101 protein-coding genes and 6 pseudogenes (2 of these 107 only partly in view) are annotated in these 113,687 nt (G+C 70.0%); 55 read left to right on the top strand and 52 right to left on the bottom strand.

The features are described from left to right. From pcaB to ABD357_RS38330, 3 genes are all read left to right on the top strand, one after another. Window positions 1–1,110, top strand: the 3' portion of a protein-coding gene (pcaB, locus tag ABD357_RS38340) for a 3-carboxy-cis,cis-muconate cycloisomerase (RefSeq protein WP_344395963.1). 228 nt of this gene lie to the left of the window's left edge; only the last 1,110 of its 1,338 coding nucleotides appear in the window; its start codon lies beyond the left edge, outside the window; the stop codon is at window positions 1,108–1,110. Next, window positions 1,107–2,252, top strand: coding sequence for a bifunctional 3-oxoadipate enol-lactonase/4-carboxymuconolactone decarboxylase PcaDC (gene pcaDC / locus ABD357_RS38335; RefSeq protein ID WP_344395962.1), 1,146 nt, complete (start codon window positions 1,107–1,109; stop codon window positions 2,250–2,252). The genes pcaB and pcaDC overlap by 4 nt, the downstream gene beginning before the upstream one ends. A 64-nt stretch (window positions 2,253–2,316) precedes the next feature. Further along, window positions 2,317–3,117, top strand: coding sequence for an SDR family NAD(P)-dependent oxidoreductase (locus ABD357_RS38330; RefSeq protein WP_344395961.1), 801 nt, complete (start codon window positions 2,317–2,319; stop codon window positions 3,115–3,117). A 15-nt stretch (window positions 3,118–3,132) separates the two neighbouring features. Here ABD357_RS38330 and ABD357_RS38325 read toward each other — a convergent pair whose 3' ends face one another. Continuing rightward, complete coding sequence (locus ABD357_RS38325) at window positions 3,133–5,778, bottom strand: ATP-binding protein (RefSeq protein ID WP_344395960.1); 2,646 nt, start codon at window positions 5,776–5,778, stop codon at window positions 3,133–3,135. A 283-nt stretch (window positions 5,779–6,061) separates the two neighbouring features. Between ABD357_RS38325 and ABD357_RS38320 the strand changes: the two genes are divergently transcribed. Beyond that, window positions 6,062–7,024: a DUF2510 domain-containing protein gene (locus tag ABD357_RS38320; RefSeq protein WP_344395959.1), complete on the top strand. Its 963-nt coding sequence runs from the start codon at window positions 6,062–6,064 to the stop codon at window positions 7,022–7,024. A gap of 135 nt (window positions 7,025–7,159) precedes the next feature. On the opposite strand, the gene ABD357_RS38315 is transcribed toward ABD357_RS38320, so the two are convergent. After that, on the bottom strand, window positions 7,160–7,783 hold the full coding sequence (locus ABD357_RS38315) for a TetR/AcrR family transcriptional regulator (RefSeq protein ID WP_344395958.1): 624 nt from the start codon (window positions 7,781–7,783) through the stop codon (window positions 7,160–7,162). Between the two features lie 186 nt (window positions 7,784–7,969). On the opposite strand from ABD357_RS38315, the gene ABD357_RS38310 reads away from it, so the two are divergent. Together ABD357_RS38310 and ABD357_RS38305 are read left to right on the top strand one after the other, a co-directional pair. After that, window positions 7,970–8,770 (top strand): phosphatase PAP2 family protein, encoded by an 801-nt coding sequence (locus ABD357_RS38310; RefSeq protein ID WP_344395956.1) that lies wholly within the window; start codon window positions 7,970–7,972, stop codon window positions 8,768–8,770. Further along, the gene (locus tag ABD357_RS38305; protein WP_344395955.1) at window positions 8,767–9,729 is read left to right on the top strand and encodes a DMT family transporter; all 963 of its coding nucleotides are present in this window, start codon (window positions 8,767–8,769) and stop codon (window positions 9,727–9,729) included. Before ABD357_RS38310 ends, ABD357_RS38305 begins: the two co-directional genes overlap by 4 nt. 279 nt (window positions 9,730–10,008) lie before the next feature. Here the strand turns inward: ABD357_RS38305 and ABD357_RS38300 are convergent, their stop codons facing one another. After that, window positions 10,009–11,073 (bottom strand): LacI family DNA-binding transcriptional regulator, encoded by a 1,065-nt coding sequence (locus ABD357_RS38300; RefSeq protein ID WP_344395954.1) that lies wholly within the window; start codon window positions 11,071–11,073, stop codon window positions 10,009–10,011. A 379-nt stretch (window positions 11,074–11,452) separates the two neighbouring features. Between ABD357_RS38300 and ABD357_RS38295 the strand changes: the two genes are divergently transcribed. The 5 genes and pseudogenes from ABD357_RS38295 to ABD357_RS38275 all read left to right on the top strand — a co-directional run bounded on the left by ABD357_RS38295 (window position 11,453) and on the right by ABD357_RS38275 (window position 15,521). Further along, complete coding sequence (locus tag ABD357_RS38295; protein ID WP_344395953.1) at window positions 11,453–12,766, top strand: ABC transporter substrate-binding protein; 1,314 nt, start codon at window positions 11,453–11,455, stop codon at window positions 12,764–12,766. Further along, a complete protein-coding gene (locus ABD357_RS38290; protein WP_344395952.1) occupies window positions 12,763–13,743 on the top strand; it encodes a carbohydrate ABC transporter permease in 981 nt (326 codons plus the stop codon). The genes ABD357_RS38295 and ABD357_RS38290 overlap by 4 nt, the downstream gene beginning before the upstream one ends. After that, entirely contained in the window at window positions 13,740–14,633 is an 894-nt protein-coding gene (locus ABD357_RS38285) for a carbohydrate ABC transporter permease (protein WP_344395951.1), read from the top strand. The genes ABD357_RS38290 and ABD357_RS38285 overlap by 4 nt, the downstream gene beginning before the upstream one ends. Window positions 14,634–14,669: 36 nt before the next feature. Next, window positions 14,670–15,251, top strand: a pseudogene (locus ABD357_RS38280) (beta-galactosidase); the annotation flags it as partial. Continuing rightward, window positions 15,252–15,521, top strand: a complete 270-nt coding sequence (locus ABD357_RS38275) for a Beta-galactosidase C-terminal domain (protein WP_425585190.1) — start codon at window positions 15,252–15,254, stop codon at window positions 15,519–15,521. 61 nt (window positions 15,522–15,582) lie between these two features. Here ABD357_RS38275 and ABD357_RS38270 read toward each other — a convergent pair. From ABD357_RS38270 to ABD357_RS38255, 4 genes and pseudogenes are all read right to left on the bottom strand, one after another. Beyond that, window positions 15,583–15,808: pseudogene (locus tag ABD357_RS38270) on the bottom strand (IS5/IS1182 family transposase); the annotation flags it as partial. A 58-nt stretch (window positions 15,809–15,866) separates the two neighbouring features. Then, window positions 15,867–16,559: a 3-oxoacid CoA-transferase subunit B gene (locus tag ABD357_RS38265; RefSeq protein WP_425585185.1), complete on the bottom strand. Its 693-nt coding sequence runs from the start codon at window positions 16,557–16,559 to the stop codon at window positions 15,867–15,869. Then, window positions 16,556–17,251, bottom strand: coding sequence for a 3-oxoacid CoA-transferase subunit A (locus ABD357_RS38260; RefSeq protein ID WP_344395949.1), 696 nt, complete (start codon window positions 17,249–17,251; stop codon window positions 16,556–16,558). The genes ABD357_RS38265 and ABD357_RS38260 overlap by 4 nt, the downstream gene beginning before the upstream one ends. Beyond that, window positions 17,248–18,453 carry a thiolase family protein gene (locus ABD357_RS38255; protein ID WP_344395948.1) on the bottom strand — a complete coding sequence of 402 codons (1,206 nt, stop codon included), beginning with the start codon at window positions 18,451–18,453 and terminating at the stop codon, window positions 17,248–17,250. Before ABD357_RS38255 ends, ABD357_RS38260 begins: the two co-directional genes overlap by 4 nt. Before the next feature lie 71 nt (window positions 18,454–18,524). Between ABD357_RS38255 and ABD357_RS38250 the strand changes: the two genes are divergently transcribed. Then, window positions 18,525–19,406, top strand: coding sequence for a LysR substrate-binding domain-containing protein (locus tag ABD357_RS38250; protein WP_344395947.1), 882 nt, complete (start codon window positions 18,525–18,527; stop codon window positions 19,404–19,406). A gap of 133 nt (window positions 19,407–19,539) precedes the next feature. On the opposite strand, the gene ABD357_RS38245 is transcribed toward ABD357_RS38250, so the two are convergent. Next, window positions 19,540–19,902 (bottom strand): GlcG/HbpS family heme-binding protein, encoded by a 363-nt coding sequence (locus ABD357_RS38245; RefSeq protein ID WP_344395946.1) that lies wholly within the window; start codon window positions 19,900–19,902, stop codon window positions 19,540–19,542. Here ABD357_RS38245 and ABD357_RS38240 point away from each other — a divergent pair. The 9 genes from ABD357_RS38240 to ABD357_RS38195 all read left to right on the top strand — a co-directional run bounded on the left by ABD357_RS38240 (window position 19,804) and on the right by ABD357_RS38195 (window position 26,093). Then, the gene (locus ABD357_RS38240; RefSeq protein WP_344396082.1) at window positions 19,804–20,037 is read left to right on the top strand and encodes a nuclear transport factor 2 family protein; all 234 of its coding nucleotides are present in this window, start codon (window positions 19,804–19,806) and stop codon (window positions 20,035–20,037) included. The two genes, ABD357_RS38245 and ABD357_RS38240, sit on opposite strands and share 99 nt — an antisense overlap. Window positions 20,038–20,244: 207 nt before the next feature. Further along, on the top strand, window positions 20,245–20,517 hold the full coding sequence (locus ABD357_RS38235) for a hypothetical protein (RefSeq protein WP_344395945.1): 273 nt from the start codon (window positions 20,245–20,247) through the stop codon (window positions 20,515–20,517). A 25-nt stretch (window positions 20,518–20,542) separates the two neighbouring features. Next, complete coding sequence (locus tag ABD357_RS38230; protein WP_344395944.1) at window positions 20,543–20,704, top strand: hypothetical protein; 162 nt, start codon at window positions 20,543–20,545, stop codon at window positions 20,702–20,704. A gap of 58 nt (window positions 20,705–20,762) precedes the next feature. Further along, on the top strand, window positions 20,763–21,830 hold the full coding sequence (locus tag ABD357_RS38225) for a maleylacetate reductase (RefSeq protein WP_344395943.1): 1,068 nt from the start codon (window positions 20,763–20,765) through the stop codon (window positions 21,828–21,830). A gap of 11 nt (window positions 21,831–21,841) precedes the next feature. Further along, a complete protein-coding gene (locus tag ABD357_RS38220) occupies window positions 21,842–22,780 on the top strand; it encodes a dioxygenase family protein (protein ID WP_344395942.1) in 939 nt (312 codons plus the stop codon). A gap of 441 nt (window positions 22,781–23,221) precedes the next feature. Further along, window positions 23,222–23,665, top strand: coding sequence for a hypothetical protein (locus tag ABD357_RS38210; RefSeq protein WP_344396080.1), 444 nt, complete (start codon window positions 23,222–23,224; stop codon window positions 23,663–23,665). Between the two features lie 219 nt (window positions 23,666–23,884). Further along, entirely contained in the window at window positions 23,885–24,955 is a 1,071-nt protein-coding gene (locus tag ABD357_RS38205; RefSeq protein ID WP_344395941.1) for a Rieske 2Fe-2S domain-containing protein, read from the top strand. Beyond that, window positions 24,952–25,152 (top strand): hypothetical protein, encoded by a 201-nt coding sequence (locus ABD357_RS38200; protein ID WP_344395940.1) that lies wholly within the window; start codon window positions 24,952–24,954, stop codon window positions 25,150–25,152. Before ABD357_RS38205 ends, ABD357_RS38200 begins: the two co-directional genes overlap by 4 nt. Continuing rightward, a complete protein-coding gene (locus tag ABD357_RS38195; RefSeq protein WP_344395939.1) occupies window positions 25,149–26,093 on the top strand; it encodes a PDR/VanB family oxidoreductase in 945 nt (314 codons plus the stop codon). The genes ABD357_RS38200 and ABD357_RS38195 overlap by 4 nt, the downstream gene beginning before the upstream one ends. On the opposite strand, the gene ABD357_RS38190 is transcribed toward ABD357_RS38195, so the two are convergent. Continuing rightward, complete coding sequence (locus ABD357_RS38190) at window positions 26,044–26,868, bottom strand: IclR family transcriptional regulator domain-containing protein (protein WP_344395938.1); 825 nt, start codon at window positions 26,866–26,868, stop codon at window positions 26,044–26,046. The genes ABD357_RS38195 and ABD357_RS38190 overlap by 50 nt on opposite strands. A gap of 208 nt (window positions 26,869–27,076) precedes the next feature. On the opposite strand from ABD357_RS38190, the gene ABD357_RS38185 reads away from it, so the two are divergent. Genes ABD357_RS38185 through ABD357_RS38170 form a run of 4 tightly spaced genes read left to right on the top strand, consistent with a single transcriptional unit; the run spans window position 27,077 to window position 30,436 of the window. After that, entirely contained in the window at window positions 27,077–28,045 is a 969-nt protein-coding gene (locus ABD357_RS38185; protein WP_344395937.1) for an ABC transporter substrate-binding protein, read from the top strand. Continuing rightward, on the top strand, window positions 28,042–28,815 hold the full coding sequence (locus ABD357_RS38180; RefSeq protein ID WP_344395936.1) for an ABC transporter permease: 774 nt from the start codon (window positions 28,042–28,044) through the stop codon (window positions 28,813–28,815). Before ABD357_RS38185 ends, ABD357_RS38180 begins: the two co-directional genes overlap by 4 nt. Then, on the top strand, window positions 28,812–29,591 hold the full coding sequence (locus tag ABD357_RS38175; protein WP_344395935.1) for an ABC transporter permease: 780 nt from the start codon (window positions 28,812–28,814) through the stop codon (window positions 29,589–29,591). The genes ABD357_RS38180 and ABD357_RS38175 overlap by 4 nt, the downstream gene beginning before the upstream one ends. 20 nt (window positions 29,592–29,611) lie before the next feature. Continuing rightward, window positions 29,612–30,436, top strand: coding sequence for an ABC transporter ATP-binding protein (locus tag ABD357_RS38170; RefSeq protein WP_344395934.1), 825 nt, complete (start codon window positions 29,612–29,614; stop codon window positions 30,434–30,436). Window positions 30,437–30,555: 119 nt separating this feature from the next. Here ABD357_RS38170 and ABD357_RS38165 read toward each other — a convergent pair whose 3' ends face one another. Then, entirely contained in the window at window positions 30,556–31,227 is a 672-nt protein-coding gene (locus tag ABD357_RS38165) for an MmyB family transcriptional regulator (protein WP_344395932.1), read from the bottom strand. Between the two features lie 239 nt (window positions 31,228–31,466). Here ABD357_RS38165 and ABD357_RS38160 point away from each other — a divergent pair, with 239 nt between their 5' ends. The 3 genes from ABD357_RS38160 to ABD357_RS38150 are packed head-to-tail and all read left to right on the top strand — an operon-like array spanning window position 31,467 to window position 33,915. Continuing rightward, a complete protein-coding gene (locus ABD357_RS38160; RefSeq protein ID WP_344395931.1) occupies window positions 31,467–32,129 on the top strand; it encodes a helix-turn-helix domain-containing protein in 663 nt (220 codons plus the stop codon). 32 nt (window positions 32,130–32,161) lie between these two features. Then, window positions 32,162–32,692, top strand: coding sequence for a toxin-antitoxin system, toxin component (locus ABD357_RS38155; RefSeq protein WP_344396068.1), 531 nt, complete (start codon window positions 32,162–32,164; stop codon window positions 32,690–32,692). Window positions 32,693–32,703: 11 nt separating this feature from the next. After that, window positions 32,704–33,915: an MAB_1171c family putative transporter gene (locus ABD357_RS38150; protein ID WP_344395929.1), complete on the top strand. Its 1,212-nt coding sequence runs from the start codon at window positions 32,704–32,706 to the stop codon at window positions 33,913–33,915. Here ABD357_RS38150 and ABD357_RS38145 read toward each other — a convergent pair. The 5 genes from ABD357_RS38145 to ABD357_RS38125 all read right to left on the bottom strand — a co-directional run bounded on the left by ABD357_RS38145 (window position 33,834) and on the right by ABD357_RS38125 (window position 39,053). Further along, window positions 33,834–35,231, bottom strand: a complete 1,398-nt coding sequence (locus ABD357_RS38145) for an FAD-dependent oxidoreductase (protein ID WP_344395928.1) — start codon at window positions 35,229–35,231, stop codon at window positions 33,834–33,836. The two genes, ABD357_RS38150 and ABD357_RS38145, sit on opposite strands and share 82 nt — an antisense overlap. 55 nt (window positions 35,232–35,286) lie before the next feature. Continuing rightward, window positions 35,287–36,465 (bottom strand): DUF6545 domain-containing protein, encoded by a 1,179-nt coding sequence (locus ABD357_RS38140; protein WP_344395927.1) that lies wholly within the window; start codon window positions 36,463–36,465, stop codon window positions 35,287–35,289. Continuing rightward, complete coding sequence (locus tag ABD357_RS38135) at window positions 36,462–37,712, bottom strand: MAB_1171c family putative transporter (RefSeq protein ID WP_344395926.1); 1,251 nt, start codon at window positions 37,710–37,712, stop codon at window positions 36,462–36,464. Before ABD357_RS38135 ends, ABD357_RS38140 begins: the two co-directional genes overlap by 4 nt. A gap of 2 nt (window positions 37,713–37,714) precedes the next feature. Further along, a complete protein-coding gene (locus ABD357_RS38130; protein ID WP_344395925.1) occupies window positions 37,715–38,314 on the bottom strand; it encodes a toxin-antitoxin system, toxin component in 600 nt (199 codons plus the stop codon). A gap of 70 nt (window positions 38,315–38,384) precedes the next feature. Continuing rightward, window positions 38,385–39,053, bottom strand: a complete 669-nt coding sequence (locus ABD357_RS38125; RefSeq protein ID WP_344395924.1) for a hypothetical protein — start codon at window positions 39,051–39,053, stop codon at window positions 38,385–38,387. A gap of 396 nt (window positions 39,054–39,449) precedes the next feature. On the opposite strand from ABD357_RS38125, the gene ABD357_RS38120 reads away from it, so the two are divergent. Then, the gene (locus ABD357_RS38120) at window positions 39,450–39,680 is read left to right on the top strand and encodes a hypothetical protein (protein ID WP_344395923.1); all 231 of its coding nucleotides are present in this window, start codon (window positions 39,450–39,452) and stop codon (window positions 39,678–39,680) included. A 33-nt stretch (window positions 39,681–39,713) separates the two neighbouring features. Here the strand turns inward: ABD357_RS38120 and ABD357_RS38115 are convergent, their stop codons facing one another. Further along, window positions 39,714–40,400, bottom strand: a complete 687-nt coding sequence (locus tag ABD357_RS38115; RefSeq protein ID WP_344395921.1) for a 4'-phosphopantetheinyl transferase family protein — start codon at window positions 40,398–40,400, stop codon at window positions 39,714–39,716. A 273-nt stretch (window positions 40,401–40,673) separates the two neighbouring features. Here ABD357_RS38115 and ABD357_RS38110 point away from each other — a divergent pair, with 273 nt between their 5' ends. Then, entirely contained in the window at window positions 40,674–41,864 is a 1,191-nt protein-coding gene (locus ABD357_RS38110; RefSeq protein ID WP_344395920.1) for an ATP-grasp domain-containing protein, read from the top strand. A 31-nt stretch (window positions 41,865–41,895) separates the two neighbouring features. On the opposite strand, the gene ABD357_RS38105 is transcribed toward ABD357_RS38110, so the two are convergent. The 4 genes from ABD357_RS38105 to ABD357_RS38090 all read right to left on the bottom strand — a co-directional run bounded on the left by ABD357_RS38105 (window position 41,896) and on the right by ABD357_RS38090 (window position 48,164). After that, window positions 41,896–42,771 carry a sulfotransferase family protein gene (locus ABD357_RS38105; protein WP_344395919.1) on the bottom strand — a complete coding sequence of 292 codons (876 nt, stop codon included), beginning with the start codon at window positions 42,769–42,771 and terminating at the stop codon, window positions 41,896–41,898. Between the two features lie 164 nt (window positions 42,772–42,935). Beyond that, on the bottom strand, window positions 42,936–45,983 hold the full coding sequence (locus tag ABD357_RS38100; RefSeq protein ID WP_344395918.1) for an alpha-mannosidase: 3,048 nt from the start codon (window positions 45,981–45,983) through the stop codon (window positions 42,936–42,938). A 51-nt stretch (window positions 45,984–46,034) separates the two neighbouring features. Beyond that, window positions 46,035–47,375, bottom strand: a complete 1,341-nt coding sequence (locus ABD357_RS38095) for a 6-phospho-beta-glucosidase (protein ID WP_344395917.1) — start codon at window positions 47,373–47,375, stop codon at window positions 46,035–46,037. 39 nt (window positions 47,376–47,414) lie between these two features. After that, complete coding sequence (locus ABD357_RS38090; RefSeq protein ID WP_344395916.1) at window positions 47,415–48,164, bottom strand: DeoR/GlpR family DNA-binding transcription regulator; 750 nt, start codon at window positions 48,162–48,164, stop codon at window positions 47,415–47,417. 124 nt (window positions 48,165–48,288) lie between these two features. Here ABD357_RS38090 and ABD357_RS38085 point away from each other — a divergent pair, with 124 nt between their 5' ends. From ABD357_RS38085 to ABD357_RS38055, 7 genes are all read left to right on the top strand, one after another. Beyond that, the gene (locus ABD357_RS38085; RefSeq protein WP_344395915.1) at window positions 48,289–49,314 is read left to right on the top strand and encodes a carbohydrate kinase family protein; all 1,026 of its coding nucleotides are present in this window, start codon (window positions 48,289–48,291) and stop codon (window positions 49,312–49,314) included. 44 nt (window positions 49,315–49,358) lie between these two features. Next, complete coding sequence (locus ABD357_RS38080; protein ID WP_344395914.1) at window positions 49,359–50,645, top strand: ABC transporter substrate-binding protein; 1,287 nt, start codon at window positions 49,359–49,361, stop codon at window positions 50,643–50,645. Next, window positions 50,645–51,607: a carbohydrate ABC transporter permease gene (locus tag ABD357_RS38075; protein ID WP_344395913.1), complete on the top strand. Its 963-nt coding sequence runs from the start codon at window positions 50,645–50,647 to the stop codon at window positions 51,605–51,607. Before ABD357_RS38080 ends, ABD357_RS38075 begins: the two co-directional genes overlap by 1 nt. A gap of 14 nt (window positions 51,608–51,621) precedes the next feature. Then, entirely contained in the window at window positions 51,622–52,512 is an 891-nt protein-coding gene (locus ABD357_RS38070) for a carbohydrate ABC transporter permease (protein ID WP_344395912.1), read from the top strand. After that, window positions 52,512–55,433 carry a glycoside hydrolase family 2 TIM barrel-domain containing protein gene (locus tag ABD357_RS38065; RefSeq protein ID WP_344395911.1) on the top strand — a complete coding sequence of 974 codons (2,922 nt, stop codon included), beginning with the start codon at window positions 52,512–52,514 and terminating at the stop codon, window positions 55,431–55,433. Before ABD357_RS38070 ends, ABD357_RS38065 begins: the two co-directional genes overlap by 1 nt. Before the next feature lie 79 nt (window positions 55,434–55,512). After that, on the top strand, window positions 55,513–57,363 hold the full coding sequence (locus ABD357_RS38060) for a LamG-like jellyroll fold domain-containing protein (protein ID WP_344395910.1): 1,851 nt from the start codon (window positions 55,513–55,515) through the stop codon (window positions 57,361–57,363). 69 nt (window positions 57,364–57,432) lie between these two features. Further along, window positions 57,433–59,100 (top strand): PHP domain-containing protein, encoded by a 1,668-nt coding sequence (locus ABD357_RS38055; RefSeq protein ID WP_344395909.1) that lies wholly within the window; start codon window positions 57,433–57,435, stop codon window positions 59,098–59,100. Window positions 59,101–59,211: 111 nt separating this feature from the next. Here the strand turns inward: ABD357_RS38055 and ABD357_RS38050 are convergent, their stop codons facing one another. From ABD357_RS38050 to ABD357_RS38035, 4 genes are read right to left on the bottom strand one after another with little or no spacing between them, the layout of a single operon-like run. Further along, on the bottom strand, window positions 59,212–59,667 hold the full coding sequence (locus tag ABD357_RS38050; protein WP_344395907.1) for a MaoC family dehydratase: 456 nt from the start codon (window positions 59,665–59,667) through the stop codon (window positions 59,212–59,214). Window positions 59,668–59,708: 41 nt separating this feature from the next. Continuing rightward, entirely contained in the window at window positions 59,709–61,211 is a 1,503-nt protein-coding gene (locus ABD357_RS38045; protein WP_344395905.1) for an acyl-CoA synthetase, read from the bottom strand. 11 nt (window positions 61,212–61,222) lie between these two features. Beyond that, window positions 61,223–62,107, bottom strand: coding sequence for an amidohydrolase family protein (locus ABD357_RS38040; RefSeq protein WP_344395904.1), 885 nt, complete (start codon window positions 62,105–62,107; stop codon window positions 61,223–61,225). A gap of 3 nt (window positions 62,108–62,110) precedes the next feature. After that, window positions 62,111–63,028, bottom strand: a complete 918-nt coding sequence (locus tag ABD357_RS38035) for an SDR family NAD(P)-dependent oxidoreductase (RefSeq protein WP_344395902.1) — start codon at window positions 63,026–63,028, stop codon at window positions 62,111–62,113. Window positions 63,029–63,265: 237 nt separating this feature from the next. On the opposite strand from ABD357_RS38035, the gene ABD357_RS38030 reads away from it, so the two are divergent. Together ABD357_RS38030 and ABD357_RS38025 are read left to right on the top strand one after the other, a co-directional pair. After that, on the top strand, window positions 63,266–63,691 hold the full coding sequence (locus ABD357_RS38030; RefSeq protein WP_344395901.1) for a MarR family winged helix-turn-helix transcriptional regulator: 426 nt from the start codon (window positions 63,266–63,268) through the stop codon (window positions 63,689–63,691). Between the two features lie 41 nt (window positions 63,692–63,732). Continuing rightward, a complete protein-coding gene (locus ABD357_RS38025) occupies window positions 63,733–64,491 on the top strand; it encodes an IclR family transcriptional regulator (protein ID WP_344395900.1) in 759 nt (252 codons plus the stop codon). A gap of 351 nt (window positions 64,492–64,842) precedes the next feature. Here the strand turns inward: ABD357_RS38025 and ABD357_RS38020 are convergent, their stop codons facing one another. The 3 genes from ABD357_RS38020 to ABD357_RS38010 form a co-directional block, all read right to left on the bottom strand. Then, window positions 64,843–66,618, bottom strand: a complete 1,776-nt coding sequence (locus tag ABD357_RS38020; protein ID WP_344395899.1) for a sulfatase-like hydrolase/transferase — start codon at window positions 66,616–66,618, stop codon at window positions 64,843–64,845. Between the two features lie 284 nt (window positions 66,619–66,902). Then, window positions 66,903–68,354, bottom strand: coding sequence for an IS607 family element RNA-guided endonuclease TnpB (tnpB, locus tag ABD357_RS38015; protein ID WP_344395898.1), 1,452 nt, complete (start codon window positions 68,352–68,354; stop codon window positions 66,903–66,905). Further along, window positions 68,351–68,926, bottom strand: coding sequence for an IS607 family transposase (locus ABD357_RS38010; RefSeq protein WP_344395897.1), 576 nt, complete (start codon window positions 68,924–68,926; stop codon window positions 68,351–68,353). The genes tnpB and ABD357_RS38010 overlap by 4 nt, the downstream gene beginning before the upstream one ends. Window positions 68,927–69,039: 113 nt before the next feature. Between ABD357_RS38010 and ABD357_RS38005 the strand changes: the two genes are divergently transcribed. After that, on the top strand, window positions 69,040–69,171 hold the full coding sequence (locus ABD357_RS38005; RefSeq protein ID WP_344395896.1) for a hypothetical protein: 132 nt from the start codon (window positions 69,040–69,042) through the stop codon (window positions 69,169–69,171). A gap of 81 nt (window positions 69,172–69,252) precedes the next feature. Continuing rightward, window positions 69,253–70,337, top strand: a protein-coding gene (locus tag ABD357_RS44965; protein WP_425585184.1) for an IS630 family transposase whose coding sequence is annotated in 2 segments (ribosomal slippage) — window positions 69,253–69,778 and window positions 69,778–70,337 — 1,086 coding nt in all. Because the reading frame shifts where the segments join, the coding sequence is not laid out codon by codon here. Here the strand turns inward: ABD357_RS44965 and ABD357_RS37990 are convergent. Further along, window positions 70,331–71,336, bottom strand: a pseudogene (locus ABD357_RS37990) (IS481 family transposase). The gene ABD357_RS44965 and the pseudogene ABD357_RS37990 sit on opposite strands and share 7 nt — an antisense overlap. Further along, window positions 71,333–72,583: an MFS transporter gene (locus ABD357_RS37985; RefSeq protein WP_344395892.1), complete on the bottom strand. Its 1,251-nt coding sequence runs from the start codon at window positions 72,581–72,583 to the stop codon at window positions 71,333–71,335. Before ABD357_RS37985 ends, ABD357_RS37990 begins: the two are co-directional and overlap by 4 nt. A 70-nt stretch (window positions 72,584–72,653) precedes the next feature. On the opposite strand from ABD357_RS37985, the gene ABD357_RS37980 reads away from it, so the two are divergent. The 6 genes and pseudogenes from ABD357_RS37980 (at window position 72,654) to ABD357_RS37955 (ending at window position 78,481) form a co-directional block, all read left to right on the top strand. Then, window positions 72,654–73,079 carry a MerR family transcriptional regulator gene (locus ABD357_RS37980; RefSeq protein WP_344395891.1) on the top strand — a complete coding sequence of 142 codons (426 nt, stop codon included), beginning with the start codon at window positions 72,654–72,656 and terminating at the stop codon, window positions 73,077–73,079. 286 nt (window positions 73,080–73,365) lie between these two features. Then, window positions 73,366–74,310, top strand: a pseudogene (locus ABD357_RS37975) (glycoside hydrolase family 16 protein); the annotation flags it as partial. 189 nt (window positions 74,311–74,499) lie between these two features. Next, window positions 74,500–75,432 carry a glucose-6-phosphate dehydrogenase assembly protein OpcA gene (gene opcA, locus ABD357_RS37970; protein WP_344395890.1) on the top strand — a complete coding sequence of 311 codons (933 nt, stop codon included), beginning with the start codon at window positions 74,500–74,502 and terminating at the stop codon, window positions 75,430–75,432. A 60-nt stretch (window positions 75,433–75,492) separates the two neighbouring features. Beyond that, entirely contained in the window at window positions 75,493–76,371 is an 879-nt protein-coding gene (gene gnd, locus ABD357_RS37965) for a phosphogluconate dehydrogenase (NAD(+)-dependent, decarboxylating) (RefSeq protein ID WP_344396067.1), read from the top strand. A 13-nt stretch (window positions 76,372–76,384) separates the two neighbouring features. After that, on the top strand, window positions 76,385–76,972 hold the full coding sequence (locus ABD357_RS37960) for a histidine phosphatase family protein (protein WP_344395889.1): 588 nt from the start codon (window positions 76,385–76,387) through the stop codon (window positions 76,970–76,972). Window positions 76,973–77,017: 45 nt separating this feature from the next. After that, window positions 77,018–78,481, top strand: coding sequence for a translocation/assembly module TamB domain-containing protein (locus ABD357_RS37955; RefSeq protein WP_344395887.1), 1,464 nt, complete (start codon window positions 77,018–77,020; stop codon window positions 78,479–78,481). Here the strand turns inward: ABD357_RS37955 and ABD357_RS37950 are convergent. Continuing rightward, entirely contained in the window at window positions 78,468–80,264 is a 1,797-nt protein-coding gene (locus tag ABD357_RS37950) for a bifunctional sugar phosphate isomerase/epimerase/4-hydroxyphenylpyruvate dioxygenase family protein (protein ID WP_344395886.1), read from the bottom strand. The two genes, ABD357_RS37955 and ABD357_RS37950, sit on opposite strands and share 14 nt — an antisense overlap. Before the next feature lie 212 nt (window positions 80,265–80,476). Continuing rightward, window positions 80,477–81,352 (bottom strand): shikimate dehydrogenase, encoded by an 876-nt coding sequence (locus ABD357_RS37945; RefSeq protein ID WP_344396065.1) that lies wholly within the window; start codon window positions 81,350–81,352, stop codon window positions 80,477–80,479. A 182-nt stretch (window positions 81,353–81,534) separates the two neighbouring features. On the opposite strand from ABD357_RS37945, the gene ABD357_RS37940 reads away from it, so the two are divergent. Together ABD357_RS37940 and ABD357_RS37935 are read left to right on the top strand one after the other, a co-directional pair. Continuing rightward, on the top strand, window positions 81,535–82,200 hold the full coding sequence (locus ABD357_RS37940; protein ID WP_165344975.1) for a TetR/AcrR family transcriptional regulator: 666 nt from the start codon (window positions 81,535–81,537) through the stop codon (window positions 82,198–82,200). A gap of 167 nt (window positions 82,201–82,367) precedes the next feature. Further along, window positions 82,368–83,720, top strand: a complete 1,353-nt coding sequence (locus ABD357_RS37935; protein ID WP_344395885.1) for an MFS transporter — start codon at window positions 82,368–82,370, stop codon at window positions 83,718–83,720. A gap of 55 nt (window positions 83,721–83,775) precedes the next feature. Here ABD357_RS37935 and ABD357_RS37930 read toward each other — a convergent pair whose 3' ends face one another. From ABD357_RS37930 to ABD357_RS37910, 5 genes are all read right to left on the bottom strand, one after another. Further along, window positions 83,776–85,620 (bottom strand): hypothetical protein, encoded by a 1,845-nt coding sequence (locus ABD357_RS37930; RefSeq protein WP_344395884.1) that lies wholly within the window; start codon window positions 85,618–85,620, stop codon window positions 83,776–83,778. 103 nt (window positions 85,621–85,723) lie between these two features. Beyond that, window positions 85,724–86,623, bottom strand: coding sequence for a carbohydrate ABC transporter permease (locus tag ABD357_RS37925; protein WP_344395883.1), 900 nt, complete (start codon window positions 86,621–86,623; stop codon window positions 85,724–85,726). Beyond that, a complete protein-coding gene (locus tag ABD357_RS37920) occupies window positions 86,620–87,531 on the bottom strand; it encodes a carbohydrate ABC transporter permease (protein WP_344395882.1) in 912 nt (303 codons plus the stop codon). Before ABD357_RS37920 ends, ABD357_RS37925 begins: the two co-directional genes overlap by 4 nt. A gap of 125 nt (window positions 87,532–87,656) precedes the next feature. Further along, window positions 87,657–88,982, bottom strand: a complete 1,326-nt coding sequence (locus tag ABD357_RS37915) for an ABC transporter substrate-binding protein (protein WP_344395881.1) — start codon at window positions 88,980–88,982, stop codon at window positions 87,657–87,659. 275 nt (window positions 88,983–89,257) lie between these two features. Further along, window positions 89,258–90,430 (bottom strand): ROK family protein, encoded by a 1,173-nt coding sequence (locus tag ABD357_RS37910; RefSeq protein ID WP_344395880.1) that lies wholly within the window; start codon window positions 90,428–90,430, stop codon window positions 89,258–89,260. A gap of 462 nt (window positions 90,431–90,892) precedes the next feature. On the opposite strand from ABD357_RS37910, the gene ABD357_RS37905 reads away from it, so the two are divergent. Continuing rightward, window positions 90,893–92,812, top strand: a complete 1,920-nt coding sequence (locus tag ABD357_RS37905; RefSeq protein WP_344395878.1) for a phosphatase PAP2 family protein — start codon at window positions 90,893–90,895, stop codon at window positions 92,810–92,812. Here the strand turns inward: ABD357_RS37905 and tgmB are convergent. Both tgmB and tgmA read right to left on the bottom strand, forming a co-directional pair. After that, the gene (gene tgmB / locus ABD357_RS37900) at window positions 92,799–93,800 is read right to left on the bottom strand and encodes an ATP-grasp ribosomal peptide maturase (RefSeq protein ID WP_344395877.1); all 1,002 of its coding nucleotides are present in this window, start codon (window positions 93,798–93,800) and stop codon (window positions 92,799–92,801) included. The two genes, ABD357_RS37905 and tgmB, sit on opposite strands and share 14 nt — an antisense overlap. Window positions 93,801–93,816: 16 nt before the next feature. Then, window positions 93,817–94,008 carry a putative ATP-grasp-modified RiPP gene (gene tgmA / locus ABD357_RS37895; RefSeq protein WP_033325990.1) on the bottom strand — a complete coding sequence of 64 codons (192 nt, stop codon included), beginning with the start codon at window positions 94,006–94,008 and terminating at the stop codon, window positions 93,817–93,819. Window positions 94,009–94,402: 394 nt separating this feature from the next. Here tgmA and ABD357_RS37890 point away from each other — a divergent pair, with 394 nt between their 5' ends. Beyond that, a complete protein-coding gene (locus ABD357_RS37890; RefSeq protein ID WP_344395874.1) occupies window positions 94,403–95,638 on the top strand; it encodes a serine hydrolase domain-containing protein in 1,236 nt (411 codons plus the stop codon). A gap of 32 nt (window positions 95,639–95,670) precedes the next feature. On the opposite strand, the gene ABD357_RS37885 is transcribed toward ABD357_RS37890, so the two are convergent. The 4 genes from ABD357_RS37885 to ribA form a co-directional block, all read right to left on the bottom strand. After that, a complete protein-coding gene (locus ABD357_RS37885) occupies window positions 95,671–96,849 on the bottom strand; it encodes a saccharopine dehydrogenase family protein (RefSeq protein WP_344395873.1) in 1,179 nt (392 codons plus the stop codon). Next, a complete protein-coding gene (locus tag ABD357_RS37880) occupies window positions 96,842–97,903 on the bottom strand; it encodes a saccharopine dehydrogenase (protein ID WP_344395872.1) in 1,062 nt (353 codons plus the stop codon). Before ABD357_RS37880 ends, ABD357_RS37885 begins: the two co-directional genes overlap by 8 nt. A 75-nt stretch (window positions 97,904–97,978) precedes the next feature. After that, complete coding sequence (locus ABD357_RS37875; protein ID WP_344395871.1) at window positions 97,979–98,983, bottom strand: ornithine cyclodeaminase family protein; 1,005 nt, start codon at window positions 98,981–98,983, stop codon at window positions 97,979–97,981. Between the two features lie 70 nt (window positions 98,984–99,053). Continuing rightward, a complete protein-coding gene (gene ribA, locus ABD357_RS37870) occupies window positions 99,054–99,728 on the bottom strand; it encodes a GTP cyclohydrolase II (RefSeq protein ID WP_344395870.1) in 675 nt (224 codons plus the stop codon). A gap of 77 nt (window positions 99,729–99,805) precedes the next feature. Between ribA and ABD357_RS37865 the strand changes: the two genes are divergently transcribed. Beyond that, the gene (locus ABD357_RS37865) at window positions 99,806–100,624 is read left to right on the top strand and encodes a creatininase family protein (protein WP_344395869.1); all 819 of its coding nucleotides are present in this window, start codon (window positions 99,806–99,808) and stop codon (window positions 100,622–100,624) included. Between the two features lie 200 nt (window positions 100,625–100,824). Here ABD357_RS37865 and ABD357_RS37860 read toward each other — a convergent pair. The 5 genes and pseudogenes from ABD357_RS37860 to ABD357_RS37840 form a co-directional block, all read right to left on the bottom strand. Next, window positions 100,825–101,577 (bottom strand): annotated as a pseudogene (locus tag ABD357_RS37860) (lysylphosphatidylglycerol synthase transmembrane domain-containing protein); the annotation flags it as partial. Window positions 101,578–101,825: 248 nt separating this feature from the next. Further along, window positions 101,826–102,764, bottom strand: coding sequence for a class I SAM-dependent methyltransferase (locus tag ABD357_RS37855; RefSeq protein WP_425585189.1), 939 nt, complete (start codon window positions 102,762–102,764; stop codon window positions 101,826–101,828). 8 nt (window positions 102,765–102,772) lie between these two features. Then, on the bottom strand, window positions 102,773–103,873 hold the full coding sequence (locus tag ABD357_RS37850) for a glycosyltransferase family 4 protein (RefSeq protein ID WP_344395867.1): 1,101 nt from the start codon (window positions 103,871–103,873) through the stop codon (window positions 102,773–102,775). A gap of 23 nt (window positions 103,874–103,896) precedes the next feature. Beyond that, on the bottom strand, window positions 103,897–104,295 hold the full coding sequence (locus ABD357_RS37845; protein WP_344395866.1) for a 6-pyruvoyl trahydropterin synthase family protein: 399 nt from the start codon (window positions 104,293–104,295) through the stop codon (window positions 103,897–103,899). Window positions 104,296–104,506: 211 nt separating this feature from the next. Then, the gene (locus ABD357_RS37840; protein ID WP_344396064.1) at window positions 104,507–105,493 is read right to left on the bottom strand and encodes a zinc-dependent alcohol dehydrogenase; all 987 of its coding nucleotides are present in this window, start codon (window positions 105,491–105,493) and stop codon (window positions 104,507–104,509) included. A gap of 166 nt (window positions 105,494–105,659) precedes the next feature. On the opposite strand from ABD357_RS37840, the gene ABD357_RS37835 reads away from it, so the two are divergent. After that, a complete protein-coding gene (locus ABD357_RS37835; protein WP_344395865.1) occupies window positions 105,660–106,487 on the top strand; it encodes a CDP-alcohol phosphatidyltransferase family protein in 828 nt (275 codons plus the stop codon). Between the two features lie 17 nt (window positions 106,488–106,504). On the opposite strand, the gene ABD357_RS37830 is transcribed toward ABD357_RS37835, so the two are convergent. Continuing rightward, window positions 106,505–107,545 carry a YihY/virulence factor BrkB family protein gene (locus ABD357_RS37830; RefSeq protein WP_344395863.1) on the bottom strand — a complete coding sequence of 347 codons (1,041 nt, stop codon included), beginning with the start codon at window positions 107,543–107,545 and terminating at the stop codon, window positions 106,505–106,507. A 46-nt stretch (window positions 107,546–107,591) separates the two neighbouring features. Then, window positions 107,592–108,596, bottom strand: a complete 1,005-nt coding sequence (locus tag ABD357_RS37825) for a hypothetical protein (protein WP_344395862.1) — start codon at window positions 108,594–108,596, stop codon at window positions 107,592–107,594. A 192-nt stretch (window positions 108,597–108,788) separates the two neighbouring features. Between ABD357_RS37825 and ABD357_RS37820 the strand changes: the two genes are divergently transcribed. Together ABD357_RS37820 and ABD357_RS37815 are read left to right on the top strand one after the other, a co-directional pair. Continuing rightward, on the top strand, window positions 108,789–111,056 hold the full coding sequence (locus ABD357_RS37820; RefSeq protein ID WP_344395861.1) for a heavy metal translocating P-type ATPase: 2,268 nt from the start codon (window positions 108,789–108,791) through the stop codon (window positions 111,054–111,056). 297 nt (window positions 111,057–111,353) lie between these two features. Next, window positions 111,354–111,572: a heavy-metal-associated domain-containing protein gene (locus ABD357_RS37815; protein ID WP_344395860.1), complete on the top strand. Its 219-nt coding sequence runs from the start codon at window positions 111,354–111,356 to the stop codon at window positions 111,570–111,572. 259 nt (window positions 111,573–111,831) lie between these two features. Here the strand turns inward: ABD357_RS37815 and ABD357_RS37810 are convergent, their stop codons facing one another. The 3 genes and pseudogenes from ABD357_RS37810 to ABD357_RS37800 form a co-directional block, all read right to left on the bottom strand. Further along, on the bottom strand, window positions 111,832–112,737 hold the full coding sequence (locus ABD357_RS37810) for a universal stress protein (protein WP_344395859.1): 906 nt from the start codon (window positions 112,735–112,737) through the stop codon (window positions 111,832–111,834). 139 nt (window positions 112,738–112,876) lie between these two features. Further along, window positions 112,877–113,308 carry a cation transporting ATPase C-terminal domain-containing protein gene (locus ABD357_RS37805; protein WP_425585182.1) on the bottom strand — a complete coding sequence of 144 codons (432 nt, stop codon included), beginning with the start codon at window positions 113,306–113,308 and terminating at the stop codon, window positions 112,877–112,879. A gap of 28 nt (window positions 113,309–113,336) precedes the next feature. Next, window positions 113,337–113,687 (bottom strand): annotated as a pseudogene (locus ABD357_RS37800) (universal stress protein); its annotated part runs 229 nt beyond the window's last position; the annotation flags it as partial.

Here is a 113,687-nt window from a genome sequence, read left to right as displayed (position 1 = left end):
GGCGGCGGCAATCCGGTGATCCCGCTGGTCGCGGATCTGACCGCGGCGGTCGGCGCGGTGGATGAGGAGTACGCCCCGTACGTCCACCGGGGCGCGACCAGCCAGGACATCATGGACACGGCGATGATGCTGGTGGCCGCGCGGACCCTCGACCTCGTCCTGGCGGACCTGGCCCGTACGGAGCGTGCGCTGGCCCGGCACGCTCGGGAGCACCGGGACACGCCCATGCCGGGGCGGACGCTGACGCAGCACGCGGTACCGACGACCTTCGGCCTCAAGGCGGCGGGGTGGCGGTGCCTGGTGCTGGACGCACGGGACCGCCTCCAGGTCGTACGCGACTTGCTCCCGGCCCAACTCGGGGGCGCGGCGGGCACATTGGCGGCCTTCACCGCGTACGGGGCCGCTGACACCGGCGCGCTGGTCGAGGCGTATGCCCGCGAAGTCCGCCTCGCCGCACCGGTGTTGCCCTGGCACGCCCTGCGTACTCCGGTCGCCGATCTCGCGGGGGCCCTCGCGTTCACAGCGGGCGCCCTCGGCAAGACGGCGGCAGACGTACTCACGCTCGCACGCACGGAGATCCGCGAGCTGAGCGAGGGCTCAGGTGGCGGTTCCTCCGCGATGCCGCACAAGGCGAACCCCGTGCGCGCCACGCTGATCGCCGCCGCGGCCCGCCGTGCGCCGCAGCTTGCCGCGACGCTGTACGGCTCGCTGGCCGCCGAGGACGAACGCCCCGCCGGTGCCTGGCATGCCGAGTGGGAGCCCCTGCGCGAGCTGCTCCGCCTGGTCGGCGGCGCGGCGCGCGACGCGGCCGAGCTGGCCGAAGGCCTCCGAGTGCACGCGGACGTGATGCGCGCCCACCTGGACCTCACGCACGGCCTGATCGTCTCCGAGCGGCTGTCCGCCGAACTCGCGCCGGTGCTCGGGCGGGCCCGCGCGAAGGAGCTGCTCACCCGGGCGGCCGAGCGGGCCACCGCGGAGCACCGGCCGCTCGTCGAACTCCTTGCCGGTGAGCCGGAGTTGAAGGAACTCGACCTCGCGGCCCGCACCGACCCGACCCAGTACACCGGCTCCGCCGGAGCCCTCACCGACCGTGCCCTGGAGCGACGTTGAGCACCCAGCCGACCCCGACCGGTAAGCAGCTGCACCACCGCGCCGAGGGACCCGCCACCGCTCCCCCGTTGCTCCTCGGCCCGTCCCTCGGCACGTCGACGGCCCTGTGGGACCAGGTCGCGCCCGAACTCTCCATCACCCACCGGGTCGTATGCTGGGACCTGCCGGGCCACGGCCGCTCCCCCGGCGACCTGATCGGGCCCGGCGCGACCGTCGCCGACCTGGCCTCGCTTGTCCTCTCCCTCGCGGACTCACTCGGCATCGACCGCTTCTCGTACGCGGGGGTCTCGCTCGGCGGCGCGGTGGGGCTGCAACTCGCGGCGTACCACCCGGAGCGGATCGAGCGACTTGCCGTGATCTGCTCCTCGGCCCACTTCAACGGGTCCAAGCCGTGGGAGGAGCGGGCCGCGCTCGTCCGCGCGGAGGGTCTTGGCGAGCTCGCGGCGAACGCGAACTCCCGTTGGTTCACGCCCGGTTTCACCATTCCGGCGCTCGTCGAGGACCACCGTACGGCGGATCCTGATGCGTACGCCGCCTGCTGTGACGCGCTCGCGGCCTTCGACATCCGTGACCGGCTGCCGCGGATCAGCGCGCCGACTCTGCTCATCGCCGGCCGCGAGGACCCGGCGACGCCGCCCGCACATCTGCGGGACATCGCCGACGCCGTGCCCAGTGCCGCGCTCACCGAGATCCCTGGCGCCTCGCACCTGGCCCCCGCCGAGCAGCCGGAGGCCGTACTCGCCGCTCTGCGCGGGCACTTCGACGGTGGGGCGAAGCGGGGGATGGAGGTACGGCGACAGGTGCTCGGTGACGCGCACGTGGATCGCGCTCAGGCTCGGCAGTCTCCGTTCACGGCCCGGTTCCAGGACTTCATCTCGCGTTACGCGTGGGGGGAGATCTGGACGGACGACACGCTGTCGCGCCGCGAGCGCAGCCTGATCACGCTGACCGCACTGGTCGCCCACGGCCACTACGACGAACTGGCCATGCACGTCCGCGCGGCCCGCCGCAACGGGCTCACGCCCGAGGAGATCGGCGCGGTACTCCTGCAGACGGCTGTGTACTGCGGGGTTCCGGCGGCCAACTCGGCGTTCGCGGTGGCGCAGCGGGTGCTGTCCGAGGAGGACGGAGCGGCAGGGTGACCTTGCCTGTCGTAGGTTCAGCCGCACCTCCTACCTGCCTCCGCCGTATGCCTAGGGTGGAGACATGCCCACTGTTCTGATCACCGGGGCCACCTCCGGCCTCGGGCGCTATGTCGCCTTCGAACTCGTCCGCTCCGGACACACCGTCCTCGCGCACGGCCGCGACCCCGACCGTACGGAACGGCTGGTCGAGGAGTTGCGGGCCGAAGGAGAGGCGTACGGCTTCGTTGCCGATCTGGCCTCGCTCGCGCAGGTGCGCGACCTGGGCGCACAGGTCGCGGACGCTCACCCCCACCTCGATGTGCTGATCAACAACGCCGGAGTCGGCTTCGGCGAACCCGGCGGCGGGCGCGAGGAGAGTACCGACGGCCACGAGCTGCGGCTGGCAGTGAACTACCTCGCCCCCGTCGCGCTCACCCGCACCCTCCTGCCGGTGCTACGCGCGAGCGCCCCCGCGCGCATCGTCAACGTCGGCTCCGCGGGCCAACAGCCCCTGGACTTCGACGACATCGAGCAGACCCGGGACTACGACGGCGTGACGGCGTATCGTCGCAGCAAGCTCGCCCTCGCCGCGCACACCTTCGCCCTCGCCGAGGAACTGGCCGGCACCGGAGTCGCCGTGAACGTACTGCACCCCGCCACCTACATGGACACCGCGATGGTCCGCGGGGGCGGAATCGAGCCCTGGTCCACCGTGGCCGACGGAGCCGCTGCCGTACTGGCCCTGGCCACTGGAGAGTTGGGCCAGGACTCCACCGGACGCTACTTCGACGGCACCCGCCCCGCGCGAGCGCATACGCAGGCGTACGACCGTGACGTATGGAAGCGCCTGGGGGCGGTCACGGACCGGCTGCTGGCGAAGTAGGCGTACCGGCAGCGGTCAGCGCAGCGTGTCCAGTGCCTCCTGCGCCCTGGCCACCAAGCCGTCCGCGCCGCAGGAACGGGCCAGGGTGAGGCCACGGTCGAGTTCGCCGGCGGAACGGGACGCGATGCCGTAGTCGACGCGGGCCAGGGCGTGTTCGTAGGAGGAGGGGGACGCTTCCAGGTAGGTGGCGGCGCGGGCGTGGAGGGCGACCGCGCGGGGGCCGGTCTCCAGGGCGGCGGCGCAGCGGAGGGCCTCCCCTATGGCCGTGTCGGTGCCGAAGCGCTCGGCCTGGGCGCGGAGGTCGGCGGCGATCTCCGCGGCGCGCCTGGAGTCCGAGGCGGCGAGTGCCCGGGCGAGTTCGCCGGCCCAGGGCGCCATCACGGTATTGTGACCGCCGCGGGAGGCGGCCATCTTCTCGGCGACCTCCAGCTCGTTCACGCCCTCCTCGAGGCGCCCGGTGGCGATCAGGAGGCGGCCGCGGATGGAGTGGGTGTCGGGAGTGACGTTCGTGGAGGGGTGGGGCGGCTCGAAGGCGTACCGCGCGGCGGTCTCCTCGGCCTCGCCGACGTGACCGCGGGCGAGCAGCGTGTCGATGAGCATGCAGACCACCGACCAGTGCATGGGCAGGCGCCGGCCCACGCGGTCGACGAGCCGCAGCGACTCGCGCAGGAAGTCCTCCGCGTCCCTCAGGCGGCCCCGTCTGCGGTGCACATAGCCGCCGTAGGCGAGTGCGAGAGCCAGATGGCCGCCGCTCCACCCGGCGATCTCGTACGACCGCTGGGCCTCGGTGAAGAGGCTTTCGGCGCGGTCGAGGCGGTCCGCGAACGTGTAGGAGACGCCGAGCATCATCAGGAGCTCGAAGGTCCACTCGGTGTCGGTCCAGCCGAGTCCGGGCGCGAGGCGGCCGTTGACGAGGGCGCGGTCGCACAGTTCGACGACCTCCTCGGCGTTCTCCCCACGGGTCGTCGCGTCGAAAGCGCGCAGGATGAGCAGGGCGCGCTCGGAGTTGTCACGGCCGGTGAGCGGCTTGACGAGCTCGGTGAGACGGCGGGAGCGGCCGGGCGCGTCCTGCTCGCCGGCGTGGAGGCCCTCCCACATGTAGTGCACGGCCTGCAGGCGCATCCGCTCGGGCCCCGGCTTCAGCCGGGTGACCTCCTCGTCGATCGTACGGACGGCCTCTTCCAACTGGTCGTTGTGGACGAGCGCCTGGGCGAGACGGCAGACGGCGTCGACGCGCAGTTCGCGATCGAGGCCGTGCAGGGTGAGTGCCTCCCGCAGATGCTGGATCGTGGTGGCCGGTGAGGTGAGGAGGGTGGCGCAGCCCAACTCGTAGAGCACGCGCGCGTGGACCTCGGGCAGCGGTGGTTCGAGCAGGGCGCGCTCCAGACAGCGGCGGGCCGCCGCCGGGGCGCCTACGGCGAGGTGCTCGCGGGCGGCCTCGCGCATCTGCTCGACGAGTTCGGGGTCGTCGTCCGGGTGCACTTCCAGGAGATGACGGGACGCCGCCGCGGCACCGAGGCCCGAGGCGGTGACCACCGAGGCGGCCACGCCGTGCATCGCGGTGCGCAGGCCGTCCGGGATCGAGCGGTAGACGGCGCCGGCGATCAGCGGGTGGACGAACTCCAGCTCGCCGTCGGCCACTTCGCCGTTCGCCCGGTCGGCGCCGGTGAGGATACGGGCCGCGCCCAGCAGCTCCGCGCAGCGCTCTGCCTCGTCCAGCGGCATCCCGGCGAGTTCGGCCGCGAGGTCGAGGGTGATCCGGGTGCCGAGGATCGCGGCGGCCCAGGCGAAGCGGGTGGCGTCGACGCCGAGGCCTTCGAGGCGGTCGACCAGGCCTCGGCCGCGCGCCGACTGGTTGAGTCCGCGCAGTTCGGTGGCCGAGCTCTCGACCGGTTCGAGATCGCTGTCCTGGACCTTGGCGAGGAGTTCCACGGTCTCGTACGGGTTGCCGCCGGTTACCGCCCACACCTCGCGGCAGAACGGGGTGTCGGCGTGTTCGCCGAGCGTGGCGCGGGTGAGTCCGGCCGTGGCATCCGGTGTCAGCGCGCGCAGGGCGGCGATCGGAAGGGCCTTGGCTCCGATCGCGTCCAGATGGCGCGCGCTCTCGCCGCTGACTCCTGCGGGGCGGCGGGCGACCACGACGAGGACGGGCAGGTCGTCGAGGCGGTCGGTGAACGCGGCCAGCCAGTGCAGGGTTTCCTCGTCGGCCCAGTGTGCGTCGTCCACGAGCAGCACCAGCGGCCACTCGCGCCGGGCGAGCCTGCGCACCGCCGCGACGAGTCCGTCGCACACGTACTGCGGATCGGGCTGGCGGTCGCCCGCTTCCGCTATGCCGAGGGCGGGTCCGGCGATGTCGTACCAGTCGCCGAAGTACTCGCGCGCCTCGTCCGGCATCAGCGATACGAGCGCGGGCTGCAGCAACTGCCGTACGACATTGAAGGGAACGGACGTCAGGGTCTCGCCGCCGCGCGCCGACCACACCGTGCAGCGGCGGTCCAGCGCCATCCGGCGGGCCTCGGCGAGCAGCGCGGTCTTCCCGATGCCCGCCTCGCCGCTCAACACCAGCACTCTGCCCGCTCCCGAACCGCCGCACAGCGCGTCGACGGCCTCCGCGATCACGGAGAGTTCCGCGTCGCGCTCCCAGAGGGGAGCCTCCGTCATCCCGCTACCTCCTGAGGTCGCCCAAATGACGTACAGACCACGAGCCTAGTCCTCCCCGAGCCGTCATGGCGCCTGGTCGGGCCACCTGTTGCCGTCGCGGGTGACAGCCGTGGACGAGAGGCGACGGACGGGGCCGCCCACCTGGCCCGGCGAACGTCGTCGGCCGTCAACTGCCGGGATGTTCACGGGAGTCGGCGGAACGGCCGGGGCGCCGGCCGGAATACCGGGCATTCGGGCCGGAGCCTCTCATCCTGCTTTCACACGAGCCACATACCGTGTCCCCATGACCCACGTGACTCCTCCCGGCTGGTACCCCGACCCCGGGCAGACAAGTAACGGCCCCGCCACACAGCGCTGGTGGGACGGAGAGGCGTGGACGGACCAGACCCGTCCCGCCGATGCGGCGGCCGGATGGGGGCCGCCGGCGTACGCCGCGTTCCCCGGGGCGTATCCGGGCGTACCGCCCGCCGCTCCGCGTCGCGGACTGCGGATGGGTATCGCGATCGCCGCGGCGGTGGCTGTTCTAGCGGGCATAGGCGGCGGGGTGTACGGGCTGACCGCGGGCGACGATTCGGGCGGCGGCGATTCGAGCAACGCCCGCCCGGCACCCACCCAGCCCGGACCTCAGGGGCAGGACGGCGGCGGTCAGGGCGGACCGGACGGCGGTGAGAGCGAGGCTCCGGGGCAGCCCGAACCGCCGCAGACCGAGGAGGGTTACGCCACCGACGCGCTGAGCGGCATCAGCCTTCCCGTGCCCGACGGCTGGACCGGCGAGTCCGGGAAGGTCGGTGGCGCCTCGGTGTCGACCGGGACGTACCCCTGTCCCGGCGACACCTCCAAGGAGTGCGTGCGCGGCGGGGCCAACTCGGCGCCCGCCGCCGCCCTGGGGATCAAGGCGACCACCGCCGAGGCGGCGGCCAAGGAGGACATCTCCAAGAACGCCGAGGAATCGTACGGCGGCCCGACCTACGGCAAGATCACCTCGAACGACGAACTCGCCTCCAAGGCGGTGACCGTGGCGGGCGAGAAGGGCTACACGGTCCGCTGGAAGGTCGTCACCGGCAAGGGCGACGACGGCTATGTCGAGTCGCTCGCCTTCCCCTCCCCCGCCAACCCGGAAATGCTCGTGATCGTCCGCTTCGGCTTCGACGAGAACGAGAAGGCCCCGAAGCTGTCCGTCATCGACGAAATCACCAAGGGCATCAAGGAAGCCGCGGGCGGTGGCGGCAGCGGGGAGCGGGTCTGACATGGATCCGGCCGGGTGGCGCCTCTCCGCTCAAGAGGCATCCCACCCGGCCGGGGGTACGCGCCGCCCCCGTCCCCACGGTGCGGCGCGAACAGGCCGCCGTCCGGTCGCCCCACGGAACCGACGGCCTGAGTCTCAGGTGACCTCCGGCAGTCCGAGGGCGGGGATCAGGGCGGCGTCCACGTAACGGACGAGATAGTCGGCGTCCGCGTACCGCCCCTCCAGGACCGGGCGGACGCGGATCATGCCGAGCAGTTGCGCGGGCACGAACTCCAGAGCCGGATGGTCGGCGGCGATCTCGCCGCGGTCGACCGCCCGCTGGAGCATCTCCCTGAGTGCCGCGCGTTCGGGTTCGATGAGCGCGTCGCGCAGCGCGCACTGCAGTTCCGGGTCCTGCATGACGGCATGCCCCAACGCCTGCACCAGCTTGGTGTCGTCGTCGGACCGCTCTCCCGCGGCCCGCGCAGCGGCGCGCAGATCACCGGCCAGCGAGCCGGTGTCGATGTCCGCGAGCCGCGGACGGTGATTGGCACGCAGCGCCGCCGCCACGAACTGGGGCTTCGTCTTCCACTGCCTGTAGAGCGTGGATTTGCTGCACTTGGTGCTGGCGGCGATGCCCTCCATGCTCAGCGCGTCATAACCGCACTCGCGGATCTGGTCGAGCGCGGCATCGAAGAACTCCCGCTCACGCTCGGGTGTGAGCTTGGAGCGGCGCCCGGCGACGACCGTCTCGGATTCGTCGGCTGCCTGCGGCGTCATGGGCGCGTCTCCTCGCTCGGGTCGGGGGCCCGGTGCCTGCTTCCGTGGCCTGCTTCCAGTGTGACGTAGGTCGATCGATACGCCACTGTACCGAAACAGATTCGTTTCGGTACAGTGGCGTATCGATACGGCGGCGTATCGGTACCGTGGCGTATCGATGAGCCATGAAAGCAAAGGGGCCGGGGGATGGCAGCGCGAACCAAGCCTGCAAGAGACGGGGCCACCGCGATACAGCGGCCGCCCCTCGTCCGTGAGCTCCTGCTCGTCGCGGGACTCTTCCTCGTCTACAAGCTCGGCCGACTGCTGGTGACGGGCCACACAGGCGAGGCCTTCCGTAACGCGCAGCACGTCTGGGACCTGGAGCGGGCCCTGCACCTGCCCGGCGAGGGCGCCGTACAGTCCGCGCTGCTGCACGGTGACAGCCTCGTACACCTCGCGAACACCTATTACGCGACCGTGCACTTCCCCGCCACGGCGACCTTCCTGGTCTGGCTGTATCTGCGCCGCCCCACGCACTACGTCTGGGCCCGCCGCGCCCTCGCCGCGATCACCGCCGCCGCCCTGGTGGTGCACCTCACGTTCCCGCTCGCCCCGCCGCGGATGCTCGGCATGGCGGACCTGGTGGACACGGGGCAGGTGTACGGGCCGACGGTGTATGAGGCCTCTCCGGAGGCGGACTCGCTGTCGAACCAGTTCGCGGCCATGCCCTCGCTGCACTTCGGATGGGCGCTGATGGTGGCGATCGGCCTGATCGTCGCCACCCGTTCACGATGGCGCTGGCTGTGGCTGCTGCATCCGCTGCTCACCCTGCTGGTGATCGTCGGTACGGCCAATCACTACTGGCTCGACGCGGCCGTGGCGGCGGCGCTGCTGGGCGGCGTACTCGCGGTGGTTCGTCTGCCTCACCGGACGACGACGACCGCGAAGGAACCCTCGAAGCCCGTGGCACCGGCGAAGGCACCGGAACTCGTGGGAGCCGTCCGATGAACGCCACAGTCGTCGCCGTGATCCTGTCCCTCTTCTCAGCCGTCGCATACGCCGCGGCAGCCGTGGCCCAGGAGCGGCTGGCCTCCCGGAACTCCGACTCCGGTGTGCTGCACCTCCTCGGCAGCGGCGCCTGGTGGGGGTCGGTCGCGCTCAACGGATCCGCCGCGCTGCTGCATGTGGCCGCCCTCAAGTACGGTCCGCTCACCCTGGTCCAGCCGCTCGGCGCGCTCACGCTGGTCGCCGCGGTGCCGCTGGGCGCCAGGGTGGCGGGGCGGCGGGTCCGTGCCGTCGAGTGGCGCGGTACGGCGCTCACCCTGGCCGGGCTCGCCGCGCTGCTCGTCACGGCGTCCGGGCCGGCGCCCGACGACGTGCTGAGTCTGCCGGAGGCCCTCGCCGTCGCGGGCATCACCGCGGGCGTGATCGGCGTACTGGCCCGGCGGGGCGCCCGCCCAGGGCTGCGGCACGCGACCGCGTCCGGCTTCGCCTCGGGTGTCACCTCCGCGCTCACGCAGACCGTGACGGTGGCCGCGACCGACCGTTCGAGTCCGCTGCTCAGCGCGCAGGTGATCGTGGTGGCCCTGTTGGTCGCGGCCTTCGCGGCGGGCGGGCTCCTGCTCGCGCAGACCGCCTACCGGGACGGCCTCGGCGCACCCCTCGCGGTGGTGACACTGGCCAACCCGGTGGCCGCCGCGATCATCGGCCTCGCACTGCTCGGCGAGGGCCTGCGGGGCGGTGCGGCGGGTCTGCTGCTCGCGCTCGCGGGGGCGGCGGTCGCGGCCCGGGGCGTGGTGACGCTGTCCCGCCCGGTTCCGGAGTCCGCTCGGCTGCCCACGGAGGAGCCCGAAGAGCCGGAGGAGCACCCGGTCGCCGCGGTGCTGGCGCTGAACCCCCAATCGGCTTCGTACGAACCGGTGTTGATGCCCCGTCAGCCCGCGCCGGGGCACCTCACGCCGCTTTGAGCGACATCGTGACGACGTTCTTCACCTCCCGCGGGACCGATCCGTCACTCCCGTCCTTCGTTAGCGTGCTGCCGGCGTCCGACGACGAGTGGAGTGTCAGCCGCTCAGTTGATGCGGACGATCTTCCAGAGGGACGACGGCTCCGACGAGCCTCACGGTCGGATGGCCGTCGGACGACAGAGGTGGGGGTGGCCGGGCGTGCGTCCCTACGCCCTGACCGCGACGGTGGGGGTATCTCCGGCCGGACATTCGCGAGCCCGGTCGACCCGGGACGGGCGCTCAGGTGGTGCGCAGTGCGGTCTGGCCCTGGTGGGACGGCGGGGGTGCGGTGGAGCCGCGGACGACGAGTTCGACCGGTGGCTCACCCGCCGCGGGCAGCTCGGTCTCCGGCTCTTCGATGGCGTGCACGAGCAGCCTGATTCCTTCCCGTGCCGCGGCGTCGAAGGGTTGACGCACTGTGGTCAGGGGCGGGCTGACGTAGGCGAAGACGGGACTTCCGTCGAAACCGACGACGCTGATGTCCTCCGGCACACGGCGGCCGGCTTCCCGAAAAGCGTGGATCAGGCCGATGGCCATCTCGTCCCCCGCCGCGAACACGGCGGTCACGGAGGGGTCCGAGGCCAGCTCGCGGCCCGCTGCGTACCCGGAGGCGGGTGACCAGTCACCCTCGACGACAGGTGGTTCGTGCACGCCCCGTGCGGCCAGCGCCGCCCGCCAGCCCTCGACACGGTCCTTGGAGGCGTACCACCCTTGGGGACCGGCGAGGTGGTGAACGGTCGCGTGTCCCAGCTCCAGCAGGTGCTCGGTGGCCGCCCGCGCCAATGCGTAGGCACCGACGCTCACGGTGAGGGTCTGGCCGGCGGTGAAGGCCGGCGGTGCGCCTACGAAGAGGACCGGCACGTCGACCCGTACGGAGACCTCTCCTTCCACGATGGGCTCGGAGACGACCACACCGTCAACTCCCTGTTCCATGAGTGACGTCACGGCGCCGGCGATCCCCTTCGGGTCACCGTCCACCGTGTTGACCACACGCAACGCGTAGCCGGCGTCCCGTACGGCCCTCTCGACGCCCACGAGGAGTGAGGCCGTTCCGTACCCGGCCGTTCCCAGGGCCACGACACCGATGGAGCGATTCCGCCCCGAGGCGAGCGCCCGGGCCGCGTGGTTCAGCCGGTAGCCGAGTTCCCCGGCGGCTTCGAGGACGCGTCGGCGGACGTCGTCGGAGACGTATGGCTCGTTGTTGAGGACCCGCGACACCGTCTTGCGCGACACCCCGGCCACACGGGCCACGTCCGCGCTGCGCGGCGCGGGCGCACCGGGGCCCCGCCCCACCACTCGTGGCATGAGAGCTCCTGATGACCATGGGCCCGTATCGAAGGAGGTCAACTGTATGACCGCGCGGTCACTGACCGCGCGGTCATGTTTTTACGCAGCCGGAGAGTCCCGCGTCAAGAGCGCGTACGGCACAACTTCCGCTCCGCACGGCAGCTTCCGTCCCGCACGGCATTTCCGAGGCTGTCGAGCGCCGTGCGCGGGACCGACCGACAACATCTGCGGGTTGACAGAGTCTTGACAGCAGGTCGCTTGAACGTTCACTGTTCGACGCGTCCACCGATCGTGTCTGTTGGACCGCGTTTGTTTCTGGTCGTTTCAGCGATCGCTCCCTCATGCCCGTCGAGCCGATGCGCCATGCCCGGATACGGCAGCCCCTCAGGAGCCCGAAATGCACCATAGATCCCCTGATCAGTCCTTGCCCGGTACCAGCCGTCGCAGTCTGTTGCGCGGCGCAGGCGGCGCCGCCCTGCTAGCCGGCGCCGGCATACCCCTGCTGAGCGCCTGCGGCGGGAGCAGCACGGCCGCCGACCCGAAGACCGTCACCCTCGGCTCCAATTCGTCGGACGCGGTACCGAAGAAGGCGTTCGCCGAGATCTACACGGCCTTCACGAAGGCGAGCGGGATCACGGTCGACGTGAACACCAAGGACCACAACACCTTCCAGGAGCAGATCAACTCCTATCTGCAGGGCACGCCGGACGACGTGTTCACCTGGTTCGCCGGCTACCGGATGCAGTTCTTCGCGGCCAAGGGTCTTGCCACCCCGATCGACGACGTGTGGCAGAAGATCAGCGGCAACTTCCCCGAGGCGATGCAGAAGCTCAGCAAGGGCGAGGACGGCAAGTACTACTTCGTGCCGCTGTACACCTACCCCTGGGCGGTCTTCTACCGGAAGAGCGTCTTTGAGCAGTACGGCTACGAAGTCCCCACCACCTGGGACGACTTCACCACCCTGTGCAAGCGGATGCAGAAGGACAAGCTGGTCCCGATCGCCTTCGGCGACAAGGACGCCTGGCCCGCGATGGGCACCTTCGACCAGATCAACTTCCGTACCAACGGCTACGACTTCCACGTCGAGCTGATGGCGGGCAAAGCCTCCTGGACCGACCCGAAGGTGCGCAAGGTCTTCGACCACTGGACGGAGATCCTGCCGTACCACCAGGAGGGCGCGGTGGGCCGCACCTGGCAGGACGCCGCCCAGACACTGGTGTCGAAGAAGGCCGGCATGTATCTGCTGGGCACCTTCGTCGGCCAGCAGTTCACCGACAAGGCCGACCTGGACGACCTGGACTTCTTCGCCTTCCCGGAGATCGACCCGGAGTACGGGCAGGACACCGTCGAGGCCCCGACCGACGGCTTCATGCTCTCCAAGGACTCGAAGAACCACGCCGGTGCCGTCAAGCTCCTGGAGTTCCTCGGCACGCCCCAGGCCGAGGAGATCTACCTCAAGTCCGACCCGAACGTGGTGGCCGCCTCCACCAAGGCCGACACCTCCGCCTACACGCCGCTGCAGAAGAAGTCGTACGACATGATCTCCGGCGCCAAGAGCCTGACCCAGTTCATGGACCGCGACTCCCGCCCGGACTTCACCTCCACGGTGATGCAGCCCGCGCTGCAGAACTTCGTCCGCAACCCCAAGAACGTCGACGGCATCCTGTCGTCGATCGAGCGCCAGAAGAAGACGATCTTCGCGTCCTCATGAGCACCGACCTCACCCCGAAGACACCGGAGACGGCCGCCGCGCCGTCTCCGGGCACCGCGTCCGTCACCCAACGGGCGGCGCAGGGCCACGGGCGCCTGCTGACCCGCCGTGACCGCCTCGCGCTCGCCCTCATGGCGGGCGTCCCCACGTTCCTGCACGTCGCCTTGGTGTGGGTCACCGCGCTCGCCTCGATCGCGCTGGCCTTCACCACCTGGAACGGCATCGGCTTCGACTCGATCAAGTGGGTCGGGCTGGAGAACTTCAAGGAGCTGTTCACCAACAACCCGCAGTTCTGGCCCGCCGTCGAGCACAACGTCGTCTGGTTCGTCGCCCTGATCCTGGTCCCGACCCCGCTCGGCCTCTTCCTGGCCGTGCAGCTGGACAAGAAGATCCGCTTCAGCCGGGTCTACCAGACGGCGTTCTTCCTGCCGGTCGTCGTCTCGTTCGCGGTCATCGGCTTCGTCTGGCAGCTGGTCTACAACCCCGACACGGGCCTGATCAACAGCCTCATCGGCGCCAACGAGCCCGGCCACTACATCGACTGGATCGGCGACCCGGACCTCAACCTGTGGGCCGTCCTCGTCGCCGCCTCCTGGCGGCACACCGGCTACATGATGATCCTCTACCTGGCCGGCCTGAAAGGTGTGGACCCGTCCCTCAAGGAGGCGTCCGCGCTGGACGGCGCCAACGAGTGGCAGACGTTCAAGAACGTCACCTTCCCCACCCTGCGCCCGACGAACACCATCGTCCTGGTCGTCACCATCATCGAGGCGCTGCGTGCCTTCGACCTCGTCTTCGTGTTCAACAAGGGCGCCCAGGGCACCGAGTTGCTGTCGATCCTGGTGACCAACAACATCATCGGCGAGTCCAGCCGGATCGGTTACGGATCGGCGATCGCGGTGGTCCTGCTGGTGATCTCCCTCGCCGTGATCATCCCCTATCTGATCGCGACCTTCCGGAAGGAGCGGCGCGCATGAGTTCTCCCACCGTCGCGGCGCCGCTGAAGCAGCGCACCCCCGTCCGCCCCGCCCGGATCCTGCTGCACGTCTTCCTCGTCGGCACGGCGCTGGCATGGCTCGCCCCGCTGCTCTGGGCGGTCTACGCGGCCCTGCGCCCGTACGGCGAGACCAGCACCAAGGGCTATGTGTCCTGGCCGGACAAGCTCAGCCTCGACAACTTCACGAACGCGTTCACGCAGTCCGACATGGCGCACTACTTCGGCAACACGCTGATCATCGCCGTACCGGCCGTGCTCCTGACCCTGTTCCTGTCATCGATGGTCGCCTTCTACGTCAGCCGGTTCGACTTCCGCCTCAACCTGGCGCTGTTGCTGGTGTTCACCGCGGGCAACCTGCTGCCCCAGCAGGTCATCATCACCCCGCTGTACCGCCTGTACCTGCTCATCGACCTGCCCGGCATCACCGTCAGCGGCAAGCTCTACGACTCCGCGCTCGGCCTGGTCCTCATCCACGTGGCGTTCCAGTCCGGCTTCTGCGCCTTCGTGCTGGCCAACTACATGCGGATGCTGCCGCACGAGCTGACCGAGGCCGCGCTGGTCGACGGCGCCTCGGTGTGGCGGATGTACTGGCAGATCGTGCTGCCGCTGTGCAAGCCCGCGATGGCGGCCCTGGCCACTCTCCTGTCCATCTGGATCTACAACGACTTCTTCTGGGCCATCGTCCTGATCTCGACCGGCGAGAACATGCCGGTCACCTCGGCCCTCAACAACCTCTCCGGCCAGTACTTCACCGACCCGAACCTGGTCGCAGCCGGTGCCCTGCTCACCGCGATCCCGACGCTGATCGTGTACTTCGTGCTCCAGCGCCAGTTCGTCAGCGGCCTGACCCTGGGCGCCAACAAGGGCTGACACCCGCACGCCTCCTCCCCTACACCTCCCGGAGCAGTGAGTACCGCACGCCGCCTTCGCCTTCCCGGCATCGCCTACGGAGGCGACTACAACCCCGAGCAGTGGCCCGAGGAGGTCTGGGCCGAGGACATGCGCCTGATGCGCAAGGCCGGGGTCACCATGGTCAGCGTCGGCATCTTCTCGTGGGCGCTGCTGGAACCTTCGGAAGGCATCTACGACTTCTCCCGCATGGACCGGATCCTCGACCTGCTCCACGAGAACGGCATCGCCGCCGACCTGGCCACGCCCACCGCGGCCCCGCCGGCATGGTTCTTCAAGGCCTACTCGGAGGGGCTGCCGGTGGACCGGGACGGCCGTCGGCTCTGGCCCGGCAACCGCCAGACCTTCTGCCCGTCCAGTCCTGCCTACCGCCGGGCGGCGCTGCGTATCGCGGAGGCCCTCGCCGAGCGGTACGCCGCCCACCCGGCCGTCGCCCTGTGGCACGTGCACAACGAGTACGGCTGTCACAACGCCGCCTGCTACTGCGACACCAGCGCCGCCGCCTTCCGCACCTGGCTGCGCGCCCGCCACGACGACGACCTGGACGCCCACCGCCACGGCAGCGGAACCGCCTGGTACCTGGCCACCCACCCCGACCCGGACACGCTCGCCGGCCTGCTCCACCGCATCAGCCAGGAAGCCGACGTCACACCCGAGCACGAGTCGCCCACCGGCATCGAGGCGGTCCGGCGCCGCGGCACGGAAGCCGACTACCTGTTCCTCATCGACCACTCCGGAAAGGGGGCGAAGGTGCCCGCCGAGGGCGTCGGACTCCTCACCGGCACACCCGTCACCGACACCGTCACCGTCCCGCCCGGAGGAGTCGCCGTCATCCGCGGACCTCGCTGAGCGGAGCGCACTGCGGAGGTCTCCGTGGCCGGCGGCATGAACGCGATCGCGCACGCCCTCCGTGGGCGGTGTCGCGGACGATGCGGGTGACGTCGGTCAGGCCGGCGTCGTCCCGTCGGTGCAGGACGGTTCGTGCAGGACGGTTCGTGCAGGCGGACCCCACTCCGGCTCTCGACCGGATCAGAACCCGGCGGTGGCGGTCGACTTGCCGTTCCACCGCCTTGTGGCCGTGACCGTGCCTCAGGGAGCAGCGGCCTCAGGACATCCCACAAGCCGTCCGGCACGATTCAGCTCCACGTTGCCGGCCCCGTACCAGGTCAGCGTCCACGTCAGCAAGGAGAGGGTCTACGACAGCGTGATGCCGAGTCGCTCCGCCAGCTCATGGTTGCTGACGCCGTACGTCTCCCGGATCCGTACCCCGTCGGGGCCGACGTCGAATACGCCGCAGTCGGTGTAGACGCGGCTGACGCAACCGACGCCGGTGAGCGGGTAGGTGCACTGCGGCACGAGCTTCGGCTCGCCGGAGCGGGTGAAGAGCGTCATCATCACGTAGACGTCCTTGGCGCCGATCGCGAGGTCCATGGCGCCGCCGACGGCGGGGATATCGTCGGGCTTGCCGGTGGTCCAGTTGGCGAGATCGCCGTTGAAGGCGACCTGGTAGGCCCCGAGGACACAGACATCGAGGTGCCCGCCGCGCATCATCGCGAAGGAGTCGGCGTGGTGGAAGTACGCCGCCCCCGGCAGCTCGGTCACCGGGACCTTGCCGGCGTTGGTCAGGTCGGGGTCGACCGCGTCGCCCTCGGCCTTCGGACCCATGTTGAGCATGCCGTTCTCGGTGTGCAGCACCACGCCGGAGTCGGCCGCCAGATGGTCGGCGATCTTGGTGGGCTGCCCGATACCGAGGTTGACGAAGGCGCCGGCCGGGATGTCGCGTGCGATGACGGCGGCCAGTTCGTCCATCGAGAGCCGGTGGTCGGCGCTGTTCGGCGCCCCGGTGTACGCCTGGCCGCTCGGCGTGGTGGTTGACGTGGTGGTCATCGGGCCCCCTGCACGGTGTAGTGACGGGCCGCCACCTGGACGACCCGGTCGACGTAGATGGACGGGGTGACGACGGCCTCGGGGTCGAGCGTTCCGGGCTCGACGACCTCGTCGACCTGGACGATGGTCGTCGTCGCGGCCGTGGCCATGACCGGTCCGAAGTTGCGGGCGGTCTTGCGATAGACGAGGTTGCCCATCGCATCCGCGACGTGCGCGCCGATCAGCGCGTAGTCGCCCTTGATGGGGTACTCCAGCAGGTACTTGCGACCGTCGATCTCACGCTCCTCCTTGCCCTCGGCCAGCGGCGTGCCGACCGCGGTCGGGCAGTAGCACGCGCCGATGCCGGCACCGGCCGCGCGCATCCGCTCGGCGAGGTTGCCCTGCGGCACCACCTCGAGCTCGATCTTCCCCTCGCGGTAGAGGCCGTCGAAGACCCAGGAGTCGACCTGGCGCGGAAAGGAGCAGAGCACCTTGCGCACCCGGCCGGCGGCCAGCAGCGCGGCCAGCCCGACCTCACCGTTACCGGCGTTGTTGGACACGATCGTGAGGTCCTTCGCACCCTGCCGGATGAGCGCGTCGATCAGATCGAACGGCATGCCCGCCAGGCCGAAGCCACCGACGAGGATCGTGGACCCGTCCTCGATCCCGGCGACCGCGGCGTCGGCGCTCTCGACGATCTCCGCCCGGCTCACTGGGCCGTCTCCGTGGCGTCGCAGTTCTCGAGTACGACGGCCAGCCCCTGACCGACCCCGATGCAGATCGCGGCGACGCCGTAGCGCTGCTTGGTCTCGCGCAGCACCTTGGCCAGCGTGGCGAGGATGCGACCACCCGAGGCGCCCAGCGGGTGCCCGATCGCGATGGCGCCGCCCTTCTGGTTGACGATGGCGGGGTCGACCTTCCACGCGTCGAGGCAGGCGAGCGACTGCACGGCGAAGGCCTCGTTGAGCTCGACCGCGCCCACCTGGTCCCAGCCGATGCCGGCCCGGGCCAGCGCACGGTTCGCTGCCTCGACGGGGGCGTAGCCGAAGGCCTGCGGCTCCAGCGCCATCACGCCGCGGCCGGCGATACGAGCGATCGGGTCGGCCCCGATCACGGCCGCGGCCTTCTCGCTGCCCAGCAGTACTGCGGAGGCACCGTCGTTGAGCGGGCTGGCGTTGCCCGCGGTGATGGTGCCGCCCTGCTCCCGTGTACGGAAGACCGGCTTGAGACCGGCCAGCGCCTCCGGCGTGGATCCGGCTCGGATGCCCTCGTCGCGGGTCAGGTCGACGCCTTCGACCGGCACCACCAGGTCGCCGTAGAAGCCCGACTCCCATGCCTCGTGGGCGAGTTGGTGTGAGCGGGCGGCGAACTCGTCCTGCCGCTCGCGGGAGATCCCGAAGCGCTCGTGGAGCTGCTCGTTGGCCTCGCCGAGGCTGACCGTCCACTCCTTCGGCATCCGCGGGTTGACCAGCCGCCAGCCGAGCGTGGTCGAGACCGCGGTGACGTCGCCGGCCGGGAACGGTTTCGCCGACTTGGGCAGCACCCACGGCGCACGCGTCATCGACTCCACGCCGCCGGTCAGCACCACCTCGGCATCGCCGGACTCGATCGTCCGGCTGGCCGTCATCGCCGCATCCAGGCTCGAGCCGCACAGCCGGTTGACGGTGGTGCCGGGCACGCTCACCGGAAGCCCGGCGAGCAGCGCCGCCATGCGGCCGACGTTGCGGTTCTCCTCGCCGGCGCCGTTGGCGTTGCCCCACACCACGTCGTCGACCGCGGAGTGGTCGAGGCCCGGCACCTTGGCGAGCGTCGAGGTGATCGCGGCGGCGGCGAGGTCGTCGGGGCGGACGCCGGCCAGCGCGCCGTTGAAGCGGCCGAACGGAGTCCGCGTCGCGGCGTACATGAAAGCACTCATGGCAGCGACGCTAATCCTGGGCCGCGATATTCTGAAGTACACATATCCCACGCGATTGATATGGATGACATATGGATCTGCGTCATCTTCGGTACTTCGTGGTGGTGGCCGAGGAGCGCCACTTCGGTCGCGCCGCCGAGCGGCTTCACATGGCCCAGCCGCCGCTCTCCACGCAGATCCGCCAGCTCGAGGCCGAGTTGGGCGTCGAGTTGCTCCACCGCACCACACGCCGCGTGGATGTCACCGAGGCCGGCCGGGCCTACCTCGAGCGGGCGCGCGCGATCCTCGCCGACGTCGACGAGGCCGCCCACCACGCACGGCTCGTCGCCGCCGGCTCGGTCGGCCACGTCGCGATCGGGTGCGTGGGCTCGGCGACGTACAGCCTCCTGCCCGCGCTCTCGCGGCGGCTCTCGGAGGAGCTTCCCGGCGTCGACTTCTCCTTCCGCGGCGAGATGCTCGCGCCCGACCAGGTCGAGGCACTGCGCACCGGCGCGATCGACGTCGCGCTGCTGCGCCCTCCGGCGGCCGACCTCTCCCTCACCGTGCACACCCTGCGCCGGGACCGGCTCGTCGTCGCCGTACCGGTCGACCACCCCCTCGCCCGCCGGAAACGGTTGCGCGCAGCGGACCTGGCCGGTGCCGACCTGATCGTGCACTCCGCCGACCGCCGGTCGGTGATGTACGACGTCGTGCTGGGCCTTCTGCGCGACGCCGGCGTCGAGCCGCACATCCGCCACGAGGTCGGCGAGACGTCCACGCTGGTGACGCTCGTGGCCGGCGGCCTCGGCGTCGCGGTCGTGCCCGAGCCCGTGACCGCGTTGGCGCTCGACGGCGTCACCTACCGACCGCTGGCCGGGGCCGAGGCACGCGTGGAGCTGGCCGTCGCCCATCGCGCCGACCGCTCCGAGCCGCACCTGGAGCGCACCGTGGGAGTCATCCGGGCGGCATTCTGAGACATCTGCCGACGCCAGAAGCCAGCCCCCTTCGTCCGGCCTCGGCGTGACTCCGGCGTACAACCGCTCACCCAGGGGTCGCGGCGACTGCAGCGAGGCTCGGCATCGCCACCTCGCTGACCAGGAGGAAGGCCTACGCAACGATCTTCGTGACGGAATCGCGAGCATGATGCGCGATGCGGTCGTCAGTGACGTCGTCCGCCCCGCCGACGCCGATGGCTCCGATGACCTCTCCATCGGCCGTCACGATCGGCACGCCGCCGGCGACCGGCAGAACGCTCACGGCCGACGCGTAAGCCTTGCGTCGCGCGGTCTCCACGCCGAGAAGGCCGACGCCGACGTCACTGAGAAGAACCTTGGTGACGCCACTTCGGTTGACCACGACAGCGCACACCTTGTGCCCCTCGACCCTTCCCGCTTCCAGAGCGGCAAGTGCGGCGCCGTGCGCGATCTCGTAGCTGAGGGGCTCAACACCGCGATCACCACATGCTTCCACGAGATGTACACCGTCCTCGACGAGAACCTCGCGCCGTTCCCGATGCAAGACGTGGTGACGAAGGTCTGGGAGGAGACCGCGGAGGGCTGGCGCCTGGCGCACATGGTCATGGGCAGGCGGTTTCCGCCGGTCTGACTTCCCGGAGGGCCGACTTCCCGGAAGGCCGACGGCATGATACTCACGCCGCTGTTCGATGAATGGACAAGAGGGTTCAGGACGGGCCGCCGGTCATGGAGAGTCCGAGGTACATGGTTCATGCGGCGATCGCCGCTGTTGTGGAAATGAGGCAACACATGTCAGCCACTGAGATCGAGGCACCCACATCCGGCGCGGTCCGTACCAGTGACGGGTGAGCACGTCGCGGCCAAGGACGGCCGCTACTTCGAGACAACCGAGGCCCTGACCGGCGAACCGATCGCACGGGTCGCCGCGGCCTCCGCAGATGATGTCAACCACGCGGTGGACGCGGCGGCGGCGGTCCTTGCTCCCATGGCTGTGGTGCCTGCCGCGGCTTTCAGCCCGGCGGTGGGCGCGGCATGGCTGGCGGACGCCCGAGAGACAGAGGCCTCCCAGCGGCTCGACCGAGAACTGGAGGAGTTCCTCGGGTCTGTCTGACGAGGTCCCTGTACCAGGGATCTCCATGGATCCCGAACTCCTGAACCGGTTCCCGACCGGCTGTCGGCGCTTGGCCTACCTGCAGACCAAGGCGGCTTTCACGGTGAAGGACGGGCTTCCCGGCCTCACCGGCGCAGCAGTCGAGCAGCTCTATTCCGAAGGCACACAATGGCTGGCGGAGGCCTGATGCAGGCCGTCACCGGCATGAAGTCGACCCAGCCGAAGATCTACCCGAGGAACAAGCGATGAGGTTCACGCACGAGACCCTTCCCCAGCGAGTGGTGTTCGCGGCTGGGGAGTCACCCGTCGCCGTGGCGGCGGAGGTCGAGGCGCTGGGTTGTTCCAGGGTCATGCTGATCGCGTCGGACCGCGAGAAGGAGCTGGCCGCCCCGATCGCCAAGGAGATCCCGGTCGTGCTGCGTCACGAGGAGGTCGTGATGCACGGGCCGGTCGAAGTCGCGGGGCGAGCCCTCCGGGCGGCGGTCGACGCGGACGCGGACATCCTGGTCAGCGTCGGCGGGGGCTCAACCACGGGTCTGGCCAAGGCCGTTGCGATGAGCACCGGGCTGCCGATCGTCGCGGTACCCACCACGTACGCCGGCTCAGAGGCGACCAATGTGTGGGGCCTGACCGAAGGCGAGACCAAGACCACCGGTGTGGACAACAAGGTGCTGCCCGCGTCGGTGGTGTACGACGCCGGTCTGCTGACCACGCTGCCCGGCGAGATGACCGTGGCCAGCGGCCTCAACGCGATGGCGCACTGCGTGGACTCGATGTGGGGGCCGCGTGCCGACCCGATCGACCGGGCGCTGGCGCAGGAGGGCATCCGCGCACTGGCGACCGGCCTGCCGGCGGTGGCCGACGACTCGACCAGCGTCGAGGGCATCGAGCAGACGCTGTACGGCGCCTACCTCGCCGCTGTCGCGTTCGCCTCGGCCGGCTCCGGGATGCATCACAAGATCTGCCACGTCCTCGGCGGCATGTTCAACCTCCCGCACGCACAGACCCACGCGGTCGTGCTGCCCTACGTGCTGGCCTTCAACGCCCCGCAGGCTCCCGAGGCGGAGGCGCGTATCGCTCAGGCCTTCGGCACGGTCTTCCACACCGAGGCGGCGAACGCCGGCCTGGCCGCCCTGCGCCAGGCGCTGGACGCGCCGAGGGCGCTGCGCGACTACGGCATGCCCGAGGACGGCATCGCCAAGGCGCTGGGGCCGATCACGAAGGCGATCCCGGCCAACAACCCCACCCCCTTCACCGACGAGAACCTGACCGCCCTGCTGAAGGCGGCGTGGGCCGGCGACCCGATCAACTGAAGGAGGCCGTCATGGCTACCTACGTCAACCCCGGCTCGGCCCAGGCCGGTGCCCACCGCACGATCTACCGCGAGGTGTCGCCGGAGCAGCAGACAGTCGAGCAGCAGCTCGTCGACAGCGTCGTGGCCTCCTTCGGTGCCTGCGAGGACCCGCGGCTGCAGGAACTCATGACCTCCCTGGTCAAGCACCTGCACTCCTTCATCCGCGAGGTCCGGCTGACCGAGGAGGAGTGGGGGACGGCGATCGACTTCCTCACCAAGGCAGGCCACATCACCGACGAGGTCCGGCAGGAGTTCATCCTGCTGTCCGACACCCTCGGCGCGAGCATGCAGACGATCAACGTCAACAACCAGGCCTACAAGGGCGCCACCGAGGCGACCGTCTTCGGGCCGTTCTTCGTCGAGGACTCCCCGGGGATCGAGCTCGGCGGTGACCTGGCCTTCGGTGCCCCCGGCGAGCCCTGCTGGGTCGAGGGCACCGTCACCGACACCGACGGCAACCCGCTCGCCGGCGCACGGCTCGAGGTCTGGGAGGCCGACGAGGACGGTTTCTACGACGTGCAGTACGACGCCGGCCGGCGCGCGGGCCGGGCGCACCTCTTCTCCGCGGCCGACGGCAGCTACCGCTTCTGGGGCCTCACCCCGACGCCGTACCCGATCCCCGACGACGGACCCGTCGGCAAGATGCTCGACGCGGTCGGCCGCTCACCGCTGCGCGCCGCCCACCTGCACTTCATGGTGTCCCACGAGGGGGCGCGCACCCTGGTGACCCACATCTTCCCCGAGGGCGACCCGATCGGCCGCAAGGACACCGTCTTCGGCGTGAAGGACTCGCTGATCAAGCGGCTCGAGCGACAGCCCGCCGGCACGCCGACACCCGACGGCCGCGTCATCGACGGCACGTGGAGCCGTTTGCGCTTCGACATCGTCCTTGCGCCCGCGGGCGTATGAAGCGGGCGTCGCAAACGGTGACCCGGTAACCGAGCAAGCTGCCTGCCTGGCTGGCTGAGGGCCGAGGCGAGATGGCGCGGGCGGGCGGGCCGCCGTGTGCGAGGACCTGTTGGCACAGTTCGCAGAGCCGCGCAGACGCAGCCGCCGGAGACGCTGCCGACCGCGTTGCCCTCGGTGTCCAGCGCCTGTGCGGTGCCGGGTGGCAGGAGTGCGCCGCCTCTGACGTCGGAGGTGAGTGAGGGGAGGGGCCGCCGCCGCTCGTGACAGGGGTAGGCAGCGGCGGCGGCCCTGGAGTGGTGGCTCATGCTCCCCATCGAGCTGAGGTAGCCGTGCCCGAGGTAGTGGGCCAGTGGAGCGAGCGCGATCGTCTCGGAGAGCCACAGCTCGGTCAGTGCGCCGTCGACGAGCACGGTGGCCCCGTCAGGGACGCTCTCGGCGATCGTGCGGACCGCGAGGTACGGGTGGATCGCGCCCTCGTGCTTCTCGGTCTCGGCGGCGAGCGCGGACCGCCGGGCGGCCGAGACGTCCCGCAGGATCCCCAGCCAGTCGCCCCGCCCCGAGGGCACGGGGCTGTCGCCCAGGCGCTCGTTCAGCAGGCCGAGCGTGCCGATCGGGGCGGCCCTGGATGCCGAGTTCGACATCCTGCAGACGGCCGAGCTCACGGCCGTCGGGGTCGATCTGGAAGATCCGCGCGCTCTTCGGGAGCAGTTGGCCCGTGCCGAATCCGGTCGTCATTCCGAAGCGCAGCCCGAGCAGAAGGACCAGGTCCGGCCGCTCGTCCTCAGGGACGGTGGCCAGGGTCTGGACGAGACCGACGTGCTGCTCGGAGCCGACGATCGCCCCCAGGCCCTCCCAGTCGGACAGGAGGGGCACCCCCCGTGGTGACGGCCTTGCCGGGGCCGGCCGGGCTCGGGTGGCGCCGACCTCGCCCCGCGCCGGCCGGCGCAACCGCCTGGCATGCAGACACGTTGGTGGCCGGCAGGGACGCGAACGACTTCCGTCTGACGGAAGCTGCCTTGCCGAGCTGCCGCAAGCGTCACGATCCTGAGTCGAACCACGGCAGCGCGGGGCGACGGAGCCCCGCTTCAAGGGACGGGACCGCCCATGCCTCATATGACCGCTTTTGCCAGGAATCAGTGGTACGTCGCCGCCTACTCCCAGGAGGTCGGGCGCGAACTGCTCGGCCGTACGATCCTCGGTGAACCGCTCGTCTTCTACCGCACCGAGGAGGACGGGACGCCCGTCGTCCTGCACGACCGGTGTGTGCACCGCCGCTACCCGTTGTCCGAGGCCCCGACCCGGCTCGACGGCGACAAGATCGTGTGCGGATACCACGGCTTCACGTACGACACCACCGGCACCTGTGTGTACGTGCCCGGGCAGAAGCGGGTGCCGCGCACCGCGCGCGTCGCCTCGTACCCCGTCATCGAGCAGGACTCGCTGATCTGGGTGTGGATCGGCGATCCGGCCCTCGCCGACCCGCAGACCATCCCGCGGGCGAAGCACCTCGACTCCCCCGGCTGGACCACCGTCCGCGGCATGGAGCCGATCGACGCCGACTACGGGCTCCTCGTCGACAACCTCCTCGACCTCTCCCACGAGACCTATCTGCACGGCGGGTACATCGGCACCCCTGAGGTCGCCGAGACGCCGATCACCACCGAGGTCGACGAGGGTGCGGGCATCGTGCGGGTGAGCCGGCATATGGACGACGCCGAATGCCCGCCGTTCTACGCCAAGTCGACCGGCATCACCGGCCGGATCAACCGCTGGCAGGACATCGAGTACCACGCGCCGTGCCTGTACCTGCTGCACAGCCGTGTCGCTCCGGTCGGCGTGCTGCCCGAGGCGGACGGCAGTGACCCGGGCGGGTTCCACACCGAGGTCACGTACTGCATCACGCCGTCCGGCGACGGCAAGGTGTACGACTTCTGGGCGGTCTCCCGTGACTGGGCGACGGACGACGACGAGGTCACCGAGTTCCTGGCAGGCAACAACCGCACGGTCGTCATGCAGGACGTGACCGCGCTCAACCTGCTGCAGAAGACCCTCGGTACCGAGCGCCACGGCTACCAGGAGCTGAGCATCAACATCGACACCGGCGGTCTGGCCGCCCGCCGTATCCTCGCGCGTCTGGTCGAGGAGGGCGACAAGCCCATGGAGAAGGTTCAGTGAGCAGTCCCACCGGCGAGATCTACCGCATCGACTGGCTCCCGGGCACCGACATCCTGCACGGCACCTGCCACTGCGGCGCCGAGCAGACCGCCCAGGACCCGATCGCGATGTGGGAGTGGATGCTCGGTCACCCCGAAGGCCACGCCCCTCAGGGCAAGGCCTCCCAAGGCAACGCCTCGCAAGGAAACGGCTCATGAACGCGTACGAAGCCGAACTCGTCGTCGACCGCCGGGACTTGGCAGCCGACGGCGTACTCGCCCTCGCCCTCCGCCATCCGCTGGGCGAGGAACTCCCCGCCTGGGAGCCGGGCGCGCACATCGATGTGCTGCTCGGCCCGGACCTGGAGCGGCAGTACTCACTGTGCGGCGACCCGGCCGACCGGCACGTGTGGCGGATCGCGGTGCTCCGGGAGCCCGACGGCCGCGGTGGATCCGCTTATGTGCATGGGCAGTTGGAGGCGGGCGACAAGGTCCGCGTGCGCGGCCCGCGCAACCACTTCGCCCTGGCGGCCGCTCCCCGCTACCGCTTCGTCGCGGGCGGCATCGGCATCACCCCGATCCTGCCGATGCTGGCCGCTGCCGAGGCAGCGGGGGCCGAGTGGACTCTGCTGTACGGCGGGCGCACCCGCAACTCCATGGCGTTCACCGAGGAGTTGGCACGGTACGGCGACAAGGTACGGATCGCTCCGCAGGACGAGACGGGACTGCTGGACCTCGACGCGGCTCTCGCCGACCCTGCCCCGGACACGCTCGTCTACTGCTGTGGGCCCGGCCCGCTGCTGGACGCGGTCGAGGAGCGGTGCGCGGTGTGGCCGAAGGGGGCGCTGCATGTCGAGCGCTTCGAGCCGAAGGCCCAGGAGACGGGCGAGAACACCGAGTTCGAGGTCGTGCTCGAGCGGTCGGGCCACACCCTGACCGTCCCCGCGGACGTCTCCGTGCTCGACACCGTACGAGCCGCCGGCGTCGAGGTGCTCTACTCCTGCACCGAGGGCACCTGCGGCACGTGCGAGACCGATGTCATCGAGGGCACCCCCGACCACCGTGATTCCGTCCTCACCGACGAGGAGCGGGAGGCCGGGGAGACCATGCTCATCTGTGTGTCCCGGTGTCGCGGGAAGCGCCTCGTGCTGGACCTGTGAGACCGGTGACCCGCAGGTCGGCCTCGATCCGGGCGACCGTGGCCAGCAGAGGGGGCAGCAGATCACGGCGTACGGACTCGACCGAGTTGCGGGCGGCGTGCACGGGAACGTTGACCGCCGCCACCACCTCGCCGTCCCGGTCACGCACCGGGACGGCGACCGAGCGCAGCCCCTCCTCCAGTTCCTGGTCGACGATCGCGTATCCCTGACGGCGTATGCGGCGCAGTTCGGCGCGCAGCGCTCCGGCCGAGGCGAGTGTGCGGGAGGTGAGGGGGCGCAGATCGGCGCGGGCCAGCCGGGCGTCGATCTCCTCGTCCGGCAGATGCGCGAGGATCACCCGGCCCACCGACGTGACGTGTGCCGGGAAGCGGGTGCCGACGGTGATCGTCGCGGTCATGATGCGACGCGTGGGTACGCGCGCCACGTACACGATGTCGTCGCCGTCGAGGACACACAGGGACGACGACTCCCGTATCTGCGCTACGAGTTGCTCCAGATGGGGCTCGGCGATCTCGGGCAGGGTGAAACTGGACAGGTACGAGTAGCCGAGTTCCAGGACGCGCGGGGTGAGCCGGAACATCCGCCCGTCCGTGTGTACGTACCCCAGGTCGACGAGGGTGAGCAGGAAGCGGCGGGCGGCGGCGCGGGTCAGTTCGCAGGAGCGCGCCACATCGCTCAGTGTCAGTTCCGGATGGTCGGCGTCGAAGGCGCGGATGACCGCGAGGCCCCGCTCGAAGGACTGCACGAAGTGCGGTGCGCGGGCTTCAGCGGGCATTTTCGCCTCCACGAGGACGCACGGGCGTGCGCTCTGTACGCACGAGGGTGCGCTCTGCGCACGCTAAGAGCACGCTTCGGCAACTGTCAACGACTTGCGCGTCATGGGCATTGACCATTCTTATGACGGCGTTCTACGTTCCCGCTGAGCACTACTGTGCGGTCTGCGCACAGCCCGCCCTTCAGGCACTGTCCCATTAGGGGGAGTCATGCGTCGTCTGCTCATCGGCCTGACGGTCTCAGCGGTGTTCGTCACCGCATCGGCCTGTGGCTCGTCCAGCTCCACAGAATCGGCCGGGGACAAAGCGGCCGACGGCACCACCACCGTCAAGGTCGGGATCATTCCCATCCTGGACGTCGCCCCCGTCTATCTGGGCCAGAAGAAGGGCTTCTACTCCAAGCGCGGTCTCAAGCTGGAGCTGACGCCCGCCCAGGGCGGGGCCGCGATCGTGCCCGGTGTCCTCAACAACCAGTTCCAGTTCGGTTTCAGCAACACGACGTCCCTGCTGGTCGCCCAGTCCAAGAAGGTGCCCGTCAAGGTCGTGGCGAACGGCGTCGCCTCCACCGCCGAGGAAGGTGCCGACTTCATGGGCACCACGGTGAAGAAGGGCAGCCCGATCAAGTCCCCCAAGCAGTTGGAGGGCAAGAAGGTCGCGGTCAACTCGCTCAACAACATCTGCGACACCTCGATCAAGGAGTCGGTCCGCAAGGACGGCGGCGACGCCTCCAAGCTGAAGTTCGTCGAGATGCCCTTCGACCAGATGGCCGCCGCGCTCGAGAACGACCAGGTCGACGCCGCCTGCACACCGGAGCCCGCGCTCTCCACCGTCAAGGCCGCAGGCGGCACGTCCATCGCGTCGAGCTTCTACGACGTGGACCCGAATCTCACCGTGGCCATGTACTTCACCTCGCAGCAGTACGCCAAGCAGAACCCGGAGCTGGTGAAGAAGTTCCAGGAGGCGACCGCCGAGTCCCTCAAGTACGCCGACAGCCACCCGGACGAGGTCCGCGAGATCGTCGCCACGTACACGAAGATCCCCCCGACCCTGCTGGAGAAGCTGACCCTCCCCCACTGGCCGGCCGATCCGAATCGCGCATCCATCGAGAGGCTGGCCGAACTGGCCAAGCAGGACGGTCAGTTGAAGGAGACCCCGGACCTGGACGCGCTGCTGCCGTGAAAGCCGAGAACGCCCTGCTGGGCGCAGCCGGGCTCGCGGGCTTCCTCGTACTGTGCGAGGCGGTCCCGCGGCTCGGCATCGTCTCCGAGGACTACTTCCCCCCGGTCACCCGCATCGCCGACGCGCTGTTCACCGAGTTCGGCGACCAGGCCTTCTGGACCGCGCTCGGTGACACGCTCACCGGCTGGGCGCTGGGGCTTGCGATCGCGGTGACCGCGGGAATCCTCGCGGGCGTACTGATCGCGGTCACGCCGCACCTGCGCGAGGCGACCGCCTCCACGATCGAGTTCCTGCGCCCGATCCCGTCGGTCGCACTGATCCCGCTCGCGGTGCTGCTCTACGGCACGGAGCTGCAGTCGGTGCTCCTGCTGGTGGTGTACGCCTCGTTCTGGCAGGTGCTGATCCAGACGCTGTACGGCGTCCAGGACGTCGACCCGGTCGCCGACGAGACGGCCCGCAGTTACGGCCTCGGCACCTGGGCACGGGTCCGCCATGTCCTGTGGCCCACGGCCCTGCCGTACGTCATGACGGGTGTCCGGCTGGCCGCGGCAGTCGCCCTCATCCTGGCGGTGACCGCCGAACTCGTCATCGGCGCCCCGGGGTTGGGCCGGCGCATCGCGGTCGCCCAGAGCTCGCAGGCGGTGCCGGAGATGTACGCGCTGGTGGTCGTCACCGGCATTCTCGGGCTGCTGATCAACGTGGGCGCGCGCACGGTGGAGCGCCGGGCGCTGGCCTGGCACCAGTCGGTGCGCGGGGAGGTGGCGGTGTGAAAAACCTGGCCCTGCGGGCGTTCTTCGTCCTCGCGCTGCCCCTGCTGCTGTTGATCGCCTGGTGGTTCGCCTCCGCCGGCAGCACCGACGTGTACTGGCCGTCGCTGCGCACCATCCTCACCACGTTCCCGGACGTGTGGACGGGTGAGCAGCTACGCGCCGACGTCCTGCCCAGTTTGCTGCGCCTGCTGGCGGGTTACGCGTCGGCGGCTGTCGTGGGGGTCGTACTGGGCACGGTCATCGGCTCGTACCGCCGCGTACGGGCCGTTTGCGAACCGGTCCTGGAGTTCCTGCGGGCGGTGCCGCCGCCCGTGCTCGTGCCGGTCATCATTCTGTTCGCGGGCATCGGCGACACGATGAAGATCGCGGTGATCGCGAGCGGCTGTGTCTGGCCGATCCTGCTCAACACGGTCGAGGGCGTGCGGGCGGTGGACTCGGTCATGTCGGAGACAGCCCGGTCGTACGGCATCACGGGCACCGCACGCCTGCGCCACGTGGTCCTGCGGTCGGCGAGCCCGCAGATCTTCGCCGGGCTGCGGCAGGCCCTGTCCATCGGCATCATCCTGATGGTGATCAGCGAGATGTCCGTGTCCAGCAACGGGCTCGGCTTCACCGTCGTCCAGTTCCAGCGCAACTTCGCCATCCCCGAAATGTGGACCGGCATCCTGCTGCTCGGCATCCTCGGCTTCATCCTCTCCGTCCTCTTCCGACTGGTCGAGCGACGGGCGCTCGGCTGGTACCACGGTCTGCGCGACACCTCCCGGCGGTCGTCGTGACGCTTGCGAAAGGGCAGCCCATGCTGGACGTACGAGGCCTCAAGAAGGTCTACGAGGGTTCCGGTCGCCGTGTGGAAGCGGTACGCGACCTCACGTTCACCGTCGACGCGGGCGAACTCGTCTGTCTCGTCGGGCCGTCGGGCTGCGGCAAGACGACGCTGCTGAAGTGCATGGGCGGACTGCTGACGCCCACGTCGGGCGAAGTCGTGCTGGACGGGCGCCCGGTGAGCGGGCCGCCGCCCGGAATGGCGTTCGTCTTCCAGGAGTACGGGCGCAGCCTCTTCCCCTGGATGCGGGTCCGGGACAACGTCGAACTCCCCCTGAAACAGAAGAAGTTGACCCCTTCCAGGCGGCGTGAGCTGGTCGCCGACGCTCTGGAGTCGGTCGGCCTCTCCGACGCCGCGGGCGCCTACCCGTGGCAGCTGTCGGGCGGTATGCAGCAACGGGTGGCGATCGCCCGCGCGCTGGCGTACGAGCCGGATGTGCTGCTCATGGACGAGCCGTTCGCGGCGGTGGACGCCCAGACGCGCGCCGATCTGGAGGATCTGGTGCGCGGGCTCTGGCAGCAGCGGGGCATCACCATCCTCTTCGTGACGCACGACATCGACGAGGCGGTGTATCTCGGCGAGCGGGTGCTGATCCTCTCCGCCTCCCCGACCGTCGTCCAGGAGCAGCTGAAGGTCGACCTGCCCGCCGAGCGCGACCAGTTGCACACCCGGGTGGCCCCGCGCTTCGCCGAGCTGAGGACGCATGTGTACGAGCAGATCCAGTCGGCCAAGCGCGGCAGGGCGCGGGACCTGGAGGACGCGAAGGACGTGAAGGCGGACACGCCACCAACTCACTGATACCTGAGCGGCCTTGGTGAATTCCGGTGCGCTGCGGCGGCCCCGTAAGGGGCGCGGGGAACTGCGCGACAAGCCACAACGTACCCGCAGCTTTGAAACCACCTCACCCAGCGGAGCGCCTACGCCTCGGCGGCCGGCACCACGCTGAGGTGACTCGTCGCGCGCCGCACCCGCGCCGTCGTGCGTGCCGCGCCCGTCGAGCGGCGAGCGTCGCGCAGGACCAGCGTCATGCGCGTATAGCCCATGCCCTTGAGGGTCTTGGGGGTCTCACCGACAATCCGGCAGTCGGTACGGCCCCACCGCGGGTCCGGGTGCCACAACGGCCGTACCGCGCCGTCGTGTTCAAGGGCCTCGGGACCCACCGAGCGGATCCAGTGCGGCAGTCCGTGCCGGTACGCGGCGTCCATGATCGGGTCCTGGGCGATCTCCCGGAGGATGGACCGCAGCACCGGGTCCTGCCCGTGTCGCTCGATCGCGGCGGCGAAGTGGGCCAGCATCGGCAGGCACCAGCTCGACTCGTGCTCGGCCAGGATCGTGCCCGCGTCCGGATGGAACAGGACGAACCGGAGGAAGTTGTCCCCCGGCATGGCCGTGGGATGCGGGCCCACACCGCGGAAAAGTGTCTCGAACGCGTCGTTGGTGAGGACGACGTCCCAGCGGTGGTCGAAGACGACGGACGGAAAGGGAACGGCCTCGAGGAATGCGGCGTAATCCTGCAAATACGCCTGGGCCCTGAGACTCTCGGGGGCGGGTCGCGGCCGCGACCGCTGCCCTCCTGCCTGGTACTCCATCGGGAGGTCACCCCTCTTGCCTCTGCGGCCTTACACGCGGCGTCGCGATCCTGCTATCCCCGGCTCCGTGGCGTCAACTATCGTGGCATTTGCCGCCCGTTGACGAACGAATCGCGCCACAGTTGTGGCGAGAGGTGGATGGGAGTTCGAGGCAGGGGCTAACCTCCGGGCAGTTCATCGTGGACTGCGCCTCTACTGCGCAGCTCACGGCCGGTCGAGAGAACGTGGGAGATCTGTCGGTGACGGATGGCTTCGAGGTTCCGGGCGCCACGGCGACGGGTCTGCTGCCGGCCGTCGTGGCGCGTGTCGCCGCCCTCTCCGACCGGCTCGGTGTGCCGCACGGCCAGGTGTTCGACGTCCGGCGGCTGTCCGTCGCGTCCGGTGTGCCGGAGGTCGTGGTCCAGTCGCTGCTGAGCGGCCGGCCCGCCGGCGAGCCGGATCTGCAGACCCGGTTCCTGCAACGCCTCGACCTGCTGCGCCGCACACGTCTGAAGCCGAACGGCCGCCGGTACACCCAGCAGGAGATCGCCGACGGCGCGGGTATGTCGCGCCAGCAGGCGGGAGCCCTGATCAACGGGGACCGGCGCCCCACCATGGAGCACTGCGACGCCATTCAGCGCTTCTTCAGAGTGCACGCCGGGTTCCTGACGGCCGAGGACCCCGAGGCGCTGGCCGGCGCCCTTCAGCGCACCGAGCAGGAGCTGCTCCAGCAGCTCGCCGACCGTGAGAGAGCCGCGTCGGCGGCCTCGCGCTCGGACGACCCCTTCGAGCAGCTGCTCCAGGACCACGGCGTGCGGGGCATCGCCTGGCGCGCCGCACAGCTGCCGACGGATCAGCACCGGGACAAGGTCGCGGAATGGCTGGACATGCTCCTGGAGAGCGTCAAGCGGCCCGAGTCGTGACCCGGGGGAGAACAGTGGGCATCGGAAAGGACATGCGCCGCCTGTGCGGCGAGCTGGTCGGCGAGCTCTCGCTCCCGGCACCGGCGGAGCCCGCCGACCTCTACGCCGCGCTGTGCGGCGCCATGAGCAGACGCCGCGGCCGTCCGGTGCAGTTCCGTATGGCCGCCTTCCCGCCGGGCACCGCCAGTGGGCTCTGGCTCGACATGGCGGACCAGGACCTCGTGGTCATCGAGGAACGCACGGCGCCCGACCACCAGTTGGTGATCCTCGGCCATGAGCTGTGGCACATGATGGCCGGACACTGCGCCCACCATGTGGAGGGCGCGGCCGTCGCCGCCCGTCTGCTGTCCGACGACGCCGATCTGCAGGCGACGGTCCTGAAGGTGGCCGCCCGGACCCGGTTCGACCTCGCGGACGAGCAGGACGCGGAGGGCTTCGGGCTGCTGCTGGCCACCAAGTGCCGTGCGTGGCTTGCCGGTTCGGCGCAGCGCGGGCCCGTGTCCCGGGACGGGGTCGCGGGCCGGATCGGGGCGTCCCTCGGCTACCGCGGGCCGCGGGGCTGAGCCGCCACGCCATGGATGACTCCGGCTATTACATACCGGCTCTCGCGATGGCGATCGCGCTCGCCATCAAGACACCCGCGTTACTGCGCTCCTGGCACGACCCGCTGCAGCGTTCCGTGTGCACGCTGATCGCCCTGTCGGGCCTGGTGTTCTTCTTCGCCGCCCCGCCGACGATCGCCGAGGTCAACCGCCTCACCGGCATCGCGAACGTCTCGGCGCCGCTCGTCTACGGCCTGCTGAGCGCCCTCAGCGCCGCCTGCCTGGTAGTGATCATCAACTGGCGCGGCGGTCCGCCGGAGGCGACCCGGCGGGCCACCCGCCGCTGGATCACCGGATACGGCGTGGTGATCGTGGCGCTGGTCGTGCTCTTCGTCCTCGGGGAGGCACCGGAGGAACGGCTGCGGGACCTCGACACGTACTACGCCAACACGCCGTTCATCCGCGAGATGATCGTGCTCTACCTCGTGTCGCTCACCGTCGCGGGCGTCGCGATGGACGTCATGTGCTGGCGCTGGGCGCTGCAGGTACGCGGCTGGCTGCGGGCCGGGCTGCTGGTCATCGCGCTCGGCTTCCTGTGCAACATCCCCTACTCCGTCACCAAGTTCATCGCGGTGGTCGCCCGGTGGAACGGCCAGGACCTGGACGACCTGAGCACCTATGTGGCGCCCGCGACGGCCTCCGCCGGGATGCAGCTCAACGCGCTCGGCTTCTGCCTTCCGCCGGCCGGCCAGCGCATCGGGGACCTCTGGAGCACCTGGTCCACCTATCGCCGACTCGGGCCGCTGTGGCGCGAGTTGAGGCCTCTCGCGCCGCCCAAGGACCGTGCCGTACGGATCTCATGGTGGTCGCCCGCCGAACTCCAGGTGACCCAGCGGGAGTCCGACATCCATGACGGCATGCTCGCCCTGTACCCGTACTTCGACGAGGAGATCCGGGCGGGCGCCTACGAAGCCGCCGTGGCCGCGGGCTCCGATCCCGTCCAGGCGCGGGCGGAGGCCGACGCGGCGATGGTGACGGCGGCGGTACGGGCCAGGGCCGCCGACCCGGAGGGCAGGGTCATCACTTCGGCGACGGCCGACGACGCGCCACCGGCGTCCGGCGAAGCACCCCGCGACCTGGTGCGGATGTCCCTGGCCCTGCGTCAGTCCCCCGTCGTCGCGACCGCCGCTTCCTTCTCGGTCAGCGGAGGTCCGCTCAACCGGGGCTTCTTCCGGCCGAGATAGACCAGGGTGAGCATGTCGGGCCGGAACAGCCGTGTCGGGTCCTTTTCCATGCTCATCACGTCCAGCAGGATCTGCATGGCGCGGGGGTTGCGCGCGCCGGCGTCGGCTGCTTTGTCGACGAAGGCGGCGAGCGTCTTCTCCAGCCGGGTGGGCGGCTGCTCGCTGGCGCCGGGCCGGAACACGTCCTGACCCACGGCCAGGCTCCACGCGTTGTCGACGGGCCGGGCCGCGGCCTTCTGGACGCGCCGTGCCGTGCCGGGTGCGGTGAGTTCCTGCTCGCGCAGGACGCCGCGCAGAGCGAGGACGCTCTGGGCCGACGCGCTCATTCCGTGCCCGTAGAGGGGGTTGTAGCCGGCGACGGCGTCACCGAGGACGGCGAAGCCTTCGGGCCAGCGGGCGGCCTTCTCGTAGTAGCGGCGCTTGTTGGCGGTGCTGCGGGTGGTGACGACGTCCGTCTCTGGTTCGGCCCTGGTGAGGAGCTCGCCGATGATCGGGTGGGCCAGCCTCAGGGCGAAGGGCACGAACTCGTCGTTGCTGCTGGTGGGCTGTCCGCCGCGGCTGCCGGACAGGGTCACCAGCCACCGGCCGCCTTCGACAGGGACGATGACGCCGCCCCGCGCCGGGTTGGCCTGGGACTCTGCCTGGACGTTGACGATCGGGTAGTCGACGGCGCCGTTCGGCGGGCGGTAGATCCGGCTGGCGTAGCCGATTCCGGCGTCGACCGTGCGCTCCTGGACGGGCGGCAGGCCCAGGTCCCCCAGCCAGTGGGGAGCGCGGCTGGCGCGCCCGCTCGCGTCGATGACCAGGTCGGCGGGCAGGGTGCGCTCCGAGTCCGCCTCGCCTATGCGCACTCCCGTCACACGGTCGGCGCTGCCTTCCAGGCCCAGCAGTTCGGTCTGTTGCAGCAGGGTGATCCGCCGGTCCGGCAGCACGTCGGCGCGGATCACGGCATCGAGCAGATCACGGGTGCCCACGAGGAAGCTGTGCCGGGCATGGGTGAACCGCCGGAACCACTGGCCCGACGGAGCCCGGGACACCAGGTCGGTCATGACGCGGGCTTTGCGCGCGCCGCGGTCGACGAGTCGGCCGGTGACGCCCGGCAGGATCTCCTCGAGTGCCTTGACGCCGCCGGACCAGAACAGATGGGCGTGGCGGGCCTGCGGCAGCCCCTTGCGTGGCCGGGGCCCGTCCGGCAGCAGGTCGCGTTCGACGATGGTGACGTCGGCGTGCTCCGCGAGGACGGCGGCGGCGAGCATGCCCGTCATTCCCCCTCCGACCACAACCGCGGTGCGACTAGGGGCAGTTCCGTCAGACAAGTCGGACACTCCTTCTGTAGCTCCCGATACCTGTTGATACGTGCTGCTCCCGGAGTCAGCCATGGTCGGCGGCCGCTCGCTCGGCGGAGCGCCGTCGGGCTTCAGCCACGATCGGGGACGACGCCAACGCCTGTGCCAGGCCCACCATCTGATGGGGTGTCGATATCGACCGCAGGGTTCCTGCGTTCGATGGCATGCCCGCGCTGTCCCTGCGCAACGCCTGCACACGGGCCGCCGCGAGCATCGCCGCTTCGGCCACCACCTCGGCCTCATCGGCGGCGAGGGTCGCGCGGGCTTTGTCGTACGCCGTCGCCCGCACCTGGTCGTCGAGGTAGGGCGAGCAGGCTAGGACGCCGTCCCAGATGGAGATCTCCTGGCGTGCCAGGCGCCTCACCGGGGGATCCCACCAGCGGATGGCCCCCGTGGCCGGCGCACGCTGCGTGCGCAGCTCCGCCGACAGGGGCAACAGCCGCCGGTAGCGCCTCCAGGCGCGGGCGTTGTTCACCAGCGGAGGCCCGATCCGGGGCAGGGCGAAGCCGCAGGCACAGGTGATGCCGGCCAGCATGACCAGCGGGGGCGAGACGACGGTGGACAGGACGTCCCAGTCCCTCCCCAGCCAACGGGCAGCCATGGCCGCGTACTTCACGCTCTGATAGCACCCGTCGAAGAACAGGCCGATGACGATCAGCGTCAGCCCGCGGCGGATCATGCCGCGTACCTCCCGCAGCCATCGCACGCTCATGACCATGAGAGCGACGGTGGCAGCCGTGTGCGCGACGAGATACAGGACGATCATCTCGCGCATGTAGGGGGTGTTGGCGTAGTACGTGTCCAGGTCACGCGCGCGTTCCACGGGAACGTCGGCCAGGGCGAACAGGACCCAGATGCCCGCGATGACCAGCCCGTAGACGCCCATCACGAGCAGGGAGGCACGCCGCCTCCGCTCCGGCGATCCGCCCTCCCAGTTGATCATCAGGACCAGGTAGCCCGCGCTCAGTGCGGTCAGGCCCGCGTACACCAGTGGAGCGCTGAAGTTGGCGACGCCGGTGACGTCGTTGACGAAACGGATGGTGGGCGGGGCGGACAGGATGCAGACGAGCGAGCCGATCAGCAGGATCAGACCGGTCGACGCCACCAGAGGGTCACGCCACAGCGGCCTTCCGGCCGAGAGCTTCAGCACGGCGGCCAGCAGGAGAAGGAGGCCGGGGATGTAGAAGACTATGCCGCTGCTCACCGTATGGGGGTTCTTTCGTCGTCTGCGGCTGGGGTGGCCGCAGCGGCGGCCGCCCGGGCTGCCGCCACGATCCGGGACGTTCGCAAGGCGTGCGCGATACCGATCAGGGACGAGCGTGTCACGGGGAGTTCGGCGTTCGCGGCGTTCTCAGTGGTCGCGGCGTACTCGCCATTCTGCGTGTACTCCAAGAGGCCCGCGGGTGCGACCGGCCCGGCACGCCGGCAGGCGTGCACAGCCGCGGCGATCATCGCCGCGTGGCCGATGCGGGCGGCAGTGTCGGCGCTGTGGCCCGCGGCACAGGCTGCTGCGTGCGCGCGTGAGCGGACGTGGTCATCGAGATGGGGACGGATCAGTCGCAGCCCGTCCTCGATTCCGGCCTCGCGTCGGGTGAGGTGGATGAACGGCGACGAGTACCAGGGAATCGGGCCGGCGAGCGGACTGCCGGGACGGGTGCCGGCGAGTTCCCTCCACAGCGGGCCGAGCCGCCGCCATGTCGTCACGGCACGCCGGACGGCGGTCGCCCACGGGCCGAGGAGCGGCAGGGTGAAGCCCGCGGTGGCGGCGGCAGCCGCCAGGCCCACGAGGCGGGGCGCGAGAATCGTGCTCAGCATGTCCCAGTCCCGGCCGGTCCACCGCGCGATCACCGCGGTGAGCTTGAGACCGCTGAAGGAAATGTTGAGCAGCCAGGCGAGGACGAGCAGCCACAGTCCGGCGCGAAGCCAGCCGTGGACCTCCCGCGCCCAGCGCCGGCACAGAACGGTGGTGGCGACGGCGGCTGTCATATGACCGAGCAGATACAGCACGACCATCGGCCCGATCCACGGCGTCGTGGCGTAGTACGTGTCGAAGTCGGTGATCCGCTCGCTGGGTGCCTCACCCAGCACGAACAAGGTGATCAGTACGGCGATCAGGGCGGCATAGCCGGCGGTCCAGCGCCGGGTGAGGCGGCGCACGTACGCGTCGGGTCCGCCGCGCCAGTGGATGATCAGCAGCAGGCAGCTGGCGCTGTAGGCGCTCACCGTCGCGTACACCAGCGCGGCGGAGAAGTTCGCGATGCCCGTCGCTTCGTTGATCCCGGCGACGGTGCGGGGAGCGGCGAGGAAGAAGCCGACGCCGCCCAGGAAGATCACCCAGCAGACGGCTCGGATCAGTGGGTCGCGCCATGAACTGAGCAGGCCGGGCAGCTTCAGTCCCAGTCCGGCCCAGCAGACGAATGCGGGTATGTAGTAGTAGGCGGAGGCGTCCATGCTCAGACCTGTGGCCGGCGGCTGCCCAGTGACGCACCGATCCGTCCCGCGATATGGGTACGGTCCGTGTTCTCCGGCTTCCCCTCCAGCCAGACCCGGAAATGGGTCACAGCTTTCAACGCGAAGGTCTCGGCGTCCTGCTCGACCTGTTCGTCGAACACGGACCGGGCGGCCACCCGCAGGACGGTCGGCTGGAGATGGCGGAGATCGGCCCGCTGGTCCAGCATCCGGGCCGCCACCGTGGCACCGGCGATGTGGTGGCCGCAGTCGCCCTTGATCATGTGCCAGATCTCGTGGAAGAGGATCGCGAGCTGGTGCAGTGCGGTCGCGCGCTGGTCGACGAGGATGAGGTCCTCGTCCGGCAGGTCGAGCCACAGTCCGGTCGCGGTCCGGTGCGGGAACTCCTCTTTGAGGAGCACGACCTTGCGTCCCCGGATCTCGCTGAGGACTTCGATCAGCGCGGCGAACAGTTCATCGGGGTCCGTGGGAATGGTCAGTTGCCGTCCGCCGGCCCGCAGTTCGGCGGTCAGGCGGTCGATGAATCGACGCATCTCCTTCTCGGCCTGGAATTCTCCTACCAGCCGCGTGACAAGGCGACGCATCGACTGACTACTCCTCACATGCCGGACTCCGACCGGCAAATATTCCAGACGTCCGGGCCCGCTGCCAGGCCTACCGGGTTTCCGGACCCTCAACCCCCTTGTAGCGCTCTCGGCGGCGCAGGATCGTGTCGATCCAGTCGGCGACCAACTCCTGTTCCGCGTCGCTCAGTTCGGCGGCCCGGTGGGCGATCCGGCGCAGCCCGTGCGCGTGCCGCAGCCTGGCCAGCGGGTCCTCGCCGGCAGCCTCGCGCAACTCGGCCAGTACGGGCTGGAGGGCGTCGTCGAGGGCAGAGGCGGGCTCGGCGGACAACCAGCCGTTGGGTGCGCCGAAGAAGAACTCCTCGATCCCGGCCTGGGTGGCCGCCAGTGGACCACCGGAGCGGGCCGCGCGCGACTCCGCCCCCTCGTCTGCCTGCGTCTTCTTCCGGCTGTTGACGAGGTTCGACAGGGATGCCCGGGACGCGCCGAAGGAGGCGGCGATCTCCCCGTACGAGTGCCGGTGCCCGTCGTCGCGGCGTCGCGTTTCCCGCAGATGCTCGAAGCGGCGGATGATCCGGTCGGTGACGTCCTCGGCGGGAGGCTCCTTGCCGTCCAGGAGTGTCGCGATGACGTCCCGGGGGACGCCGCTGTCGACCGAGAGCCGTTCCACGTCGAGCACGTCATCACGGCTCTGCCCCTCCGCGAGGAGGGCGTCGAGCCGGATCAGGGTCTCGGCGAGCGCACTGAGCGGATCTCTCACCGGCACGTCTCCCGAAGTCAGGTGGGTGGTGCGAACTACGAGTTGATGTTCCGCACGATAGCCGCTGCCAGGGCCCGCCGACCACCGAGAAGACACCCCAATAGCCATAGGCGGCTACTCCAGTTGACATCTCTGGCGATGGCTTGCAGGATCATGACACGACCTGAAGACCGGTCTTCGCGCCGCGGTGACAGCTGAATCGCCGTCACTCGGGCGCGAGGCTCGTGTGTGCCCCGGCGGGGGAGGGTGCACCGAGCGCCGTGGTCTGCGGCCGCGCACCGTTCAGGTGTGCGGCCGCAGACCGATTGTCAGTGGTGGACGGCAAGCTGGACCCAGCGCCACCGCTGTGCGACGGCGCGTGAACGCAGAGCCGAGCCGAACCGGGAGAGTCGTCCGATGCCGACCGCCGTACTGACCGATCACGAACGCACCGCCGTGCAGGCCTATCTGCGCCTGTTGCACACGGTACGAGCCGCGCTGGACGGCCCGCCCGGCACGGCACCCCGCCCCGTCGTCGTACCGCCGGCCGCCCTCGCGGAGGCCGAGCGTGCGCTGGAGGCAGCGGGCCTCGCGGGCAACGAGGAGGCGTTCTTCCGCCTGCTGCACGCCTGGTGCCCCCAGCCGTGAAGGCCCCTGGCCGGGCGCCGAGCAGAAACGGGATCAGCCGGCGTCGTACGCGACGCTCACCGCGGTCGCCACAAGCCCCTGGCCCACCGTCCAGCGCCCGTCGAAGTGGTCGACGCGGTGGCCGTCCACCACCGGGCCCGGCACCAGGAGCCGGGCGCGGAAGACACCTGACGTGGTGTGCCCGGAGGTCAGGCCGACCTCTATGTCAGCCTCGGTGAAGTCCAGCCACTTCCCGGTGAGGGGGAACCACGCCTTGTAGACCGACTCCTTGGCGCTGAACAGGAGTCGGTCCCAGTGGACCGCGGGGTGGTCGGCGGCGAGCTCGCGCAGCCGGCTGTCCTCGGCGGGCAGGGACACGGCGGGCAACACGTCGTCCGGGAGCGGCAGATGGGGCTCCGCGTCGATGCCTAGGGAGGCCAGGTCGGTGGCGCGGGCCAGCGCCGCGGCGGCGTAGCCCTCGCAGTGCGTCATGCTGCCGATCAGTCCGGCGGGCCACTGCGGTGCCCCGCGGTCACCGGTCAGTACGGCCTGCGGGGAAACGCCGAGCTTGTCCATCGCACGCCGGGCACAGGTGCGTACGAGGGTGAACTCGCGGCGTCGCTTCTCCACGGCCCGCGCGATCAGCGCCTGCTCCGCGGGGTAGAGCGTCGCGCCCGAGGCCGGCTCGTCGCCGTGTGCCTCCACGGTCACGACCGAGTCCGGGAGCAACTCCTCGATCACTGGATCCGACCTCCATCGGCAGAATGCGAGGCAGCGTACCCAGCGGTGCCGGTCCCGCGGTGAGCAGGGTGCCGCACCCCCTCGCGAGGCCGTACCAGGACGGGACGTAATCCGTAACACGGACGTAGCAGCGATCATGTCCCGGAACCCCTATGATCGGCCCTACACAACCGCGCGCTCACCGTTTCCGAACGGCGGTTTTGTGTACCTCCAAACTCCTTGGCCGGGCTCGGCCTGCTTCGCCGTGCCCGCTAACCGTGAAAGGCGGCCTGAATGGTCTCTCGCGTACGCGTCTGGCTCAACCGCACGTACGCGGAGAACGTGTTCTTCATGGATCAGCTGCGGGAGAATCCCAGCGGCCGTCCGGTCGAGATCCATGCGACGCACGGCGACCCCGACTCCCCCATCCTGGCCGCCGCCGACACGGCGGCACTGGAACCGGAGGGGCTGTCCCCGGCCGCGTACGTCGAGTACGCCCTCGATCAGTGCGCCCGGCACTCGATCGACGTGTTCCTTCCGGTGCTGCACCAGGCGGCGGTCGCCGCGCACCGCGAGGAGTTCGCCGCGGTCGGTACGGCCCTGCTGGCGCCGCCCCCCGAGGCCGTGGCGACCTTCCACGACAAGGTGACGGCGTACGAGGCTGTGCAGGCGCTCGGGATGCCGGTGCCGCCGTGGTGGCGGGTGCGTACCGAGGATGAACTCGTCGCGGCGGTCGACGCCTTGGAGGCGGACGGCCACAAGGCCTGCTTCAAGCCGGCGGCGGGAGCGGGCGGAGTCGGCTTCCGCATCATCACGCGCGCCCCCTTCTCACTCATGCACCTGGGCGGCTTCCCCAGCCCGTATGTGCCGCTGAACCTCGTCGTCGACGCGCTGCGGCAGGCCGACGGACCCGTCGACTGGCTGGTGATGCCGCGGCTGGAGGAGCCGGAGGTGTCCGTCGACTGTCTGACGGGGCCGGACGGGCGGGTGCGGATGGCGGTGGGCCGGACCAAGAACGGCCGCCGGCGCGGCTTCACGCTGCAGCCGTCCTTCATCGAGCCGGCGCGGCACATCGCCCGGGCCTTCTCGCTGCACTACCTCACGAACGTGCAGTTCCGCATGTACGGGGACCAGCCGGTGCTCCTGGACGTCAACACGCGCCCGGCCGGCGGTCTGCACCAGCTCTCCCAGTGCGGCCTCAACGCCCCTTGGGCGGCGGTGCGGTTGGCGCTCGGCGAGGACCCGGGCGAGCTGGTTCCGCCGTTCCTCGGCCGGGACTACGCGGTGGTCGCCGGCCCCCGCCCGGTGGGTGCGGTGTCCGTGCCGCAGCCGCGCCTGGACGACCACCAGCCCACCCTGCCGGCCGTCCCCGCTCCCGATGGGGGTCCCTCCGCGCATGGGGGTCCCCCCGCTCGAGCGAAGTCGAGGGTGGGGGAGGAGCCGAGAGTGGGGGAGGAACCGGCCGCCACTCCCACCCCTGCCTGACCCCTCTCGCCGGGAGCGCCTGGGTGCCCGGTCAGTCGACCGGGTACCCCCATTCACGCGCCAACTCGACCAGTCGGGGCGGCAGTTCGGCCTGTGGGTCGGCCGGGCGGGCGGACTGGATGCGGCCCGACTTGATGGTCTCGCTCCAGTCGCCGAGCTGGGGGCGGAAGGTGCCGTGGTCCTTCTTGCCGTACTCGAGCATCCCCGGCTCCCAGGGGACCTTGAGGTAGTCGCACAGGCCCCGGGTGACCGTCTCGGGGTCCGCGGTGAGCTCCTCGTACGTGATCACATGGGCGCCGGTGAGCTGCTGGCGGGCCTCGTCCAGCTTCTCGCTGTAGTCGAGGACCTCGCGGCGGATCTGTTCATGGTCCGGGTCGGCCCGACGGTTGGTGAGGGAGGTGACGACCGCGCCCGGGTGGCGGAGCAGGACGATGTAGCGGGCGTCGGGCCAACATCGTTGCAGCCGGGGCCAGATGAGGGTGTTCGGCGGCGTCTTGTCGACGATGATCTCCTTGCCGCTGCGGATGAGCTCCAGATGGAGCACGCGGTCCCACAGGACGTGTTCCAGCTCGTCCTTGTCCAGCTCCAGCGCCTTCATGGCGTCGGCCGTGAAGTCACGGGCCAGGTGGACGTGAAGGGTACGCAGGTGCATCTCGTGCGGGGCGCGGATCCGGGAGTGGCTGTTCAGCAGGACGCGCAGCAGGGTCGAGCCGGAGCGCACCGAGGACAGGACGAAGACCGGGGAGTCGACCAGGCGCGGGGCGCGCGGGGCGACGTACGAATCCTTCGGGGTCCGCTGCGCGGGCATGGCGTCGAGGCTCCGGCGGGGCGGGCTGACCGCCTGGGCCATCAGTCTGCCGCGGCGCTTCAGGCCCTTGCGGATCGCCGAGATACGTGGGTCCCGCACGGTGACACCCCTCTTTTTCTCTTACCTTCGCCTTGCCGCGCCATCCCAGGGGTACCGGGCGAACTCCAGGTGTCGTACAGGCAACCAGCCGTGGTCACGGCAGGCCGAAAACCCGCCGTGACCTGGCCTCTTACCCGTTTCTTAATTCTTGATGGAAAACGGGGTCAGTCATTCCGCCGTGACAGCCGCAAGGTCTGCACCTCGAAGGGGCGCAGCGTCACCGCGACTCCGCCGCCGTCCACGTCCGCCTCGGCGAGGGGCCGCTCCAGGAGGTCGGTGACCTGGGCGCCTGCCAGGGGGAAGCCGGTGCGCAGGGTGCCCTGGGCGCGTCCGCCACGGGACTCGTAGAGGCGTACGACGACGTCGCCCGACTCGTCGTCGGCGAGCTTGACCGCCTCGACGGTCACGCCCTCGCCCTCGACGCTCACAACCGGCTCGGCCGCACCGGCCGAATCGGCCACCCGCAGCGGCAGGTTGAGCGCGTAGCCCTCCGCGACCGTGTCCTCGATGGTCGCGCCGGGCAGCAGCGCGTAGGTGAAGCGGTGCTTGCCCTGGTCGGCCTCCGGGTCGGGGATGCGCGGGGCGCGGACCAGGCTGAGGCGGACCGTGGTGGTCGTACCGCCGTCTTCGCGGACCGTGCGGGAGACGTCGTGGCCGTAGGTGGAGTCGTTGATGACCGCGACGCCGTATCCGGGTTCGCCGATGTGCACCCAGCGGTGGTTGCAGACCTCGAAACGGGCCGACTCCCAGCTGGTGTTGGTGTGCGTGGGGCGCTGGATATGGCCGAACTGGATCTCGGCGGAGGAGTGCGCGGCCCTGATGTCCACCGGGAAGGCGGCCTTGAGGATCTTCTCCGTCTCGTGCCAGTCGATCTCCGTCTCGATGTCGATACGGGGGCTGCCCGCGCGGACGGTGATGGTCTGCGTGATGCGTGAGCCCTTGCCGAAGGCGCGCTCGACGCGGATCGCGCCGAGGAGCGGGTCCTCCTCGACGACCGTGACGGCTTCTGCGTCGAGCAGGTCCGTGTAGCGGTTCTTGTAGTGCTTGTCGATGTCCCAGGCGTCCCAGTAGTTCGGGAGGTCGGTGTGAAGCCGGAGCAGATTGCCCTCGCCTGCGAGGACTTCGCGGTCGGCCCGCAGGTCCCGTACGGAGGACAGGGTGCCGTCTTCGGCGACCTCGACGCGTACGAGGCCGTTGTCGAGGACACGGCCGGTGACCGCGACCGGCTGCGGGGGTTCGCCCGATCCGAGCGGCGCGCTTCCGTTGGCGGGGACCTCGGTGTACATCGGGACGCCGACTGAGGTGCGCACGACCTCTGCGCGGTCGCAGGGGCTCGTGTTGAACACCCGCGTCTCTCCCGAGCCGAGCGCCGCCACGGCCTCGGCGGTGAGGGCCTGGACCTCCTGGGCGACCCGTGCGTACTCCGCTTCCGCCTCCCGGTGTACCCAGGCGATCGACGAGCCCGGCAGGATGTCGTGGAACTGGTGCAGCAGGACCGTCTTCCAGAGGCGGTCGAGCTTTTCGTACGGGTAGGAGTAGCCCGGCGCGTTCAGGGCGGCGGTGGTCGCCCACAACTCGGCCTCGCGCAGGAGGTGTTCGCTGCGCCGGTTGCCCTGCTTGGTGCGGGCCTGGGAGGTGTAGGTGGCGCGGTGCAGCTCCAGGTAGAGCTCGCCGACCCAGACGGGGGCGTCGGGGTACTCCTCGCGGGCGTCCGCGAAGAACTTGTCGGGGTGCTCCACGACGACCTTCGGCGAACCCTCCAGGTCCGCGAGGCGCCGGGCGCGTTCCATGATCTCGCGGGTGGGGCCGCCGCCGCCGTCGCCCCAGCCGAAGGGCGCCAGGGAGCGCGTACCGCCGCCCTTCTCCTGGTAGTTGCGCACGGCGCGGGCCATCTCCTCGCCGCTGAACCGGGCGTTGTAGGTGTCGACCGGCGGGAAGTGGGTGAAGATGCGGGTGCCGTCGATGCCCTCCCACCAGAAGGTGTGGTGGGGGAACTTGTTCGTCTGGTTCCAGGAGATCTTCTGGGTCAGGAACCAGTCGTTGCCCGCGAGCTTGGCGAGCTGCGGATAGGCGGCGGTGTAGCCGAAGGAGTCCGGCAGCCACACGCCCTTGGTCTCCACGCCGAAGTGCTCCATGAAGAACTTCTTGCCGTGGACGAGCTGGCGGGCGATGGCCTCGCCGCCGGGCAGGTTTCCGTCGGCCTCGACCCACATGCCGCCGACCGGGGCCCACTGGCCCTTCTCGACGGACTTCTTGATCCGCTCCCACACCTGCGGGTAGTTGTCGCGCACCCACTCGTACTGCTGGGCCTGCGAGCAGGCGAAGATGAAGTCCTCGTACTCGTCGGCCAGTGCCGTGACGTTCGAGAAGGTGCGGGACGTCTTGCGCTTGGTCTCGCGGATGGGCCATAGCCAGGCGGAGTCGATGTGCGCGTGGCCGACACCGGAGACGGTGTGGGCGCTGGCATGGGCGGGCTTGGCCAGGGCCGGGGCGAGCACCTCGCGGACCGCCGCGGCGCTGCCGGAGACGTCGTCCAGGTCCACGGTGTCCATGGCCCGGTCCAGGGTGTGCAGGATCTCGTGACGGCGCGGGTCGTGCTCTTCGAGGTGGACCATCAGTTCGCGCAGCACCTGGAGGTCCAGGTCGAGGTGGAACACGTCCTCGTCCAGGACGGCGAGGTCGGCGCGCTGGAAGGTGTAGATCGGCTTGTCGCCGGCGGTCAGCACATCGCCCATGACGGTCGGGCGCGAGAAGTTCTCGGCGAGGATGTCCGGGTTGGACGCGGCCTCGACGAGGTAGTGGATCTCCTCGCCGCCCACTGCCGGGTTGCCGATCGGCACGTACTGGTTGAGCGGGTTGACGGCCTTGAGCGGGGTCCCGTCGGCGAGGTGGACGAGCGCCTCGGCCTGGTTGCCGGGCCAGTCGCCGATGAACCCGAGGTCGATGACGGCCTCGACGCGCTTGCCGGCCCACTCGGCGGGAACCTGCCCGCGCATCCGGAACCAGGTCGTCCCCCAGGGCGGGCCCCAAGGGGTGTCCATCGCGAAGGGCTCGTACGAGGCCGACGCGGCCTCCTCGAAGGAGACGGGCTCCCCCGGCGCCTGCCAGGCCTCGACCTCGAAGGGCACGGAGGCGGCGTAGATCGCGGTCTTGATGCGCTGGTCGTGGACGCGCTGGACGCGCTCCTCGATCCGGCGGCGTTCGTCATGCATGTGCGGGTCTCCTCGGAGGGCTCTGCTTCAGGCGCTGCTTCAGAGGGTCTACTACTTCAGGTACGCCAGGCCAGGGTGCTCGGCGGTGTAGCCCTCGACGAGGCGACGGGCGACGTTCACGGAGTCGACCAGCGGATGCAGCGCGAAGGCCTTCACCGCGGTCGTACGGGAGCCGGACTCGGCGGCGGCGAGCACCTCGCGCTCGACCGCCTTCACCGCGCACACCAGGCCGGTCGCATGGTCCGGGAGCGGATCGACGGCGACGGGGTGCGCGCCATTGGCGTCGACGAGGCAGGGCACCTCGATGACGGCGTCCGTGTCGAGCACTGAGAGGGTGCCCTGGTTGCGGACGTTGAGGATCAGCGTGGTGCGCTCGTCGCGGGCGATGGCCCGCATCAGGGCGAGCGCCACCTTCTCGTAGCCGCCGGACAGGTCGTCGGCGTCGCGCTCGCCGGCGCCCGCCGCGTCCCGGTTCTCGGACATGTACGTGGCTTCCCGCTCGGCCCGGGTGCTGTCCCAGGTCTTGAGGGCCGCTGCGTCGGGGCGCTTCATCGCTTCGTAGAAATGGGCCTGCTGGTCGCGCAGGAAGGCGCCGCGGGTCTTCTCGGCTTCCTGGTAGGCGCGTACGGCTTCCCGGTTGAAGTAGTAGTAGTGCAGGTACTCGTTCGGGATCGCGCCCAGGGAGCGGAGCCACTCGGTGCCGAAGAGTTTGCCCTCTTCGAATGAGCCGAGCAGATCTGGGTCGGCGAGCAGGCGCGGCAGTTCGTCACGTCCGGCGACGCGCAGGCCGCGGACCCAGCCGAGGTGGTTGAGGCCGACGTAGTCGATCCAGGCCTCGCGCGGATCCGCGACGCCGAGAACGCGGGCGATACGGCGGCCGAGGCCGACCGGTGAGTCGCAGATGCCGATCACGCGGTTGCCGAGATGGCGGGACATGGCCTCGGTGACCAGGCCGGCCGGGTTGGTGAAGTTGATCACCCAGGCGTCGGGGGCGAGCCGGGCCACGCGCCGTGCGATGTCGACGGCGACGGGCACCGTCCGCAGTCCGTACGCGATACCGCCCGCGCCGACCGTCTCCTGGCCGAGGACTCCCTGGTCGAGGGCGACCCGCTCGTCGGCCGCGCGGCCCTCCAGGCCGCCGACGCGGATCGCGGAGAAGACGAAGTCGGCGCCGCGCAGCGCCTCGTCGAGGTCGGTGGTGGCGGTCACGGCGGGCGCGCCCGGGACACCGGCCGCCTGCTCGGTGAGCACGCGGGCGACGGCCGAGAGCCGCCCCGCGTCCAGGTCGTGCAGCACGACGTCGGTGACGCGGCCCTCGGCGCGGTCCCCGAGGAGCGCCCCGTACACGAGTGGCACGCGGAATCCGCCGCCACCCAGAATCGTCAGCTTCACGCAACAACCCTTTCCACGTTCATGTCCGCACCACACGGCTCATGTCTGCACCACGCGTACGCCCGCCTCCTCCAGTGCGGAACTGGTTCCGGCGTCCGCAGGACCGTTGGTCACGACCACGTCCAGGTCCTCGGGTCCGCAGACCTTCGCCATCCCCGTCCCCGGGAACTTGGCCCGGTCCGCGAGCAGCACGACCTTGTCGGCCGCCGCGATCATGGCGCGCTTCACCGGGACTTCGACGACCGTCGTGTCCATCACCTGCCCACCGGGGCGCACTCCACTGGTGCCCAGGAAGAGCCAGTCCGCGCGCAGCTGGCGCAGGTTGTCCTCGGTGAGGAAGCCGACCAGGGAGCGGTACTCGCGGCGGACCATGCCGCCGAGCAGCACCAGTTCGATGCCCTCGTCGTCCACGAGTTCCTCGTAGACCACCAGGTTGCTGGTGATCACGGTGATCCGCCGGCCGTGCAGCTGCCGGGCCAGGCGGTAGGCGGTGGTGCCGATGTCGAGCAGCACGGACTGGCCGTCCTCGATCATCGCCGCGGCCCGCTCGGCGATGGCGTCCTTCTCAGGTACGCGCATCTCCGCGACCTCGGCGAAGGGCTGGTCGCCCTCCTCGGCGACGGCCCCGCCGTGTACCCGCGTGAGCAGGCCGTCCTCCTCGAGTTTGACCAGGTCACGGCGGATTGTGGCGGGGCTCACGCCCAGCTGTTCCGAGAGGTCGGTCACGGCGGCGGGCCCGCCGGAGCGCAGGGACCGCAGGATGAGTTGGTGTCGTCGTTCTGCCAGCACGCCGTGAACAGTACTCGTCATCTTCAATCATTTCTATGCTTGATTCTGCTCGACTATTGCCAAATTGGCTGGAAGCGCGCACGATCCTGTGCACATTGAAGACTTTTGACGAGAGGAAGCGCGCGTGGGTGACGAACGGCCCGATGTCCTGCTGACCGGGCTGCTCTTCTACGACCTCGTCCTGACCGGTCTGGGCAAGCCGCCGACTCCCGGTGAGGAGATCTGGACCGAGGGGATGGGTGCCGGCCCGGGCGGGATCGCGAATCTGGCCGTGGCGGCGGCCCGGTATGGCTTGAACACGACCCTGGCCACGGTCTTCGGGGACGACTACTACGGCGCGTACTGCCGTGACGTCCTCGCGGACCAGGAGCACGTCGACCTCTCGCTCTCCCGTACGGCGGCCGGCTGGCACACCCCTGTCACCGTCGCGCTGGCTCACGGTCATGACCGTGCCCTGGTCACCCACGGCCAGGAACCCCCGTACTCGCAGGACGCGTTGATGGGCGACCCGCCCGCCGCGCGCACCGCCCTCGTGCATATCGAGGCCGAGCCCCGCGCCTGGATCGCCAAGGCGGCGGCGAACGGCACGCACATCTACGCGGACGTCGGCTGGGACCCCACCCAGCAGTGGTCCTCCGACCTCCTCGACCAGCTCTCCCTGTGCCATGCCTTCCTGCCCAACGACACCGAGGCGATGGCCTACACCCGCACCGGCACCGCTGCCGCCGCGCTCGGCAAGCTCTCCGAGCTGGTGCCGGTGGCCGTGGTCACGCGGGGCCGCGACGGTGCGGTCGCCGTCGACCAGACCACGGGCGAGTACGCCGATGTCCCCGCCCTCGACGTCGACGTACTCGACGCGACGGGCGCCGGAGACGTCTTCGGCGCGAGTTTCGTCGCGGCCTCCCTCGGCGGCTGGTCCCTCGAGGAGCGGCTGCGTTTCGCGGTGCTGGCCGCCGGACTCTCCGTACGCCATCACGGCGGGGCCCTGGCCGCGCCCGGCTGGTACGGGGTCCACGAGTGGTGGCAGACCGTCGAGGACCCGGAACTGCGGCGTGCGTACGGCTTCCTGGCCGACCGCCTGCCCGCGGACCCGGGCCCTCCTGTCCCCCATGCCCCGGTGACCCCGCCCGTCCCCACACAGCAGCACTGAAATCCCCCCACGCGAACGAACTCATGCGAAAGGCGGTGGGAGCTGTGCGGCTCTCACGAAGGGGCCTGCTCCGCGCCGGGCTGGCCGGTACGGCCGCCACGACGCTCGGCGGCCTGGCCACGGGCTGCTCCGTTCCGACCGGTTCGACCGGCCGGAACATGGTCCTGTGGTACTGGAGCGGCGGCCTGAGCGACACCGTCGTCAAGCAGGCCCGGGTCCGTTACGACAGCGCCGTGAACCTCAGGGCCACCCAGATCGGCGGCTACTACCGGTCCAAGCTGCTCACCACGATGACCGGCCGGGCCCACATCCCCGACATCGTGGGGCTCAAGGGCGAGGACATGGCGTCGTACCTGCCGAACGCCGACCAGTTCGTGGACCTGCGGACGCTCGGTGCGGAGAAGCTCAAGAGCCAGTACCTGGACTGGAAGTGGCAGCAGGCCGTCGCCCCGGACGGCAGCCTCATCGGCTTCCCCATCGATGTGGGCCCGGTCGTGCACTACTACCAGCCCGCTGTCTTCGAGAGAGCCGGGCTGCCGCACGAACCGGAGGACGTCTCCAGGGAGATGGCCACCTGGGACGAGTTCTTCGCGGCGGGCGAGCAGCTCAAGCAGCGCGTCCGCGGGGCCTTCATTCTGACCGACGTCGGCAGCGTCTTCGAGATGTCGATCGGGCAGGGCGCCCAGCGGTTCGTGGACAAGGACGAGAACTTCATCGGCGACCAGGAGCATGTGCGCGTCTGCTGGGACCGTGCGGTGGAGGCCAAGCGCCGCGGGCTCGTCTCCAGCATCGTGAGCGGCACGCCCGACTCGATCTCGGCCAAGGAGCGGGGACGGCTGCCCAGCCAGCTGAACGCCTCCTGGGCCGCGGGCGATCTCAAGCTCGAAGTGCCGAAGACCAAGGGCAAGTGGCGGGTCGCGAACTGTCCGGGCGGCCCCTCCAACGTGGGCGGCTCGTTCCTGGCGATCACCAAGGCGTGCCGGGAGCCGGAGCGGGCCTTCGAGATCATCAGCTGGATGCTCAACGCGGACAACCAGGCGCAGGGCTTCGTCGACGCCGGACTCTTCCCGTCGACCCCCGCCTCCTACGAGATGACGAAGCTGCGCGACCCCGACCCGTTCTTCGGCGGCCAGATCACGATGGACGTCTACGGGCCGGCCGCGGAGAAGATCCCGGTCGCCTTCAACAGCCCGTTCGACATCGCGCTCGGGCAGCCCATCAGGGACGAGATCAAGAACGTCGGCGTCCTCGGCAAGGACCCGAAGAAAGCCTGGAGTGACGCCATGAGCGATTGCCGGCGCATCGCGGAGCACCTGGGGGTGAGCATCTGATGGCCACCGCGCCCCTGGTCGAAAAGCCCCCCGCGGCCGTCGTGGAGCCCCCGCCCGAGCACCCGAAGAAAGGCATCCTCAGTTACTGGCGGCTGTATGTCGCACTCTCCCCCTTCTATCTGCTCTTCCTGGTCTTCGGCCTGATACCGGTCGGCTTTTCGCTGTACCTGTCCTTCCACCGCTGGGACGGCCTCGGCTCGATGGAGTGGGCGGGGCTCGACCAGTACAAGTACCTGCTGAGCGACAGCGACTTCTGGAGCTCGATCGGCAACACGATCATCATCTGGGCGCTGGCCACCTTCCCCATGATCTTCCTGGCGATGGTCACGGCCGTGATGCTCAACTCGGCGGTCCGCTTCAGGAACCTCTACCGCTTCGCGTACTTCCTGCCGAACGTCACCTCGGTCGTGGCCGTGGCGATCATCTTCGGCTCGGTGTTCTCCACCAACTTCGGCCTGGTGAACGCGCTGTTGCAGGCGGTCGGTCTCGACCAGGTGGCCTGGCTGAACACTCCGTGGGGCATCAAGGTCGCCATCGCCACCCTGATGACCTGGCAGTGGACCGGCTACAACGCGATCATCTTCCTCGCCGGTCTCCAGACGATCCCGGGCGAGCTGTACGAGGCCGCCCGCGTCGACGGGGCCGGGCCCGTGCAGACCTTCTTCCGGATCACGCTTCCGCTGATGCGGCCCGTGCTGCTGTTCGTGCTCGTCATCTCGACGGTCACCGGACTGCAGAGCTTCTCCGAGCCTCAGGTGCTGCTGCAGACCACGGCCAACGAGTCGACGTTCTCCGGCGGTCCCGACCACGCCGGCCGGACGATGGTCCTCTACTTCTTCCAGCAGACCTTCGACAACAACGACTTCGGCTACGGCGCCGCCGTGGCCTGGGGCATCTTCCTCGTCGTCGTTCTCTTCTCGATCATCAACTGGCGCCTGGTGCAGCGCCGGGGCGAAGAATAGGCAGGCCGGTCACCATGGCAACCACCGAAGCCAGGCCCGCCGAGGCCGAGCCCGTCAAGTCCACGAAGCCCAAGCTCATCGAGGGCACCCGGCGCAGGGGCATCGCCCTCCACGCGTCGCTGATCGTCGGCGTACTGCTCTCGGCCTTCCCGTTCTACTGGGCCGTGATCATGTCGACGCACACGTCGACCGACATCTTCTCCTACCCGCCGAAGCTGCTGCCCGGCTCGCAGTTCGACGACAACATCAGCAAGCTCTTCGACAGCATCGATTTCTTCGGGTCGATGTTCAACTCGCTGCTCGTCGCCACCTCGGTGACGTTCCTGGTGCTGTTCTTCGACTCGCTGGCCGCGTTCGTCTTCGCCAAGTTCCAGTTCCCCGGAAAGCGGGTGCTGTTCGCGGTGATGATGGCGATCTTCATGGTCCCGGCCCAGCTCCAGGCCATCCCGCAGTTCGTGATCATGGCGAACTTCGGCTGGATCGGCTCGATGACCTCGCTGATCGTCCCGGCCGCGGCCAACGCGTTCGGCATCTTCTGGATGCGCCAGTACATGAAGAGCGCGATCCACGACGAACTGCTCGACGCCTCGAAGCTCGACGGCGCCGGCTTCATGCGCCAGTACTGGCATGTGGCACTGCCGGTCGTCCGGCCGGGCCTCGCCTTCCTCGGCATCTTCACCTTCATGAGCCAGTGGAACGACTACGCCTGGCCGTTGATCGCCCTCACCAACCCGGACAACGTGACCCTCCAGGTCGCCCTCTCCCAGCTCAACGGCGTCCACGGCACCACGGACTACGGGATGGTCATGACCGGTGCCGTACTGGCCCTGATCCCGCTGCTGATCGTCTTCGCGATCGGCGCCAAGCAGATCATCGCCGACCTCGGCAAGGGAGCCATCCGCTGATGCGCCGAGATCCCCTGATCGCGCTGCGCCCCTGGGAGTCGCCCGAGGTGACCTCCTGGGGCCGGCTGCCGATGAACGCCGTGGACCGCCGCGACGACGCGCTGTCCCTCGACGGCTTCTGGCACTTCCAGCTGGTGACCGCTCCCGGTGCCTCCTCTGGCGAGTGGACGCGGATCGAGGTGCCCGGCGCCTGGACGATGCAGGACGTCGGAGACCTCCCGCAGTACACCAACTTCCGCATGCCGTGGGGCGAGTACCCGCCCGCCTCGCCCGCCGCCAATCCGACGGGCGTGTACGAGCGTTCGGTGGACATCCCCGCCGAGTGGGCGGGCCGGCGGATCGTGCTCCAGGTCGGCGCGGCCGAGAGCGTCCTCCTCGTCCATGTGAACGGCCATGCGGTCGGCATCTCCAAGGACTCCCACCTCGCCGCCGAGTTCGACCTGTCCGATGCCGTACGCCCCGGGGGTCCCGCCACGCTGCGGCTCACCGTGATCAAGTGGTCGGACGCCTCGCACATCGAGGACCAGGACCAGTGGTGGCACGCCGGGATCACCCGCTCGGTGCTGCTGTACGCGACGGATGCGCTGCATCTCGGGGATGTGACCGTCCGGGCCCGGCGGGACGGACGGCTTCGGGTGGACTGCCAGGTGCGGAACGCGTCGGGGGCGCTGCCGGAGGGCTGGTACGTCACGGGGGCGCTGGAGGGTCAACTCCTCGTCCAGGACACCGAGTTCGACCGTCTCAACGCCGAGGACATGCGGGTGTCCGACTTCCTCGGCGAGGCCAGGCTGCGGACGACCGTACGGGACGCACGCCCGTGGACCGCCGAGACACCCGAACTGTACGAGCTGACGGTGCGGCTGCACCGCGGCGACGGCTCGGTGGCCGACACCTCACGCCACCGGGTCGGCTTCCGGGACGTCGAGATCCGCGGCCGGGACCTGCTGGTCAACGGCGAGCGCGTCTTCATCCGGGGCGTGAACCGGCACGACTTCCACCCGTTGACCGGACGCACGGTCACGGCGGACGACATGCGCGCGGACCTGGTCGTCATGAAGCGCTTCGGCTTCAACGCGATCCGTACCGCGCACTACCCGAACGACCCGACGTTCCTCGACCTCGCCGACGAACTCGGCTTCTACGTCGTCGACGAGGCGAACATCGAGTCGCACGACCACGCCCACGAGATCGCCGACGACCCCCGCTACCTCGGGGCCTTCGTGGACCGGGTCTCGCGCATGGTGCTGCGCGACAAGAACCACCCGTCCGTCGTCTTCTGGTCGCTGGGCAACGAGTCGGACTACGGCGCGAACCACGACGCGGCGGCCGGCTGGGTGCGCCGGCACGATCCCACCCGTCCCCTTCAGTACGAGGGCGCGGCCAAGCTCGACTGGTCCGACGAGACGGTCGCCTCCGACATCGTCTGCCCGATGTACGCCCCGATCGAGGACTGTGTCGCACACGCCCTGTCCGGCAAGCAGACGAAACCACTCATCCAGTGCGAGTACTCGCATGCCATGGGCAACAGCAACGGCACACTCGCCGACCACTGGGCCGCCATCGAGTCAACCCCGGGTCTTCAGGGCGGTTTCATCTGGGAGTTCTGGGACCACGGCATTCTCCAGCGTGTGAACGACGGCAGACCGGCCGGACGCGCAGGCGTCGGCCTGTACGACAACGGTGTCGCCGCGCCCGGCCATCGCTGGACGTACGGCGGTGACTTCGGCGAGACGATCCACGACGGGGCGTTCATCGCCGACGGCGTGGTGTTCCCGGACCGCACGCCCAAGCCGGCGATGTACGAGCACCGGGAGATCGCGGCGCCGGTACGGCTGACGTACGACCAGGGAGTGCTCCTGGTCCACAACCGGCAGCACTTCCGCACTCTGGAGTGGCTGGCCGCCGAGTGGCATCTCGTACGCGCGGACGGCGGCACGGAGAGCACACCGGCCGAGCTGCCCGACGTACTGCCCTGCGAGTCGGCCGCGGTGCCCGTACCGTTCCCGCTTTCCGAGTCTTCCGAGGGCGAGGCCTGGCTGACGCTGCGGGTCACAACGGCAGGCGACGAGGCCTGGGCGCCGCGCGGCACGGAGGTGTGTCTGCCACAGGTCCGGCTCCGTACAGGGACCACCGCGGCGCCGGTACCGGTGGCCGGTCCGCCGGCGGAGGTGGACGAGGAGGGGCTGCTGGTCCACCCGATACTGGCCGCGCCACCCGTCCTGAGCCTGTGGCGCGCCCCCACCGACAACGACGAGATCGGCGGCATGGCGGCCCGCTGGCGCGACTGGGGTCTGGACGCGCTCGTACGCAAGGTCGTGGACGTACGCCGTGAGGGCGCCGGGGTGACCGTGGTCGCCGAGTACGCGACCGGGGGCGGGACCGTACGCCACGAGCAGCTGATCACGCCGGTGGCGGGCGGTCTGCGGATCGAGGAGACCACCGAGCTGCCGGACACGCTGGACGATGTGGCGCGCGTCGGCACGGTCTTCGAGACGATTGCCGGGTTCGATCTCCTGGAGTGGTACGGGCAGGGCCCCTGGGAGTCCTATCCGGACCGGAGCGCGGGCGCGCCCGTCGGGCACCACTCGCTCGCCGTGGACGAGCTGTTCACGCCGTATCTGCGGCCGCAGGAGAGCGGCGGGCGGCACGGCGTACGCCGGTTCGCTTTGTCGGCTCCGAACGCCACGGGACTGACCGTGGAACTCGGGGCGCCGAGCCAGGTCTCGGCCACTCGCCATCGCGCGGAGGACCTGACCGCCGCCGCACACCACGACGAGCTGGTGCCCCGGCCCGGCTGTGTCGTGCACCTGGACGCCGCGCACCGCGGCCTGGGCACCGCCTCCTGCGGGCCCGACACCTCGTCCCAGTACCTCATCGCGCCGGGCATCCACCGCTGGACCTGGACCCTGTGCGTGCCCTGACGCCACTCCGTCCCACGCCATCGCACTCCATTCCCCGCCACCCCCCGCACCTCTGTTGACGCATCCCCATGGAGCAGACGTGTGTAAATCACATGCGAACGACCAGGACGAGGCCGAGCAGGCGGGCGCCGGAAGACGCAGCTTTCTGCGGGCCACGGCGCTGATCGGGGCGGCCACGGCCGTCTCGTTGCCACAGGTGGCCAAGGCGGCCTCCGCGCCGGCCGAGAAGTGGCGGCCCGACCCCGACAGCCACCGCTTCACGCTCGTCGTGATGCCCGACACCCAGTACCTCTTCGACGGACCGAGCATCGACAAAGAGCCCGTCGAGGCATCGCTGCGCTACATCCTGGAGCACGGGCAGGACGACAACATCGTGTTCCTGTCGCATCTGGGCGACCTCACGCAGAACGGCTCGAAGGCCGAATTCACCGCGATCGGCGAGGCGTTCGGGCTGCTGGACCGCCAGGGCGTCGGCTACAGCGTCCTCGCGGGCAACCATGACGTGAGGTCGTCCACCGACGACCAGCGGGGCCCGACGTCGTATCTGGACGCCTTCGGGCCAAAGCGGTTCGCGGGCAAACCCACCTTCGGGGGCGCCTCCCCAGACGGCTACAACACCTTCCACCTCTTCAAGGCGGCCGGACGGCAGTGGCTCGTACTGGCCCTGGACTGGCGGCTGTCGGACAAGGGTTACGCATGGGCCAAGGACGTCATCGCCCAGCACCCGAAGACGCCCGTCATCCTCACCACGCACGAACTGGTCTACAAGGACGACACCCTCTCCTCGCACGGGCAGCAGTTGTGGGAGCAGCTGATCGATGACCACGACCAGATCTTCCTCACCCTGAATGGGCACTACTGGCCGGCCGGCCGCGCCACCCGTGAGAACGCGGCCGGGAACGAGGTGCATCTGCACTTGACCAACTATCAGAACCGCTACTTCGGTGGCGCTGCGATGATCCGCCTCTACCACTTCGATCTGGACCGGAACGTGATCGACGTGGAGACGGTCTCCCCGTGGATCCTGGGCCGGGCCGCGGAGGGGATCAACGAGCTGGAACGGCAGGAGATCGAACTCAGCGGCGACGCGGACCGGTTCTCGGTGCCGATCGACTTCGAGGAGCGCTTCTCGGGTTTTGCCCCGGTGCCCCCGCGCCCATCCCGGCCGGCATCGCAGGTGCTGATCCCCGGCACGGTCGCCTACTGGCGCTTCGACGGGACCGAAAACAAGGCAGGCGGGGACGCCGTGACCGGCACCGTCCGCGACCTGTCGGGACGCGGCAACCACCTCACCCTGGTCACCGTCGGCGGCGGCAAGCTCACCTGGTCGGCGGACCATCACCCGGACCAGCCCGGCCATGGCAGCCTGGAGTTCCACGGCGGCAAGCCGCCGCTGAAGGGGGCGTATCTGCGCACGTTCGACGGTGTGCCCCTCAACTCGGCGACTTTCAAGGCCGGTTACACCATCGAGGCGTTCTACCGGCTGCCCGACGACTGGGACCCCTCACACCACGCGTGGGCCGGGCTGCTGAGCCGCACAGGTACCGGCGGCGCCGCGGGCAAGACCGCCGACGACCCGGACGAGCCGCTCGCCACCCTCTCGCTGTCGAACGACCGCGAGCCGCAGTGGGCCGTGCGCCCGCTCAACCAGGAGGGCATCGCCACCAACTGGGGCCAGGAGACTCCGCTGGAGACCTGGTGGCACCTCGCGGTCGTCAACGACGGCACGCACACCACGCTGTACGTCCAGGGCTGCCCCGTCGTCCGCAATCCGAAGGCCTCCGCCGTCGGCCTCACTTCGGTCGGTCTGCCGTGGCTGCTCGGCGGCTACGAGTACGCCGGGAAGATCGACCAGATCCTGCACGGGCGGCTCGGCGACGTCCGGATCGTCGAGCGGGCGCTGCCGGTCACGGCGTTCATGAACCGCTGAAACCCATCAAACCCCATCCACCCCCCATGCTCGACGCGTGTCCGATCCCCTCAAGGAAGAGATCACCCCATGTCCGAGCAACAACTGCCCAGTTGGGCAGATCCGTCCGTCTCCCCCGCCGCCCTCGATCCGCAGGGCCTCTCCAGACGTCAGCTCATGCGCCGAGCGGGCCTGTTCGGCGCCGCCTTCGCGGCCGGTTCCCTCGCGACTCCCGCGGCCGCGGGGTCCCCCCGGCTCGGCGGCTACGACCCGCAGCTCGCCTACCTCGTCGGCGACCACCACCTCCACACCGTCTACAGCCACGACGCCAAGTACACATTCAGCCAGGTCGCCCAGGCCGCTGCCGAGTACGGCGTCGACTGGATGGTGTTCAACGAGCACTCCAACTTCGGGCACGCGAAGTACGGGGCGCAGATGGAGCACGAGGAGATCCTCAAGACACGCGCCGCGAATCCGCGCCAGCTGATCTTCCAGGGCCTGGAGTGGTACATCCCGGGCGCCGAGCACTGCACGGTCTTCGCCGCACCGGGCCCGCACGAGGTCGACATCCTCACGAAGTTCGAGCTCGCCTACGACGGCAAGCTGCTGGGCTACGACAAGGGCGGCCCGAACCACCCGGACACCCCACGCAACGAGGCGCACGCCGTCGCGGCCATCAAGTGGCTCGCCGAGCAGCGCCGCAGCGGCTACGTCGACGACGTGCTCGTCCTCGCCAACCACCCGCTGCGCCTGGGCATCGACTCCCCGCACGAGATGCGCAACTGGCGGGACGCCGCACCCGAGATCATGATCGGTGTAGAGGGCGCGCCCGGCGCCCAGGGCGGCGGCATCCCCGGCTGGCGCGGTCCGACGTCGATCCGCGGCGAATACGAGAACAAGCCCTCGGAGAACTCCTGGCCCGGCTATCCGGCCGACGCCTATGTCACGTACGGCGGCTTCGACTGGATGACGGCCACCGTCGGAGGCCTGTGGGACGCCATGCTCGCCGAGGGCAGGCTGTTCACGATCACCACCAACTCCGATGTGCACCGGGTGGTGTTCGACACCTGGAAGAACGGTGACTGGCTGCCCGGCCAGACCTTCGACAGCACCGGCCGGCTGCCCGACCCGGTGAACACGACCGAGCCGCAGCCGGGCGGCGACTTCTGGCCCGGCCAGTTCAGCCGTACGCACGTGGGCGTGACCCGCTACGGCTACCGCGCGGTGATGGCGGGCCTGCGCGCGGGCCGGGTCTGGCTCGACCACGGGCACCTGCTGGACGGCCTGGACGTACGGCTGAAGCGGGACGGCGACGGCGGCCGGGGCGTCACCCTGGGCGGCCGGCTGCGGGTGCGCCCCGGGGAGAAGCTCACCCTGACCGTGACCGTGACCACGACCTCGCGTCCCAATGCGCACGGCATCCTGCCCGAGCTCGCCCATGTCGACGTGATCCGCGGCGCGGTACGCGGCCCGGCGGCCGACCGCGACGAGTGGCGCGCGCCCGACACGAAGGTCGTACACACGAAGGACGTGTCCGGCCGCGAGGGCACGTACACCCTCCGGATCCCGCTGGTCGCGGGCGACGAATCCTTCTACGTCCGCCTCCGCGGCAGCGACGGCAACCGCAACGCGGCGGGTTATCTGGGTGCCTCCGTGGATCCCCATGGCCCGATCCCGCACGAGCCGGGCAACGGCGACCCGTGGGTGGACACGTGGTTCTACTCGAACCCGGTGTTCGTGGATGTGGTGGGCGCCTGATTGCCCCTCTTCAAGTACACGGGGGCTGGGCGCCCCTTCAGGGGCGCGGGGAACTGCGCGACCAGCCACGAACGGCCCGCAGTTCCCCACCCAGCTCAAGCCCTACGGCGCTCAGGCGTAGAATCGAGAAAGGCTCTGAAGCACAGCCGCCGGCTTAGCCCCGCCCTCGATCTCAATCGTGCCGTCGACGGCGATCTGCACGCCCCCTGGCACGTCCTCGACCGAGGCCAGCTTCCCAACCAGTCGGATCCGCGACCCGACCTTCACCGGCGAGGGGAAACGCACCTTGTTCAGCCCGTAGTTCACCTTCGTCGAGACGCCCTCGACATCCAGCAGCTCGGTGAACAGCGGGATGAAGAGCGACAGGGTCAGATATCCGTGCGCGATGGGCGCGCCGAACGGCCCCTCCGCCGCCTTCTCGGGATCGACGTGGATCCACTGGTGATCCCCGGTGGCATCCGCGAACGTGTTGATGCGCTCCTGCGTGACCTCGATCCACTCACTCGTGCCGAGGTCACTCCCGGCGAGCTTCTTGAGTTCGTCGATGCCATTTACGGTGATGCTCATATAGCGTCCTTACAACAGAGTATGAGTTGGTTGACGGGGCGTCAGCGGCTGCCGTACCGCTTACGCACCCGGGCCTTCAGCAGCTTGCCGGAGGCAGTCCGCGGGAGTTCCTCCGCGAGCACCACCGACTTGGGGATCTTGTACTTGGCCAGGCGTCCGGCCAGGGAGGCGAGGACCTCGTCCGGGTCGAGCTCCACGTCCTCGCGGGGCACGACGACCGCCCGCGGCACCTCGCCCCACTTGTCGTCGGGCACGCCGATGACCGCGCACTCGACGATGTCCGGATGCCCCAGGAGCAGGTCCTCGATCTCGGCGGGGTAGATGTTCTCGCCACCGGAGATGATCATGTCCTTGATGCGGTCGACGATATGGACGTAGCCGTCCTCGTCGACCCGCGCGGCGTCCCCGCTGCGGAACCACCCGTCGCTGAACGTGGCGGCGGTCTCGTCCGGCAGCCCCCAGTAGCCGGGCATGACATGCGGCCCGCGTACGACGACTTCACCGGTCTCGCCGACTTCGACCGGCGCCATGTCGGGCCGTACGACGCGGACGTCGCTGAAGAAGTGCGGGACTCCGGCCGAACCCGCCTTGCTGACCGCGTGCTCGGCGTCCAGGAAGAGCGTGCCGGGCGAGGCCTCGGTCATGCCATAGCCCTGGAGGAAGGTGAGCCCGCGCTCCTGGTACTTGGCGATCAGCGGGGTCGGGACCGGGGAGCCGCCGCAGGTCAGGATCCGCAGCGACGACAGGTCCGCGCCGGCCCAGCGCTCGTGCCGCGCCACCTGGTCGAACATCGTCGGGACACCGAACATGAAGGTGATCCGGTGCCGTTCGATCAGGTCGAAGGTGGCGTCCGGGTCGAAGGACTCGACCAGGACGCAGGTGCCGCCCTTGAGCAGGACCGGCAGAGTGAGCATGTTCAGGCCGGCCGTGTGGAACAACGGGGCGGAGACCAGGGCGCGTTCTTCGGCGATCAGGTCGTGGTCGATGAGGACGTTGATCGCGTTCCACGTCAGGTTGCCGTGGGTGAGCATCGCGCCCTTGGGGCGGCCCGTCGTCCCCGAGGTGTACATGATGATGCAGGTGTCGTCGGCGCCGACGGGCTGGTCGATCGGCTCGGCGGACGCCTCGGCGATCAACGCCTCGTAGTCGGGGCCGACTTCGACGTACGACCGCACATCGGTACTGCCCGGCAGTCCGGCGACGATCCCGGCGTGCGAGGGCGCGTACACGAGCGCCTTGGCGCCCGAGTCCGCGAGCTGGTAGCCGATCTCGGGCCCCGCGAGACGGGTGTTGAGGGGCACGAAGACCGCGCCGAGTGTGCCCGCCGCGAACAGCGTCTCGAGGTACGAGGGGTGGTTGGGGCCGAGGTAGGCGACCCGGTCGCCGCGTCGGATGCCGGCTGTGCGCAGGGCGTGTGCGAGGCGGGTGGTCCGCTCGTACAGCTCGGCGTACGTCGTCTCGGTGTCGTGGTGGATCAGGGCGGTGCGTCGGGGTGTCTTGCGGGCCCGGCGTGCGGGCCAGGACCCCACTCCCTCATTGCGCATCGGTGGCCCCCTTACGCCTTCGTCAGTCCGAGCAGCCGGGCGGCGTTCTCCTTGAGGATCTTCGGCCTGACCTCGTCCTTGATGGGCAGTTTCTCGAAGTCCGCGAACCAGCGGTCCGGGGTGAGGACGGGGTAGTCGGAGCCGAACAGCACCTTGTCCTTGAGCAGCGTGTTCGCGTACTGCACGAGCTGCGGCGGGAAGTATTTCGGCGACCAGCCGGACAGGTCGATGTGCACGCCCGGCTTGTGCGTGGCGACTGCGAGAGCCTCGTCCTGCCAGGGGAAGGACGGGTGCGCCAGGATGATCTTCAGATGCGGGAAGTCGGCGGCGACGTCGTCCACGTGCAGGGGGTTCGAGTACTTGAGCCTGATCCCGCCCCCGCCGGGCACTCCGGCGCCGATGCCGGTCTGCCCCGTGTGGAAGAGGGCGATCGTGCCGGTCTCCTCGATCACCTCGTACAGCTCGTACGCCACGGACCGGTCGTTCGGGAAGAAGCCCTGGATGCTGGGGTGGAACTTGAACCCCTTCACCCCGTACTCCTCGACCAGGCGGCGGGCCTGCTTCACACCGGCCTTGCCGCGGAAGGGGTCGATGGAGGCGAACGGGATCAGCACGTCCGGGTTGGCTGCCGCCGCTTCGGCGACCTCCTCGTTCGCGACGGGCTCGGTGCCGGTCGCAGATTCGGCGTCGACCGTGAAGATCACGGCGGCCATCTTCCGCTCGCGGTAGTACGCGGCCGTCTCCTCCAGGGTGGGCTTCCGCTTGCCCTCGACCTTGAAGTAGGCGGAGGAGGCGTCGTGCAGGTCGTCATCCAGCGAGGACTTGCCCTTGGAGGAGACCTCGGCGTGCGTGTGGACGTCGATCGCGACGAGTTCCTCGACGTTGAGGTTCGCCATGGTTCACGCCTCCGGGAACTTCGGCGCGGGGACGCCCACGGTCTGCGGCTCGGCGCCCAGCGAGGTGGGCCAGGCGTCGGCGAGGGTGTCGGGGGCCCAGCCACCGTCAGCGTACGCCGCCTTGATCTCCTGGGGATGGGACCACAGGGTCACCTTGTCGCCGCCGATGCCGATGGCCTGGCCGGTCACCCCGCGGGCGGCCTCGGAGGCCAGGAACGGGATCAGCGCGGCGCAGTCCTCGGGGGTGCCGAAGCCCTCGCCCTTGCGCAGGAAGTCCGGCAGCGGCTCGCCCTGCTTCATGGCCTCGATGTAGGGGGCGAAGGCCGGGATGGTCTCGGTCATCGCGGTGGCGGCGACCGGCACGACCGCGTTGACGGTGATGCCCGAGCGGGACAGCTCCATCGACCACGTACGGGCCATGGCGGCGATGCCGGCCTTCGCGGCGGAGTAGTTGGTCTGGCCGAAGTTGCCGCGCTGTCCGGCCGGGGAGCCGACCAGGATCAGGGTGCCGCCCTCGCCCTGCTCGCGCATGCGGACGGCGGCGGCGCGGGCGCAGGTGAAGGTGCCCTTGAGGTGGGTGGTGATCACCGCGTCGAAGTCGTCGTCGGTCATCTTCCACAGGACCCGGTCCCGGAGGATGCCCGCGTTCGTGACCAGGATGTCGAGGCGCCCGAACTCCTCCACGGCGCGGGCGACGAGCCGGTCCGCGGCCTCGGACGTACCGACCGGGACCACCTCGGCGACCGCGCTGCCACCGGCCGCGGTGATCGCCTTGACGGCCTGCTCGGCGACGGCCTCGTCCACGTCGTTGACGACCACGGAGGCGCCTGCGGCGGCGAGAGCGTGCGCGTAGGCGAGGCCGAGGCCACGGCCGGAGCCGGTGACGACGGCCACCTTGCCGGTGAGATCGATGCTGGGCACGACGGGGTCCCTTCGAGAAGCGGATGCGGCTGCGAGTCGAGTCAGAGCTGCGGCTACGAGATCGAAGCTAAGGACAATAATTGTCGACGTCAATAGTTGTTGCGAGCCGAGTCGTGCGCCATGCTGTGAGCACCACGCACACCCCGCCCCCCGTCCGGGGCCTCGACCAGGGAGCCCGCCATCGCCGGCCAGCAGCACGCGACCAACCCCGACGCCATCGACGCTCAGGAGCCATGGATGCGCGGGCTGCACTCGGACACCGGCTATCTGCTGTACCGGATCGGTCTGCGCTCGGGGCAGCTGTTCAACGCGTTCCTCCAGGAGTCGGGGCTACGGCTGCGCCACTACGCGCTGCTGCGCTACCTGACCACGACCGAGGGCGCCCTCCAGCGGGAGCTGAGCGCACGCCTCGGGTACGACCCGAGCGCGATCGTCGGCCTGGTAGACGACCTGGAGAAGCTCGGTTTCGCCGAGCGCCGCCCCTCGCCGGACGACCGCCGCAGCCGGATAGTCGCCCTGACGGAGAACGGCCGGGCGTTCCTGCGCGACTCCCACGAAGCGGGGCGGCGGGCGACGAGCGACCTGCTCCAGCCCCTCGACACCGCGGAGCGGGACACGCTGCACACGCTCCTGCAGCGGATCGCCGAGACCGAACTCGGCTGAACCCGGGACCAGTTGAGCTTGGACAACGCTTGGACGACCCGATGACCGTACGTTCGGCGCCCGACCGCCTCCTCGCCGTACTCGCCGCCTTCGACCACGACCACCCGGCGCTCTCCCTCACGGACATCAGCCGCCGGGCCGGGCTGTCCCTCACCACCGCCCACCGCTTGGTGGGCGCGCTCAGCGAGTGGGGCGCTCTGGAGCGCGACGCGTCCGGGACGTACCACGTGGGCCTGCGCCTATGGGAGGTCGCGGCGCTGGCGCCCCGCGGCCTGGCCCTGCGGCAGATCGCGCTGCCGTACCTGGAGGACCTGTACGAGGCCACGCACCAAAACGTGCAGATGGCGGTACGGGATGGCGACGAGGTCGTCTACATCGAGTGGATCTCCGGGCACTCGGCGGTCGGCGTGCACATCCGGGTGGGCGCGCGCTGGCCACTGCACGCGACGGGTGTCGGGCTCGCGCTGCTGGCGTACAGCGACGCGGCGTCCCAGGAGGCGTACTGCGCACGCCCCCTCGTCGCCTTCACCCCGCACACCATCACCGACCCGGCCATCCTGCGCCGCGTACTGGCCGAAGTGCGGCGCTCGGGTGTGGCGGTGAGCAGCCGTCAGGTCACGGAGGACGCGCTGTCGGTAGCCGCTCCGGTCCGCAACGCGGACGGCTCCGTGATCGCGGCCACCTCCGTCGTGGTGCCCGAACGCGACGCCCAGGTACCGGCGTTGATCCCGGCGGTACGGCTCGCCGCGCTTGGGATCTCGCGGGCGCTGGGGTGGCAGCCGCGTGCCTCCGGCGGTTGAGCGGGTGGGTTCGTTTTTGGGTGCGGGTGCGTTGTGGCTGGCGACCATGGCGACTGGTGAGCTTTGCGACCGGCGGTTCCGGGAGCGCCCCTTCAGGGGCGCGGGGCTGTATCAATATGCGGCTCCGCCGCGTGGGCGCGACCAGCCACAACGCACCCGCAGCCGCGACGCGAAGTGTCACCCCCACCCCGGTAGGCACCCCACCCGCCCCGTGAACCCACCCACCCGCGGTAGGCGCCACCACCCGTTCCGCCGAAGGCAGGAGGCCTGGGGGCGCAGCCCCCAGTTTCGGGAAGGGGCGGGGCCTGGGGAAAGAAAACCCGCCGCCCACGGAACCGCACCCGGCGGAGCCTAGGCCGCAGCGCTGCTGGTGTGGGCGCTCGCCGCATACCTCACCGGCGCCCCCACATGCCGCGCCGTACCCACACAACTCACCCACCCACCCCCGGACGTGGGCGTAACAGTCCACCGCGCCGTAAGCCGCCCACCCGCGGCAACGAAGTCAGCGCCCACCGCACCGAGCGCCTGTACGCTCCACCCCCCGGGAACCCGGAGCTCGAGCCCAGCCGCAGTCCACGGCTTGGCGGAGCCGTTCGCAAGCGTGGCCGTCACGGTGAACGCCTCGCCCCGCGCAGCGACATCGAGCGAAACCCCGAACGGCTTGCGCTCGTACTGGTCCGCCCACGACGACCGCATCAGCCGCACCAACGCATCCGCCTCGGCAGGCCGCTTGTCGGCGATGTCATCCCGCTCACCGGGATCCCTGGCGAGGTCGTACAGCTCAACCTCCCACTGGTCATCGGGCACGTTGCGGTCCTGCCCCGGCGCAAACCGCACCGCCTTCACATCCCCACGCCGCAGCGCCTCGGCAAGCCGCCGCCCCCGCCACCGGTCGATGGCGTCGGATCCCGGAGTCCGGCCACTGTGGTTGCGGTAGAAGTACAGGTGGTCATGGCGGGCGGCGTCCGTGCCGCCCCGCAGCAGCGGGGCGATGGACAGCCCGTCGACATCCGCGGGAGCGGGCGCGCCCGCGAGCTCGGCGAGCGTCGGCAGCAGGTCGGTCAGCGGGGTCGGCCGGTCCGTGACGCCGGACGGCACACGCTTCGGGGACCAGGCGATGAGCGGAACGCGGATACCGCCCTCGTACAGGTTGCGCTTGAGGCCGCGCAGCCCGCCGCTCGCGCCGAAGAGCCCGGGGTCGGTACGGCCCTCCTCGTGCGGCCCGTTGTCACTCGTGACGATCACCACAGTCCGGTCCGCTATGCCAAGCGACTCCAGCCGCTTGGTGACCTTGCCGACAAGGGCATCGAAGTTGCTGACCTGCGCGGCGTGCAGCTTGTCGGGGCGCGGCCAGGGGCGGGAACGGTACGCCCCTATCTCAGGCGCGCGGCTCGGCGCATGCGGCAGGGTGGACGTGAGGCAGAGGAGAAAGGCCTCCTCCTTGTGCGCGTCCATGAAGTCGAGGGCGCGGGCCTCGAAGAGGTCGGGGGCGTAGACGCGTCTGGCGCCGTCTTCGTTCTCCGGGATCTCCTCCCGCTCGGCGTTCCGCCACAGGTACGACGGGTAGTAGTCGTGCGCGTGCCGGTGCGTGAGGTAGCCGTAGAACTCGTCGAAACCACGGGCGCTGGGATGGCTCGGCTGATTCGGCTCCTCCGGGCCGAAGCCCCACTTGCCGACCAGCCCGGTCCGGTAGCCCCGGGCACGCAGCGCCTCGGCGAAGGTGAAGTCACGGTCGGTGAGGGCGGCCTGGCCACCGGGTCCCCACGGATTCTCACGCACGGTCGCGTGGCCGCTGTGCAGCCCGGTGAACAGGGAGCAGCGCGAGGGGGCGCAGACCGGGGCCGCCGCGTAGGCGTCCGTGAAGCGCAGGCCCTCGGCGGCGAGGGCGTCCAGATGCGGCGTGTGGATCAGCTTCTGTCCGTACGCTCCGAGCTCGCCGTATCCGAGGTCGTCCGCGACGATCACCACGAAGTTGAGCCCGTTCGCCGGGGATTGGGCGGCGGGCACTACGGGGGCCTGCGGGAGCGCGTCGGTGTCCGGGGTCGTGGCCGACTCGCAGGCCGTGGCCGCCCCTGTGACGCCGAGCGCGACTGCGGTCCCGGCGAGGAAGCGACGGCGGCTGGGCATACGTGTTCTCCTGTGCGTGGTTCAGTGAGCGTGGCGTGCGGCGTCCGTGGCCGAGGAGGAAGATGAGGAAAGGGGTACTCGGGCCACTACGCGGCACACGGTAGGAAGTCAGAAACGGGTCGAAGGTTCCCACCATGTGACGCTCGGCTTGATTTCTTTCGTGCGCGGCTTGATCACGCCGTCTCATTCGCGTCTCGTGGCTGGTTCCTTCTGCTCCACGCCGTTGCCGAGACCGTAATCAGATCTCAGCAATCCGGGCCTTACGGTCCGGATGGTCCGTCACATCACCAAAGCGTGAGGGCTTCGGCTTGGGTACGGTCTCTCGCTTCCTCCCGCCGCTGATGCGGCAGGGTTGCGCCACCTGCCCGCCCCGTCCCAGCCGTGCGGCCGGGACGGGTGGTGCGGGTCTTACGGTCGGCTCCACGAGGCTTCGACGCCTTGGCGGCGTCCAGGTCTCCGGCCACTCCGGTACCTGCAGTGCTGGCCGCCGCGAGGGCGGCGAGGTTGTGTGCTGCGTTCTCGTCCCGGTCCATCACGAGCGGGCATGCGTCGCAGTCGAAGACTCGAACGTGCAGCGGCAGCTTGGCTTTCACGGCGCCGCAGTTCGAGCAGGTCTTGGAAGAGGGGTACCAGCGGTTGGCCAGGATGGTGTGGGTGGCGTTGCGCCGGCCTTTGTAGGTGAGCTGGCGGCGGATCTCCCCGAATCCGGCGTCGGCGACCTGCCGGGCCAGGCGCCGGTTCTTGAGCATTCCGGCGACGTTGAGGTCTTCCACCACCACGGTGCCGTACTCGTCCCGGATCTTGGTGGTGAGCTTGTGCAGGGCATCCGCGCGCTGGTTCGCCACCCGGTGGTGCACCTTGTTGCGTTCGCGGTCGGCTTTCTCCCACCGCTTCGAGGGTTTGTGTCCGGTGCGCCGGTCGGGGCCCTGGCGGCGGGAGACCCGGCGCGAGTGCAGGCGCAGCAGTTTCAGGGAGCCGTCCAGGTGCTTCGGGTTGGGCTCGTAGCGGATCTCCCCGGCGCTGTCGGCCATCACGGCCAGGTGTTTCACCCCGAGGTCGATACCGACCGCCGCGTCCGGGCGGGCGACGCGGACCAGGTCCCGCTTGACCTCGGTCTGGAAGGACACGAACCAGCGTCCGCGTTCGTGCCGCACGGTCGCGGACAGGATGCGGGCGGTCCCGGCCGCGATGCGCTCACGCAGGTCGTCGGCGCGTTCGTGCACACGGATCGTGCCCAGCCGGGGCAGGGTGACATGGCGGCCGTCCGGCTCGACGCGGATGGCGCCGGTGGTGAACCGGCAGGCCAGGCGCGCCTTCCGCTTCGACTTCCGCCGCGGCGCGCCCACACGCTTGCCCTTGCGCTTGCCGTTCTTCGACTTGGCGTAGTTGTCGAACGCGGCGGCGGCGTTGGCCAGGCCGGTGCTGTACGCCTCCTTGGAGTTCTCCCCCCACCAGCCGGCGAACCGGGGGTCGGTGCGTTTGGCCTCGTTGAACGCCTTCCGCAGCGCGGGCAGCGACCACGGCCGCCACGGCGTCAACTCTGCCTCGCCGATCCCGTAGGTCGCCTCGGCCGCCCGCTGCGCCCACGAGGCCCGCACCCACGACACCGCCCAGTTGTATGCAGCGCGCGACGCACCGCAATGCGACCGCAACGCCTGTTCCTCAGCGGCGTTCGGATCGAGGGCGAACCGGTACGCCTGCACCACGAACCCCGGCTGTGGCTGGAACTTCTTCACCCGGCAGCCTCGCCGGTCATCACAGCCGCAGCGCGCGCAGCGCGGTTCTTCGCGGCCCTACGCCCGTACCGGCCAGCGCACATCGAGGTCAGTACCTCGGTGATGTCGCGCACCAGGTCGTCCGTGGTCTCCTGCGGATCAAGGACCACCAGACGCCGCCCGGACGCCGACAGGGTCGCTTCAAGGTGCTCGACACCGAACCGGGCCAGCCGCACCCGGTGCTCCACCACGATCACGTCGGCCCTCGGGTCGGCGAGGACACCGTGCAGCTTTTGACGGCGTCCGTTCAGCCCGGACCCGACCTCCTTCACCACCTCACCCACAGCCAGGCCCACACGGTTCGCGCCCTCCACCACGCGAACGGCCTGCCGGTCGAGGTCCGCCTTCTGGTCGGCGGAGGAGACCCGGCAGTACGCCACCACCCGCTCCTGCGTCGAGGCGGGCGTATCGTCAACGAGCCAGGTACCAGAGGCGGTCTGGCGGACGGGGACCGGCATCGTGCCGTTCTTCACCCACCGCCAGGCGGTCTGGTAGCTGACGCCCTGCTGACGCGCCCACTCAGATAGCTTCACGCTCTGAGTATATCTGACTATAGAAGTCTACAAACGACTATGCATCACGGAACAAACGCCACCCGGCGCGCCCACTGATCCACACGGACGACATCCCTCTCGCCGGTGAGGACGTGCGCCGGGGTCGTCGGGCACAGGGACGGACTGGGCCGCCGAGCCTGGTGGTCCCCGAGTCCCTGCGCCGCACCCACGACCGCATCGGCCTCCACGAGGAGGCGGCGGCCCGCCTCCTCAGCCTCAACTGACGAAACAGTCCTGACAGTTACTGACTTTGTTGGCGTGATGTCGTAGCTGACGAGCGGTAGTTGCTGCGGTAGGTCGGTTGTATGAGGTATCCGCAAGGGGGCGGGCTGACCGCCGAGCGGCAGGCGTTTCGTGAGCACATCCGGTTACAGGCGGCCGAGTTGTTCGCTGCTGGGCAGGGCAATGCCGCGGTCGCCCGTGAGTTACGTGTCAGCGTGCGATCCGTGCAGCGGTGGCGCCGGGCCTGGGAGGACGGTGGGGAGAGGGCCCTGGCGTCGAAGGGGCCGGCTTCCAGGCCCAAGTTCAGTGAAGCGCTCTTCGCGGTGCTGGAGCAGGAACTGGTCAAGGGGCCGGTGGCGCACGGCTGGCCGGACCAGACCTGGACGCTGGCGCGGATCAAGACCTTGATCGGGCGCCGGTTCCACAAGAGCATGACGTTGTCGGCGATCGCTCAGATGCTGCACCGGCACGGCTTCAGCCACCAGGTCCCGGCCAGACGCGCGGTGGAACGCAACCAGGAAGCCGTCACCGGCTGGGTGAAGGAGACCTGGCCCCAGGTGGAAACACCGCGGCGGCGCTCGGGGGCTGGATCTGCTTCGAAGACGAGGCAGGCTTCTCGATGACGCCGCCCACGATGCGGACCTGGGCCAGGCGCGGGTGCACGCCCGTCATCCGGGTGCGCGGACGTTCCCAGCGCCGGTTCTCCATCGCCGCTCTGGCTTGTTACAAGCAGGGCGAACGCTCGCGGCTGATCTTCAGGCCCAAGCGGCATGTCGACCACAAACGGGGCGGCAGACGCAGTTTCACCTGGACCGAGTACCGCGACCTGCTGATCGACGCCCACCAGCAGCTCGGCGCCCCGATCGTGCTCATCTGGGACAACTTGAACGTGCACAAGGATGCCAGGCTGCGGGAGTTCATCGACGCCCACGACTGGGTCACCAGCTGCTTCCTGCCGGCCTACGCACCGCACCTCAACCCTGTCGAAGGCATCTGGTCGCTGCTGCGACGCAGCAGCCAGGCCAACACCGCCTTCACCGACCCCGACCACTTGATGCGCACCCTCAGACAGGGCCTCCGCCAGATCCAGTACCGCAGCAACGTCATTGATGGCTGCCTCGCCGGAACCGGCCTCACCTTGACGACACCACGCCAACAAAATCAGTAGTTACAGGAGGCCATGACGTTGCTGACGCCTTCGCGTAGCCGTGATGCTGGCGGCTGCCCGTTCGCTGTGCTGTGGGGGCGGCGGTAGTTGTAGTGGATGCTCCAGACCGCGAGAGCTTCCCGGCGTTGGTTTTCGGATGTCCAGGTGCGGGCGTAGAGGAACTCCTCGGAGATGATCCGGTTGTAGCGCTCTACTTTCCCGTTATGCCGGGGCGTGTACGGAGTGATCCGTTGATGCCGCGTCCCCAGGAGAGCCCGGGCGAACGCGTCGGCTCGGTAACAGGCACCGTTGTCTGTGACGATCCGCTCGATGTGAGTGATGCCGTGGGCGGCGAACCAGGCTCTTACTCGGTGCATAAACGCGATCGCGGTAGCGGCTTTCTCGTCCGGGAGGGCTTCGGTGTAGGCGAGGCGGGAAGTAGCCGTCGATCGCGGAGTGGAGGTAGACGTAACCGCCGCGCTTGGTCTTCCTCTTCGAGCGCTCGGCGTCTTTCGCCTTGGCGCTTCCGCGTCCGTGGACGCGCCAGCCACCGCCGTCGGGAACCCTGTCGACCTTCTTCACATCAACGTGCACCATGTGGCCAGGCCGCCGGGCGACGATCTTCTGTGGTTCACGGTTGGTGTCGCCGCTCGGGTCGATGAACTTGCGCCTGTTGAGTCCAAGGTCGGCCAGATGGCGGCTGATCGTACGTCGGGAGACCTGGGTCTGATCTGCTGTGAGTTCGTGGGCGATGCGGGCCGCTGACCACTTGTCGGTACGCCGCATCTTTTCGATTCTCGCGGCCATGTCGGGCGCGGTCGCAGTCGGTTGGCGATGTGGCGTCGAGCTTCTGTCGTGTAGCCCAAGCTCGCCGTGGTGGCGGTAGCGATTGACCCACTTCGATGCGGTCGCTCTGGAGATGCCCATCTCTGCGGCGACGTGCGCGATGGGCCGAGTGCGGCAACGTTTGACCAGACGTCGGCGTCCTTCAACGCTCAAGGGTGCGTTGGCGTGTGTCATGGCGTGGCCCGAGTGTTGCGGAATGCGTGGTGTCGGGCCCCGGCGACGATGAGCAGGCTGGCTGCCCCGAGGGCGGCGGCTGACACGGCGACCACGGTGACGCCCGAGCTTTGCAGCAGAAGACCACCGATGATGCCACCAAGGGCCATCGCAGCATTCCAGAGGGTGACGAGGACCGCTTGCGCGGTGTCAGCGGCAGCGGCGCTGCTCCGCATTCCGGCTTGTCCGGCTGCGGTTTGCAGCAAGGTCGGGGCACCGCCCCACCCCAGGCCCCAAAGTACAGCGGCGGCCCAAACGATCGCGTGTGCTGTGGTGACGGCAAGCGCTGCGGTGGCGAGAGTGAACAGCACCGCGCCGGTGACCATCAGAGCCCGTAGCCGGCGGTCGACATGACGTCCGACGTACCAAATGCTCACCAGGCATGCGACACCGAAAGCAAGGAGAACCGCGTCGGTCGCTGACCCGAGCCCGGCGTGCTGTAGGTAGGGAGCGATGTAGGCATAGATGATCGTGTGCCCGAGAACGAACGTCGTGACCGTGACCATGATCGCCGCGACACCGGGCACCGCCAGAGTCTGCCGCAGGGGCGACTTCGCTGATTCTGGTGCGGGGTCCGAACGGTTGGTGTCAGCCTGTTCAATGGCGGGTTGCCCCACGCCGGGGACGGACACGCCGATCCAGCCGATGACGGCAAGAGTCACCAGGGAGACAGCGCCAAACGCCGCCCGCCATCCCACCTGTTCACCGATCAGCGTGCCGGCCGGAACTCCCAAGGACAACGCCACAGGGATCCCGGTCATCGCCACTGCGATGGCGCGGCCTTCCAAGCCGGCAGGTGCGATACGACGGGCGTAGCCAGCGAGGATCGCCCACGCCAGGCCGGCGGCCACGCCGGCAAGGAACCGGCCCGCGAGCAGGACGATGTATCCCGGTGCAGCCGCAGTCAGCGTGTTGGCCACCAGGAAGACGGCCATGGCGCCGAGCAGCAGTGGTTTCCGCGGAACAGATGCTGTCGCCGTGGCGAGCGGGATCGCGGTCAACGCCGTACCGGCCGCATAGACGGTAACGGCCTGGCCGGCAGCACCCGAACTGGTGCCCAGTGAGGCCGACATCTCGGGCAGCACACCGGCGGGCAGAGTTTCGGTCAAGCTCGTGATGAAGACAGCAGTCCCCAGTGCCAACAGCGCCGACCATGGCAGGCCGACCTGTCGCGTACGAGACTGCGCGTCAGAAGACGTGGTGATCATGGCCCGAATCTTGGAACCTTCACATAGATGTGATGGTCAAGTCGAGGTGCGCCGAGTAGTTTCGGCGGGCGTGAGGATCGGTGAATTGTCGCGACTGACGGGTGCGTCCCGTCGGCTACTTCGCTACTACGAGGAGCAGGGGCTGATTGTCCCGGACCGGGGCGCGAACGGGTATCGGGAGTATGACGACCGCTACGTGGACCGGGTCAACCAAATCCGCGGCCTGCTGGATGCGGGCCTCCCCACTCGCATCATCAAGCAGATCCTTCCGTGCCTGGACAAACCTCGATCGATCCACTTTCCCGATGCAACACCGGAGATGCTGGCCTTGCTGACCGCCGAGCGGGACCGGCTCACCGAGCGGATCGACGTACTCATCCGCAACCGTGATGCGATGAGCGAGTACCTGACTGAAGTCGGACTATGCCGAGCGCTGGCGCCTGGCAGCTCTCAGGGAACACCGAACTCCCCGTCGGTGGTGTCAGCAACGTCATGACCCGCAACAGTTAGTCCCAGCCCTGCCCCGATTCCGCCCGGCCCCGCGCCGGCCCGGCCCCCGGTCCCTGTGACCGGGGCCTTCACCGTCCGGGCGCCCACTCTTCCCTCTCGTTCAGGGTGTGAACTCCGCTCCCCCGCAAGCACTTTCTCTGCTTTATCTCTTGACGACTGGAGTGACAGGGAGCACATTGTCCGGCGCGGCTTCACTGAGAGCGCTCTCAATGAAGGACCCCCCACCCGCTTCTCCACCCGCACCCGCACCCCCCACTGTGAACGAGGCACCCATGAGCGGAACTCACAGCAAGCGCAAAACTCGCCGGCATTGGCTCATCGCCGTACTGAGCACGCTGGGCCTGGCCGCGGGCGCCGCGGCGATCACCCTGCCCGCGAACGCGTCTCCCCCACCGCCCCCGTCCGGCTGGACCGAAGTGTTCACCGACGACTTCAACGGAGCCGCAGGCACCGGCGTCAACCGCGACAACTGGCAGTACGCCACGGGCACCGGCTACCCCGGCGGCCCCGCCAACTGGGGCACCGGCGAGATCGAGACGATGACCGACAGCACGGACAACGTCGCCCTCGACGGCAACGGCAACCTCCGGATCACGCCACGCCGCGACGCCTCCGGCAACTGGACCTCCGGCCGCATCGAGACCAACCGCACCGACTTCGAGCCACCCGCCGGCGGCAAGCTGCGCGTCGAGAGCCGGCTCCAGACGCCGAACGTCACCGGTGCCGCGGCCAGGGGCTATTGGCCCGCGTTCTGGATGCTGGGCGAGCCGTACCGCGGCAACTACCAGAACTGGCCGGCCGTCGGCGAGCTGGACATCATGGAGAACACCCAGGGCCAGAACACGGTGTTCGCCACCATGCACTGCGGCACCGCCCCGGGCGGCCCCTGCAACGAGAACACCGGCATCGGCAGCTCCACCTCGTGCCCCGGCACGGCCTGCACGGCCGGCTTCCACACGTTCGCCCTGGAGTGGGACAGGTCGGCCGACATCGAGGAGATCCGCTTCTACGTCGACGGCGACAACTTCCATACGGTGCGCGAGAACCAGGTCGACGCCACGACCTGGACCAACGCCACGGACCACGGTTTCTTCATCATCCTGAACGTCGCGATGGGCGGCGCCTTCCCGAACGCCCACGGCGGCGGCCCGGACGCCGCCACCGAGCCCGGCCACCCGATGGTCGTCGACTACGTCCAGGTCCTCCAGTCAGCCGGCTGACACCAACGCCACCTCCGGATACCCCCCACAAGGGGCGGGCCGAACGGCCCGCCCCTTCTCCGTGTCCGCGCCCGCTCCCGCCCGGGAATCCCCGGCCGCCACGCGTGGTTGATCCCAAGCGGTCGCCACATCGCTCGACGACAATGGGGATCCGGCACACAAGAACGGACGGAGCTGGCGCAGGCCATGAAGATCGACCTGACCGACACCACGGCAAGCAAGATCAACAAGGCCCTCGTGGAAGGCCGCCGCGCCATCGGCACCCCCGCCGTGGGCATGGTCCTGACGATGGTCATCGTGACGGACGAGGAGAACGCGTACGACTCGATCAAGGCGGCCGAGGAAGCCTCGCACGAGCACCCCTCACGCACCCTGGTCGTCATCAGGCGCGTCTCCCGAACGCCCCGCGACCGCACGAAGTCCCGGCTGGACGCCGAGGTGCGGGTCGGCGCGGACGCGGGCACCGGCGAGACGGTCGTGCTCCGGCTGTACGGGGAGGCCGGCGACCACGCCGATTCGGTGGTCCTCCCGCTGCTGCTGGCGGACGCGCCCGTGGTGGTGTGGTGGCCGGTGGACGCCCCCGAGGTGCCCGCGAAGGACCCGCTGGGGGCGCTGGCCCAGCGCCGGATCACGGACATGTTCGCGGTCGAGGCGCCGCTGGTCGCCCTGGAGCAGCGGGTCGCCTCGTACGCGCCCGGCGACACGGATCTCGCCTGGACCCGGCTGACGCCGTGGCGCTCGATGCTGGCCGCGGCCCTCGACCAGGCCCGTGCGGAGGTGATCTCGGCAGCCGTCGAGAGCGAGGCAGAGAACCCGAGCGCCGAGCTGCTGGCCCGCTGGCTGGAGGCCCGGCTGCGGGTGCGGGTCGATCGGGTGGTCACCCCCGGCCCGGTCGTCACGGGCGTACAGCTCGACACCGTGAACGGCGAGGTCCGTATCGACCGCCCCGAGGACCCGCTGGCCACCCTCTCCCTGCCCGGCCAGCCCTCGCGCACCCTCGCCCTGAAGGTCCGCCCCACCTCGGAGCTGATCGCCGAGGAACTGCGCCGCCTGGACGCGGACGAGATGTACGCGGTCGCCCTGCGCGGTGCCGACAAGGCGGGGAGCGGCCGTGTCTGACACATCGCCCACGATGGCCGACCACCGCACGCTCATAGGAAGCGAAAGGGCATGACAGCCATGGAATTGGGACTGATCGGTCTCGGCAAGATGGGCGGGAACATGCGCGAGCGCATCCGCCAGGCCGGGCACACCGTCATCGGCTACGACCGTGATCCCGAGCTCTCCGACGTCGGCAGCCTGACCGAGCTGGTCGGCCGGCTCGAAGGCCCGCGGGTGATCTGGGTGATGGTCCCGGCGGGCGGCCCGACCCAGTCCGTCGTCGATGAACTCGGGGACCTGCTGGAGGCCGGTGACACGGTCGTCGACGGCGGCAACTCCCGCTGGACGGACGACGAGAAGCATGCCGAGGAGCTGGGGGCGCAGGGCATCGGCTTCGTCGACGCGGGCGTCTCCGGCGGTGTGTGGGGCCTGGAGAACGGTTACGCGCTCATGGTCGGCGGCGATAAGGAGCACGTGGACCGGCTCCAGCCGATCTTCGAGGCACTCAAGCCGGAAGGCCCGTACGGCTATGTCCATGCGGGCCGGGTGGGTGCCGGGCACTTCTCGAAGATGGTCCACAACGGCATCGAGTACGCCATGATGCAGGCCTACGCCGAGGGCTGGGAGCTGCTGCAGGCGGCCGACTCCGTCACGGACGTGCGCGAGGTGTTCCGCTCCTGGCAGCAGGGCACGGTCATCCGCTCCTGGCTGCTCGACCTGGCGGTCGACGCGCTCGACGAGGACGAGTACTTGGAGAAGCTGCGCGGCTATGCGCAGGACTCGGGTGAGGGCCGCTGGACGGTCGAGGCGGCCATCGACAACGCGGTGCCGCTGCCGGCGATCACCGCGTCGCTCTTCGCGCGGTTCGCCTCCCGGCAGGACGACTCGCCGCAGATGAAGATGATCGCGGCGCTGCGCAACCAGTTCGGCGGTCACTCCGTCGAGTCGGCGAAGTAGGCGATTAACGGTCATGGGCGACCTTCTCCTGCTCCGCCACGGCGAGACCGAGTGGAGCGCGGCGGGTCAGCACACCAGCCGGACGGACCTGCCGCTCACCCCGCGCGGCGAGGAACAGGCCAAGTCCCTGGCTCCGCTGCTGGCGGGCCGGTCCTTCGCGCTCGTCCTGACCAGCCCGCTCGGCCGCGCGCTGCGCACCGCCGAACTCGCGGGCCTGTCCGGGGCGGTGGTGGACCCGGATCTGCACGAGTGGGAGTACGGCGGCTACGAGGGCGTCACCACCGTCGAGATCCACCGCACCCGTCCCGACTGGGATCTGTGGACGGACGGGGCGCCGTCCGGCCCGGAGGGGCACGTCGGCGAATCGCCCGGGCAGGTGGGCGAGCGTGCTGACCGGGTCCTGTCCCGGGTCGCCGAGGTGCTCCCCGAGGGTGACGTGCTACTCGTGGCCCACGGCCACTTCCTGCGTGTGCTGACGGCCCGGCGGCTGGGTCTGCCGCCGTCGGACGGGCGGCTGTTCCGGCTGGAGACGGGGACGCTGAGCCGGCTGTCGACGGAGCACGGGTGGCCGGTTGTCGCGGAGTGGAACACCAGGGCGTAGTCGGCCAGTTGACACCCGCCCCGGGCCGCGTCAGAGTCCCCGCTGATGGAGATCAACGATCTGACGCCGGCCGAAGAGCGAGTGTGGCGGGCCTTCCCGTGCGGGGAGGTCGTGGACTTCCGCACCGACGGGGGCGAGGACGCCACGGCGGGAGCGGGCTGGGGACCGGAACGGAGCCTGCGTGCCTCGGTGTTGAGGGCGCTGCTGGCCAGCGCGCCCCAGGAGGACGGCGAGATCGCCGCCCTGCGGGTCAGGGGTGCCCGGATCACCGGCGAGCTCGACCTCATGCACGCCGTCGTCGACCACCCGATCAGCCTGACGCACAGTTACTTCGCCAACCTGCCCTATATGTACGGCGCCCAGCTGCGCAGACTCAGCCTGCGCGGTTCCGTGCTCCCCGCCCTGGACCTCGGCAGCGCGCGGGTCGACGGCGTGGTGAATCTTTCGGAGTGCCGGGTGCGCGGGCGGGTGCATCTGGGCGGGACCCAGATATCCGGTGCGCTGATCCTGGAGCGCGCCGAACTCACCGCCTCGGACGACGGGGAGCCCGCCCTCAAGCTCCAACGGACGGTGGTGGGAGACGACTTGTTGGCGCTGGGGCTGCGCGCACAGGGCGAGATACGGCTCAACGGCGCCACCGTAAACGGGTCGGTCAACCTCAGCAGCGCCCGCCTGTCCCACCCCGGCCAGGTGGCCCTCGACGCCGTGACGCTCAGCGTGGAGGGCGACCTCCTGCTGCGCCACGCGGACGTCGAGGGGTGGATCGGGCTACGGGGCGCCCGTGTCGCCGGCCGCCTCGACCTGTCGTACGCGCGTGTGTCGAACCCCGGCGACATGGCGCTGCGGGCCTCCAGTTGCACCGTCGGGGAACTGTGGCTGCGCAGGGGCGAACCACTGGACGGCGGCCTCAACCTGCGCCGGGCCCAGGTGGAGGTCCTGTTCCTGGAGCCGGAGAAGCTGCCGGACACGGTCCGCCTCGACGGTCTCGGCTATACGACCCTCACGCCCCATGAGCCCGCCGAGCGCCGTCTGCCCATGCTGGAACGCGACGACGACCGCTATGTCCCGCACGCCTACGAGCAGTTGACCGCCGCCTACCGCCGTATCGGCGACGACGACGCGGCCCGCGTCGTCCAACTGGCCAAGCAGCGCCGCCACCGGCTCACGCTTCCCTGGTACGGGCGCCTGTGGGGCCAGGTCCAGGACGCGGCCGTCGGCTACGGCTTCCGCCCGCTGCGCGCCGCGGTCTGGCTGCTGTCGCTGCTCGCGGTCGGCTCCATCTCGTACGCCCTGCACCATCCGCCGGCCCTGAAGCCGGACGAGGCGCCGCCCTTCAACGCCGTCTTCTACACCCTCGACCTGCTGCTCCCGGTGATCTCCTTCGGCCAGGAGGCCGCGTTCGCCCCGAAGGGCCCGTACCAGTACCTGTCCTACGTCCTGGTCCTCACCGGCTGGATCCTGGCCACGACGGTCGTCGCGGGCGTGACGCGGACGGTCAGCCGCCAGTGACTCCGCCCGCGGCGTGCTGCGCCGCCAGACGTACGGGCGCGTTCTGGGCGCCGTACCCCCGATAGCCGCCGTCGCGCTGGACCAGCTCGAAGAAGACGCGGCCGACGGTGTGGGTGTAGCAGTGCCGGAAGACGCCGTGCTCGTCCCGGTCGTAGAGGATGCCCAGCTCGCGGTACGTCGCCAACTCGCCCTCGGTGAGGTCGAACCGGGCCGCGAGGTCGTCGTAGTAGTTCGCGGGGATCGGCAGCAGGTGGCCGCCGGCCTCGCGGAAGCGGCGGGCCGCGGCGACCACGTCGTCCGTGGCCAGCGCGATGTGCTGGGCGTGGACCGTGTCGTCCGTCGGGGCCGCGCCGACGGTGAGGGCGATACGGACGCTGCCGTCGGCGTTGGTGACGGCGCGGCTGCGCAGCAGACCGTACGGGTCTGCGACGTCCACGCTCTGCTGCGCCCGCAGCCCGAGGACACTGCGGTGGAAGAGGGCCGCTTCGTCGAAGTGGTGCCAGGGCTGGGTGAGGGCGAGGTGGTCGATGCGGTGCACGTTCGGGGCTTGTCCGGTGTGCTCGTGGTCCTCGAAGTCGGCGAGCCAGTCGGGGAGTTCGGGCCGGTTCGTGGCGCAGAAGAACAACTCCGTGCCGTCGGGGGCGGCGACCGCGTCGAGGGGGACGTCCTGTGGTGCGCGGCGGCGCGGCAGTACCGGTGCCAGCAGGGCCTCGGCGCGCCGGGCGGCGCCCGCCGGGTCGGGTGACTCCAGGCCGAGCGCGGCGAGCCTCGTGCCGTCGCGGCGGTCGGCGGGTCCGGTGTTGACCAGGATGCGGGCCTCGCCCTGCTGCCACAGGTCGACGGGCTTGCCGCGGTGGCGTGCGGTGCGGGCGAAACCGAGTGCGCCCAGCAGCGCCGCGAGGGGTTCCGCGTCCGGAGTGAGCAGTTCGGCGAAGGCGACGCCAGTGGGGACGACGGGCGCAGGCAGCGACGCGACTCCGACGGTCTCTTGCAGGACGAGCAGGGAGCGGCGGGCGTCCACCGCGGTCGGGCCGGCCTCGGCCTGCCGGAACACGTCGTTGAAGACCTCCAGGGAGAGCGGCCCGTCGTAACCGGTGCGCAGCACATGCCGCAACAGCCCCGCGACGTCGAAGCCGCCCTGGCCGGGAAAGCAGCGGTGGTGGCGGCTCCACTGCAGGACGTCCATCGCGAGCAACGGGGCGTCGGCGAGCTGGAGGAAGAAGATCTTCTCGCCGGGAAGGTCCGCGATGCCCTTGGGATCGGACCCGCGGGCGAGAATGTGAAAGCTGTCGAGACAGGTACCGAGCGCCGGATGATCGGCCCGCTCGACGATGCGCCAAGCATGGTCGTACGTACTGACGTGCCGCCCCCACGCCAGCGCCTCGTACGCGACACGTATGCCGAACTCCTCGGCCAGCTCGGCAAGTTGACGCAGCTGACCGGCGGCGAGCACGTCGTCGTCCACGGCGAGCGGCGACACACTGGAACACACCAGCACGGTGTCGGCCCCGAGCCGCCGCATCAGCTGAAACTTACGCTCGGCCCGCCGCAGGTTCCGCGCGAACTCGTCCGACGGCACGGCCTCGATATCGCGCATCGGCTGGTAGAGATCGATGCTCAGCCCGAGGTCGGCGCACCGGTCGCGGACCTCCTCGGGCGCGAGGGGACTGGCGAGCAGGTCGTTCTCGAAGATCTCGACACCGTCGAACCCGGCCCGCGAGGCGGCAGTGAGCTTCTCGGTGAGGGAACCACTGAGGGAGACGGTGGCGATGGAGGTACGCATGGGGTGCTCCTTCGAGGCTTCACGCTTCTGGAGGCTTCACACTTCTGGCGGTGCTGCTAAGGCGCCGGTTCACGGGGCGCCTCTTCAGGGGCGCGGGGCTATGACATATGCGGCTCCGCCGCGATGGGGCCCCGCTCGAGCGCAGCCGAGAGTGGGGGAGCGACCAGCAACAACGGCCCCGCAGCCGACACACGGCACAACCACTACAGCGCCTAGTCACGAACACTCACGACCCCGGCCAACTCACCAATGTCCGCCAGCATCCGACCGACGTCCGGTTCCCGCCCGGTGAACAGGCGAAAGGCATCGGCAGCCTGAAACACCGCCATGCCACCCCCGTCCAGAGTGGCGCAGCCAACCCCACGAGCAGCAATCAACAACTCCGTCTCCAGCGGCCGGTAAACAACCTCGGCCACCCACAGCCCGGGATGCAGCAACCCAGCCGGAAGCGGCAGCCCAGGATGGGCCGCCATACCCGTGGGCGTGGCATGTACAACCCCGTCGGCGTCGGCGACCAGCGCGGCCAGCTGGTCCGGGCCCGCAGCGGCGGCACGGCCCGCACCGAAGTGCTGGTTGAGGGATGCGGCGAGGTCGGCGGCCCGAGCCGGCACAGCGTCCGTCACCGTGACGGCCCCCGCGCCAAGCGTGAGCATGGCGTGCGCGACCGCCGCGCCCGCCCCCCCCGCACCGAGCTGAACCACCCGCTCCAGCGGAGCGTCGGGCAGCCCGCGCGCGAACGAGGCCGCGAACCCGGTGACATCCGTGTTGTGCCCGATCGCGCGGCCGTCCTCGAAGACGACGGTGTTCACCGCGCCCAGCGCCTCGGCCTGCGGATCGAGCGCGTCCAGATGCTCGATGACGAGCCGCTTGCAGGGATGCGTGATGTTCAGCCCGTCGAAGCCCAGGTCGCGGGCGGCCCGCACCAGGTCCCCCACCGCTTCGGGCGGGACACCGAGGGCCTCGATGTCGATGATCCGGTACAGATAGCGCAGGCCCTGGCGGTCCGCTTCCCGCTCGTGCAGCGCCGGGCTGAGCGAGGGGCCGATGCCGGAACCGATCAGTCCGACGAGATACGAGTCCTTGGACAGCACCGAGGGGCCTCCTGAGCGCGAGCAGGCAGCTCACTAATGTACGAACTAGTACGTTAGCTATATCAGCAGCAGCGACCGACGGGAAGCCCCCGGCCCACGGTCCGCCCACTCCCGCACAACCACCTGGTTCTACAATCTCCGGCACGGCACCTCGCCGGAGAGGAACGCGAAGGAACCCGATGACCAGCGTCGAAGAACCGGCACGACCCAACGGCCGCATCCGCGACGCCGCCCGCACCAGGGCCGAAATTCTCGACGTGGCGACCCAGGAGTTCGCCCGGGCCGGGTTCACCGGGGCAAGGGTGGACGAGATCGCCGCCCGGACCCGCACCACGAAGCGGATGATCTACTACTACTTCGGCGGCAAGGAGCAGCTGTTCACGGCCGTGCTGGAGCGGGCGTACAGCGTGATCCGGGAGACCGAGCAGCAGCTGGACGTGGAGCACCTGGACCCGGTCGCGGCCATCCGGCGGCTCGCCGAGCTCACCTTCGACCACCATGAGGCGCACCCCGACTTCATCCGCCTGGTCAGCATCGAGAACATCCACGAGGCGGAGCACATCGCGGCCTCCGCGGAACTGGGCAAGATCGGCTCGCCCGCGCTCGACGTGATCGGCCGCATCCTGGCCTCGGGGCGTGAGTCCGGCCTGTTCACGGCCGATGTCGACGCGGTGGACCTGCACGCGATGATCAGCTCGTTCTGCTTCTTCCGGGTCGCCAACCGGCACACCTTCGGCGCGCTCTTCGGCCGCGATCTGGTCGCCGCCGACCAGCGGGAGCACTACCGCACCATGCTGGGCGACATGGTGATCGCCTACCTGACGGCGGAGCGGGCCGCGGACTGAGCGTCACGGAATTCTTCGGCGCACCCCCTTGACGCATGCCGAAACGCGGGCGCAACATCTCTGGCCAACCGCTCAATAACTAACCAGTGAGTTCATTAGCGAGCCCGTCCCCTGATCAGCGGCCCCCCATCCCTGCTCAGCGGCCCCCGTCCCCCGAGGAGCACGCCGTGTCCGTCCCCGCCGCACCGCTCGACGCACCACCGGGCCAGCCGAAGAAAGCCGCCACGGCCGCCTGGATCGGCAGTGCCCTGGAGTACTACGACTTCTTCATCTACGGCAGCGCCGCCGCGCTGATCTTCCCGGAGGTCTTCTTCGACGAGTCGGACCCGGCCACCGCGACCCTGCTGTCGCTGGCCACGTTCGGTGTCGCCTACGCCGCCCGACCGATCGGCGCGCTGTTCCTCGGTCACTTCGGCGACAAGCTGGGCCGTAAGAAGATCATGGTCTTCACGCTGATGCTGATGGGCCTGTCGACGTTCCTCATCGGCTGTCTGCCCACGCGGGAGCAGGTCGGCACCCTGGCCCCCGTCCTGCTCGTACTCTGCCGCATCCTGCAAGGCATCTCGGCCGCGGGCGAGCAGGCCAGCGCCAACTCCATGTCGCTGGAACACGCGCCGCCGAGCCGCCGCGGATTCTTCACCAGCTTCACGCTCAGCGGCACCCAGGGCGGACAGCTACTCGCCACCCTGGTGTTCATCCCGGTCGCCGCGCTCCCCGAGGACCAGCTGCTGGCCTGGGGCTGGCGCATCCCGTTCTGGCTGAGCTTCGCGGTCGCCGTCGTCGGCTACGTCATCCGCCGCACGCTCCACGAGACCCCGACCTTCACCCAGCAGGCCGCCGCCGAAGGCGTCCCGAAGATGCCGCTTGCCGTGCTGCTGCGCGAGCACTGGGCGGATGTGCTGCGGGTGGTCGCGGCCGCGCTCGTCGCCTCGGTGAGCACGATCTTCACCGTGTGGGCGCTGTCGTACGCGACCAGCGACTCGGTCGGCATGGACCGCACATCCATGCTGTGGGTGGCCGCCCTGGCCAACCTCGTCGCCCTCGGCGCGATCCCGCTGTGGGCCACCCTCTCCGACCGCATCGGCCGCCGCCCGGTCTTCCTGCTCGGCGCGGCCGGCAGCGCCGTGACGATGTTCGCCTACCTGTGGGCCATCTCCACGGGCTCGTACCCGCTGGTCCTGGTGCTCGGCATCGTCGCGTTCGGTGTCGTCTACAGCGCCGCGAACGGCGTCTGGCCCTCTTTCTACGGTGAGATGTTCACGACCCGGGTCCGCCTGTCCGGCATGGCGATCGGCACCCAGATCGGCTTCGCGATCGCCGGGTTCGCCGTCACCTTCGCCGCGCAGATCGCGGGCCCGGACGGCGACAACTGGTCGGCCGTGGCCCTCTTCACCGCCGCGCTGTGCGTCCCGCCGGTGATCGCCGCGCTCACCGCACGCGAGACGCACAAGGTCCCGACGGAGCGGCTCGGCGAGCGGGCCGAGCAGGGGACGACCGGCCGCGAGAAAGTGACCGCCTGAGCCTCGGGCAAGGCCCAGGCCTCACACGAGACCCAGGCCCAAGCACAGCCCCAGATCAGCGACGCGCACCGCGAACCAGCGTCAGTTCCGGTTCGCCGTGCGCGTCGGGCTCGCCGAGCACCGCCGTGAAGGCCTCGGTACGCACCGTCAGGCCTTCCGGCGAGCGCTCGCAGGTCACGCTCAGGGGCTCCGTCGCCTCCGGTCCGAAGCGCACCGCGAAGACGTCCAGGTCCTCCGGTGCGTCAGGCGCGGGGCCCGCTTCGAGGGCGGTGGTCGTCCGGATGTGGCTCCACCCCTGGTCGGGGTTGCCGTAGCCGCGTGGGTCGAGGGCGAGTTCGAAGGCCGCCTGTTGCTGGGTTACGTCGTGCCGGGCGTCGAAGCTGTCCGGGCTGCCGGCCGGCGGGTGCGTCAACCGGAGGTCACCCGCGGCCGTGACGGGCGACAGTTCGCCGGTCCTGCGGAACCGGTCGCCCTCCGCGACGACGTACGGCATCCCGGCGAGCAAGTACCTTTCCCCGGCCAGCCGTTCGACGACGACCGTCATCCACAGCCGCGTACCGTCCGTGACGTACAGCGACTGGAGATGGCGCAGCACATGGTCCCGCCCGACGACGGGCTTGCTGACGAGCTTGGCGGCGAGGTCTCCGGAGCGGTGGTCCCGTACGCGTACCGCGCCCATCGGACGGCACAGCAGGAAGCCGTCCGTCACCGGCCCGAACCCGTGCTGCCGCTCGACGGCGCCGGCCACCAGCACCGAGCCGCCCGCCTCGATCACGGTGGGCGTCATCCGGTCGTCGAACGACACGGTGACCGTGCCCGCCCGCAGTTGGTGGCAGGCGGGTTCCGTACGCGGTGTGCGATGCCAGCGCGTGGTGTCCTGGATCTGCCACACCAGCATGAACGCGAAATGCCCGTCCACGCCGCCGTCCGCTCCGACCGCGTGCCGGCCCCAGCGGGTGTCGCCGGCGTAGCGGCCGATGTCGGCGCCGATGCGACGGCTGAAGTACCGCAATCCGAGGACGGATTCGAAGGCCGAGTGCTGCTCGCTGTAGCGCGGCCCGCCGATGTCGAAGCCGCTTCCGGCCAGCCGTGCGTCGATATAGCGGGCGAGCGCGTCGCCGTCCTCGGCGAAGACCTCCTCGCCGCTGATCCGGTGGGCCTGGGCGAGGAAGGACAGCGAGATCGGCCCGTAGTTGTTGTCGTACGCGCCGCCGTGCTCGGGAGGCAGCGGGGCGCCCCGGTCCCGTAGGCGGCGGGCGCGGATTTCTCCCAGGTACAGGTTCATCGCCCGCCGTCGTACCAACTCGCCTTCTTCCGAAGGGAGATGACGGGCGAGCATCAGCCCGCCGACGACGCAGCCGATGGCCTGGTTGGCGGCGTCCTGCGGGTTGAAGACCGTGGCCTCGGTCAGCCAGTGCCAGTAACCGCCTGCCACGTCGAGGAGTTCGCGGTGCTGGTCGTCGTCGATCAGGTCGTCCGCCGCGTCGAGCAGGTTGACCGCCTGGAGCAGCGCCCACACGGTGCTCGGCCAGTCGCCGATGGGGTGCGCGCCGGGGGCGAGTACGTAACGGGCGTACGGCAGACCGGCCTTGCGCATCGTCAGGTTCGGGTAGCCGGGGTTGTCCTCGGTGTAGACGCGTGCGCGCAGGTGGAAGGCGAGGCTGCGGCGGACCGCGTCCGGCAGTCGGGGGTCCTTGGTGCGGTGCCAGGCCAGGGCGAGCAGGGAGGTGATGCCGAGCGAGGTGTCACCGATGTCGTCGGTGACGGCCGGGTGTTCCAGGCTGCCGTCCGGGGTGAGCCGGGCCAGCGCCTGCTCGGCCACGTCGGCCAGCACACGGTCGTACGCGGCCGGATCGTCGGCCAGGTCGTGCAACTGGCCGCGCTGGTGCGGGAGATACAAGCTGTTCAGCCCTTCATGCCGGAGGTGGCCAGCGGGGCGGCCGGCCGGTCGGCGGCGCGGGCCGCCGCGCGGACGAACTCGTGGTCGAGCGGGGTGGGCACGGTCAGTCCTTCAGTCCGGCGTTGATGTCGGCGTTCATGACGTAACGCTGGAACACCAGGAAGACGACGATCAGCGGAATCATGGTGATGACCGAGCCGCCGAGCACCACCGACCAGTTGATGTTCTGCGCGCCGACGAGGCTCTGGATGCCGATCTGCACGGTGAACTTGTTGGGGTCGTTGAGCATCAGCAGCGGCCAGATGTAGTCGTTCCATCGCCACTGGAACGACAGGATGGCGAGGGTCAGCATGATGGGCCGGGAGATCGGCACCATGATCCGCAGGAAGATCGACAGTTCACGCGCCCCGTCGATGCGGGCGGCCTCGACGAGCTCGTCGGGGACCGTCAGGAAGAACTGGCGGAACATGAAGCATCCGGTCGCGGTGAGCAAGGCCGGGAAGATGATGCCGGCGAGCGAGTTGTACAGGCCCAGGTCGCGGACCACCAGGAACTGCGGGGCGAGCATGACCTCGCCCGGCAGCATCGTCGTGGCGAGGATGCAGATGAAGAACGCCTTGAGCCACTTGTTGTCGTACTTGGCCAGCGCGTACCCCGTGCAGCAGCTGACTCCCACCGTGAGGATCGTCGCGATCACACACACGATGGTCGAGTTGATGAAGTACTGGGAGAAGTTGGCGCTGCCCCATGCTGCCTTGTAGCCCGACAGGGTGGGGTCGTTCGGAAACAGCGTCAGCGAGGAGAACAAGTCTCCCGCCGGTTTGAAGGAGCTGAGGACGAACCACAGCACGGGGAACCCGTAGACGGCCGCCAGGACCCACAGCAGTGTCGTCGCGGGCACCGCGCGCCGAAGCCCACCGCGGGCCGCGCTACGGGGCCGCTTCTTGGGAACAGCCCGTCCGGGCTCGGCGTCGACCGGGCGTGGCATGTCTGTGGTTGTCATCGGTTCTCCACCCGCCGGTTGACCATCATCTGGATGATCGCCACGACCATCAGGATGAGCATGAGCACGAACGACGCGGCGCTCGCGTAGCCGATCTGGCCCGATTTGAAGCCGGTCTGGTAGATGTACTGGACGAGCAGGTTGTTCGACGTTCCGGGTCCGCCGTTGTTGAGGGAGGCAAACAGCGGATACTCCTTCATCCCGTGGATCGTGTTGAGCAGGATGACGATGAAGGAAGTCGGCGCGATGCTCGGCAGGGTGATGCTGACGAACTGGCGCCACGGACCGGCGCCGTCGAGCGCGGCCGCCTCGTAGTACGACGTCGGTACGTTCTTGATCGCCGCGATGAACAGCAGCATGGAGAAGCCCGTCCAGGCCCAGGACGCCGCCACCACGACCACGATCAGCGACAGGTCCGCGTTCGACTGCCACGGAACGGCACTTCCGCCGAGCTTCTCGATGACGTGGTTGACCAGTCCGAAATTCTCACCGAACAGCCACCGCCACAGGACACCCACGACGATGGGCGACAGAAGCCACGGGATGAAGAAGAAGACGCGGGCGACCGACACGCCCTTGGCGTGCTTGCTCACCAGCACGTTGGCGATCAGCAGCGAGAGCGCGAAGTTCAGCGGAACGAAGAGCACGGTGTACAGCAGCGTCCGGGTCAGCGCGTCGAAGAAGGTGGAGTCCCCGAACAGGTTGCTGTAGTTGTCCAGTCCGACGAACTGGAACGCCCCTATGCCCGTGTAGTTCGTGAAGGAGTAGACGAGCCCGATCACCGCCGGCCAGACGAAGAACAGCGCGAAGAGCACGACATTGCCCGCGATGAGGACGAGCGGCGCGACGGTGTACTTGCTGCGTCTCCTGGGCGGGCTCACGGACACGTCCGGGGCGTGTTTTGTCATCTTCCTGACTCCGTGCTGGTGGAATGGGTTCCTGTGGGCTCAGGCCATGAGCCTGGCATCACGTGGTGTCCAGAGGCCCGGGCGGCGGAGTCTCGACCCCGCCGCCCGGGCCTGTCGGCTTACGCTCAGCCACCGACCTGCTGGTTGTAGCCGGCCACGATGTTCTCCAGGGCCTTGTCGGCCGACTGCTGGCCGTTGATCGCCTTGCCGAGCTCTATCTTGGTCGGGTCCTCGGTGAGGCTCTTGCCCTTCAGCGCCCAGCCCGTCTGCGCGGTGTTGAAGTAGCCGGAGATCGGGTCGTAGAGCGGGATCGACTCGTTGTAGAGCTTGAACGCCGCCTGCGCCGCCTCGGACTTGAAGGGGTACTTCGGGTTCAGACCGGTCTCGACGGGCAGGAACCCGGACGCCTCGCACAGCGCCTGGTAGTGAGCCGGCTCGTACAGCCAGGACAGGAACTTCTCCGCGGCGGCGGCCGCGTCGCCGTTGTTGTTGAAGCCCACCGTCATGCCACCGCTGTTGACGTCGCTGGCCTGCACCGGCTCGGCGGGAGTCGGGACGCTCGCCCACTCGAACTTCGTGATGCTCTCCGCGTAGGCGGCGACCTGCCACACGCCGGACCAGTAGGCGACGACGTCACCGCTCTGGAACATGGCCGACGGGTCGGCGCCGCTGGTCCACACCGACTTCGGCATGGTCTTGTCGTCGTTCCACCCGACGAAGGTGTTCACGGCCTTCTTGGTCGCCGCGTCCGCCGAGAACTTGCCGGAGTCGTCGCCGTGGACGTACTTCCCGCCCATCTCGTACACCATGGCGCGGAGCCGGGACGGCGACTGGTCGAAGGTCAGGGAGTACTTGGCGTCGGTCTTCTCCCGGACCTCGTCCGCCGCCTTGATGAACTCGGTCCAGGTCCAGGTCTTGTCGGGCGAGGTCGGGTAGTCGACGCCGGCCTTCTCGAAGAGCGACTTGTTGATGAACATGCCGGACGCGGTGATGTCCGAGGGGATGGACAGCACCTTCCCGGACGAGTCCTTGGCGACGAAGTTGCTGTTGATCTTGTTGCTCTTCTTGTTGGCGATGGGGCTGAGGTCGATCAGCTTGTTTGCCCAGATCGGGTCGAGCTTCGGCACTGCCGCCACGTCGGGCAGGGAGTTCGCCTGCGCGGCGCTGCGCAGCTTCGCCTCGTAGCCGTCGTAGGGAACGTTGACGAGCTTGACGTTGACGCCGGTTTCCTTCTTGTACTGCGCCACCATCTTCTTCCAGCCCGCGTCCTGCCCCGGAACCGTGGAGATCCAGAACGTCAGCGACTTGGAGGTCCCGCCCGAGCCGGAGTCCGACCCGCCGCAGGCGGAGAGCAGCAGGGCACCTGCCGTGGCCACGGCAGCGAGGGGGACCAGGCGGCGTATGCCGCCGCGGCCGAGTCGGCGGGAGCGCCGCACACCCACAGTGGTCATCTTCGATCCCTTTTCGTGGTAGGGGACGGAGCACGGCGCCGACGGAGGCGGCACGGGTGCATTGTGCAAGAAAGTTCGCTTCCCGAGGGCGCGGCCTCGCCCGGCCGCGTCATCCTGACGGGCGAGGGTCCCCGGCCACTGTGGCCGTCGCCGCACAAGCACGCCCTGGTGCGGTTGCCGTACGTCGAGTACGGGCGGGACGCTCGCCCCAAGCCGGCGTCCCGACCGACTTAGAAAGCGCTTGTCCGGACATTGGCAGAAGCCGGTGGAGTCCGTCAATGCTTCACCCGCACCCCTCCGGTCACGGTTTGGAATCCACTCTCCGGTCGCGGTTTGGCTTCCACTCCGCCGGTCACTGTCTCGATGCCGCGGGCCACGGCCAGCCGGGCCGCCCCCACCACGGTGCCGCTCTCGCCGAGCGCGCTGTTCACGACCTCGGTGGGCCAGCTCAGCCGGGCGAGTTCCGCCCGTACGCCGGGCAGGAGCTGGGGGTCCGCGCCGATGGCGCCACCCAGCACGATCAGGCCGGGGTCCAGGACGGCCGCCGCCGCCGCGGCGAGCCGGCCGATCTCGGCGGCATGGCGGCCGACGGCGGTGCGTGCCGTGACGTGCCCCTCGCCGGCGAGGGCGAAGAGCCGCTCGGCGGTGCGGGGGCACGGGCCGTCGGCGTCCCGCCAGGCGTCCGCCGCCCGGCGCAGCAGGGAGCGGGCACCGATGTGCTCCTCCAGGCCCTCGCGGCGGGGTTCGCGGTCCCCGTCCCACGGGTAGGGCAGCCGGGCCACCTCTCCGGCGGCGCCGTTCGCTCCGCGCAGCACCTGGCCGCCGATGACGACCCCGAGGCCGATGCCCACACCGATTCGCAGATAGCCGAAGGTGTCCCGGCCGCGGGCGGCGCCCTCGTGCAGCTCGGCGAGCGCGGCGCAGTTGACGTTGTTCTCGACGTGTACGGGAACGCCCGGCGGCAGTGCGACGGCCATGGCGTCGAAGAGCGGGCCGGCCTTGGCGGTCGCCGGACGCGCGCCCGCGCCTTCCGCGTCCTGCGTGATGACATCGCCGACGGCCACGACGACCGCGCGCAGCGGGGCGCCGGTGGGCAGCTCCTTGAGGACGTGGCGTACGACTTCGGCGGCGTCCGGCCGGGTCCCCGTCCCCTCGGCGAGCAGGGTGCCGTCCAGGGCGCAGCCGCGCACCCGGGTCACGGCGGGCCCGAGGTCGACGGCGAGCACGGCCCCGGCGGCGGGACCGAGACCGTAGACGGCGGCGGACCGGCCGGTGGCGCCGGAGACGGTGCCCGAGCACTCGGCCAACTCGGCGGCCTCGAGTTCGGCCACGGCGGAGGAGACGGTCGGCTTGGACAGGCCCGCACCGGCTGCCAGTTGGGGGCGGGTCGCGGTACCGGCCGCTGCGAGTACGGCGAACACCGCGCGGGCGCTCTCGCTCAGGTCCATGGTCTCCCTCAGATCGTGCCGCGGGGTCCGGTCGCAGAGTCGTACAGCACCGGGATTCCCATGCGTGCTTCTTGACGCACCCTACTTCGTTAGTTAACTTCCTAACGAAGTCCAGCGGTACTCGCCTGCCGCGCACATTCAGAAGCCTGTCCCGGGGCTTCCCGACCGCTTCGTGAGGTATCGACTCCGGCCTTCAAGCTGCGCCGCCAGACCCTTTCAGGCTCGTGTCCCGACTGCGGGTCGTCCGTGGTCGGTCGCGCGGTACACCCGCGCCTTTGAAGTGCACCCCCACCGGACCCGCAGCCGCCCATCGGCGGACGGGGCGTGTGGCGGTGTGTCAGCATCCGTCGCTGCGACGGGTGCTGACACACCGCCACACGCCCCTACTCACTTCACGAACCCACCCGCCCTCGCGCCCTCACCCGCGACAGCGCAGTCGCACCGAACGCAGAGAGGTTCTTCATGCCCCGGCAGCAGACACGTCCCCCGCACCACCGGCCCGGCATCGACCGCCGGGTGTTCCTGCGCAACTCGGTGGGCGTCTCCGCCGGGCTGATCGCCGCTCCGGCCATCGGCGCGTGGCCGGCTGCGGCCGCCTCTCCCGCCAACTCCGCCGCCGCCTTCGTCGACTCCTACACCACCAACGTCGTCGCCAACCAGACCCCCGAGACCAACGCGGCGATCCGCATCCTCGACGGCTTCGCCGAGATCTGGAAGACGGGCTCCGACTGGAATACCGGCACCCCGCTCATGCCGGAGGTCCTGCGCGCCAACATCCGCTACAGCGTGCGCGTCACCACCGACCGCACCGATGCCGAGGCGCGGCTGGCCTTCATTCACGACCGTCAGCACCAGAGTTACGCGGTGATCGACGGGCTGGGGCCCCTTGCCGAGCTATACAAAGCCGGTGCGAAGGCGGTCACCGGTATCACGTCCGCGCCGGACGGCGTCCCTGCGGGCAAGATCAACGACACGATCCCGGCCGACGCACCCGCGGGTTCCGCGCTCGGCGCGGGCTCCCACGACTCGGACCTGGGCAAGGTGGCGGAACTGGTCGACACCGTGCGCGGCCCGTTCGCCTCGGGCAACCCGAGCAAGTTCGCGTACCAGTACCCGCGTCCCTGGCGGATGAACAAGGACAGCGAGGTCGTCGACACCGGCGAAAAGGACGCGCTGGGCTACCCGGTGTACGCGTCCGACGTGGCGGTCGCCCCGCAGTTGCTGCGGCAGCGGGCCGAGGACCCGGCCGAGGACGGGGGCTTCCCCAGCGGACACACCAACGCGCTCCACCTGGCGGCGCTGGCGATGGCGTACGCGGTTCCCGAACGGTTCCAGGAGATGGTGACGCGCGCCTTCGAGGTCTCCCACACGCGCATCGTGTCCGGCATGCACTCCACCGTCGACGTGATCGGCGGCCGGATCCTCGCCACGGCACTCGCGGCCGCGGCCCTCGCCGACCCGAAGAACGCCGGCCTCAAGGCGGCGGCCCGCGCCCAGGCCGCCGCGTACTTCCAGGAGCAGACCGGCACCACCGCCGACACTCTCTACGCGTACGCCCACTCGGCGGGCCTGGACGAGGACCCGTACGCGAGCCACGCGCTCAACTCGGCGGGCGTGACCCCCAAGTTGACGTATGTCCTGCCCAAGCGGCCCGCGCGGGACCGCATGACCGTGCCGAAGGGTGCCGAAGTCCTCCTGGAGACGCGGCTGCCGTATCTCTCCGCCGCCCAGCGGCGCGAAGTGCTGCGCACGACGGCGCTGCCCGCCGGATACGTCCTGCTGGACGGTTTCGAGCGGTGGGGCCGGCTCAACCTCTTCGCCGCCGCCGACGGATACGGGGCGTTCGACTCGGATGTGTGCGTCACGATGGTCGCCGCCCAGGGCGGCTTCGCCGCGGCCGACACCTGGCGCAACGACATCGGCGGGCGCGGCTCACTGGTCAAGCGGGGCACCGGCACGCTGACCCTCGCGGGAGCCAACCGCTACACCGGCGGCACCACTCTGGAGGAGGGCGTCCTCGCGACCGGTTCACGGGACGCCCTCGGATGCGGCGACGTGCAGGTGCGGGGTGGCACGCTGCGGGCGGCGTCGCCGCTCCGGGTGCGCGGCGCGTACGCCCAGTCGTCCGGTACGACCCTCGACGTGACGCTCACCGACGCCGGCGCACCGGCCCTGACGGTGACCCGGCGTGTGCTCCTCGACCGGGACAGCACGCTGGTCATCCGGCTGGAAGATCAGCGCCCACCGGCGCCGGGCACCACGATTCCGGTCATCGACGCCCCTGTCCTGCGCGGCCGGTTCAGCCGCATCACGGTCGAAGGCCACGACGCCGAGCCGGTGTTCACCGCCCGCGGCCTGTCCGTACGGCTCACTCGGAGGTGACCGACGCCTTGGACACGTCGCCGCCCAGCGGCGCCGCGTCCGGGACCGGGGCCGCGAGCCAGTCGGCTACGGCGCGTGCAATCGGCTGCTCCGTCTCTATTTCCACGAAGCCGAACTGGCCCGCCTGGTTGCACTCCAGAAACCACCAGATGCCGTCGGCGTCCTCGGCGAAGTCGAATGCGCCATACGCGAGTTGGGCCTCCCGAAGATAGTCGCGCACGCTCGCGGCGACCCGCTGCGGCGTCTCGACCGGCTGCCATGGTTCCGTGGAGGTGGCGAACCGGACGTCGACCTCCTCGGGCTCCCCGGGATCGGCGCCTTGGCCGACCGCCTTGCGGGCGGCGAAAAAGCGGTCGCCGACGCAGGTCAGCCGGATGTCGGCGCGCTTGGCCACGCGCCGTTGAAGCAGAGTGGGGCCGAACGCGACGGCCGAGAAATCCGTCTCGGGTGCGACCCTGCTGGTCGGAACCGCCCTCGGCGGCTCCTGCGGGTGTGCCCCCGAGACGGGCTTGACCACCAGATCCGGGAAGCGTTCCGCGAAGTCGCGGGCGGCCTGCGGGAACGTGGTGATCAGTGTGGCGGGCACGGGAAGCCCGCAGCGCTGTGCGAGATGAAGCTGCCAGGGCTTGTGGCGGGCCTGGCGGGCCGCGTCGGGGTGGTTCATCCAGCGCGCGCCGGTGGAACGCAGCATGCCGTAGAGCGCCTGCGCGGACTCCTCGGTGAGCCAGGCGGACGGCTCCGCGACCCGCGTCGCGGGCACACCGGGCCTGCGGACCCAGACGGACCGCAGACCGCTCATGGTCACCAGCCGGCCACCGGCGGACAGGTGGCCGCGGAAGGCGCCGTGCACGAACTCGCCCGACAGGGCGACGCCTCCGGGCAGGTCCGCGGGATCGAGGCGGACGACCGGGACACCCGTCCCGTCCAGTCGGGCCACCACCATGTCCGCGGTTACATCCTGTTCGCACGTCAGGATCAGAACCGTCATCGTCGCGGGTCCGTCTTCAGTCGTCGAAGTGGGTCTTCGAGCCCGCCGTGGAGGTCGTGGCCCCCAGTTCCCGCAACACGGCGTAGTCATGAGCGGCGAGCCGCCCGTCGGGCAGGACGTTCAATTGCAGTCTGGAGTCATAGGCGTACGGAACGCTGACCTCCAACTGCTGGGCCGGACGTGCATAGTTGAGCGCGAACGGTCGCATTGGTTCTCCTTGCTCGGTGCTTCCCGGCCAAGCGGATCGTGACGCTCCGGCGTCACGGGGCCTGACGGGTCTGCTGGGCTTTCACGGAGATATACGAATCGAACAGTCGAATGGTTGCTTCACGCTGTGTAATCGTCCGAGCCGTTCGTCCTCCAGCCCCCGTCCGGCCCGACCGCCCACTTCATGCATGGGGCATCCATCCGCCCTCTATGACGCATACCCGGGCCTCCCGGATCCGGTTTTCGGGTGCACTTCTACGCTCCGGCGCACCCACGCTCACGCGCGCCCGCGTAGTACCTCCCGTCTGCGGTCAAACGTCGTCGGCCTCGCGAATCCGCAGGTAGGCGATAGATTTCCCAGGGACGGCATCTCCTTCCTCGGACAGGAGCGGACGATGAGCGAGCTGCGACAAGAGGTGAAGCCGGCCGAGGTGGGCCTCGATCCAGCGGCCCTGCGACGGCTGGACGCACACTTCGCCCGACTCGTCGACGACGGCTGGTTGCCCGGGTACCTCGTCTCGGTTGCCCGTCACGGCTGTGTCGCACATCTCACTTCGTACGGCCTCCGAGACCGGGAGGCCGGAGTGCCGATCGGGACGGACACGATCTGGCGGATCTACTCGATGACCAAGCCGATCGTCTCCGTCGCGGCGCTGATGCTCCAGGAGGAGGGCCTGCTCGACCTCGACGATCCGGTGGCCCGCCACCTGCCGGCCTTCGCCGAGCCCCGGGTGTACGCCGACGGAAGCGGCCCGGACCTCAGGACCCGCCCCGCTGAAGGGCCCATCCGGATCCGGCATCTGCTGACCCACACCGCCGGGCTGACGTTCGGCTTCTACCACGCACATCCCGTAGACGCCGCGTACCGGGCAGCCGGCGTTGAGCGGGCGGAGCCGCAGGACGCGGATCTGGCCGAGGCCTGCGAGCTGTTCGCGAGTCTGCCGCTCCAGTTCGAGCCGGGGACGGAGTGGAACTACTCGGTCGCGACCACGGTTCTAGGGCGCGTGATGGAGGTGGTGTCCGGGATGCCGCTGGACGCGTTCCTCGCCGAGCGGGTCTTTCGGCCGTTGGGGATGACGGACGCGGGGTTCTGGGTGCCCGAGGACCGGGCGGACCGGCTGGCCGTTCTGTACGCCGAGAGCGACGAGGGCGGTGGCGGTGAGGGCGGCATCGTACGGAGTCCTGAGCAGCCAGGACGCCGCCCACCTCGGCTGCTGTCCGGCAACGGCGGGCTTGTGGCGAGCGCGCACGACTACCATCGCTTCATCGAATTCCTGCGCCGCGGCGGCGAGTTGGACGGCACCCGGCTCCTCTCCCCGCAGACCGTGGAAACGATGCTCTCCAACCACCTCCCCGCCGACCTCCGCACCTTCGGCAGCCCCGTCCACGACTTCCCCGGGAACGCGGGCGTCGGCTTCGGCTTCGGCCTCTCGGTCGTGATCGACCCCGCTCGTACGGAGTCACCGTCCGGCCCCGGCCTGTACGGCTGGTCCGGCGCGGCCGGCACGACCTTCTGGGTCGACCCGCAACACGACCTGACCGTGCAGTTCCTGACCCAGGTACGGCCGACGGCGGCACTGACATGGTTCGCGGATCTGAGGCGGCTCGTGCACGAGGCGGTCGCAGACTGAGGTACCGCGAAGACCGTGGCAGGGCTACGAGTTCACAGGCCCTCCGACTTGTGGCGCGTGCTGTCCAGAGTGGAGTCGATCCCGTCCCGGCCCAGTTCCGTGAGCCACTCCTCGGAGCGCTCCGGTGTCTCGGCCGCACGGCTCAGCCCGGGCGGCAGGGTTCCGGCAAGGACCTTGCGTACGCCCAGCGCCAGCGTGCGCGACACGCACCGTGCCATCGCGCTCTCCTGCGCATCGCCCTCCATGTCCAGCAGGTACCGCCCCGACCAGCTCCGGCCCGAGTCCGCGCGTACGTCGAGGGAGACGGCCAGGACGACGCGGTCGCGGTCGGCGTCCGTGGTCGGGTAGCGGGCCGCCAGCTCCTGGGCGAGCGCGGCGATGCGTTCGTCGTCGCCGTGCCTCAGTTCCTCGAAGACGGGTTGCCAGGCGTCGAGCCAGCCGGCCAGGCGGAGGGTGCCGCGGATGAAGGTCCGGGGTTTCCACGCCGGAGGCACCTCGTACTGGTCGACGAACGGGATGCTGTCGCGGTTCGGGTAGACCTCGAAGGGCTCGGCGTCCACCAGGTGGGTGCGGGTGGCTTCCCAGGGGCGGGCGGCTGTCGTCTCCTCGCCGTACTCGATGTAGCGGGCGGGTGAGCGCAGGGCGTTCAGGACACCTGCGGGGGCCCAACTGAAGCGGTACTTGAAGTCGTTGGGGACGGCGGGGATGCCGCCGCAGTACGAGGTGAGGCTGACCTCGGCGGCCGTGTCGGCGCCGATCTCCGTGCGTGCGCGGGCGATGAGGCTGTGCGCGAAGAGGTGGTCGATGCCCGGGTCCAGGCCCGACTCGGTGAGGACGACGATGCCCGCGGCGGCCGCGGCGGGAACCTGGTCCAGGACCGCCTCGGACACGTAACTCGAGCAGGCGAAGTGGGCCTGGTGCGCCACGCACGTGGCCAGCAGCGGGCCGTGTTCCGGGGCCGGGAGCATGGAGACCACGACGTCGCCGGGTGCCAGTTCGGCGGCGAGTGCGGTGAGCGTGTACGCGCGGGGCTCGGCGCGGCCGGTGAGGCCGAGCGCCGAGAGGCTCTGTGCCGCCCGCTCCTCGGTGCGGTGCCACAGGCGTACGCGGTCGGCGGTGTCGCACAGCGTGGCCAGTCCGCTGCCCGTGGACAGGCCCGCGCCGATCCAGTGGACGGTGCCGGATGCGGGCACGACGGCTTTCTCAGCCATGGTTGAACTCCCCATTCTCCAGGCCGAGTTCACGGCATGTCTCGTGGAACCGATCCAGGCAGCGCCCCCACGCCCCGGCCATCCCGAACTCCATCAGCTGCGGCGTCAGCAGTGCCGAGAAGTCCGTGCTCGCCTCCTCGGGCAGCAGGGACGGCAGATTGTCGATGGCGATGAGGTCGAGGGCGGGCCGTTCGTGGAGGCGGCGTACGGGATCCGCCCAGTCGGTGACCGTGTCGTACACCGGAAGGACGTTGTACGGGGATCCGACGTCGCAGGTCACGTCGCACACCGTGCGCAGGCCGCGGCGCGGTTCGGCCAGGTCCTTGTCGGTGAGGAAGGGGGTGACGGGGCCGGTGCTGAGCACGCAGTTGACCATCAACTCGTGGTCCAGCAGGGCCTGTCGGTCCAGGTCACGGGTCTCGGCGAGGTCCCAGCACGTGGGGTCGAGCCCGGCCTCCATGAGCGCACCCTGCGCGCCCCGTCCGGAGCGGCCCAGTGCGCCGATCACGAGCGAGCTGAACTGGGCGTCGTCCGGGCGGGGTTGGAGTTCGGCGTCCAGTTCGCCTTTCGACGTCGGCCGCAGCGGTGCCGTCAGCCTGCCCCGGTGGTGAAGTACGGCGAGGGCGGCGCCCACATAACCGGCCCAGTAGCCGAAGGCGGCGAGCCGGCGGCCGTTGTCGTCCACCAGGTACTCGAGGTCGAACAGAGCCCCGCCCCCGGCGACGAACCGGCGCAGCAGCGCCTCGGCCCCGGGCTGCCCCTTGTACGCGTGCCCGAAGAAGACATGCCGGTGTCGCAACTCGCCCGGTTCCTCGGGGAGTTCCTTGAGGCCGACGACGACCGCGTCGAGCGGTGCGACGGTCCAGGAGTACGGCTCGACGACACGGCACCCGGCCGCCTCGTACGCCTCGACGGGGAAGATCCGCTGCGGGGATCGCTCGACGGTCACCGTCACGCCGTTCTCGACGAGCCGCCGCGCGTCGGACGGCACGATCGGGGTGCGCCGCTCGGTCGTGCGGGTCTCGTGGCGCAGCCACAGGTGGAGCTCGGTCATACGCGGTTGACCTCCGGTCGCGGGGCGTCGGCGGCGAACCCTTCGGCACGCAGCGGGGTGATGTCCACGAAGGGATCATGCCTCATCAGAAGCCCCCTGCCCCAGGCCGGCCTCCCTGGCGGCGTCGATCACCGCCCAGGCCGCGGCGGCGTCCTGGATGCCGAGCCCGACGCTGTTGTAGTAGACGATGTCGTCGGGGCTCGTACGTCCCTCGCGCCGGCCCGTGAGCACACCGCCGAGCGGGATCAGATCCTCGGCTTCGAGCAGGCCGGAACGCAGCGCGTCCACCACCGGCCCGGCGTGGCCCGCCGCGGTGTCCGGGTCGTCGACGACCACGGCCGCGGCCCGCCGCACGACCTCGGCGTCGACCTCGCTGCGGGTCCGCTCGAAGGACCCCACGCTCACCACCGTGCAGCCGGGCGCCAGCCACTCGCCCCGCACCACGGGCGTGCTGCTGAGCGTGCAGGCGGCGACCATGGGCAGCCCGGTCACGGCCTCCTCGGCCGAGGCGACGGCCTTGACGGCGATACCGAGTTCGGCGGCCAGCAGCTCGGCCGCCCGCTCGCGGCGCGCGGGAGTCGGACTCCACACGCGTACGGCCCGCAGGTCCCGAACCCGGGCCACCGCCCGCGCATGGGCCAGCGCCTGTGTGCCCGAGCCGATCAGGCCCAGTTCCTCGCTGTCGGCGGTGGCCAGCGCGTCGAAGGCCACCGCGCTGCCCGCGGCCGTACGCAGCGTCGTCACCGCCGTGCCGTCCATGACGGCGGCCAGACGACCGGTGACCGGATCGAGCGCGTTGATCACCGCGTGCACGGTCGGCAGGCCGGCCGCCGCGTTGCCCGGATTGACGCTGCCGAACTTGGCGACGGCCCCGGTGTCCGCGGACAGCCGCGCGACGTACGCCAGCACGACACTGTCGTCGAACCCGCTCGGCTCCATGATCTTGCCGGGCAGATCGGCGGTGCCGTCGTCGAGCGCCGTGAAGGCCGCGCGCTGCGACGCGATGGCCGCGTCGATGCCCAGCAGCTGCGTCACCTGGTGTCCGGAGAGGTAAAGGACGACGTCATCTGTCTCTGTCATCCCTTGTTCCTATCCGGGATCCGGGCCGCCGCGCCATTCAGGACCGGTTCAGAACCGGTTCACCGACCAGTCAGGACCAGTGGATCACCGTGTCCAGATGCGGCAGGTGGTGGTCCATGCGCTCCCGCTTCGTGCGCAGATAGCTGATGTTGTGCTCGCGCGGCGGTATCAACAGCGGGACGTGCTCGGCGACTTCGATGCCGTGGTGCCGCAGGGCCTCGCTCTTGCGTGGGTTGTTGGAGAGCAGCCGGACGGAGGGCACGCCGAGGTCGTGCAGCATGTCCGCGGCGACGCCGTAGTCACGGGCGTCCACCGGGAGACCGAGGGCGAGGTTCGCCTCGACCGTGTCCAGGCCCTCCGACTGGAGCTTCATGGCCTGGAGTTTGGCGAGGAGTCCGATTCCTCTGCCCTCGTGGCCGCGGAGGTAAAGGAGGATGCCGCGGCCTTCCGCCACGATGGTGCGCAGGGCGGTCGAGAGCTGGTCGCCGCACTCGCAGTGCGTGGACCCGAAGGCGTCTCCGGTGAGGCACTCCGAATGCAGCCGGGTGAGCGTGTCCTCCGTTCCGTCGATATCGCCGTATATGAGGGCCACTTGTTCATCCCCGCGTTCGAGGTCCAAATAGCCGACGGCGTAGAAATCTCCGTACACGGTGTGCAGTTGGAGATCCACCACACGCTGGACACCCGACTGGACATCTGCCTTGGGGCCGGCACTTCGACCGAGCACGCCTTTGCTTTCCTTCATTTTCTCCTGCATCCAATCTGCCGTTGCCGCGTTAGCCTGCTCTCGTCGGTGCCTACGGAACGAAAGGCCTTAACACCATGACCGGTTCGGGAACACAGCTGACCACCCCCGGCTTGTTGCCGCTGGACACCACGGAGGACGTGAGGGCGCGTCGGCCCGGCGTCGCCGTCCTTCCCATCGGCAGCTTCGAACAGCACGGCCCCTTTCTACCGCTGGCCACTGACACCGTCATCGCCTGCACCATCGCCCGTGAGGTCGCCGCCGCGTATCCGGTGCATCTCCTCCCTCCGCTGACCATCGCCTGCTCGCACGAACATGCCGCCTGGCCGGGGACGGTCAGTATTTCCGCGGTGACACTCCACGCGGTGGTACGGGACATAGCCGACTCGCTTCGTCGCTCGGGCATCGACGCCCTGGTACTGGTCAACGGACATGGCGGGAACTACGTACTGGGCAATGTGGTGCAGGAATCCGCGGGCAGCGGCACGCGCATGGCGCTGTTTCCGGCACCGGAGGACTGGGAGGAGGCGCGAGTCCGGGCCGATGTGCGGACCTCGCTGCTCAGCGATATGCATGCGGGGGAATTGGAGACGTCCATCCTGCTGCACGCTCATCCGGAAATGGTGCGGCCCGGTTATGAGTCCTCCGACTTCCTCGCCGACGACCGGCGGCATCTTCTCACCCTCGATATGTCCGCTTACACGGAGTCCGGTGTCATCGGCCGTCCTTCGCTGGCTACCGCCGCAAAAGGCAAGGAGCTGCTGGCGGGCCTGGTGGACTGCTTCGGTTCGTATTTCTCGATCCTCAGGCCGGAAGCGGCGAATTCCGCTCCGGGCGCCGAGGACGCCATACAGAAGGGGGCCGGGCAGGACGGCGCGGAGAGCAGCCGGCCCTGACCGTCGGCCGTGTCCCCCGCGTTCGCCGGTGGTGAGCGCGGGACATGGCCGTTGTGGCGCTGCGGCGCGCCCTTCTCGTACGCGGGCCGGGAGCGCCGCCGCAGGCTCATGGCCCACCGGGCGACGAGGACGCCGATGCCGGGCAGGCTCGCCACGAGGCTGAGCACTCCGTAGACGACGGCGACCGAAAAGCCGGTGCTCGCGCCGAGTCCGGCGGCGCCGAAGGCCCAGGCGGTGGCGCCTTCGCGGGGGCCCCAGCCGCCCACGTTCAGGGGCAGTCCCATGGCGAGCAGGGCCAGCACCGCCAGGGGCAGCAACACGACTGGGGACGCGTCGGATCCCGCGACCCTGGCGGCGAGCAGGAACATCACGAGGTGGCCCGCCAGCACCACGGCCGACGAGACGACGACACCTGGCCAGGTGTGGCGGGCCACCAGCCCTTCACGCGCCTCGGCGAGCGCGTTGCGCAGGCGGGGCATGCGTCGCGACGAGGGCGACGAGCCCTTCAGCCGGACCGCGACGACGGCCGCGATCACCGCGGCGAGCGCCAGCGCGACGGCGGACGCCTCGACGAGGTGCCGGGTCTGTGCCTGGACCGGCGAGGGCAGCGTCAGCAGGAGGACCCCGCCGGCGGCCATGAGCGCCACCTGGCCCGCGACACGTTCGAGGACCACGGCGCGTACCCCCCTGCCGAGGTCACCGGCGCTCTGCCCGTGCCGTACGGCGCGGTGCACGTCGCCGAGTACGCCGCCGGGCAGTGCCGCGTTCAGGAACAGGGAGCGGTAGTAGTCCGCGACGGCAGGAGCCAGCGGCAGCCGGATCTTCAGGCCCCGGGCCACCAGGCACCAGCGCCAGGCGCTGAACACCGTGGTGACCACGCCGATCCCGAGGGCCGCCAGCACGGTGGGGCCGTCGACCCGGCGCAGTCCGTCCACGAAGACGCCGGTGCCCATCCGCCAGACGAGGACGCCGAGGATGGCGATGCCCGCGAAGGTGCCGAAGTGGGTGCGCAGGGCGCGGGAGTCGATACGGGACCAGAGCGTGCGAAGGGTGCGGCGCGCGTCCGGGACCGGGCTCGGTGTCCGGGCCGCCCGTGCGCCCCGTATCGCCTGCTCGTCGCCGCCGTCCGGGGCCGGCCTCGGCTTCTTCGGCTCGGCCCGGATGGCGCGTGGCTGCGCGTCGGCTGCCACCGCCTGCGCACTCATGCCGCCCCTCCCGTAGGACGGGCGAGGGCGAGGAGATCGCTGTGGTGCACCACGACCCTCAACTCCCCCGCCGCGCACGCCGCGAGACGCTCCCGCAGATAGGCGCCCGCGCGCTCGGCGAGTTCGGGGCGCTCCTCGACGGCCGCGCCGACCCAGCCGCGCAGCCACTCCGCCATCAGCGCCGACTCGTCGGGTCCGAGCCGCCAGGCGCTGGGGTTCACCCGTACCGTCGCGCCGTGGCGGGCGAAGGCGTCGCAGGCGGTGGTGACCGCGTTGGGTCCGAGCAGGTCGCCGCGGCGCTGGTGGGCGTTGAACGCCTCGGTGATCTCGTCGTCCAGCGGGTGGGCGGGCGTGAGTTCGACGCGCCCCACCACCGACAGCGTCAGCAGGGCGGGGCAACCGGCTCCGGCGCAGGCCTCGGCGAGCGCCTCGATCTGTTCGGCGGTGAGTACGTCGAGCAGGGCGGAAGCGGTCACCAGCGAGGCACCGGCCAGCGCGTCCGCGGTCAGCCGGGAGACATCGCCGCGTTGCGTCTCGACGGTGACGCGGCTGCCGTCGGCGGCCGTGCGGGGCGAGCCCACGGCGGCGAAGTGCAGCAGATAGGGGTCGTGGTCGTTCAGGACCCAGTGCTGGGGGCCGTCGAGTCGCGGGGCGAGCCAGCGGCCCATGGAGCCGGTGCCGCAGCCGAGGTCGTGGATGACCAGGCCGTTGGACCGCCGCTGCGGCATGTTCGCGAGCCGGATCCGCAGCGGATCGAGAAGCTCGACCGCCCGCGCGGCGGCGTCGGCGGGCTCGCGCAACTGCAGCCACTCGGGGGCGTACCGCGTCACGTCGTCGTCGGCCTCCGTGTCGGCGCCGCGCCTGCGGTCACCCAGCCGGATCGTTCCCACCTCGTACGCCGGAACCTTCGTCGTCGCGCGCCCGGGTGGCGTCATGCTCGTACTCACGCTGCCCCCTTCCTTTCGTCCCGTCCAAGTCGCCCCAGCACACCGGCCAGGCTCCGGGCCGTGGCGGCCCAGCCGTCCAGCGCGGCCCTGCGTCCGCGTGCGGCGGCCCGCAGCCGGCGGCGTACATCTGCGTCGAGGAACCAGCCGCGCAGTTCCGCCGCGAGTGCCGCCGAGTTGTCCGGCGGTACGAGGATGCCGGGCATCCCGCCGTCGGGAGCGCGCCCGACCGCCTCGGGGAGCCCGCCGACGTCCGTGGCCAGGACGGGGATGCCCCGGGCCAGCGCTTCGGTGACCGCCATGCCGTACGTCTCCGCGTACGAGGTGAGCACCATGAGGTCCGCGGAGGCGTAGCTCGCGTCGAGTTCGGCCCCGGCCTGCGGGCCGACGAGTTGCAGCCGGTCGCCGAGACCGTGGTGGTCGATGAGCTCCCTCAGTTCGGCGACATAGCCGGGGTCCTGGCCCAGGCCGCCGACACAGACGCAGCTCCAGTTCAGGTCGGTGAGGGTGGCGAGGGCCTCGACGAGGCGGTGCTGCGCCTTGCGCGGGGTGACCGAGGCGACGCACAGCAGCCGCGAGACGCCGTCGGTGCCGGCGGCCAGGGGCGCGATGTCGGCGCCGGGCGCGGCGACATGGACCCGGTCGGGGGCCAGCCCGTGGTGGGCGACCAGCCTGCGGGCCGCCCACTCGCTGGTGGCCACGATCGCGGGCACGGAACGCAGCGTGCGGCGCTCGCGGGCGTCCAGTTCCGCCGCCAGGCCGGGGTCGAGCCCCGTCTCGTCGCCGAGCGGCAGGTGAACGAGGACGACCAGGCGCAGCCGCTCGGTCTCGGCGGCGATGATCTCGGGGGCGGCGCAGGCGACGAGTCCGTCGAGGAGTACGCGGCTGCCGTCCGCCATCTCACCGAGGGTGCGGGCCAGTTCCGCGCGGGCGGCGGCTCCGGGCCAGGGCCAGCTGCCGTCGATCGCGTGCTTGTTGACCTGCCAGCCGAAGGCGGGGAGATCGAGGCACACCCGGGCGTCGTAGGTGTTGCCGCCGCTGGGCGTCCTCGGATCGTCCACTCCGCCGGGCATCACGAAGTGCATGGCGCGAAGAGACATGGGAATGATGTCCGCGTACTTGTTCACAGCCCACGCTCATAACTCGCCCAGGCGATGTGCGACTCGTGCAGGGTGACCGTGATGCCGGACAGTCCGCGGGCGCCCTCGCCCAGCGCTCCCTTGTGCACCCGCTCCGCAAGGCGGTCGGCGATGACCTTGGCCAGGAACTCCGTGGAGGTGTTCGTGTTGGCGAAGTCGGGCTCGTTGTCGAGGTTGCGGTAGTTCAACTCGCTCACCACCCCGCCCAGTTCCTGAGTGGCCAGTCCGATGTCGACGACGATGTTGTCGTCGTCCAGCTCTGCGCGCCGGAAGGTGGCGTCCACGAGGAACGTCGCCCCGTGCAGGCGCTGCGCGGGTCCGAAGACCTCCCCGCGGAAGCTGTGGGCGATCATGAGGTGATCGCGGACGGTGATGCTGAACAACGGACGACCCTCCAGGTGCGGCGCGTCTGATCCCTCTGCCGGGCGTGCCGTGTAGTACGGCAGGTCCGTTCTCCGTGTTCAGGCGGTACGGGAGGAAGTTTCGGCGGGTTTTCGTTTCTGGTTTTCGATTCGGACGCGTGGCTCGGACGCGTCGTTCGATGGACCGGTCACCGGGCGTAGTCCCGAACCGATCCGGGGCGGTCAGGCCCCTTCAGTGTCCTTCAGTGTCGTACTGAACCAGGTGGCACAGCGCCTGCGTCTGACCCGCGGCGAGCGCGGCCATCGCCTCCGGCAGTTCCTCGAAGGCGCACGAGCCGGTGATCAGCGCGTCCAGGGCGGGGTCGGCGAGCAGTTCGAGCGAGAGGGCGAGCCGGTCGGCGTACGTACGGCGACCGCTTCTGGCCGGCGAGACGGTGCCCACCTGGCTGCTGCGGACGACCAGGCGGCGGGAGTGGAAGGCCTCACCCAACGGCAGACTGACCCGCCGGTCGCCGTACCAGCTCAGCTCGAGGACAGTCCCCTCCGGGGCGAGGAGTTCGAGAGAGCGGGTGAGTCCCGCCTCGGTGGCGCTGGCGTGCACGACCAGGTCGCAGTCCCCGGCGGCGTCCGCCGGGAGCGCGAAGTCGACGTCGAGCGCCCGGGCGAGTTCGGCGCGCGCCGGGTTGGCGTCCACGAGCTGGACACGGACGGCCGGGTACCGGGCGAGGAGGGCGGCGACACTCGCGCCGATCATTCCGGCGCCGACCACCGCGATCCGGTCGCCGACGAGCGGTGCGGCGTCCCACAGGGCGTTCACCGCGGTCTCCACGGTCCCGGCGAGGACGGCACGCGAGGCGGGCACGGACTCGGGTACGGGGGTCACGGCGGCGGCCGGGACGACGTACCGGGTCTGATGCGGATAGAGACAGAAGACGGTCCGCCCGACGAGCGACGCCGGCCCCTCCTCCACCAGGCCCACATTGAGATACCCGTACTTGACCGGCCCCGGGAAATCGCCCTCCTGGAACGGCGCCCGCATCGCGCCGTACTGGCTCTCCGGCACACCACCACGGAAGACAAGTGTCTCGGTTCCCCGGCTCACTCCGGAGAACAGCGTGCGCACCAGAACCTCACCCTCGACGGGGCTCGGCAGGTCGATGTCCCGTATCCCGCCGTGCCCCGGAGATTCCAGCCAGAATGCGCGCGCGGCGCGGTCCATCCGCATGTCATCCTCCTGAAAAGTCGTGCCGCTCAGTCGTGCCCGAGCTGTGAACCTGCTGAGTCCGGCTGAACGATCCGGCGACCGTGCACGTACCGACCGTTGCGAAGCCGCGGACAACGTAAGCGGCAGTGATCGACTTTGTCATCTGGCCGGAGGATGTGCGGTGGCCCTGAACAACACGTACGACGCGAGGCTCTTGCAGCAGGAGACGGCGGTGGGAGCGGGTGTGCAACTGCTCTTGCTTGCCGTGATCGGCACGGCGATCGGCATGGGACCGGTGGGCTGGCTGACGGGCCTGGTGTTCGCGTTCGCCACCTGGGCCGTGCTCGCCCGCGCACTGCACCGCACGCGCCCCCGCTCCTTCGGTCCCGCGAACCGCGTCACCCTGGGCCGCGCCACGCTCGTCGGCGGCGTCACGGCCCTGGTCGCGGACTCCTTCCAGAGCCCGCCGCCGGTCACGCTCCTGGTGGCCCTGACCGCGGTCGCCCTGATCCTCGACGCGGTCGACGGCAAGGTCGCCCGCCGCACCGGTTCCTCGACCGCGCTGGGCGCCCGCTTCGACATGGAGGTCGACGCCTTCCTGATCCTGGTCCTGAGCGTGTACGTCTCCACACAGCTCGGCCCCTGGGTCCTGCTGATCGGCGCCATGCGCTACGCCTTCGTCGCCGCGGCCCGCTTCCTCCCCTGGCTGAACGCCGCCCTCCCCCCGAGCACGGGCCGCAAGACGGTGGCGGCACTCCAGGGCGTGGCCCTGCTGCTCGCGGGAGCGCAGATCCTCCCGTACGCCGCGACCCTCGCGACGGTCGTCCTGGCACTGGGCTCGCTGGTGTGGTCGTTCGGCCGCGACATCGGCTGGCTGTGGAGGAACCGCGAGGGCCACACGCCGCGCGAGAGGCGCGAGCCCGCCCGCGCTGAGCACTACTCCTCCGTGCCCTCTCCGCTTCCCGTCCTCGCCACGTCGGGCAAGGCGACCGGTTCCTCGCGGCTCTGAACGCCGCAGGGCCGCGGTCAGCCCTCGGTCTCCTTCAGGCGTCGGCGGTCCTCCTCGTCCCACTTGCGGGTGTCGCGTGGTTCGACGTACGGCTCCTCCCGTTCGGGATGGCCGCCGGCCACGGCCCGCTGCCGTGAGGTCTCGGCGTCGAATTCCAGGCCCAGGAGGATCGCCAGATTGGTGATCCAGAGCCATACCAGGAAGACGATGACGCCGGCGAACGTGCCGTAGGTCTTGTTGTACGAGCCGAAGTTCGCCACGTAGACCGCGAACCCGGCCGAGGCGATCATCCAGAGCAGCAGGGCCAGGAAGCTCCCTGGAGTGACCCAGCGGAAGCCCCGGACCCGTGCGTTCGGCGTCGCCCAGTACAGGATCGCGATCATGATCGTGACCAGCACCACCAGCACCGGCCACTTGGCGATCGACCACACGGTCAGGACGCTGTCCCCGGCGCCCAGCGCGGTGCCTGCCTGGCGGGCCAGACCGCCGGTGAAGACCACGATCAGTGCGCTGACCACTGCCAGGATCATCAGCCCCACGGTCACACCGAGGCGGACCGGCAGCACCTTCCAAACCGGGCGGCCCTCGGGGATGTCGTAGACGGCGTTGGAGGTACGGATGAACGCCGCGACATAACCGGAGGCCGACCACACGGCCAGGACCAGACCGACAATCGCCATCACCGAGCCGATCCCGGCGTTGTCCTGCAGTTGCTGCACCGCATTCGTGATCACATCGCGTGCGGAGCCGGGCGCGAGCCGGCCGATGTTGTCCAGCACGGCGTCCGTCGCCGACCTGCCGACGATGCCGAGCAGCGAGATCAGGACCAGCAGCGCCGGGAACAGCGCCAGAATCGCGTAGTAGGTCAGGGCCGCCGCCCGGTCGGTGAGCCCGTCCTTCTTGAACTCGGTCACCGTCCGGCGCAGCACCGCCCACCAGGACTTCCTCGGCAACTCCGTCGGGGCGTCCGGCGCCTGGCGCTCCACCTCCGGCGCAGGACCGTACTCTTCCGCATCCTGAGCCTGGTCCTTATGTCCGCGTTTCAGTAACCGTGTCATAGGCGCACGAGTACCCGAGCCCCACGAAGCAGACATCGCCCGGGTTTCAGTGCCCGTGGCCGTCCGAACCGTGCTTCTCCGCGGTCGGCTCCGCCGTCGTCGGTTCCGCCGCTGCCGACGTGCCGCCCGCGTGGACCGTGAAGGCCGCCGTGCGGACCTTGCCCTCGTGCTTGAAGTCGAGGAACAGGCGGTACGCGCCCTTGCTGGGGGCCGTTGCCGTGAAGGACACCTCCGGACCGGGCTTCGTCCTGCCGTCGCCGGGCTCGCCGTTGGGGTGGACGTGCAGGTAGGCGAGGTCTCCTGAGCGGAGGGCGACCAGGTGGCCGTATGCACCGAGGTAGGGCTGGAGGTTGCGCACGGACTTGCCGTCCTTGGTGACGTTCAGCTTCAGTTCGCTGCCCGCGCCGGGGCGGAGCTCGCCGTTGAGGGTGACCTTGTAGCCGTCGACGATCGCGGTGGGGGCGGCCTTAGGAAGTTCCGCCGGCTTGTACGGGCCCGACACCGCGAGGTCGGAGCCGAGGGTCAGACCCTCCGCGGCACCCGTGGGCTTGAAGTCGGCGAAGACGCGGTAGCCTCCCGCCTTCGGCAGTTCGACCGGGATCGACCAGGTGCCGTCGGCTGCACGGGTGGGGTGGAGGTGGCGATAGACCGTGAGGTCGCGTGAGGCGACGATGAGGTGCAGTTCCTTCTCGTGCTCGCGCTGGTACGCGGTCACGTTCCGCCCCGTACTGTCCTTGACGATGGCGAAGCTCAGCTCGGTGGCCGCGCCGGCCTCGATGTGCGAGGTCTTCAGGTCGAGCGTGTAGCCGCCCTCGGAGGTCTGCAGCCCGCCGGGCAGTTCCGCCGCGTGCCCGCCGACCGCCTCCGTGCCTTCGCCGTGGCCGCCACCTCCGTCCTTCTCTTTGTCCGCCGCGTGGCCGCCGTGCTGCGCGGCCTCGGTGGTCTTGTCGTCGGACACAACGGGGTCGATGACGTTGCCCACCCCGTAGGCCGTGCCGAAGGTCGCGGCGAGCGCGGCGGCGAAGGTCGTGAGCTTCAGTGCGGTGTGCATGACGTGTTCCCTTCCCAAGGGCCGCCGCTCGGGGGCGACCGACACCTCCCAACATACCCCCAGGGGGTACTCAGTCAAGTCGAATCAGCTCTTGAATCAAATACGGGATGGGGGTATACATGGAGGCGCAGAGTTCATACCCCTAGGGGGTATGAACGAGTATCACCGCCCATCACGCTGCGAGGAGCGCACATGGCCACCACCACACCTGGCGCCGCCGAGGTCGAACTCGCCATCGGCGGCATGACCTGCGCCTCGTGCGCGGCCCGGATCGAGAAGAAGCTCAACCGCATGGAGGGCGTCGAGGCGACCGTCAACTACGCCACCGAGAAGGCCAAGGTCGCGTACCGGGACGACGACGTCTCCGTCCAGGACCTGATCTCCACGGTCGAGGCCACTGGTTACACCGCCCACGAGCCCGCGCCCGTACGCCCCGAACCCTCAACCGGCGGCGAGGAGGGGCCCGGCTCCGGTGCGTACGACGAACTGCGGCCGCTCCGCGAACGACTGATCACCGCCGTCACCCTCGCCGTGCCGGTCGTCGCGATGGCGATGATCCCGGCTCTCCAGTTCGAGTACTGGCAGTGGCTGTCCCTCACGCTGGCGGCGCCCGTCGTCACGTATGCCGCCTGGCCCTTCCACCGCGCCGCCTGGACCAACGCCCGGCACGGTGCGGCCACCATGGACACGCTGATCTCGGTCGGTACGTCGGCCGCGTTCCTGTGGTCGGTGTGGGCCCTCTTCTTCGGTACGGCCGGCACTCCCGGCATGACACACCCCTTCGAGCTGACCATCGCCCGCAGTGACGGCGCCGGGAACATCTACCTCGAAGCCGCCGCCGGAGTCACCGCCTTCATCCTCGCGGGCCGCTACTTCGAGGCCCGGTCCAAGCGGAAGGCGGGCGCGGCTCTCAAGGCGCTGCTGGAGCTCGGCGCGAAGGAGGTGACGGTCCTGCGTGCCGACGGTCGCGAACTGACCGTTCCCACCGCCGAGTTGAAGGTCGGCGACCGCTTCCTGGTTCGCCCCGGCGAGAAGATCGCCACCGACGGCGTCGTCATCCAGGGGGCCTCCGCCGTGGACGCGTCCATGCTGACCGGCGAGTCCGCACCGGTCGAGGTCGAGGCCGGCGAAGGCGTCACCGGTGCCACGCTCAACGTCGGCGGACGGCTCGTCGTCGAGGCCTCCCGCGTCGGCTCCGACACCCAACTCGCCCGTATGGCCAAGCTGGTGGAGGACGCGCAGAACGGCAAGGCCGCCGCCCAGCGGCTCGCCGACCGGATCTCCGCGGTCTTCGTACCGGTCGTGATCGGCCTCGCCCTTGCCACCCTCGGCTTCTGGCTCGGCAACGGCTTCGGGCTGACCGCCGCCTTCACCGCCGCGGTCGCCGTCCTGATCATCGCCTGCCCGTGCGCCCTGGGGCTCGCGACACCGACCGCGCTGATGGTCGGCACGGGGCGCGGCGCGCAGCTCGGCATCCTGATCAAGGGCCCCGAGGTGCTGGAGAACACGCGGAAGGTCGACACGATCGTCCTCGACAAGACCGGCACGGTGACCACCGGCCGGATGACCCTGCTGGCCGTGCACACCGCCGACGGCACCCCCGAGGACGAAGTCCTGCGGCTGGCCGGTGCGTTGGAGCACTCCTCGGAGCACCCGATCGCGAAGGCCGTGGCCGCGGGCGCCGCGCAGAAGGTCGGCGAGCTGCCCACCCCTGAGGACTTCGCGAACGTCGCGGGCCTCGGCGTCCAGGGCATCGTCGAGGGGCACGCGGTTCTGGTCGGCCGGGAGAAGCTGCTAGCCGAGTGGGAGATCTACCTGCCCCTGGAACTGGAGCGCGCGAAAGCCGAGGCCGAGGCGGCCGGACGTACGGCGATCGCGGTCGCCTGGGACGGCGAGGCCCGTGCGGTTCTCGAGGTGGCCGACGCCGTCAAGGAGACCAGTCCCGAGGCGATCACCCGGCTGCGGGCGCTCGGCCTGACCCCGATTCTGCTGACCGGGGACAACGAGGCGGTCGCACGGTCGGTCGCCGCCGAGGTCGGTATCGACGAGGTCATCGCCGAGGTCCTCCCCCAGGACAAGGTGGACGTGATCAAGCGCCTTCAGGCGGAAGGCCGTTCGGTGGCGATGGTCGGCGACGGCGTCAACGACGCGGCCGCGCTGGCACAGGCGGACCTGGGTCTGGCCATGGGTACGGGCACGGACGCGGCGATCGAGGCCGGCGACCTCACTCTCGTACGGGGCGATCTGCGCGCCGCGGCCGACGCGATCCGCCTCTCGCGCCGGACCCTCGGCACCATCAGGTCCAACCTGTTCTGGGCCTTCGCCTACAACATCGCCGCCCTCCCCCTCGCGGCGGCCGGCCTGCTCAACCCGATGATCGCGGGAGCGGCGATGGCCTTCTCCTCGGTCTTCGTGGTCGGCAACAGCCTGCGGCTGCGGGGGTTCCAGGCGGCGAACTGAGGCAGATACGGCTCGCCCTAAACCGCTATCAGCAGAAGCATCGCCGCCATGGTGCCAGACCAAGCTGACCGCGGCGACCAGCACGGCGAGCACCGCAATGGACCAGGTCAAGGCCATGATTCCCATCGATACCTCCCATCGACCGACTGCGGCACCTACTGGTGCCCTTAGTACGTGACGGGGAAGCAGGCCGTTCAAGTCCTTGACAACACCCATACCCCCTAGGGGTATGATGGGTGCGTCGGGAAGAAGCAGAAGCGAAGAGTCAGGCAGCCACTCAGCGAGAGGAGCAGAGTCATGGTGCAGGACATTTACGAGGTCAAGGGCATGACGTGCGACCACTGCGTCAAGGCCGTCTCGTCCGAGGTCGGCGCGCTCGACGGCGTCACGGGCGTGGAGGTCGACCTGGAGACCGGCCGGGTAACGGTGTCCAGCGGCGACCGCCTGGCATACGACGCGGTCGCCGAGGCCGTGGACGAGGCCGGCTACGACCTGATAGGCCGCCGCGAGCAGTAGGCCCTGTCGTCAGGTCCTCGTCCGACGACAGGCCCTGGCTCGCGGCCATGCGCAGCAGCCCGGAACGGTCCCGCCCGTGTACTTCGCGTACGGGCGGGACCGTCTTTGTTGCCACCGGCCTTCAAGCCACCGTCCTCGAAGCTGCCGCCGTCCTTGAAGCTGCCGCCGGCCCTGGAACTACCGGGCCGGGACGCCGTCGGACGCCGCGCTCGGAGCAGGATCTCCCGGCAGCGATGCCCGGACCGGGGCATGAAGCGCGTCAGTCGTGGGCGACGACGGCGACGGGTGCGGTGGCGTGGTGCAGCACCGCGTGGGTGACGGCACCGATGTGGGCGCCGAAGGGGTTGCGGCGCACGCGCCGGCCGACAACGACCAGGGAGGCGTCACGAGAGGCGTCGATCAGGAGGCCGGCGGCACTGCCGGGGCGGGACACCTCGACGACCTCGACGTCCGGGTACTTCTGCCTCCAGGCACGCAACGCCTCGGTGAGTACGGCAGCCCTCTCGCGGGCGAACTCCTCGTGGGGCTCGAATCCGGATCCCATGGTGTAGACGGAATAGGGCGACTGGTTCCAGCCCTGGAGGACGTGCAACTCGGTGTCGCGGAGCCGTGCCTCCTCAAAGGCGAAGGCGACCACCGCCTCGTCGGGGCTGCCTGCGGCGAGGCCGAGGACGACGGGCCGGAACGCGGTGGCGCCGGACGGGACGCCGGCGGGATCCATGGCGTGTTCGTCGGCAGACTGTTCACCTGCGCGCACGAGGACCACGGGCACCTCGGTCCGGGCGACCACGCCCTGGCCGACGGATCCGACCAGGAAGCCACCGAGTCCGCTCAGTGCGCGGGAGCCGATGACCAGCAGTTCCGCATCACGGGCGGCTTCCGCGAGTACGTCGCCGCGCGTGCCGGCACGTTGCTCGGTGCTCACCTCGACTCCGGGGTGACGCAGTCTCAGGCCCTCGGCGGCCTCGCGGGGAATCCGCTCGGCCCAGTGCTGGTGGGTCTCGGCTCCGAGGAGCGATGCCTGGGCCATGCGCTCCGGCACCGGCTGCCACACGTGAACCAGCTTGACCGGCAGGTCGCGCAGCTTCGCCTCGCGGGCCGCCCACTCAGCGGCGGCCAGGCTCTCGGCGGAGCCGTCGAGTCCTACGGTGATCGTGCGGGCCATGGTGTCCTCCTCTTGTGCCGGGCGATGCGGTTTCAGCGTCTCGTTCAGCGGGTTTCCGGGGCAGGGGCCACTGGTCCCGGGCACGGTCCGACCGGCCCCATCGCGGACCGGTGCGGCGGGCCCGCCGCACCGGTGGTGTTCAGCGCAGCCATCCGTTGCCGCGGACGAACGGCAGCCGGGCCCGCGTCCAGCCGGCCGGGTCACCTCCGGTCACCTTCTTGAGCCTCGCCAGCCGGCGAAGTTGTGGTGTCTGACAGGGTCGGTTCTCGTGCTTCACGTCGGCCGGGTGGCTGAACCGTGCCTGTTCGGCCCGCCAGACGTGCTCGGTCAGCAGCACGGTCGAGGCGGTGGCGAGGCAGATCGCCCACTGGGCCGGGCTGAGGGAGACGGTGTCGAAGACTCCCTGGGCTACGTGCACCTGTACGGCGACGACCTGGAGGGCCAGGACGGCGGCCAGGCAGATCCAGAGGGTGCGGTTGTGCAGCTGGTGGCGTCCCAGGACGGGGCCGTCCTCGTTGCGCGCGGCCAGGGCGTTGCAGAGCTGGAAGAGGACGAACGTGCTGAAGGCCATGGTGGCGGCTGTCGCGGTGTCGGTGAGGTGGCGGGCGCCGCGGCGCGTTCCATGTGGTCCAGGCGTGCAGCGCCACCAGCGGTGCTTTCCGCAGCTCGGCCTCGGCGAAGGCGAACTCCACCGCCCGCTCTCCCGCGGCCGAGCCGTCGACGCCCAGCACGACCGGCCCGTCCGCACTCGGCTGTTCGCGGACCACCAGTACCGGACACCGGCTGTGCGCCGCCAGATGAACCGCCGTCGACCCGACCAGCAGATCAACGAACCCTCCCATGCCCGGGACCCCACCACCACCAGCTCGGCCGCACGTGACTGTGACTCCAGAACCGTCAAGGGCTCGCCGGTCACGACCGCGTGGCTGACATCGACCTCCGGCGCCGTC

The sequence above is a fragment of the Streptomyces vastus genome, assembly GCF_039532825.1.
GTDB lineage: Bacteria > Actinomycetota > Actinomycetes > Streptomycetales > Streptomycetaceae > Streptomyces > Streptomyces vastus.
Note: the sequence above shows the minus strand (reverse complement) of the source record. Positions and strands in the feature narration are given on the sequence as shown.

Excerpts from the sequence above, each read along its gene's own strand:
- ABD357_RS38315 (WP_344395958.1), bottom strand. The coding sequence starts at position 7,783 with ATGACGCCGCAGGCAGCCGACGAATCCGAGACGGTCGTCGCCGGGCGC.
- ABD357_RS38325 (WP_344395960.1), bottom strand. The coding sequence starts at position 5,778 with ATGACGGAGGCTCCCCTCTGGGAGCGCGACGCGGAACTCTCCGTGATC.
- ABD357_RS38040 (WP_344395904.1), bottom strand. The coding sequence starts at position 62,107 with ATGGCGAACCTCAACGTCGAGGAACTCGTCGCGATCGACGTCCACACG.
- ABD357_RS37805 (WP_425585182.1), bottom strand. The coding sequence starts at position 113,308 with ATGGCCTTCAGCACGTTCGTCCTCTTCCAGCTCTGCAACGCCCTGGCC.
- ABD357_RS38190 (WP_344395938.1), bottom strand. The coding sequence starts at position 26,868 with ATGCCCGCTGAAGCCCGCGCACCGCACTTCGTGCAGTCCTTCGAGCGG.
- ABD357_RS37940 (WP_165344975.1), top strand. The coding sequence starts at position 81,535 with ATGACCAGCGTCGAAGAACCGGCACGACCCAACGGCCGCATCCGCGAC.
- ABD357_RS37885 (WP_344395873.1), bottom strand. The coding sequence starts at position 96,849 with ATGGCTGAGAAAGCCGTCGTGCCCGCATCCGGCACCGTCCACTGGATC.
- ABD357_RS38255 (WP_344395948.1), bottom strand. The coding sequence starts at position 18,453 with ATGAGTGCTTTCATGTACGCCGCGACGCGGACTCCGTTCGGCCGCTTC.
- ABD357_RS38220 (WP_344395942.1), top strand. The coding sequence starts at position 21,842 with ATGGCTACCTACGTCAACCCCGGCTCGGCCCAGGCCGGTGCCCACCGC.
- ABD357_RS37905 (WP_344395878.1), top strand. The coding sequence starts at position 90,893 with ATGCCCCGGCAGCAGACACGTCCCCCGCACCACCGGCCCGGCATCGAC.
- ABD357_RS38195 (WP_344395939.1), top strand. The coding sequence starts at position 25,149 with ATGAACGCGTACGAAGCCGAACTCGTCGTCGACCGCCGGGACTTGGCA.
- ABD357_RS37840 (WP_344396064.1), bottom strand. The coding sequence starts at position 105,493 with ATGGACCGCGCCGCGCGCGCATTCTGGCTGGAATCTCCGGGGCACGGC.
- ABD357_RS37925 (WP_344395883.1), bottom strand. The coding sequence starts at position 86,623 with ATGACAACCACAGACATGCCACGCCCGGTCGACGCCGAGCCCGGACGG.
- ABD357_RS38285 (WP_344395951.1), top strand. The coding sequence starts at position 13,740 with ATGAGTTCTCCCACCGTCGCGGCGCCGCTGAAGCAGCGCACCCCCGTC.
- ABD357_RS38020 (WP_344395899.1), bottom strand. The coding sequence starts at position 66,618 with ATGCCCAGCCGCCGTCGCTTCCTCGCCGGGACCGCAGTCGCGCTCGGC.
- ABD357_RS37955 (WP_344395887.1), top strand. The coding sequence starts at position 77,018 with ATGGAGATCAACGATCTGACGCCGGCCGAAGAGCGAGTGTGGCGGGCC.
- ABD357_RS37960 (WP_344395889.1), top strand. The coding sequence starts at position 76,385 with ATGGGCGACCTTCTCCTGCTCCGCCACGGCGAGACCGAGTGGAGCGCG.
- ABD357_RS38295 (WP_344395953.1), top strand. The coding sequence starts at position 11,453 with ATGCACCATAGATCCCCTGATCAGTCCTTGCCCGGTACCAGCCGTCGC.
- ABD357_RS38025 (WP_344395900.1), top strand. The coding sequence starts at position 63,733 with ATGACCGTACGTTCGGCGCCCGACCGCCTCCTCGCCGTACTCGCCGCC.
- ABD357_RS38305 (WP_344395955.1), top strand. The coding sequence starts at position 8,767 with ATGAACGCCACAGTCGTCGCCGTGATCCTGTCCCTCTTCTCAGCCGTC.
- gnd (WP_344396067.1), top strand. The coding sequence starts at position 75,493 with ATGGAATTGGGACTGATCGGTCTCGGCAAGATGGGCGGGAACATGCGC.
- ABD357_RS38310 (WP_344395956.1), top strand. The coding sequence starts at position 7,970 with ATGGCAGCGCGAACCAAGCCTGCAAGAGACGGGGCCACCGCGATACAG.
- ABD357_RS38250 (WP_344395947.1), top strand. The coding sequence starts at position 18,525 with ATGGATCTGCGTCATCTTCGGTACTTCGTGGTGGTGGCCGAGGAGCGC.
- ABD357_RS37875 (WP_344395871.1), bottom strand. The coding sequence starts at position 98,983 with ATGACAGAGACAGATGACGTCGTCCTTTACCTCTCCGGACACCAGGTG.
- ribA (WP_344395870.1), bottom strand. The coding sequence starts at position 99,728 with ATGAAGGAAAGCAAAGGCGTGCTCGGTCGAAGTGCCGGCCCCAAGGCA.
- ABD357_RS38150 (WP_344395929.1), top strand. The coding sequence starts at position 32,704 with ATGGATGACTCCGGCTATTACATACCGGCTCTCGCGATGGCGATCGCG.
- ABD357_RS37810 (WP_344395859.1), bottom strand. The coding sequence starts at position 112,737 with ATGGCCCGCACGATCACCGTAGGACTCGACGGCTCCGCCGAGAGCCTG.
- ABD357_RS38265 (WP_425585185.1), bottom strand. The coding sequence starts at position 16,559 with ATGACCACCACGTCAACCACCACGCCGAGCGGCCAGGCGTACACCGGG.
- ABD357_RS38110 (WP_344395920.1), top strand. The coding sequence starts at position 40,674 with ATGGTCTCTCGCGTACGCGTCTGGCTCAACCGCACGTACGCGGAGAAC.
- ABD357_RS37880 (WP_344395872.1), bottom strand. The coding sequence starts at position 97,903 with ATGACCGAGCTCCACCTGTGGCTGCGCCACGAGACCCGCACGACCGAG.
- ABD357_RS38135 (WP_344395926.1), bottom strand. The coding sequence starts at position 37,712 with ATGGACGCCTCCGCCTACTACTACATACCCGCATTCGTCTGCTGGGCC.
- ABD357_RS37820 (WP_344395861.1), top strand. The coding sequence starts at position 108,789 with ATGGCCACCACCACACCTGGCGCCGCCGAGGTCGAACTCGCCATCGGC.
- ABD357_RS38300 (WP_344395954.1), bottom strand. The coding sequence starts at position 11,073 with ATGCCACGAGTGGTGGGGCGGGGCCCCGGTGCGCCCGCGCCGCGCAGC.
- ABD357_RS37915 (WP_344395881.1), bottom strand. The coding sequence starts at position 88,982 with ATGACCACTGTGGGTGTGCGGCGCTCCCGCCGACTCGGCCGCGGCGGC.
- ABD357_RS38170 (WP_344395934.1), top strand. The coding sequence starts at position 29,612 with ATGCTGGACGTACGAGGCCTCAAGAAGGTCTACGAGGGTTCCGGTCGC.
- ABD357_RS38055 (WP_344395909.1), top strand. The coding sequence starts at position 57,433 with ATGTCCGAGCAACAACTGCCCAGTTGGGCAGATCCGTCCGTCTCCCCC.
- ABD357_RS38120 (WP_344395923.1), top strand. The coding sequence starts at position 39,450 with ATGCCGACCGCCGTACTGACCGATCACGAACGCACCGCCGTGCAGGCC.
- ABD357_RS38050 (WP_344395907.1), bottom strand. The coding sequence starts at position 59,667 with ATGAGCATCACCGTAAATGGCATCGACGAACTCAAGAAGCTCGCCGGG.
- ABD357_RS37865 (WP_344395869.1), top strand. The coding sequence starts at position 99,806 with ATGACCGGTTCGGGAACACAGCTGACCACCCCCGGCTTGTTGCCGCTG.
- opcA (WP_344395890.1), top strand. The coding sequence starts at position 74,500 with ATGAAGATCGACCTGACCGACACCACGGCAAGCAAGATCAACAAGGCC.
- ABD357_RS38230 (WP_344395944.1), top strand. The coding sequence starts at position 20,543 with ATGGATCCCGAACTCCTGAACCGGTTCCCGACCGGCTGTCGGCGCTTG.
- ABD357_RS38155 (WP_344396068.1), top strand. The coding sequence starts at position 32,162 with ATGCGCCGCCTGTGCGGCGAGCTGGTCGGCGAGCTCTCGCTCCCGGCA.
- ABD357_RS38030 (WP_344395901.1), top strand. The coding sequence starts at position 63,266 with ATGCGCGGGCTGCACTCGGACACCGGCTATCTGCTGTACCGGATCGGT.
- ABD357_RS37855 (WP_425585189.1), bottom strand. The coding sequence starts at position 102,764 with ATGACGCCACCCGGGCGCGCGACGACGAAGGTTCCGGCGTACGAGGTG.
- ABD357_RS38130 (WP_344395925.1), bottom strand. The coding sequence starts at position 38,314 with ATGCGTCGCCTTGTCACGCGGCTGGTAGGAGAATTCCAGGCCGAGAAG.
- ABD357_RS37985 (WP_344395892.1), bottom strand. The coding sequence starts at position 72,583 with ATGATCACCACGTCTTCTGACGCGCAGTCTCGTACGCGACAGGTCGGC.
- tgmA (WP_033325990.1), bottom strand. The coding sequence starts at position 94,008 with ATGCGACCGTTCGCGCTCAACTATGCACGTCCGGCCCAGCAGTTGGAG.
- ABD357_RS38100 (WP_344395918.1), bottom strand. The coding sequence starts at position 45,983 with ATGCATGACGAACGCCGCCGGATCGAGGAGCGCGTCCAGCGCGTCCAC.
- ABD357_RS38205 (WP_344395941.1), top strand. The coding sequence starts at position 23,885 with ATGCCTCATATGACCGCTTTTGCCAGGAATCAGTGGTACGTCGCCGCC.
- ABD357_RS38070 (WP_344395912.1), top strand. The coding sequence starts at position 51,622 with ATGGCAACCACCGAAGCCAGGCCCGCCGAGGCCGAGCCCGTCAAGTCC.
- ABD357_RS38065 (WP_344395911.1), top strand. The coding sequence starts at position 52,512 with ATGCGCCGAGATCCCCTGATCGCGCTGCGCCCCTGGGAGTCGCCCGAG.
- ABD357_RS37850 (WP_344395867.1), bottom strand. The coding sequence starts at position 103,873 with ATGTCTCTTCGCGCCATGCACTTCGTGATGCCCGGCGGAGTGGACGAT.
- tgmB (WP_344395877.1), bottom strand. The coding sequence starts at position 93,800 with ATGACGGTTCTGATCCTGACGTGCGAACAGGATGTAACCGCGGACATG.
- ABD357_RS37815 (WP_344395860.1), top strand. The coding sequence starts at position 111,354 with ATGGTGCAGGACATTTACGAGGTCAAGGGCATGACGTGCGACCACTGC.
- ABD357_RS38290 (WP_344395952.1), top strand. The coding sequence starts at position 12,763 with ATGAGCACCGACCTCACCCCGAAGACACCGGAGACGGCCGCCGCGCCG.
- ABD357_RS37825 (WP_344395862.1), bottom strand. The coding sequence starts at position 108,596 with ATGCACACCGCACTGAAGCTCACGACCTTCGCCGCCGCGCTCGCCGCG.
- ABD357_RS38330 (WP_344395961.1), top strand. The coding sequence starts at position 2,317 with ATGCCCACTGTTCTGATCACCGGGGCCACCTCCGGCCTCGGGCGCTAT.
- ABD357_RS37920 (WP_344395882.1), bottom strand. The coding sequence starts at position 87,531 with ATGACAAAACACGCCCCGGACGTGTCCGTGAGCCCGCCCAGGAGACGC.
- ABD357_RS37910 (WP_344395880.1), bottom strand. The coding sequence starts at position 90,430 with ATGGACCTGAGCGAGAGCGCCCGCGCGGTGTTCGCCGTACTCGCAGCG.
- ABD357_RS38165 (WP_344395932.1), bottom strand. The coding sequence starts at position 31,227 with ATGGAGTACCAGGCAGGAGGGCAGCGGTCGCGGCCGCGACCCGCCCCC.
- ABD357_RS38185 (WP_344395937.1), top strand. The coding sequence starts at position 27,077 with ATGCGTCGTCTGCTCATCGGCCTGACGGTCTCAGCGGTGTTCGTCACC.
- ABD357_RS38225 (WP_344395943.1), top strand. The coding sequence starts at position 20,763 with ATGAGGTTCACGCACGAGACCCTTCCCCAGCGAGTGGTGTTCGCGGCT.
- ABD357_RS37890 (WP_344395874.1), top strand. The coding sequence starts at position 94,403 with ATGAGCGAGCTGCGACAAGAGGTGAAGCCGGCCGAGGTGGGCCTCGAT.
- ABD357_RS37830 (WP_344395863.1), bottom strand. The coding sequence starts at position 107,545 with ATGACACGGTTACTGAAACGCGGACATAAGGACCAGGCTCAGGATGCG.
- ABD357_RS38320 (WP_344395959.1), top strand. The coding sequence starts at position 6,062 with ATGACCCACGTGACTCCTCCCGGCTGGTACCCCGACCCCGGGCAGACA.
- ABD357_RS38075 (WP_344395913.1), top strand. The coding sequence starts at position 50,645 with ATGGCCACCGCGCCCCTGGTCGAAAAGCCCCCCGCGGCCGTCGTGGAG.
- ABD357_RS37950 (WP_344395886.1), bottom strand. The coding sequence starts at position 80,264 with ATGCGTACCTCCATCGCCACCGTCTCCCTCAGTGGTTCCCTCACCGAG.
- ABD357_RS38045 (WP_344395905.1), bottom strand. The coding sequence starts at position 61,211 with ATGCGCAATGAGGGAGTGGGGTCCTGGCCCGCACGCCGGGCCCGCAAG.